This is a genomic window from Listeria goaensis (assembly GCF_900186125.1).
GTDB lineage: Bacteria > Bacillota > Bacilli > Lactobacillales > Listeriaceae > Listeria > Listeria goaensis.
The window spans coordinates 228682-309904 of the sequence record NZ_FYBQ01000003.1 but is presented as its reverse complement, the minus strand read 5'-3'; the positions used below and the strand labels follow the sequence as shown (position 1 = coordinate 309904).

At 38.1% G+C, this 81223-nt stretch carries 84 protein-coding genes, 1 other RNA gene and 1 pseudogene (1 of these 86 cut by a window edge); 67 read left to right on the top strand and 19 right to left on the bottom strand.

The window, feature by feature from the left end:
* Nucleotides 1–1262 (top strand): immunoglobulin-like domain-containing protein (locus tag CFT42_RS06240; protein WP_341864830.1); only part of this gene is annotated, 1262 nt, incomplete at its 5' end.
* A 390-nt stretch (nt 1263–1652) separates the two neighbouring features.
* On the opposite strand, the gene CFT42_RS06235 is transcribed toward CFT42_RS06240, so the two are convergent.
* Both CFT42_RS06235 and CFT42_RS06230 read right to left on the bottom strand, forming a co-directional pair.
* Nucleotides 1653–3341, bottom strand: a complete 1689-nt coding sequence (locus CFT42_RS06235) for a leucine-rich repeat domain-containing protein (RefSeq protein ID WP_159458152.1) — start codon at nt 3339–3341, stop codon at nt 1653–1655.
* Between the two features lie 20 nt (nt 3342–3361).
* Entirely contained in the window at nt 3362–4042 is a 681-nt protein-coding gene (locus tag CFT42_RS06230; protein WP_088810187.1) for a cyclic nucleotide-binding domain-containing protein, read from the bottom strand.
* Between the two features lie 409 nt (nt 4043–4451).
* On the opposite strand from CFT42_RS06230, the gene CFT42_RS06225 reads away from it, so the two are divergent.
* The 10 genes and pseudogenes from CFT42_RS06225 (at nt 4452) to CFT42_RS06180 (ending at nt 10557) form a co-directional block, all read left to right on the top strand.
* Nucleotides 4452–4805, top strand: a complete 354-nt coding sequence (locus CFT42_RS06225) for an iron chaperone (RefSeq protein WP_088810188.1) — start codon at nt 4452–4454, stop codon at nt 4803–4805.
* 66 nt (nt 4806–4871) lie between these two features.
* A complete protein-coding gene (locus CFT42_RS06220; RefSeq protein WP_088810189.1) occupies nt 4872–5303 on the top strand; it encodes a universal stress protein in 432 nt (143 codons plus the stop codon).
* 123 nt (nt 5304–5426) lie between these two features.
* Entirely contained in the window at nt 5427–5828 is a 402-nt protein-coding gene (locus tag CFT42_RS06215; protein WP_088810384.1) for a DUF4064 domain-containing protein, read from the top strand.
* 5 nt (nt 5829–5833) lie between these two features.
* Nucleotides 5834–6244 (top strand): peptidase, encoded by a 411-nt coding sequence (locus CFT42_RS06210; RefSeq protein WP_088810190.1) that lies wholly within the window; start codon nt 5834–5836, stop codon nt 6242–6244.
* A gap of 99 nt (nt 6245–6343) precedes the next feature.
* A complete protein-coding gene (locus CFT42_RS06205; protein WP_088810191.1) occupies nt 6344–7348 on the top strand; it encodes an inorganic phosphate transporter in 1005 nt (334 codons plus the stop codon).
* A 44-nt stretch (nt 7349–7392) separates the two neighbouring features.
* A complete protein-coding gene (locus CFT42_RS06200) occupies nt 7393–8592 on the top strand; it encodes a multidrug effflux MFS transporter (RefSeq protein ID WP_088815717.1) in 1200 nt (399 codons plus the stop codon).
* Nucleotides 8582–8962 carry a VOC family protein gene (locus CFT42_RS06195; protein ID WP_088815716.1) on the top strand — a complete coding sequence of 127 codons (381 nt, stop codon included), beginning with the start codon at nt 8582–8584 and terminating at the stop codon, nt 8960–8962. Before CFT42_RS06200 ends, CFT42_RS06195 begins: the two co-directional genes overlap by 11 nt.
* Before the next feature lie 17 nt (nt 8963–8979).
* The gene (locus CFT42_RS06190; RefSeq protein WP_088815714.1) at nt 8980–9363 is read left to right on the top strand and encodes a DUF1149 family protein; all 384 of its coding nucleotides are present in this window, start codon (nt 8980–8982) and stop codon (nt 9361–9363) included.
* Nucleotides 9364–9456: 93 nt separating this feature from the next.
* Nucleotides 9457–9684 (top strand): hypothetical protein, encoded by a 228-nt coding sequence (locus CFT42_RS06185; protein WP_088810195.1) that lies wholly within the window; start codon nt 9457–9459, stop codon nt 9682–9684.
* Between the two features lie 63 nt (nt 9685–9747).
* A pseudogene (locus tag CFT42_RS06180) lies at nt 9748–10557 on the top strand (ZIP family metal transporter).
* Between the two features lie 146 nt (nt 10558–10703).
* Here the strand turns inward: CFT42_RS06180 and CFT42_RS06175 are convergent.
* The gene (locus CFT42_RS06175) at nt 10704–11954 is read right to left on the bottom strand and encodes a condensation domain-containing protein (RefSeq protein ID WP_088815713.1); all 1251 of its coding nucleotides are present in this window, start codon (nt 11952–11954) and stop codon (nt 10704–10706) included.
* A gap of 131 nt (nt 11955–12085) precedes the next feature.
* Between CFT42_RS06175 and CFT42_RS06170 the strand changes: the two genes are divergently transcribed.
* The 4 genes from CFT42_RS06170 to CFT42_RS06155 all read left to right on the top strand — a co-directional run bounded on the left by CFT42_RS06170 (nt 12086) and on the right by CFT42_RS06155 (nt 14305).
* Nucleotides 12086–12448, top strand: a complete 363-nt coding sequence (locus CFT42_RS06170) for a PadR family transcriptional regulator (RefSeq protein ID WP_088810198.1) — start codon at nt 12086–12088, stop codon at nt 12446–12448.
* The gene (locus CFT42_RS06165) at nt 12445–12855 is read left to right on the top strand and encodes a permease prefix domain 1-containing protein (RefSeq protein WP_088815711.1); all 411 of its coding nucleotides are present in this window, start codon (nt 12445–12447) and stop codon (nt 12853–12855) included. The genes CFT42_RS06170 and CFT42_RS06165 overlap by 4 nt, the downstream gene beginning before the upstream one ends.
* A complete protein-coding gene (locus tag CFT42_RS06160) occupies nt 12855–13643 on the top strand; it encodes a hypothetical protein (protein WP_088810200.1) in 789 nt (262 codons plus the stop codon). The genes CFT42_RS06165 and CFT42_RS06160 overlap by 1 nt, the downstream gene beginning before the upstream one ends.
* A 137-nt stretch (nt 13644–13780) precedes the next feature.
* On the top strand, nt 13781–14305 hold the full coding sequence (locus CFT42_RS06155; RefSeq protein WP_088815709.1) for a VanZ family protein: 525 nt from the start codon (nt 13781–13783) through the stop codon (nt 14303–14305).
* Nucleotides 14306–14505: 200 nt separating this feature from the next.
* On the opposite strand, the gene pbp4 is transcribed toward CFT42_RS06155, so the two are convergent.
* Nucleotides 14506–16518 carry a penicillin-binding protein PBP4(5) gene (gene pbp4, locus CFT42_RS06150; protein WP_088810202.1) on the bottom strand — a complete coding sequence of 671 codons (2013 nt, stop codon included), beginning with the start codon at nt 16516–16518 and terminating at the stop codon, nt 14506–14508.
* Nucleotides 16519–16625: 107 nt separating this feature from the next.
* Here pbp4 and CFT42_RS06145 point away from each other — a divergent pair, with 107 nt between their 5' ends.
* The 7 genes from CFT42_RS06145 (at nt 16626) to mscL (ending at nt 21606) form a co-directional block, all read left to right on the top strand.
* Nucleotides 16626–16940 (top strand): hypothetical protein, encoded by a 315-nt coding sequence (locus CFT42_RS06145; protein WP_088810203.1) that lies wholly within the window; start codon nt 16626–16628, stop codon nt 16938–16940.
* A gap of 150 nt (nt 16941–17090) precedes the next feature.
* Nucleotides 17091–18017 carry an LCP family protein gene (locus CFT42_RS06140; RefSeq protein WP_088815708.1) on the top strand — a complete coding sequence of 309 codons (927 nt, stop codon included), beginning with the start codon at nt 17091–17093 and terminating at the stop codon, nt 18015–18017.
* A gap of 9 nt (nt 18018–18026) precedes the next feature.
* Complete coding sequence (locus tag CFT42_RS06135; protein WP_088815706.1) at nt 18027–18509, top strand: SRPBCC family protein; 483 nt, start codon at nt 18027–18029, stop codon at nt 18507–18509.
* A 137-nt stretch (nt 18510–18646) separates the two neighbouring features.
* Nucleotides 18647–19351, top strand: a complete 705-nt coding sequence (locus CFT42_RS06130; protein ID WP_244169936.1) for a DUF2238 domain-containing protein — start codon at nt 18647–18649, stop codon at nt 19349–19351.
* Nucleotides 19352–19503: 152 nt separating this feature from the next.
* Nucleotides 19504–20499: an NADP-dependent oxidoreductase gene (locus CFT42_RS06125; protein ID WP_088815705.1), complete on the top strand. Its 996-nt coding sequence runs from the start codon at nt 19504–19506 to the stop codon at nt 20497–20499.
* Between the two features lie 32 nt (nt 20500–20531).
* Nucleotides 20532–21143 (top strand): cyclase family protein, encoded by a 612-nt coding sequence (locus CFT42_RS06120; RefSeq protein WP_088810212.1) that lies wholly within the window; start codon nt 20532–20534, stop codon nt 21141–21143.
* Nucleotides 21144–21210: 67 nt separating this feature from the next.
* The gene (gene mscL, locus CFT42_RS06115) at nt 21211–21606 is read left to right on the top strand and encodes a large-conductance mechanosensitive channel protein MscL (RefSeq protein ID WP_088810213.1); all 396 of its coding nucleotides are present in this window, start codon (nt 21211–21213) and stop codon (nt 21604–21606) included.
* Nucleotides 21607–21629: 23 nt separating this feature from the next.
* Here mscL and CFT42_RS06110 read toward each other — a convergent pair whose 3' ends face one another.
* From CFT42_RS06110 to CFT42_RS06100, 3 genes are read right to left on the bottom strand one after another with little or no spacing between them, the layout of a single operon-like run.
* The gene (locus CFT42_RS06110) at nt 21630–23780 is read right to left on the bottom strand and encodes a DUF4129 domain-containing transglutaminase family protein (RefSeq protein WP_088815703.1); all 2151 of its coding nucleotides are present in this window, start codon (nt 23778–23780) and stop codon (nt 21630–21632) included.
* The gene (locus CFT42_RS06105; protein ID WP_088815701.1) at nt 23780–24907 is read right to left on the bottom strand and encodes a DUF58 domain-containing protein; all 1128 of its coding nucleotides are present in this window, start codon (nt 24905–24907) and stop codon (nt 23780–23782) included. The genes CFT42_RS06110 and CFT42_RS06105 overlap by 1 nt, the downstream gene beginning before the upstream one ends.
* A complete protein-coding gene (locus tag CFT42_RS06100) occupies nt 24900–25856 on the bottom strand; it encodes an AAA family ATPase (RefSeq protein WP_088810218.1) in 957 nt (318 codons plus the stop codon). The genes CFT42_RS06105 and CFT42_RS06100 overlap by 8 nt, the downstream gene beginning before the upstream one ends.
* Before the next feature lie 178 nt (nt 25857–26034).
* On the opposite strand from CFT42_RS06100, the gene rlmN reads away from it, so the two are divergent.
* From rlmN to ssrA, 26 genes are all read left to right on the top strand, one after another.
* A complete protein-coding gene (gene rlmN / locus CFT42_RS06095; protein WP_088810220.1) occupies nt 26035–27138 on the top strand; it encodes a dual-specificity RNA methyltransferase RlmN in 1104 nt (367 codons plus the stop codon).
* Nucleotides 27139–27459: 321 nt separating this feature from the next.
* Nucleotides 27460–27711, top strand: coding sequence for a hypothetical protein (locus CFT42_RS06090; RefSeq protein ID WP_088815699.1), 252 nt, complete (start codon nt 27460–27462; stop codon nt 27709–27711).
* A 13-nt stretch (nt 27712–27724) separates the two neighbouring features.
* The gene (locus CFT42_RS06085) at nt 27725–28087 is read left to right on the top strand and encodes a hypothetical protein (RefSeq protein ID WP_088815698.1); all 363 of its coding nucleotides are present in this window, start codon (nt 27725–27727) and stop codon (nt 28085–28087) included.
* Nucleotides 28078–29730 carry a T7SS effector LXG polymorphic toxin gene (locus CFT42_RS06080; RefSeq protein ID WP_088815696.1) on the top strand — a complete coding sequence of 551 codons (1653 nt, stop codon included), beginning with the start codon at nt 28078–28080 and terminating at the stop codon, nt 29728–29730. Before CFT42_RS06085 ends, CFT42_RS06080 begins: the two co-directional genes overlap by 10 nt.
* Entirely contained in the window at nt 29727–30551 is an 825-nt protein-coding gene (locus CFT42_RS06075) for a hypothetical protein (protein WP_088815694.1), read from the top strand. The genes CFT42_RS06080 and CFT42_RS06075 overlap by 4 nt, the downstream gene beginning before the upstream one ends.
* Before the next feature lie 80 nt (nt 30552–30631).
* Nucleotides 30632–31495 (top strand): hypothetical protein, encoded by an 864-nt coding sequence (locus tag CFT42_RS06070; protein ID WP_088815692.1) that lies wholly within the window; start codon nt 30632–30634, stop codon nt 31493–31495.
* Nucleotides 31496–31892: 397 nt separating this feature from the next.
* Nucleotides 31893–32297 (top strand): hypothetical protein, encoded by a 405-nt coding sequence (locus CFT42_RS06065; protein WP_088815690.1) that lies wholly within the window; start codon nt 31893–31895, stop codon nt 32295–32297.
* Nucleotides 32298–32577: 280 nt separating this feature from the next.
* Nucleotides 32578–33105 (top strand): hypothetical protein, encoded by a 528-nt coding sequence (locus CFT42_RS06060; RefSeq protein ID WP_088815688.1) that lies wholly within the window; start codon nt 32578–32580, stop codon nt 33103–33105.
* A 154-nt stretch (nt 33106–33259) separates the two neighbouring features.
* Complete coding sequence (gene imm48 / locus CFT42_RS06055; RefSeq protein ID WP_088810222.1) at nt 33260–33679, top strand: Imm48 family immunity protein; 420 nt, start codon at nt 33260–33262, stop codon at nt 33677–33679.
* A 41-nt stretch (nt 33680–33720) separates the two neighbouring features.
* The gene (locus tag CFT42_RS06050; protein WP_088815687.1) at nt 33721–34077 is read left to right on the top strand and encodes a DUF488 domain-containing protein; all 357 of its coding nucleotides are present in this window, start codon (nt 33721–33723) and stop codon (nt 34075–34077) included.
* A gap of 66 nt (nt 34078–34143) precedes the next feature.
* A complete protein-coding gene (gene isdG, locus CFT42_RS06045) occupies nt 34144–34509 on the top strand; it encodes a heme oxygenase IsdG (RefSeq protein ID WP_088815686.1) in 366 nt (121 codons plus the stop codon).
* A gap of 11 nt (nt 34510–34520) precedes the next feature.
* Nucleotides 34521–35075: a nitroreductase family protein gene (locus tag CFT42_RS06040; RefSeq protein ID WP_088815684.1), complete on the top strand. Its 555-nt coding sequence runs from the start codon at nt 34521–34523 to the stop codon at nt 35073–35075.
* Between the two features lie 17 nt (nt 35076–35092).
* Complete coding sequence (gene rpmF / locus CFT42_RS06035) at nt 35093–35257, top strand: 50S ribosomal protein L32 (protein WP_088810228.1); 165 nt, start codon at nt 35093–35095, stop codon at nt 35255–35257.
* Between the two features lie 125 nt (nt 35258–35382).
* On the top strand, nt 35383–36102 hold the full coding sequence (locus tag CFT42_RS06030) for an NUDIX domain-containing protein (RefSeq protein WP_088810230.1): 720 nt from the start codon (nt 35383–35385) through the stop codon (nt 36100–36102).
* 12 nt (nt 36103–36114) lie between these two features.
* Nucleotides 36115–36894 (top strand): type I 3-dehydroquinate dehydratase, encoded by a 780-nt coding sequence (gene aroD / locus CFT42_RS06025; protein WP_088810232.1) that lies wholly within the window; start codon nt 36115–36117, stop codon nt 36892–36894.
* Nucleotides 36895–36985: 91 nt separating this feature from the next.
* Nucleotides 36986–37219 carry a preprotein translocase subunit SecG gene (gene secG / locus CFT42_RS06020; protein WP_088810233.1) on the top strand — a complete coding sequence of 78 codons (234 nt, stop codon included), beginning with the start codon at nt 36986–36988 and terminating at the stop codon, nt 37217–37219.
* A 486-nt stretch (nt 37220–37705) separates the two neighbouring features.
* A complete protein-coding gene (locus tag CFT42_RS06015; protein ID WP_088810235.1) occupies nt 37706–38452 on the top strand; it encodes an alpha/beta hydrolase in 747 nt (248 codons plus the stop codon).
* A 20-nt stretch (nt 38453–38472) separates the two neighbouring features.
* Nucleotides 38473–40842 (top strand): ribonuclease R, encoded by a 2370-nt coding sequence (gene rnr / locus CFT42_RS06010; RefSeq protein WP_088810237.1) that lies wholly within the window; start codon nt 38473–38475, stop codon nt 40840–40842.
* Nucleotides 40843–40857: 15 nt separating this feature from the next.
* Complete coding sequence (gene smpB, locus CFT42_RS06005; RefSeq protein ID WP_088810238.1) at nt 40858–41325, top strand: SsrA-binding protein SmpB; 468 nt, start codon at nt 40858–40860, stop codon at nt 41323–41325.
* Nucleotides 41326–41543: 218 nt separating this feature from the next.
* Nucleotides 41544–41963: a PTS sugar transporter subunit IIA gene (locus CFT42_RS06000; RefSeq protein ID WP_088810239.1), complete on the top strand. Its 420-nt coding sequence runs from the start codon at nt 41544–41546 to the stop codon at nt 41961–41963.
* The gene (locus CFT42_RS05995) at nt 41956–42426 is read left to right on the top strand and encodes a PTS sugar transporter subunit IIB (protein WP_088810241.1); all 471 of its coding nucleotides are present in this window, start codon (nt 41956–41958) and stop codon (nt 42424–42426) included. The genes CFT42_RS06000 and CFT42_RS05995 overlap by 8 nt, the downstream gene beginning before the upstream one ends.
* Before the next feature lie 21 nt (nt 42427–42447).
* Nucleotides 42448–43200: a PTS mannose/fructose/sorbose/N-acetylgalactosamine transporter subunit IIC gene (locus tag CFT42_RS05990; protein WP_088815682.1), complete on the top strand. Its 753-nt coding sequence runs from the start codon at nt 42448–42450 to the stop codon at nt 43198–43200.
* Nucleotides 43201–43217: 17 nt separating this feature from the next.
* A complete protein-coding gene (locus tag CFT42_RS05985) occupies nt 43218–44039 on the top strand; it encodes a PTS system mannose/fructose/sorbose family transporter subunit IID (protein ID WP_088810245.1) in 822 nt (273 codons plus the stop codon).
* A 17-nt stretch (nt 44040–44056) separates the two neighbouring features.
* Nucleotides 44057–45025, top strand: a complete 969-nt coding sequence (locus tag CFT42_RS05980) for an SIS domain-containing protein (RefSeq protein WP_088810246.1) — start codon at nt 44057–44059, stop codon at nt 45023–45025.
* A gap of 179 nt (nt 45026–45204) precedes the next feature.
* Nucleotides 45205–47913 carry a sigma 54-interacting transcriptional regulator gene (locus tag CFT42_RS05975; RefSeq protein WP_088815680.1) on the top strand — a complete coding sequence of 903 codons (2709 nt, stop codon included), beginning with the start codon at nt 45205–45207 and terminating at the stop codon, nt 47911–47913.
* 70 nt (nt 47914–47983) lie between these two features.
* Nucleotides 47984–48349, top strand: a transfer-messenger RNA (tmRNA) gene (ssrA, locus tag CFT42_RS05970).
* 135 nt (nt 48350–48484) lie between these two features.
* Here the strand turns inward: ssrA and CFT42_RS05965 are convergent.
* From CFT42_RS05965 to CFT42_RS05955, 3 genes are read right to left on the bottom strand one after another with little or no spacing between them, the layout of a single operon-like run.
* Nucleotides 48485–49624 (bottom strand): tyrosine-type recombinase/integrase, encoded by a 1140-nt coding sequence (locus tag CFT42_RS05965; RefSeq protein ID WP_088815678.1) that lies wholly within the window; start codon nt 49622–49624, stop codon nt 48485–48487.
* A 40-nt stretch (nt 49625–49664) separates the two neighbouring features.
* Nucleotides 49665–50165 carry a hypothetical protein gene (locus tag CFT42_RS05960; RefSeq protein WP_088815676.1) on the bottom strand — a complete coding sequence of 167 codons (501 nt, stop codon included), beginning with the start codon at nt 50163–50165 and terminating at the stop codon, nt 49665–49667.
* A 24-nt stretch (nt 50166–50189) separates the two neighbouring features.
* Nucleotides 50190–50510: a helix-turn-helix domain-containing protein gene (locus CFT42_RS05955; RefSeq protein WP_088815674.1), complete on the bottom strand. Its 321-nt coding sequence runs from the start codon at nt 50508–50510 to the stop codon at nt 50190–50192.
* 258 nt (nt 50511–50768) lie between these two features.
* Between CFT42_RS05955 and CFT42_RS05950 the strand changes: the two genes are divergently transcribed.
* From CFT42_RS05950 to CFT42_RS05930, 5 genes are all read left to right on the top strand, one after another.
* Entirely contained in the window at nt 50769–51095 is a 327-nt protein-coding gene (locus tag CFT42_RS05950) for a DUF771 domain-containing protein (protein WP_088815673.1), read from the top strand.
* A gap of 10 nt (nt 51096–51105) precedes the next feature.
* Complete coding sequence (locus CFT42_RS05945; protein WP_088815671.1) at nt 51106–51561, top strand: hypothetical protein; 456 nt, start codon at nt 51106–51108, stop codon at nt 51559–51561.
* Between the two features lie 281 nt (nt 51562–51842).
* A complete protein-coding gene (locus CFT42_RS05940; protein WP_088815669.1) occupies nt 51843–52283 on the top strand; it encodes a hypothetical protein in 441 nt (146 codons plus the stop codon).
* Between the two features lie 60 nt (nt 52284–52343).
* Entirely contained in the window at nt 52344–53384 is a 1041-nt protein-coding gene (locus CFT42_RS05935; RefSeq protein WP_088815667.1) for a toxin Cry1Ac domain D-VI-related protein, read from the top strand.
* 127 nt (nt 53385–53511) lie between these two features.
* On the top strand, nt 53512–56391 hold the full coding sequence (locus tag CFT42_RS05930; RefSeq protein ID WP_088815665.1) for a SpaA isopeptide-forming pilin-related protein: 2880 nt from the start codon (nt 53512–53514) through the stop codon (nt 56389–56391).
* A gap of 46 nt (nt 56392–56437) precedes the next feature.
* Here CFT42_RS05930 and CFT42_RS05925 read toward each other — a convergent pair whose 3' ends face one another.
* Nucleotides 56438–56716 (bottom strand): hypothetical protein, encoded by a 279-nt coding sequence (locus CFT42_RS05925; protein ID WP_088815663.1) that lies wholly within the window; start codon nt 56714–56716, stop codon nt 56438–56440.
* Nucleotides 56717–56869: 153 nt separating this feature from the next.
* Between CFT42_RS05925 and CFT42_RS05920 the strand changes: the two genes are divergently transcribed.
* The 12 genes from CFT42_RS05920 to CFT42_RS05865 all read left to right on the top strand — a co-directional run bounded on the left by CFT42_RS05920 (nt 56870) and on the right by CFT42_RS05865 (nt 68381).
* Entirely contained in the window at nt 56870–57118 is a 249-nt protein-coding gene (locus CFT42_RS05920) for a hypothetical protein (protein WP_088815662.1), read from the top strand.
* Nucleotides 57118–57531: a hypothetical protein gene (locus CFT42_RS05915; RefSeq protein ID WP_088815660.1), complete on the top strand. Its 414-nt coding sequence runs from the start codon at nt 57118–57120 to the stop codon at nt 57529–57531. Before CFT42_RS05920 ends, CFT42_RS05915 begins: the two co-directional genes overlap by 1 nt.
* Nucleotides 57532–57850: 319 nt before the next feature.
* Nucleotides 57851–59026 carry an FtsK/SpoIIIE domain-containing protein gene (locus CFT42_RS05910; RefSeq protein WP_159458151.1) on the top strand — a complete coding sequence of 392 codons (1176 nt, stop codon included), beginning with the start codon at nt 57851–57853 and terminating at the stop codon, nt 59024–59026.
* Nucleotides 59019–60272 (top strand): replication initiation factor domain-containing protein, encoded by a 1254-nt coding sequence (locus tag CFT42_RS05905; protein WP_088815658.1) that lies wholly within the window; start codon nt 59019–59021, stop codon nt 60270–60272. The genes CFT42_RS05910 and CFT42_RS05905 overlap by 8 nt, the downstream gene beginning before the upstream one ends.
* Before the next feature lie 21 nt (nt 60273–60293).
* Entirely contained in the window at nt 60294–60662 is a 369-nt protein-coding gene (locus tag CFT42_RS05900) for a hypothetical protein (protein WP_159458150.1), read from the top strand.
* A gap of 213 nt (nt 60663–60875) precedes the next feature.
* Nucleotides 60876–61811: a conjugal transfer protein gene (locus tag CFT42_RS05895; protein WP_088815654.1), complete on the top strand. Its 936-nt coding sequence runs from the start codon at nt 60876–60878 to the stop codon at nt 61809–61811.
* 14 nt (nt 61812–61825) lie between these two features.
* Nucleotides 61826–62047: a hypothetical protein gene (locus CFT42_RS05890; RefSeq protein WP_088815652.1), complete on the top strand. Its 222-nt coding sequence runs from the start codon at nt 61826–61828 to the stop codon at nt 62045–62047.
* A gap of 13 nt (nt 62048–62060) precedes the next feature.
* Complete coding sequence (locus CFT42_RS05885) at nt 62061–62492, top strand: TcpE family conjugal transfer membrane protein (RefSeq protein ID WP_088815650.1); 432 nt, start codon at nt 62061–62063, stop codon at nt 62490–62492.
* On the top strand, nt 62485–64971 hold the full coding sequence (locus CFT42_RS05880) for an ATP-binding protein (RefSeq protein WP_088815649.1): 2487 nt from the start codon (nt 62485–62487) through the stop codon (nt 64969–64971). Before CFT42_RS05885 ends, CFT42_RS05880 begins: the two co-directional genes overlap by 8 nt.
* Nucleotides 64972–64981: 10 nt before the next feature.
* Nucleotides 64982–66793, top strand: a complete 1812-nt coding sequence (locus CFT42_RS05875; protein WP_088815647.1) for a CD3337/EF1877 family mobilome membrane protein — start codon at nt 64982–64984, stop codon at nt 66791–66793.
* On the top strand, nt 66774–67790 hold the full coding sequence (locus CFT42_RS05870; RefSeq protein ID WP_088815645.1) for a lysozyme family protein: 1017 nt from the start codon (nt 66774–66776) through the stop codon (nt 67788–67790). The genes CFT42_RS05875 and CFT42_RS05870 overlap by 20 nt, the downstream gene beginning before the upstream one ends.
* A 9-nt stretch (nt 67791–67799) precedes the next feature.
* The gene (locus tag CFT42_RS05865) at nt 67800–68381 is read left to right on the top strand and encodes a hypothetical protein (RefSeq protein ID WP_088815643.1); all 582 of its coding nucleotides are present in this window, start codon (nt 67800–67802) and stop codon (nt 68379–68381) included.
* Nucleotides 68382–68673: 292 nt separating this feature from the next.
* Here the strand turns inward: CFT42_RS05865 and CFT42_RS05860 are convergent, their stop codons facing one another.
* The 7 genes from CFT42_RS05860 to CFT42_RS14745 all read right to left on the bottom strand — a co-directional run bounded on the left by CFT42_RS05860 (nt 68674) and on the right by CFT42_RS14745 (nt 77221).
* Nucleotides 68674–69405, bottom strand: a complete 732-nt coding sequence (locus CFT42_RS05860) for a hypothetical protein (protein ID WP_088815641.1) — start codon at nt 69403–69405, stop codon at nt 68674–68676.
* 616 nt (nt 69406–70021) lie between these two features.
* Nucleotides 70022–71347 carry an APC family permease gene (locus CFT42_RS05855; protein ID WP_088810252.1) on the bottom strand — a complete coding sequence of 442 codons (1326 nt, stop codon included), beginning with the start codon at nt 71345–71347 and terminating at the stop codon, nt 70022–70024.
* A gap of 87 nt (nt 71348–71434) precedes the next feature.
* A complete protein-coding gene (locus tag CFT42_RS05850; protein WP_088810254.1) occupies nt 71435–72400 on the bottom strand; it encodes an L-threonine 3-dehydrogenase in 966 nt (321 codons plus the stop codon).
* Nucleotides 72401–72547: 147 nt separating this feature from the next.
* A complete protein-coding gene (locus CFT42_RS05845) occupies nt 72548–73738 on the bottom strand; it encodes a glycine C-acetyltransferase (RefSeq protein ID WP_088815638.1) in 1191 nt (396 codons plus the stop codon).
* An 84-nt stretch (nt 73739–73822) separates the two neighbouring features.
* Nucleotides 73823–75931 (bottom strand): BglG family transcription antiterminator, encoded by a 2109-nt coding sequence (locus CFT42_RS05840; RefSeq protein WP_088810256.1) that lies wholly within the window; start codon nt 75929–75931, stop codon nt 73823–73825.
* Nucleotides 75932–76590: 659 nt separating this feature from the next.
* Nucleotides 76591–76995: a VOC family protein gene (locus CFT42_RS05835; protein WP_088810258.1), complete on the bottom strand. Its 405-nt coding sequence runs from the start codon at nt 76993–76995 to the stop codon at nt 76591–76593.
* 58 nt (nt 76996–77053) lie between these two features.
* Complete coding sequence (locus CFT42_RS14745; protein ID WP_159457892.1) at nt 77054–77221, bottom strand: hypothetical protein; 168 nt, start codon at nt 77219–77221, stop codon at nt 77054–77056.
* Nucleotides 77222–77521: 300 nt separating this feature from the next.
* On the opposite strand from CFT42_RS14745, the gene licT reads away from it, so the two are divergent.
* Nucleotides 77522–78364 (top strand): BglG family transcription antiterminator LicT, encoded by an 843-nt coding sequence (gene licT, locus CFT42_RS05830; protein ID WP_088810260.1) that lies wholly within the window; start codon nt 77522–77524, stop codon nt 78362–78364.
* Between the two features lie 63 nt (nt 78365–78427).
* Here the strand turns inward: licT and CFT42_RS05825 are convergent, their stop codons facing one another.
* On the bottom strand, nt 78428–78751 hold the full coding sequence (locus tag CFT42_RS05825) for a DUF3116 family protein (protein WP_159457891.1): 324 nt from the start codon (nt 78749–78751) through the stop codon (nt 78428–78430).
* Nucleotides 78752–79101: 350 nt separating this feature from the next.
* On the opposite strand from CFT42_RS05825, the gene CFT42_RS05820 reads away from it, so the two are divergent.
* On the top strand, nt 79102–81223 hold the 5' end (the start) of the coding sequence (locus CFT42_RS05820; RefSeq protein ID WP_088815637.1) for a DNRLRE domain-containing protein. It continues 4442 nt past the right edge of the window; the window shows 2122 of its 6564 coding nt (coding positions 1–2122); its start codon is at nt 79102–79104; its stop codon lies off the right edge, out of view.

Below are 81223 nucleotides of genomic sequence, written 5' to 3'. Positions count from 1 at the left end.
ACTATTTCGCCGTTTCAACAGATTCTTACGTACAAGGAACGTTCACAGGAAGTGTGAAATATGTTTCCCTTGTTGTGAATGGCACAGAATACGTGAAAACCCCTGTAAAAGATGCGAACACGTGGAGTTATTACTCTAAAGGCAAGATCGCGGTGGGTGATACGGTTTCTGTGAAAGGGTACAATGTCGCAGGCGTTGTAGTGGATGAAAAACCAGTCAATGTAATTCTTAACCCACCAGGCGATAGTACTGTTACAGCAAATAATTTTGTCTTGTACCAAGATAAGTATGTTACAGGAACGTATACAGGAAGCGTGAAATATGTTGCACTGAAAGTCAATGGCACAGTATTAGGTAAAATCCCAGTTTCAGGTGGCACTTACTCATACTATGCAAAACCAAATATCACTTCTGAAGAAGATGTAGTATCCGTCGTTGCGTATAATGGCGCAAGTGTCCAAGTAGCGGAAGCACCTTTCGAGGTAAGTGAACTTCAGACAACAAGTGAAATTACAGCGAATAATTATAGTCTTGGAGATGGTTCAATTGTCGGAACATACTCTGGAGATGTGAAATACATTTCTGCAACAGTGAATGACACAGAACTTTCTAAAATCCCAGTAGACGGGTCAGGCACATATGAATACTATATTCGCCGTTATATCACAAGTGATACAGATCGAATTGTAATGAAAGCCTACAATTCAAGAAATGAAGTTGGAGACACTGTTCAAGTAACCATCAATCCAAGTGGTCCATCAGCGATTACTGCACAGACTTACAACCTTGGTGATAGTTCAGTAGTCGGCACGTATTCTGGAAATGTGAAATATATTTCCGCAACTGTGAATGACACAGAACTATCTAGAATCCCAGTAGACGGTTCAGGCACATATGAATACTATATTCGCCGTTATGTCACAAGTGACCAGGATACTATCGTAATGAAAGCTTACACTGCAGGTGGAGCTGAGGTGGCTTCTAATAGAGTGACGATCCCACCAACTGCTCCAGCAACGTTAACAACAGATATCTTTACGATTGGAACTTCAAGGGAGGTCACAGGAACATCAACAAATGGTGTGAAATATATTGCGCTTAAAGTTGAAGGTGTCGTTAAATCTAAAATTCCAGTAAATGCAGATGGTTCGTTTACGTATTATGCGAAAGCCTTACTGAAAACACCAGGTATGGAAGTTTCGATGATAGGTTATGACGGGGCGAACAATCAGGTTATTGAAACACCGGTAACGGTTCGATAAAATTTAACGTAATAAAGAAAGAGGCTAGGACATAAATTCTTAGCTGAACATGAAAACCGGGTAGAAAATCGAAAAAAGATTTTCTGCCCGGTTTTTTATTGAATAGACGTGTATGGGGGATATTTTTGCCATAATGGGAAGAGGAGAGAAATCATATAGCCATCTTGTTCTCATATAGCTAAACGAGAAAAATTGGTAACATGTTTTTTCTTCTGCAAACTTGTTTTGGAAAATATTCCTAACAACTATGTATTGAAGAATGCATTTTTGGTTTTTCCTCCGAACGCAATATATCAATTTATACAAAAAATCACCGGTTAATTCTAAAGGGGTGAGCAAAATAAAAAAGGTGATGGGAAGGCATATTAGGTGTGGCTTTCCCATCATCTTTTATTTGTTTTTACGAATTAATATGAGTCCGGATAATGTGGTGATAAGTAGTCCAATTAATTGTATTTTTTGTGGTGATTTGTCACCTGTTTTTGGTAGGGGACTAGTTGAAGGTACGGGGACTGGTTTTTGGCTTGTAGTCGGCGGCGTACTATTTTTTGTTGTTTCTTCAAAAGAAGTGTTTGGAATAATGGTTATTTTTAGTGTTAACGGGGAAGCGTTGTTGCCGTTCGGGTCGGTGCTGCTTACAGTGACTTCATAAGTTCCAACTGTGTTCCAATCTACTTGATTTAAGCCAGTGATTGTTAGTTCAGAGCCATCATCTGTATGTATATTTGCCAGTTCTTCGTATTCTGAGATAGTAAGCGGGGGATGACCTGCAACTATACGAATATCAGTACCGCTAATGATTGGAGCATTGGTATCTACTGCTGGCTTGGTCAGGAAAGTGACAGAATATACGAAATTAGGATATGATTTTTTGTAAGTTATGCTGACTTTGTCTGGGATAGAAGTTGAGGTATCCCAAGTATGATTGCCATTTGTGAAAGAATATGTATCACTTGGATAGGGTATGTTTTCAGTTAATGGTTCTTTGTAAAAATCATAAGCGATTGTTTTGGAAGCTGGAAGAGTGACTTTGTTCTGATTGATTTCTGTATTTGATAAATTTATAGTTTGATAGGCTAGTTTAAGTGAGCATCCTGCATCAAAAATATTTTTTAAAGGTGAGATATCACGAATATGGTTAGAACCTAAATCGAGATAAGTTAAGTGGGAGAAGTTTGTAAGCGTTGTGACATCAGTAAGTTCATTTGAGACCGCGAATAATTGTTTAAGGTTTGTTGAATTTTTAATATCACTTAGAGAAGACACTCCATTTTCTGAAAAATCGAGATAAAGTAAGTCTTCCATGTTCCTTAGAGCGGACAAATTTGTTACTTGATTAGCGGCAAAGTTCAAGTCAATTAGATTTGTTAATGTTTTAATAGCCGATAAATCAGTAATTTTGTTAGTATGCATCGACAAATCTGTCAACTGTGTTAAATTTTTAAAAACCGAAATATCTGAAATCTTATTGTCCCCGATAAATAAGATTTCTAAGTCATGCATATTTTGAAGAAAGGAGATATCAACAATTTGATTACCTTCAATATTTAAAGTTTTAAGTTTTGTTAGACCAGCTAGAGCAGAAATATTAGTAACCATATTCTGCCCTAAATCCAAGTACTCTAAATTGGTAAGGTATTGAAGGGCTGAAATATCGGATAGTTCAAAGTTACCTTGAAGATTTAAAGAAGTTAAAGCGTTTAAATGAGCTAATGGTGAAATGTCTGTGATGGAATTGACGCTTATATTTAGATCCACTAAATTATTTAAGTACTCGGCGCCTTGAATGGAACGGATGTTACAAAAGTTAGCATATATATCTGTTATTCGATTGAGCTCTTCTTGTGTCACAATGTCTGTACTTGAACTTGCTCCGGTTTCTTCCATGATAACTTCGCGGAAATGAACGTCTGGGAAGATAGATTCATAGGTGGAGTTTGGCAGCAAGTTTGTTGCATTCAAATCATTAGTAGGTTGAGAATCAAATGTTTGTGGGAGATTCTCGTCTGCTGCAAAAACAATGTATGTTGCACATAAATTTGTTGTTACAATAATGAAAGACGCTAATAAACATTTCAACAATTTTAAACACTATTTATTTACTTTAAATAAGATGGGATAGTTGCGGGGTGCAATTCGCGCATTTTAGTAATATCTACAACAATATTTGCGCCATCTTTAAAAATAATTTGATCTTTGTAAAGTAAATCAAGATGTTTATAAAAGCCACCTTGTGATAGCGTGGAATATTCCATCAGGCGTGTATGGGTATATTCTTTTGGAAGTTTAACGAAATGTGCACTTTCAACATTAGAATCCAACAAGTAGCTAAGGTTGAACATACATTGGACGAGTACATTTTCTTTGCTTCGAATGCTTAATAAAGATTTAAGATAGTAGTGCGACGAGAGACGCTTCATGATGTAATAAATGAAGGGAGCGTTATGCGGAAAAGAAAGTAGATACTCTAAATCTTCTTTTTTTATGGCATAGACTTTTGTTGTTGTCAAAGTCTCAAATATCATTCCTTTAAAATCATCAAAAATTTGACCGAATCCGACAATATCTCCTTCTGTGAAAAAGGAGTATACTTGGTCGCTTTTTGTTTCCATTGTTCTTTTAATATATCCCTCTACGATGCCTGATATAATAATGTAACAAACATCCATTTCATCAAAGGAAACAATTGTTCTCGCTGGAACTTCGAGTTCTTTAATTGCTTCCGGAAGTTCAACTTTGATGGCGCGGACGAATTCATTTGTACTAAAGAGAGTATTCATAATTTCACACCTTTCAATTAGCATAATACCATGTGAAACATAAAAGTGCACCCCACTTTAGTGCTGATTTAACCTATAATTTGTCTATTCTGTGAATTTTCTTTCATTAACTTTGAAAATGTGAACAAATTTCGAAAAAATGCATTTAGATAAGTAGAACTAACAACCGTTGTCAAATACTACTACGAAACGAAAACAATAAGATAGAAGAAAGCGAATGGAAATTTAAAAATAGGACTTCAATATAGGACTAAAAAGGATGGCTGGGAATGCTGTTGTATGGAATTAAATGGATAATCAAACTAGGAGGAGCTAATAGATGGGACTTGGACGATATTCGAAAGCGTTATCATGATATTATTGTATTTTCTACGGGGGAAATGGTATTCTAAAACAAGAGGTGAAGGAAATGGAAGCATATCAAAATATTGATGAGTACATCGCGCAGTTTTCAGGGGAAACGAAAGAACGTCTTGAAAAGATTCGTGCTCTAGTTCATGAGATGGCGCCAGAAGCAACTGAGAAAATTAGTTACGGCATTCCAACATTTTATTTAAATGGTAATTTAGTTCATTTTGCCGGGTACAAAACGCATATTGGCTTTTATCCAGGGGCAAAAGGGGTAGCGACATTTTTAGCTGATGTAGAAGGAAAGTACAAATATTCAAAAGGGACTATTCAATTTCCGCTAAAAGAAGATTTACCTGTAGAATTAATTGAAAAAATTGTCAAATTCCGAACAGAAGAAAATCGCGCAAAATAAGGTTTTAACGAAAGTGAGTACAGGTATAGAAGAGTATAGTCCAAGTTTGAAATTGGAGGAATTAACATGACAAATTATAAACGTATTTTAGTTGCGGTAGATGGTTCAGACCAGTCAGAGGCGGCGTTTTATGAAGCAGTTAATCTAGCCAAAGCACTTGGTTCATCGCTTTCGCTCGCAAGTGTCATTGATGTTCGATCATTCCCAACATTTACAGCAGAAGGCAGGACATGGGAAGCTGAGTTAAGAGCTGATGTGGAAGAAATTCTTGCTAAGTATGTGCAAATCGCAAAAGAAAAAGGTGTAGAATCAGTCGGGACTTTTTTGGAAGTCGGTAACCCGAAAAAACTTTTAACAGAAGAGATTCCTGATTTATATGGTGCAGATTTAATTGTTTGCGGGGCGACGGGACTTAGTCGTTTGGAAAAAGTTTTAATGGGAAGCATTTCATCTTATATTGTGAAACACGCAAAATGCAATGTTTTAATTGCTAGATAATATAAAAAAGAAGGAGATCAGGGCTGATTTCCTTCTTTTTTGTATTTTTTTCATAGAAATTAGAGCATTTTCTTGGAAACCATGCTAAACTATAAAAAGGCGATGAAAAAAGAGGAGGGCGTTATGAACAGACAAGCTGAGTTTATTTTAACCATCATTGGCGCAGCATTTAGTATAGTGACAACTATTTTTATCGTAATCTATGCATTGTTTATGGGAATGGGTATTGCGGCAAGCTTAGAATTCGCGAGTGGAAATACTACAGCATGGTTTTTAGGAATATTTGTTGTCATTTTTGGCATGATTATTCTAATTTCAATTGCATCGGCAGTTTTTGGTTTTATTGCTGCATTTAAAATAAAGGAAGATGTTCCGAAAGTGCAAACGTATGCGATTATGTTAATTGTTCTAGGGGGCTTGCAAATTTCAAGCATTCAAGGGATTTTATTTTTAGTAGCTGGTATTTTAACAGTGACGAAAAAAACGCCGAAAGTCCCTTCTATTGAAAACGAGAGTGAGGAATAGACAGAATGGGTATGATGTTTTTATTTACGATTGGTTTATTATTTTTAGCGTTAGTGTCGCTTGCAGCACGCGCGATTGTAGCGGTCTGGATTTATAAAGATGCAGAAAGACGTGGGATGAATTCATTGCTTTGGTGTTTACTTATCGTATTCACAAGTGTGATTATCGTCTTGCTGGTTTATTTGTTTGTGAAGAAACCTAGCTTTGAACCCAAAAAAGGGTTGGGGCTTTTGATTACGGGTTGTGTTATGACAGGTATAAGCTTCGTTTTGAGCATTTTTGTTATCATTGGCTTTTTCGGTATGTTTGGGATGATGATGGATGGATTTGACGATGGTTATAACTACGATTACGACATGCATGACAATATGTTTGATGATTACGATTATGATTATGACGACGAATATGATTTTTAAAACAGATGCTACATCAAAGAACCCCTGCAAATAGTAGGGGTTTTTGTTTTTACTGAAACAGGGTAGGTAGAGAAAAAAGCGTTGTTAGGAGAAATTGTTATGGACACGGTTATTTTGATTACGATATTAATTGTCCTTGTGGGACTTACTTTCGATTTTATTAATGGATTTCATGATATTGCAAACGCTGTTGCGACGTGTATTTCAACGCGAGCTTTGAAGCCGCGCGTCGCGATTTCAATGGCCGCTGTGATGAATTTTTTAGGGGCAATTTCTTTTACAGGTGTGGCAGAAAGTTTGACGAAAAGTATTGTGGATCCTTTCGCATTGCAGCACGGGGAATTTGTTGTTTTGTGCGGGTTAATTGCGGCCGTCATTTGGAATTTGCTTACTTGGCTAATTGGTATGCCGAGCAGTTCCTCTCACGCACTAATTGGGGCGATTGCGGGCGCTTCAATTGCATCGGCAGGATTTAGCGTTATTAATTTTGGCGGTTTTACGACAATTATTATTGCGCTCATCATTTCGCCAATTATTGGTTTTTCGGTCGGCTATTTGATTTATTCGGCGTTTAAATGGATTTTCAGAAACCGGAAGCGCGCGAAAACAAATCAGCGTTTTAAAGTCGCGCAAATTTTTACAGCGGCCATTCAGGCGTATGCCCACGGGACAAATGATGCGCAAAAAACGATGGGAGTCATTACACTTGCTCTTATTGCAGGAGGGCTCCTAAAAGAAACGGCGGGCGTTCCGTTTTGGGTTCAACTGTCCTGTGCGCTAGCGATGGCGATTGGCTCGTCAGTTGGTGGTTTTCGGATTATCAAAACCGTCGGCACGAAAATCATGCGTATTGAGCCTGTGACAGGCGTGGCAGCCGATATAAGCTCGCTTTCCGTTATCATGACAGCAACGCTCACGCACCTTCCCGTTAGCACGACGCAAGTTATCGATAGCTCGATTATGGGCGTCGGCACCGCGAATCACAAGAAAGAAGTGAACTGGCGGACGGGCAAAAACATGCTTGTTACATGGGTGATTACGCTTCCTATTGCAGGGGTACTCGCAGCGCTCGTTTACTGGGTGGCGGCTTTTCTTTTCTTATAAAAGGGAGTGTCTGCCATATTTTTGATGGACTTAAAGGAGATTCTATGCAGAAAAAAGACAAAATTGTTTTTTCATTAGTGATTATTTTAGGCTTGCTTTCCGCGTTTGGCCCGCTGTCGCTCGACATGTACTTGCCAGCGCTACCAGACATTGCAAACGACATGGGGATTGCAGCATCTATGGCACAGCTTAGCTTGACGGCCTGCATGATTGGACTTGCAACCGGCCAGCTCGTCATCGGCGCGCTTAGTGATGCTGTCGGTCGCCGAAAACCACTTCTCATTGGCGTATTTACATACTTTATCATTTCCTTTCTTTGTATTTTTACAGGCAATATCATTTTATTTATCCTACTCCGTTTTATCCAAGGATTTGCTGGTGGGGCTGGAAGTGTGCTGTCCCGGGCAATTGCGCGCGACTATTACGAAGGGAAAAATTTAACGCGGTTTTTCAGCTTTTTAATGTTAATTAATGGGCTTGGCCCGATTTTAGCGCCGATAATTGGGAGCGGCATGCTGCTTGTGACAGACTGGCATGGGATTTTTATATTATTAACTGCAATCGGACTTGTCCTTTTCGCGTTATCGTTTTTCATGATTAAGGAATCGCTACCGCAAGCAGAACGCGAACAGGGCGGGCTAAAAGGAACGTTAGTGACGTTTGGCAAATTAATTCGTAGTGCTGATTTCATGCAGTTTGCCTTACCACAAGGCCTTTTAACGGGCATGATGTTTGCCTATATTGCGGCCTCGCCATTCGTTTTACAAAGTATTTATGGTTTATCGCCGCAAATGTTCAGCTTATGCTTCGCTTTAAACGGATTAGGTCTTGTTATCGCTTCCCAATTAGCGGGAATGTTCAGCATGAGGTATACTGAAGTTAGCGTTTACAAATTCGGCATCACACTCGCTGTTTTGGCTAGTCTAGCCTTGCTATTTTTACTCGCTTTTTTAGCCCCCGTAATGGTTGTTATTGTCGTGTTGTTCCTTGCAATCTCAAGCGTTGGGATCATTAACACGGTCGGAACCTCGCTCGCAATGCAAAGCCAAACAAAAAATGCAGGGAGTGCATCCGCGCTAATCGGTCTAATGGGTTTCCTTTTCGGCGGGATTGTTTCACCACTTGTAGGGCTTGGTAGTGGGAAAACAGGCCTTCCAATGGGACTTGTTATGCTAGGTTGCGCGCTCGCAGCCGTCTTCGTTTTCCTATTTTATCAGAAGGGACGAATCAAACATGAAAATTGAACACGTTGCAATTTGGGTGAAAGATTTAGAAGTTATGCGCCAATTTTATGAAAAATACTTCGAGGCCACTTCATCTGAAAAATACGTCAATGAAACGAAAGGCTTCGCATCTTATTTTCTGACAATGGCGTCTGATTGCCGAATCGAACTGATGACCCGTCGCGATATTGTTTCAGAAAAAGAAGGGGAACAATTTGGCTACGCACATCTAGCCATCTCACTAGGCAGCAAGGAAAAGGTCGATCAATTTACCGAGATTTTTCAAAACGACGGATTTAAAATTGCAGGCCTGGCCCGAACAACAGGAGATGGTTACTATGAAAGTGTGATTTTGGATCCAGAAGGAAATACGATTGAATTAACGATATAAATTTCGAGGTGAAGAAAATGGAAATTAAAACAAATCCAATTGTTGTTGAAAAGTATAATTTTGAAACGAACGTGACAGAACAGACTAGCGGAGAAAACCAAATTAATGTGCAGCTAAATGAAGTTGAACCAGTTGGCGATGATAAATCGATTTTAGAAGCAGGTAAGATGTTTAAAATTGATGTGCCCTTTATATTAACACTCGACCGCTTCAAAATTGATGGACATATTAGCCGGATTATTCAAATTGTCGACTTTTTTGGTGCGGCAGAAGAGCTTGAAAAGCATTTAATGGCGGAATTTTCTGCGCCTTTAGTTGACTATATTAAACGCTTAACGTATGAAGTGACTGAAATCGCCTTTGATGAACCAGGCTTCCAACTTAATTTTGAATCGAACTGAGCCCGAGCAGGGGTTCAGTTTTTTTAGGAATTGGACTTGAATGTTAAACGTATTTTCGCTATGATGAAGGAAAGACAAGAACGGAGGGATAGTATGACAGAGAACGAAGAGCAAAAATTGTTTGATAAAGAAAAAGTCAAAGAAATTTCTGAAAAAGTCGGAGGAGCAGCAACAGATGCTGCTGGAAAAGCTGGCGAAGTTCTTGGAGATGCTGCCAAAATCGCAGTTTACGGGTCGCTTGAAGCGGCAAAAGTAATCGGTAAAACAAGTGGTTCCTTTCTAAAAGGCGTGAAACGTGGTTTTCAGAAAGATAAAGAATAAACAAGTCATTATGAGGTTTGGGAAATCCTAAACCTCATCGATTTTATTTAGGGAGTTTTTTGTGTGATAGCTTATTTTTCAAGTTTAAATCCTGTCTTATTAGCTCTTTTAGCAGGTTTATTTACATGGGGGTGTACGGCGCTCGGAGCCGCACTCGTTTTTTTCTTTAAAGATCTTAATTAAAAAATGACAAATGTTATGCTCGGTTTTGCTGCTGGTGTCATGCTTGCTGCAAGTTTTTGGTCACTTTTAAGCCCTGCGATTGAACAAAGTGCGGATATGGGACGGTTTTCATTTGTTCCAGCGCTTGTCGGTTTTGTTTTAGGTGGCGTATTTTTAAGATTAGTTGACCGCATCATTCCGCATCTCCATCTAGGCTTTCCAGAAACGAGTAAAGAGGGTCCGAAAACAAAACTGCGTAAAAGCATTTTGCTCGTTTTATCGATAACGATACACAACATTCCAGAAGGAGCGGCAGTGGGAGTCGCTTTTGGAGCCGTTTTAGTCGGTGATACAGAAACTTTTGTTACGGCTGTTGTATTAGCTTTAGGAATAGGAATTCAAAATTTCCCAGAAGGAGCAGCTGTGTCTATTCCACTGCGCGGTGAAGGTTTAAGTCGCGCTAAAAGTTTCTGGTATGGACAACTTTCTGCTGTAGTGGAACCAATTTTCGCTGTTATCGGCGCATTGTTAGTCGTTTTTGTGACGCCAATTTTGCCATACGCGTTAGCTTTCGCTGCTGGAGCAATGATTTTTGTTGTGATTGAAGAATTAATTCCAGAGTCGCAAGTGGAAGGTTCAACGGATTTAGCCACTGCAGCAACAATGGCTGGCTTTGCGGTGATGATGGTTTTAGACGTTGCACTCGGATAAAAAAGTTTAAATTAATACTTTTAAAGAAAAATATGGTATACTTAATGATAGTGAACTTGTTCACAAACTATATAGATAGTTTTTTTGGAAACTTTGCTTTCCAATAACTATAAAAACACGAAAAAGCTCCCACTTTTCGTGTTTTTTTATTTGTGTGGCAAAACTGCCTTTAGCTCCTCTAAAATGGTCAATTGGAAACGATAATCTTCTTCAGTGCCGTGCAAGTTTGTCGAAAGTGACAGTTCACCGCGAAAAGTTGTAACCGCAACTTGGAAATAAGGCGCAAATTTGAGCGAACCCGAAATAAAAACGTCAGAAACCGTGATACCCCCAAAATCAAGCAATTTATCATCTATAATTCCCATATTGGTTAAACTCGTTTGTGGAATATTGTACCGCTTTTGCACTTGTTTTTTAAACACACGGTAGGGGAGAAACTTATAAATAAGTTCGAGTAGGTAAAATTTATGGAGTGGTTGCAAATCGCTTTTTTTCGCTTTGAAAATTTCTTTTTTCTTGAGTAAAGTAGTTTCCAAGCTTTCAAAATCGCTACCGCGAAATGAAAAAGTTAAATTGGCCGTTAAATTTGTGATGTCAGGCGTTTTTTTGGTAAACTTTCGCAAATCAATTGGGCAGTCGATGTCAAGTTCTGCGGTGTGCAACTTGTTGTGCAAGGCGATGCTAAACGCGGTGACTAGACAGTCATTTATTGTCACCCCGTGGTTTTTGGCGTAGGCTTTTAACCAAGAAAATGATTCGTTTGAAACTTTAACGCGTAAAATATATGGGTGCGAATCGTCACCTTTTAGCGGGTAATTTGGATTTTTTGAAGGGCTTGGAGTGATTTTATCTGTTAAAAAATGCCATTTTTGAGCAAGCGAGAAGTTTTGAAAAACTTGATTCAAACTTCTGGACGGGGCTTCTTTTTTTATGGTGAAATCTGGATTTTGAACTAGTTTTGTGTAAAATTCGGCGAGTAAATATAAAAGCTGTTTAAAGCCGGCGCCGTCAGCGAGCATATGATTTAAAATGATGACAAGATTATCTTTTTGTGAAGTACGAATGACCGTCACCCGAATTTGTGGGCCCGTTAAAATATTTAATTTTTTAGTTAGCGCCTGTTGAATGACAGGGTTAGAGTCTTCTGTTTCGATAAGCGAAATGAAATTTTGGGCAGAGAAATCAGCTTCCACCCACTTGGCGCTAGTTTTAGTCTGTTGAAACTTACAAAATAAATGTGGCAATTTATTCCCCAATAAGCGGATTGTTTTTTCAAGAAGCGTCAAATCTAGGTGCCCCTCCACTTCTAAATAAGCATGTAAATGATGATCATTTTTATGGTTTTCGCTTGAAATAAGATGTTTAATATCGGAACTTTCCGCTTTGTAATGTGGCATAAATGATTCCCCCTTGTTTGCCAATTTTCCCATTATAGCAAGGCTTTAAACGTTTTTTATAAAATTACTTTGACACATAGAGTAATTCATGTTAAACTAAGTTTATCAAATTAACTCTATGTGATAGAGTAATGCGTGGTAGAGTAATTTTGGAGGTGTTCAAAATACGAAGCGACATTTTGCGTGGCCACGTGGATTCGATTATTTTACGTATATTAATGGATGGTGATTCTTACGGTTATGAAATCTCAAAAGAAATTAGTGACCGAACGCGTGAGAAATTTCAAATTAAAGAAGCCACTTTATACGCAGTTTTTCAAAGGCTGGAGAAAAAGGGGTTCATCAAAAGTTATTATGGCGATCGAAGTCACGGCGGAAAAAGAAAGTATTACACAATTACAGCTCGTGGAAAAATGTATTTAGACGAAATGATAGTGGAATGGAAAGAAATCAAGGAAATTATGGCAGTATTTTTGGAGGAGAGTGCAAATTGAGAAGAATTTATGAGTTTGTAGACAAGATTTTTGATGACGTACCGAACAGCGACCGAGCTTTACAAGTAAAAGAAGAGATTTTACTAGACATGGAAGAAAAAGTATATGATTTAATGGAGCAAGGAAAATCGCAAGAAGATGCCATCAACAAAGTATTAGTGGACTTTGGCGATATTGATGAAATCAAAGCAGAACTTAAGATCGGCGGCAGTAAAAAGCTAGCTTATGCAAGACTGAACTTAGATTTCGCCATTTGGGGAAGCATTTTATTCATCGCATTATTTATCTTTATTAACGTTTACTATACGCCAAACACAATTTGGTTTGTATACCCGACATTTGGCATTTTATGGTGGCCGCTATCGATGTTTTATTACTGGCACCGTAAGAGGGAGGAATTAAAATAATGGACAAAAGCACAAGAGGCTTCTTATTTATAAGTTGCTGCTTTATCATCGGTTTTCTGATTTTACTAAATTTTCTAGTATTTCCGGGAGAAAACTGGTCAATTTATACAGCCGTTTTACTACTTTCACCAGCATATTTCTTTTTAGCAGACGGAAGCAAGCATTTGAGAAGCTATTCGCTCGTCACGAGTGTACTCATCATTGCCGTTTTAGCACTAACAAACTACTTTGAATCACCCGAATATGCTTGGATTTTATTCGCGATTCCTGCGATTCTCGCGTGGCCAATCATTATTTTTGGAGGAAAATATAGCGCCAAATTTGGTTACTCCTTCCTAATGAGTACGCTACTCGTCTTATGTTACATTGGCTTAAACATTTATTTCGAGCCGCGGTTCCCGTTTAGCATCTTCACCACTTTCGCGATTTACTGGTGGCCGCTATCTGTTGCACTCGCAAGATTCCCGCGTGCCTTTTCAGTTATTGGAACGATTTGGCTAACATTATTTTTTATCGTAACCAATTTTGTGACAACCGATGTGATTTGGTGTGTCTATCCTATTTTCGCCGTATTATTTTGGCCGCTATCGATGTTTTTCGCGCGCCACATCTTTACCTATTCCATTTTATGCACGATGTTAGTTAGCGCGTTCTTCATTGTTGTAAATTGGCTAACTACGCCAGAAGTAATTTGGGCTATTTATCCCATTTTTGCAGTCATCTGGTGGCCGTTATCCATATACTTCTTTGTATATCGGCGCCGAAATGTGAAACAGAAATTTTCATAAGCTACCTAAGAACCGTCCTTTTGGATGGTTTTTATTTTGAAATATCGTGATAAATGAAAAAAACGTTTTTTTTCATTTTCTTCTAATCTTTGAGTGATATACTCAAACGGTAACTATCATGAGAAAGTGAGAAAATTATGTTTAAAAATAAAAAAATTTGGATTGGGATTAGTTTTTTATGTGCGCTCTTTATTATGGCTATTTTATTTAAATCATCATCTGAAACTTACGAACAACAAACGCTTATTCCTTTGTTAGATCAGATTCTAGCAGGGCGACCGTTTGAAAATATTTTATCGCATATTTCATTTACATATGCGGGATCAGAAGTAAGTATTGCTGTAAAAGGCTACAGTGGATTCATTGAGTTTTTCCTTCGAAAAGGGGCTCACTTCTTTACTTATTTTATTATGGGAGGGGCTTTATTTCTCGGCGTGCGCGGCGTGACAAAGCAAAACAAATGGGCTTTTCCAGCTGGTCTCATTATTCCGCTCATTTTTGCCTCAACTGATGAGTACCATCAATATTTAACAGGCGGGCGAACACCGCTTTTGCAAGATGTAATGCTTGATTTTGTAGGGGCAACAATTGGAGTTGTGACCACCTTTTTTGTATTAAAACAATTGGAACATAAACGAAATTTAAAGAAAGAGGCCAACTAAGTTGACCTCACAAACTCTAAATTTAAGTAAAACAAAACGCAATCACACCATACCTGGACTGAGGACAAATGGTAAGATTTTAGGCAAAGCCGAGTACCGCACCGGAGCGTATTTGTATACGTGAGGAGTGGGACGCAGGTTTTAACGACGAAGATTGCCGTTTGTCCTCAGTCCAGAGGCCAACTAAGTTGGCCTCTTTTTTAATACATAGATTCGATGACAGGTTTTAATTTATCGATGACCAAACTGCTGCCACCACGACCTTTAACATCTTCTATCATGCCCAGGATTAAATAGTTGGGATTTTCTGCGTCGAAGGCATATAAAAAGCCGTTTTCAAGGCCATCTTCGCCTTGTTTTTGTTTTAATTCGGCTGTGCCCGTTTTAGCAGCAATTTTATGACTGGAATTTAATTTGTGGGCGGTCCCATTTGGATCCGATACTGTTTTAATAAGCGCATCTTTTACAAGATTTGCCGATTCTGCTTTGATGGCTTGTTTAGATTCAGCTTGTTTTGCATCGCTGGCTAATTTTGGATAGACCATTTTACCGCCATTCGCAATGGCCGTGTAGGCGACCGCTTGTTGAACAGGACTCATGAGCAATTCGCCTTGCCCGTATGAGGTGTCGGCTAATAAAATGTCGGAGTTTAATCCATCATTTGAAATTTGTGCGGGCTCCATTGAAAACGGTAAATCGAATTCTTGGTCAAAATCAAACTTTTTGAGACCAGTCGTCAAGCGATCCTTGCCAATTTCAAGGCCTTCTTGCGCAAAATAAATGTTGTCCGAATAGACGAGGGCGTCTGTCATGTTGACCGATGGCTTTTCATGAACGCGTGTCACAAAATAATTGCCCCATGAAGCGTCTTTTTGCCACTTAAGGCCATCAATTTGGCGTGTTTTATCTGGTGTTGTGACACCTAAGTCTAAGCCGATTCCCGCCGTAATCGTTTTAAACGTAGAACCGGGAGCGTAACGCGTCGCATAGCGCGCTAAAAACGGCGTGCGCTTGTCTTCGCTATATTTTTTGTAGTCGCTAGCGGAAATGCCAGCTGCCATTTTGTTTGCATCATATGAAGGTGTGCTAACGAGCGCTAATAAATCGCCACTTTGAGGGTTAATCATCGTGACCGCGCCAGCTTCATTTCCAAGGCTATCAAACGCTTTTTTCTGAATATCAGCGTCGATTGTTAGGTGAACGGGTTCGCCGTCGTTACGTGCTACTTTTTGCAGTGTAGATTCTTGTTTGGTGCGGTCGTTAATAATTTTAATTTCGCCACCGTTTTTACCGCGGAGCTTTTTATCATAATAGCGTTCAAGACCCGTTTTTCCAATGATATCGCCAACATTTAACTGCGGATTTTTCTCAATATCTTCGGCGCTTACTTCACCGACGTAACCAATTAGATGGGCAGTCGCTTGGTTTAGCGGATAAGTTCGGAGCTCTTTTTGGGCGTAGGCAAGGCCGGTTGATTCGGGTAAGTTGCCACTCAAAATGGTCTTGATGGGAACGAAACTATCAGCTTTAACCCATTTTTGTTCCAAAGCGTGGTTAATCTCTTCTGCTGGAACGTCAAGTTTTTGGCTAATGGCCATGATATTTTGCGTTTTTTCATCGCCTTCCCCAAGCTTTTCAGGGACCACACCTGCTTCATTGAAGTTGCCGATCGTCGCCAGTTTTTTCTGATTTCGGTCGAGAATATCGCCGCGTTTCGCTTCATCTGTCACGAGTCTAACTTTGTCATCTTTCACCATTCCAGGAAAAACAAGAGCGGGCACCCAGTCCACTTTCCATTCCTCATCTTCCTTAGAAATAGTCGATTTATAACTTTGGGTTTTGAGTTTTCCAAGGCTTGTTTGCATGTTTAAATCATAGGTCAAGTCATAAGTACGACTGTTCTCGCCTGGTGTAACTTGCAAGTTGTCCACTTGAACATCTTTGACCCCAAGACCACCAAAAACCGTGGTGTACTTTGTTTCCAAATCTTTTTTTGTGAAGTCAACGGCTTTTAATGATTTGGAAGTTACATATGTATCAAGCTTCGCATAGTTTTCCCGCGCAATTTGATTGGTGAACGCCACTGCCGCGTCTTTCGCTTTTTTATCCGCTGATTTATTTAACACGATAAAAAATGTGATTCCTCCGGCAATAAGTAACACGGCAAGAGCCGAAATGCCAATTATCCACCATTTCTTTCTACTAGTATTCATTTTTTTATCACCTCTATGAAAATTATTTTACATTTTATTCTTGCTCATGTCATACTTTTTTCTTATTTTATTGATAAATTGGAAGAATAAGAAAGGATGATGACTTTATGGAAGAACAAAATCAGATTACGTACTCTACAAAAACGCCGCAAAACAAATGGAAGATAGCGACGATTATTATTAGTGTATGTTCCATTATTGTAATTGCAATTTTAAGTTATATGCTCGTAACAACAAATACAGGAAATGATATGAACGGAACAATGCAACAACAAAATGGTGGTCCAGGCAACTTTGGTCAACAAAATGGAACGAGCCAAGAAGGCATGACACCGCCTGATGCGAATTCTGGTGCGACGCAAGACGGAGGAAGTTCAGACTCAGGAAATTCGAGTGATAGTAGTGATTCGTCCACATTTTAATAATTTTAATATAGCAGAATTGTGCATGAAAAAAGTAGTATTTTCCTAATCTTTAACAATTCTTATATGTTTTCAGTCTCTTTTTTTGATAATTTATTGTAAGATAAGGGTATCAAAGGATACTTGGAGTTAAAAATAGAGGTGAAAAATATGGCAAGACATGCTGAGCATAAGAAAGTTAGGAAAGGTCGCGTTTTTGGCACAATTCTGCTTTTGCTCGTTTTAGTACTATTAGTTTTTGGAGTTGTAGGCTTTTTTCAATATAAATCCAGCTTAAAAGAAGCGGAAGCAGACAATGCGTTAAAGGAATTTACATTTAATGGTGAGAAGCCTTCTGGTGATAGTGTAAACATTCTATTTATCGGTAGTGACTCGCGAGGTGAGGATCAAGGTCGTTCAGATTCACTAATGATTGCGCATTATGACAAAAAGAAGAAAGAGCCTAAAATTGTTTCGCTTATGCGCGATACATATGTAGATATTCCAGGACATGGCAAAAATAAAATCAATGCGGCTTATTTTTACGGTGGGCCAGAACTTGTGCGTCAAACGGTTAAGGAAAACTTCGGAATTGATTGCAATTACTACGTTGTGACAAGTTTCGAAAGCTTCCCGAAAGTCATTGATACGCTTGCGCCAGATGGGATTGAAATTGACGCGGAAAAAGATATGTCACAAAATATTGATGCTAACATAAAAGCCGGCAAGCAAAAAATGGACGGTCATACACTCCTTCAATATGCTCGCTTTAGAAAAGATGAAGAGGGCGATTTTGGACGGGTAAGACGCCAACAACAAGTGCTTGCGGCTGTGAAAGATCAGGCGATTACGGCAACGAGCGTGTTTAAATTACCGAGCGTGCTCGGCACTGTGCAAGGCTACACTACAACGGATTTACCGACTTCTCTTGTGCTTAAAACGGGGCTGGACTTCGCACTTGGCAGAACATCTGACTTGGAGACACTCACAGTTCCTGTGAAGGGCACTTGGGAAAATCAGCGCATTTCGGGCGCTGGGGCGGTGCTGCGAATTGATATTGCGAAAAACGCAGCCGCGATTCAAGATTTCATCAAATAGGAGGTTATCATGAAACCTGAAATTGTCAAACAAGGGGATAAATTGATTTTTCGTGCGATGCAAACAATTGATGCGCCGATGACTTCTTGCTTTGAGCTAGTATCTACGACGGAAGGTCTCGGAAAATGGTTTGCTGAACTCGAAATGGGGCAGCTTTCAGCGGACGGCTATTTGCTTTTTAAAATGACGGAAACCGAAAAAATTGAAATGCCTATTTTAGAATTCGAGGAAAATGTGGCGCTTGGTTTTGCTTGGGATAACGATGCGGTCTACTTTCGTTTTGCCCCGTTAAGCGAAAATGAAACGCAGCTTATTTTCACCGAAGAAATCGTGCAAGTAACCGATCACACGCCGCGCGACTTGGCTGGCTGGACAATCTGTCTTGATGCGTTCAAAAAAGCGCTTGAAGGTGAAGAATTTACGTTTGATAAAGCCTATTCTGACGTTTTGTATGAAGAATATCGAAAAAAATTAGTGGAGTGGCTTAATTAAGTCGCTTCACTCTTTTTTATTCCCAATCGTTCTCTTCCTATTAGGCGTGTTTATTTTGCAAAGTCCTGCAAAAAATTTAAAAAAGTATTTAAGTTCATGTATAATGGGTAAAGACAACATGAAAGGGAGTGGAAATTTTGAAAAAATGGAACTGGACTAGGATATTAGCCATTTTCGTACTTGTAACTTTATTAGTGTCAATTGTCTACGCTACGGTTAACTTAATTTTAACACCAGCCGACGCTTATCTTGGCGAAGGAGAAAAAACGCGCGGAGATTACACATTAATGATTTTACAATGTATTCTTGGTGTTGTCGTGCTCTTTTTACCATCTATGTTAAGTAAAAGAATGAAGTTCGAAATACCTGATGCGATGTATATTGTCTTTATAATTTTCCTTTATTGCGCTATTTATTTAGGTGAGGTACAAAGTTTTTATTACTTAATTCCAAATTGGGACACGATTTTACACACGTTTAGTGGTGCGATGCTCGGGGGACTTGGTTTTTCTATCGTCAACTTGCTAAACAATAACGAAAATGTTTCGTTAAACATGAGCCCGTTTTTCGTGGCACTGTTCGCGCTTAGTTTTGCAGTATTCCTTGGTGTTTTATGGGAATTCTATGAGTTCGGAGCCGATTCATTAGGCATGAACATGCAAAAAACAATGCTTGAAAATGGGACGCCGCTTGAAGGACATGCTGCAGTTGCGGATACAATGGGTGACCTATTTGTAGACTTCTTAGGTGCGCTCGTCATTTCGATAATTGGCTATATTTCGATACGCAAGAAAAAAGGCTGGATGTCGAAATTTGAATTTAAAAAAGTAGTCAAAAAATAACGGTTAGATGGCAAATGGTGAACTTCAAAATCTCTGAAGTTTACCATTTGCCTATTTTATAATGGGCACCTTTTTATCCGCTTTGCGAAGGATTTTGTTTAGAAATCTTGTTCACGTGGTAGTGATGCAAATAACGAGGGAAGGTGACCAAAATGAAACAAATCGTATTAAAAGCTAGACCTACAGGCAAACTGAGCGCAGATTTATTTGAGACAAAAGAAGTTCGTTTAAATGGCCTGCATGACGGGGAGTTACACTTGCAACTTGTTTACCTTTCTGTTGACCCCTATTTGCGCGGCAGAATGAATGCGGACTCGTCGAATATGCCACCATTTAAAATTGGGCAGCCTATGAAAAGCAGCGGCGTTTTGCGTGTGGTTCGCTCCGCTAGTCGCGATTTTGCGGAAGGCGATTTTGTGGTGGGGCAAGTTCCGTGGCAAGAGGAAGTCATTCTTTCTGAGGGGAAAGTGCGCAAAATTGATACGGGCGTTATTTCGGCGAAAGCGTATCTAGGCGTAATAGGAATGACTGGGCTAACGGCTTATTTTGGCTTACTCGATATTGGACAGCCAGAGAAAGATGAAACGGTTGTTGTGAGTGCGGCGGCGGGGGCAGTTGGGTCTACGGTCGGTCAAATTGCTCAAATTAAGGGCGCTCACGTAATTGGTATTACCGGTACGGACGATAAAGCGCGCTATTTAGTCAAAGAGATTGGGTTTAATGCGGCGGTGAATTATCGTGATCCGAATTTTGCCGAAAACTTGAAGCGGGCGTGTCCGAACGGAATTGATGTTTATTTTGAGAATGTTGGCGGCGAAATTAGTGACACTGTCTGGCCGCTCCTCAACAATTTTGCGCGTATTCCGGTGTGTGGTACGATTTCGAATTACAATTTGCCGGCAGAAGATGATGTGGGGCCTCGCATTCAGCGCTATTTGATTCAAGCGAATGCGCGTATGCAAGCTTTTTCCGTGACAAATTATCAGGCGGATTATAAAGAGGCGACGAAACAGCTTGTTAAGTGGCTTGAGGAAGGGAAACTCACGCATAAGGAAACGGTTTTAAAAGGCTTTGACCAAATTGTTCCGGCATTTCTTTCATTATTTGAAGGGAAAAATATCGGGAAAATCATTGTGGAAATGGCCTAGCGCTTGCTGGGCTTATTTTTAAGGAGGAAATTATGGCTTACGTTGATTTATCGCATACAATTGGGGGGCGCTCGCCTGTTTATCCGGGGGACAGTGCGACAAACATTGTGCAAACTCGTTTTTTTGAAAAAGATGGTTATGTGATTCATGAAGTGGAAACGAATTTGCATGTTGGAACGCATGTTGATATGCCGATGCACCTTGTGCCGGATGCTCGTTTTGCAGCGGCTTTTCCGGTCGAAGCATTTACTGGGAAGGCCGTCTTATTTGATGTGCGCGGGCTGTCAGAAATTGACTGGCAGACTCAATTTGAGTGCGTTAAACTGGGCGACATCGTTTTGTTTTACACGGGATTTGATGCTTATTACGGCGAAGAAAAATATTATACGCAGCATCCGATTTTAACGGAAAATTTGGCGAAGATGCTTGTGGAAAAGCAAATCAAGATGGTCGGAATCGACACCCCCTCGCCTGATTTCGCCCCGTTTATCGTGCATCAAACGCTACTTGCGGCAGGCATTTTTATTTTGGAGAACCTAACAAATTTACGCGCCTTACTTTCAGCTCCCGAAGTCGAATTGCATGCGGTCCCGCTCAAAATTGAGGCTGAGGCAAGCATCGTTCGCGCGTACGCAAAAATCTAGTTTTAATCCAAATATATGACAAACCTAAAAATTGATAGTATGCTTTTTAAGAAGGGGGGATGTCAACATGAAGAAATTCGCACAGGAATTTAAAGATTTTGCACTGAAAGGAAATGTGCTCGATTTGGCAGTCGGTGTTGTAATCGGGGCTGCATTCGGAAAAATTGTGGCTTCGCTTGTCGACAACATTATTATGCCACTTGTTGGGATGATTTTAGGCGGTGTCAGCTTTGAAGACTTGCACGTTGTTGTAGGCTCTGCGGACTTAAAATACGGGTTGTTCATTCAATCTGTTGTTGATTTTGTCATCATTGCGCTCTCACTATTTATTTTTATCAAAGTCCTGATTGGTCTCTCGAAGCGTCGCGGCGAAGAAGAGGCAGAAGCACCAGTAGAAATTACCAAATCGGAAGAATATTTAAAAGAAATTCGCGATTTGTTGCAAAATAAGAAAGAGGTTTAACTTACATAAACGAGGTCACTCCTTTAGGAGTGACCTCGTTTTTTAGATTGAATTACATGAATCACACGTTCAAAGTCTTTTTTCGCTACTGGCGTATTTTGGTTGCCGTAAAGCCAATTTTCATAGGTTGTTGTTAGTTCTTGGAAGCCGTCAAGTTTTGTGCGTGCTGCAAAGGCAGATAATGTTTCGCTCGGTTCGCGAATGTATCCGTAATTTTTAAGCAGGTGTAGCAGTTTGAGGTAGCTCGTTTCGAAAGTCCATTTTTCTTTTTGAATAGCACGCTTAAACCAGAAAAGCTGAATTTGTTTGCGGAAGATGAAAATCATCAAGGCGATCAAAACGGTTGTGCCAAAAATGCTCCAGAAAATCAGTCGCGGGTTGATGGCTGTTTTTTCAGTAGAAGTCGTATCTTTTTTTGTTTGAGTTTGTCCCGTATCCGTTCCTTGCTCGGCGTTTTTACGTTGTTCAGTGGTTTCTTCTTGAGCGCCTTTTTGCGTGTCCTCAGAACTACTTGGTGCGTCGCTTGTCACTTGACGCTCTTCAGTTGAATCAATGAATTCTTCTGGGTTTTGGAAAGTTGCTGTCGGTTCAAATGGTACCCAGCCTGTTCCCGGGAAATAGACTTCTGGCCAAGAATGGGCGTTATTATTTTTGACGGAATAGAGCGTTTTATTGTTTTCGCTACGAATTTCATCACCAGAAGTAAACCCTTTTGAAAAACGTGCTGGAATGCCGAGCGTACGTAGCATAACGACCATTGAGGTAGAAAAATTATCACAGTAACCGACTTTCGTTTCAAACAAAAACTGATCGACATAATCCGCATCTTGCGGTGTTGTTTTGGCATCTTCCGTACTGTATCTGAATCCACCTGTGAAACTTAAATAGTTTTCAATTGCTTTCACTTGGTCATACGTTGTGTCCGCATTTTTTGTTACTTTTTCCGCTAGATTGCCCACACGTTTTGGCAATTCAGTTGGAAGTTGCGTATAAGCCGCCAAAAATTGGTCGGAAAGCTCGTTGAATTTCGCCGCTTTCATCAATTTTAGATCGTAAACGGGCTCAGCCACGCTCATCGAATAGCTCCTGATTTTCGCCGCAGGAGTCACTTTTTCGGTACTATCGGAAAGGGCAAAAGTCACTTCTTTACTGTTAAAAAAGGAATGTGTTCCATATGTGTAGACGAGATAATCGTTCGCGTTATCAAATTGGACGTCGAGCGTACTTTCCTTTGATTGATACTTGTCCGCTAACGCTAACGGGAAAGCTTCGGCGTCTTTGAAATTTTCTACGTCAGTACGATTAGAAGTTGCCCAACCACGTCCAGTGTAGGCGCGTTTCGTCTCCACGCGGTAATAATGTTCTTTTTCAGCCCATACTTGGAAAACTTGCGAATGATCAGGCTTTAAAGCGCCGCCAAGTTCGGAGTCGTCCTCACTATAGCCGACCGTCCGTGTTGTATTCATACCAAGTGATTCGCGAATATAGGGAACCGGATCATTAAAAACTGGTTTTTGCTGTGGGAACAGCAAGGCGCTACCTAAAAATACCCCTAAAAGTGCAATAAGGGCCACGTGATAAAATATCGGACGCTTTTTGTCTGTCAATCCGCTTAATCGATTCGGCGTCTCCAGTCGTTTGGACAGCGCAAAATGAAGCAGCAAGAAGCCAATAATGACGGTTCGCACTAAAGCCATTTGACCGGCGTATTCAGTAAATGTGTTGACGACGGCGATGTAGGCCACGGTTAACGCAAGCACGCTCATAATCCGCTGTTTTTTCAAAAGTGTAAAGCTTGTAATGTAGTTAAGAAGCCAAATGGCGACAAAGAAAATGAGTGTGATGAACGCCATGCTAATATCGTAGGCGTTGAAAGCAAATAGGTCGCGGAAGCCAGACTGAATAATTTGCACGAACGTGCTTAAAAAGCCGAGTTCAAATGGATGTCCGTCATTGAAGTAAATCCCCATCAAGAAGTAAATGAGCAAAAGATGGAGCGGCAAGGTCGCATAAAAGCGCCAGCCGAGGAAAAACATGCCAAGTGAAAGCGCGACGTAAATAATCATGTAGAGCGGGTTGGTTAAATTTGTAAGGAAAATGAACGGATAAACCCATTCTGAAATGAGCAAGATGGACAAAATGTAGAGGATAATCGTTAGCAACTTTGCACGCATCACACGCCACCCCCCGACTCAAGCGAATCTTTCCGCAAGTAAATAGCGTTTTGGGAGAGCTCTTGTTTGTCTAAAATGGAGATTAGCGTCATTCGCCAATTGGACTTACTTGCCACCTGAAGTAGCGCATTTGAAATGACTGGCGCAAAAATAAACGCGTCCTTCTGCCATTTTAGTAGCGCCTGCAATTCTTGCATTAAAACCGCTTCATCAAGCGGCTCCAATTCAGCAAACACATGCGACATCTCAGCGATGCGATTTTTATCACGGCTAAAGTCAAACGAACGGCCATTTTCGCCTAAGATGGTGATGCGCACTTCAGCGCCGTCTTCGAGCATTTTACGCGAAAAAGAATAAGCCGCACGTAAGGCGTGTTCAAAATTTTCATGGACGCTACCGAAAAAAATAATTTGCATTTTATGCGCGCTACTATTTTCAAATTCACGTGTCATCATCGTGTTTGTTTTGGCCGTACTTTTCCAGTCAATCCATGTCATTCTGTCACCGGGAATGAATTCGCGCAAACTGTGAAGAGAGTCGTTCTTATGCAAAGTCCAGTACGGCGCGTTTGCATCTCGGTCAGGATTCGCCGCACCAAGTTTTTGCAAAATATTCGGAAAGTAAGTTGGATAAATCGTCACATGCTCTTCCTCACCAATTTGCGAGCTCCGTTCAATTAAACCAAATGCGTCACTTGTTTCAGCTGTGATGGTCGAAAAAGTGTGACGTCCTCGTGTTGCACGAAATGGTTTAATGGCGACTTCAACATTTTTTTTGAAAAAAGGATAGAGGGTTTGTTGGCGCGCATGATGGGCACCAAAAGAAGCTGGTATTTTCTGTTCAATAAGCAAATAGCCAACCGGAAATCGACTTTTACGACTAAAATGAAGCTTCATTTGCACAAAATCCCCGTCAAAATATTCCTTTTTTGGAAAAACACGATGAACGTGCCAATTTTTAAGACGATACACCGCCGAAAAAATTAAAAAGAGCATGACAATTGAAAAGAAATATGTTAAAAACCAGCTCGCTGTATCACCTTGAAATAAAGTGTATGTAATAAGCGTCGCATAGAGGAGGAGAAGCATCAACCACCTAGAAAAAAGCAGCAGCCTAGTTCTAAGCATGAGAAGACCTCTTTTCAACTGGAATTGGAACGGAATTTAGCACATCTTGAATGACATCAGCTTGCTTGACAGCTTGATAAGTCGCTTCAGGCGTGAGTAACAACCGATGTTCAAAAACAAATGGCGCCAAATATTTAATATCATCAGGCATGACAAATTCGCGTCCTTTAAGAAAGGCATAACTTTTAGCTGCCATCATCATCGCAATCGTTCCACGCGGACTAACGCCAAGCGAAACCGCAAAATGAGCACGAGTCGCATGGACCAAATCCACAATATATTGCTTCAATTCCGTACTAATTTGTGTCGCTTGACTTGCTTTTTTTAAACTTAAAAGATCGGTTAAATGAATCACTGCTTCCGCTTCCAGCAGAGTGTCCTCGCTTTGTTTCTCAGAAAGAAGCGCAAGTTCTTCCTCAGCGCTTGGGTAGCCCATTTCAATTTTCAAAAGAAAACGGTCGAGCTGTGCTTCAGGTAGCGTATACGTTCCTTCATATTCAATCGGATTTTGTGTGGCCATAACAAAAAACGGGTCAGCAAGTGGTCTTGTAACCCCATCAACCGTAACGCTTTTTTCAGCCATGCCTTCTAATAGGGCGGCTTGCGTTCTAGGCGCGGTGCGATTAATTTCATCAGCTAAAATGATGTTCCCCGTAATCGGTCCCGGACGAAATTCAAATTCGCGTGTTTCGGGATTAAATACGGAAATACCTGTCACGTCAGAAGGCAACAAATCAGGCGTAAACTGGATGCGCTTGAAATTCACATCTACTGATTTAGCAAGCGTGCGCACAAGCATTGTTTTTCCAACGCCTGGAACATCTTCAATTAAAACATGCCCGCCAGCAAAAAGTGCCGTTAAACTTAATTCAATAACGTGGCGTTTTCCCACGATAACTTTTTCAACTTCGGAAATAATTTGCTCAATTTGATTAAATGGTGAAGTCATTACAAAGGCCCCCATTTCATTTTTACTAATAAAATAAGTATATGCTACTATGATATTGATGTAAAAGAATTTTAATTTAATTTTTTCTAAAGATTTTTTTAAACAGAATAGGTGTTGCTTGTACGCTTAAAAACCTTTAAAATGGTATAGAAGAAAATGAATGAGAAGAGGCTGAATAATGACGAAGAAATCCATTTACGGATTAACGTTTGATGATTTAACGGAATGGTTTTTAGACAAAGGACAAAAGAAATTCAGAGCGACACAAGTGTGGGAATGGCTTTATCGTAAACGTGTAGGCTCATTTGATGAAATGACGAATGTCCCGAAAGAAAGCATTGAAATTTTGAAAGAAAACTTTGTCTTAAATAATCTAGAAGAACAAATTGTGCAAAAATCAAATGATGGCACAATCAAATATTTATTTAAATTAGAAGATGGCAACTTAATTGAAACGGTGCTTATGAGTCATGAATACGGCTTATCGGTCTGTGTTACGACACAAGTCGGCTGTAATATCGGCTGTACGTTTTGCGCAAGCGGACTTTTAAAGAAGCAACGCGACCTAGACGCAGGGGAAATCGTATCGCAAATTATGAATGTGCAGCGCTACTTAGACGAGCGTGATAATGACGCCCGCGTAAGTCATGTCGTCGTGATGGGAATCGGCGAACCGTTCGATAACTACGACAATGTCATGAGCTTTTTGCGCGTTGTGAATCACGACAAAGGGCTTGCAATTGGCGCGCGCCACATCACCGTTTCAACCAGTGGACTCGCACCGCGCATTAAAGATTTCGCAAACGAGGACTTCCAAGTCAACCTGGCCGTTTCCTTACATGCACCGAACAACGATATTCGGACGAAAATCATGCGAATTAATCGGACGTTCTCGATTGAAACGCTCATGGAAGCAATCGAATATTATATCGAGAAAACCAATCGCAGGGTAACCTACGAGTATATTATGTTGCGTGATGTCAATGACTCCAGACAAGAAGCGCAAGAACTCGCCAATTTACTCAAAAACCATAAAAAGCTCGCCTATGTCAATTTAATCCCGTACAACCCAGTCGATGAGCACAATCAATACGAACGAAGCAAAAAAGAAGACGTCCTCGCTTTCTATGACGTCCTGAAAAAGAACGGCATTAATTGCGTTATCCGCCGTGAACACGGCACCGATATTGATGCTGCATGCGGTCAACTTCGCAGCAAACAAATTAAACGCGTCGGCATTCGCGAACGTATGCGCGAGAAAAAGGCGCTTGAAAACCAATAATTAAGATTACCACCCTTTAAAAGTTGAATTTTGAAGGGTGGTTTTGTTTTGGAGCGGAAGTGACCAACAATTTAAAGTTCATTGTACACCATTTTTAAAAATTCACGAAAAAGACACATTTTAAGTGTTGAAGTATGGTACACTGAACAAGAAAAAAAGGTGGAAAAGTTGTCAAAGTACATTAAAATGAGTACCAATCCAATCAATTAAAGATAAAGTTGACGGATACTGAGAAGAATGCAAGTAACCGATTTCTTGGGGTTTTGTGTGCTTATATTGAAAAGAGTTGTATATAAATAAAAAGAGGAGAATCGATTGAAGATGAGTAAAATTGCTTCCAATACTAGTTCAGCGCAATCAGCAGTATCTGATGTTAAAAATGTTTCGATTGATAAAGGAGACCAAGTTTCTTTCGGGAAAAGTAACTTGGTCAGTATGAAAGCGGGTAAAAACGTTAGTAACCAATTGTTAACAGATTTAGTAGATTTAGTGGAGTGTGTCCAAGAACAAAGTGAAAAATTTCCTAAAATTGCCGAATTGATGGCCTTGCAGGACAGTCATATTAATTTTTAAAGGGTGGGGAAAGTTGAAGGAAACTAGCAATGCTTACGAACGAGTAACGTATAATCAATGCATTATGCAAAAAGAAAATCAGATTGACCTGCTAGGAGAGAACCAAAAAGAAGTAGAAGACTTACTTTATCGATTAGATGAAGATTTACAAACGGGTTTTCGCCGTTTGAGAGATTTAAATGATTCACAGTTGAAAGAGGTACAGAGCGTATTTTATCAGGTTCAACAAAGAAATGAAGACCTAGAGAGAAGATTTCGCCAACAAGTACGAGATACGCAGGAACAATTTACATACCTATTTATAAAAGAGATTCAAAAAATGAATGATGAACGAGAAGCACTATATAAAAAGAGGAGTGAAATCCCTTGGGACTGACTTATTCAAGCGATGATTCAGGGAAACTAATCCGAGCCTTGTCTAAAAATTTGGCAAGTGGGAAAGAAGCCATTACACAATTAAAAGCGGGTAGCCAAATAATTATTCAAGCTATAGATGGACATACATTATCAGGTGCAGCGTATACAGCTGGTAAAGGTTTGTTTACAGATTTAATCCTGCCTACGATTGAAAAAGTAACTGTTGCTTGTGATAGAATTGAAGAAGAGGCTCAAAAATATCAAGTAGCAGATCGGATTGTTGCAAGTGAAGGCTTCTTAGATGAAGACAACTTAACCCAACAATTAGAGATAAAGAAAGGTATGAAGGCATCAATAGATAACGCGGCAAATGTTATGAGTGTCCTGCCGAATACTTATTCGGTACAAGACTTGCTAGATACTGCACAAAGCCGAAAAAGAGAGTTAAATCAGATGTCTGAAACCCTTCAGCAAGATATTGAAGAGCTTCAGAAAAAAATTAAAAAGTTATATGAATTTGATGGTCAGACGAAAAATCTTTTTAGTAATAGCTTAGATGAGATGAAGTTAGCGATGCAAGGAGTTACGGTTTTAAATAGTACGAAGGTTAATAGTGATGGTACGTATACATTACCTGCTGGGGTGGATAAAAGCTGGTTTTCTGAACTGAAAAGTAAAGATAAACAAGAAGAAATGGCACGCAAGGCAAAAAATGCAGCAATTAAAGAATTAAATAATTTATTTGAGAAAAATCCAATGGCTGCGATAGAGAAAGTTAAAAACAATGATCGTTTATTTAATTATGTAATTGGAGCTTTAGATAAGTTTCCAGAAGGGATTCAAAATGCAGCTTTAGGAGTCTTTATTGCACAAGAAAGCTGGGATAAGTTGCCCAAAAATGTGGCGACAAAAGTATTAAACAGTCCTAAATTTGCAACCTATTTGAGTGAGTCTTCAGTCGCGACACAGGCTCTTGTTTATGGTGGGCTAATCAAACTTAGTGAAAAAGGGTGGAGTGTTTTAGCACCGGTCGGTTACACGACTAAAATTTTATCTCAAACCAGTGAAGGGGCTAAAATCATTGCTGAAACTAAAGTAGGGTTGGAAATGTTTAAGAAACTGAAGCCCGTTTCTGAATTTATTAAAACCCATAAAGTAACGGCTGAAGGTATTGGTTATGTGGGCGATACCTTAAGTGTGACAGCTTACGCATATGATGAATATATTAATCCGCAAAGTCCAGCATACGGAGATACGAGTAAAGCTGTGTATGGAGGAATCAATCTATTTGTATTAAATACTGGTCCAATCGAAGGTGTACAATATGGAGGACCTGTAGGTGCTGGAATAGGAGCAATTAATTATTTTCTACAAGGTGGAGGAGTATCGGATATTCCAATTCTAAATAAAATAAAAGTTATAAAAAACAGTGATAACTGGCATACAACTTTTACTGAAAAAGATAAGAGGAAATGGTTAAATAAACAATATAAAAATTACGGGAAGCATGAAGCGAGTACACCAGATAAAGATTATAGAATCGGCGTACAGCCTTCAAGCGGCAGTATAAATTTTAATCCTGAAACATATGGAAAATCAAAACAAAATATTAGTGGAGTTAATCCTAATAAAGCTCCAAATGAAAGTTGGAATTTGAAATGAGTAAGAAGGATATAGTTGTTACTGGTGTTTCTTTTGAGCAGGCAAGTCGTGTCATCAAAAAGAAAGATATTTATGAGTTAATCCATGGAACTTCTGAGGCGAAATTTTCGATGGGATTAAAGAAGTTTTTATTTCTTATCGTAGGGCTATTCATGCCGATTATGATGTTTGTGACATACTTGCAAGGGCGTGATAATATGCTGGTAACTACTTTTTCTCGTACTATAGCAATTATCGTGTCACTGCTATTTATGGCAGAGATAATCTATTTTTATTTTAAAAGAAATAGCATCTTTGAATATTTTCGATATAAATCGTTTATTTACACAAGTATTAAGACGCTTTTCTTGTCATATGCATGTGGTTCGATAGGACAGGTTGATGAAGGTTATCTTTCAACCTTACTTACCATTGGTATGTTTATACCTGTTTGCTTAGTGTTATATGCACTTGTTGAAAGGAATATGGTCAAAAAAGTCATGAATCAATTACTACAAACAAATTATAAAGTTTCAAAAATTTTATCGATTTTTCTGAAACTTTCAGGAGTAGTGCTTGTTGTTGGGCTTTTCGCTGTAGTATTATACCGATTAAATAAGTGGTGGCTTATGGGAATGAGTTTTAACGGAGATGCGCTAAATATAAATGCTGCAGTATTAGTCATCGCAGGTGTTTTAATAATGCTATTAATTGCCTTGATTCCAACTTACGGCTGTTTTCGTGCAGAATTGTATGTAAAAACCCAATTAATTGAGAAATATTCAGAAGAATTCCGTGGAAAATATGGGTTTAGTGAAGAAGAATGGTATGGAGAAAAATAGTTGAAGTTGTTTTGGAAATTTAAAGGCTATAAGGAATAAATCTATTTTATGGAATACCGATTCATTAGAAGGTTTAAAACATGGTGGACTTGTTGGGGTGTAAAATGAAACTAACACAAATTTTGTTTAATAAACAAATACAAGATATTATTCAAAAGATTGATTTTGATCAAGCAAGTCAAGGATTAAATAGTAAGTATATAAAAAGAATCCTGAAACAAAAGTTGTTATTTGCACGATACACAATTTTTGCTATCGTCATTATCATTGAAATCTTATTAGCAAGTACTTTATCAGGATGGATAGTTAGCAACCCTATATCTGCTCTAGTCGAATGGTTAGTAGTTATATTTACGATTATCTATTTTTTAAAAATTAATTTAAAAAGCTTTTCTGAGAACTACTTAACAAGATTTTATTCTTGCTGTTCAATTATATTTAGCATCATCTCATTGATTTTTTCAGTGGGATTATGGATTGTATTAACGGCTTTTTCCGGGGGATTAAAGGATATTTACATGAACCAAATTTTAATTCAAACAGGCAGTGCTATAGTTGGTGCTGTTCTGGTCTGCTATGCAATTTATAAGTATCTCCTTTATCTAGAAATGAAGGAGCTGGCCGTTTTTGATAAAGGAGTAAAGATTCCTTTAATGGGGAGGATTATCGATAAGTTCATCTTTTATGGAATTATTATTGTAATCCTCGGAATGCAACTTTATCGAATGAATAAATTTTGGTTGTTAAATGACTCATCTTGGGTTTCTACGCTCGTCATACCCATAGGTCAAGTCCTTTTATGGGTTATTATCGCAGTTTTATTGATTGCGCTTCCCCTTCGATTTTTTTATCCAGAATTTGTGAAAAGCTACTTACTTCAGAAGTATAGTGAAAAATTCCGTGTTAAAACTGAGATGACAGAAAAATATTGGTATAGTGAGTGAAAACTAGAAGGGCTACCCAAATTTAGGCATCAGAGAAATGAGCGTGTGAATGGAAATTTAATTCACTAGTTTGGAATTATAGGCAAATATCAAAAAAGAAGATTCATAAGAACGTAAAGGCATTTCCAACTAGTTGGAAATGCCTTTACACTCTATAAATTTTGCATATTAAGAAAGATGAAATTATTGAAGCCGTAAAAATAAATAATAAAATTGGAAATGTTGCTTCTGGATTTATGAAAGGATTAGGCAGTATTTTTTGAATAAGAAAGGATAAAATGATGAAATCACCATGGATACCAGTATTTTATTATGAGGAAGAAAATAAAAATTATTTCTATAATACTCAGCGCAGAGTAATTTTACAACAATTCTTTCTGGGACAGTAAGAGTTGTTTTGTATGCACTTTTCGGATTGTTCATTATAAAAATATCAACACAGTATTTAGTAATTTTAAGTACTGTGCTAGGCATAGCAATTAGTATATTGTTAGTTATCTTGATTGACTTTGCTAGTAAAAAAAGTTTCTTTGGAGAGATAGCTCCGATAGATAAAATAGCCTTCTATTTTAAAGAAGGGGAGAAGCAGTTTAAAAAAATTATGTGGCTTAGCTTTTGGACACTTATGCTGGCCATGGGAAGTACTATAGTTCTTTACGTTTCTAATGGTGAGACCATTATATTTTTTGCTACATCTCTTTTTTGGATGTTACCACTTCCGTTGTTTGTTTTACAAAGCCCTTTCAAACGTAGAAAAATATACGAACTTTATAAAAAAAATAAATTACCTATTATTGATTAAAGCAGGAGGACACAGTGCAGGCTTAACGGGAAGTGCGATAGAAACGGTAATAGCTGGACCAATTGGTACAGGGGTTAGATTTGTAATTGGAGTGATGGTTCAATGTTGTTTAATTTTGTGTATGACAACAAAGATGCAATAGTAGATACGGTAAAGATATTGGGAATTCAATATCAGAAACAGTTGGTGACAGGATAGAAGCTATAAAAAATGCGAGAGGCTCAATTACAGGCTTTTTTGGAAATTTGGGTTCTGCATTTAATTAAAGAGGAAGTGTACTATGAAACATTTTGTTTTTCTATATCGTGAGAAAGAACTTTATTCGATATTTTTTGATGAGGAAAAAAAACAGTTTGTCAAATTAATTCACAAGAAGCGCAACTACTGGGTTTATACGATTCTATTTCTTATAGTGCTTTATAGTAGTCAATATATTAGCTCCATTTATAATTATGAAGATAATCTAGTTATGAAATTACTACTACTCGTTTTAACTCTAGTACTCTCTTTTTTTGTTGCTCGAGTATACTATAAAAATTACTATGATATTACCAGTAAACGTGAAATGAGCTATTCTGATAATAGCATTAAAGACCTTATGAATGATGCCAAGAATCAAAGTGAGAAAGAATGGATAGTTTTAATTACGATAATAGTGATGTCTATCATAGTGAGCCTTTTATTCTTATATTTTGGATATATCATGGCATTAATATTTGACTTTTTATTGTTTTTTTTAGTTTGTACAGGTGTTTTTATGAAACCATTAAAGAAAAGAAAGATTGTATCGAATCATTTAAAGAAATGAGGCAAGAAGATGGAGATTTGGAAGCGTTGTGAGATTGCACAATGGATATATTAAATTGATGATCTTGAATCGAGCAAAATTAACTCTTGAAAGCTGCTGATAAAGTGTTATAATGGATATATTTCAAAAGCAAGTTAATAAGGGAGTGCCAAAAGTGGAAGTAACTTTTTTTGAAGCAGCGAGGAATTGTGCAAGTAAGGTTGCTGAGGTTATTAAATTTGATAAAAATGATGCGTTTGAAGCTAAAGTTGTGACATCTTATTTATTTGGGATGCTTACGATGCTTGGCTCTGAGATGGATGCCGATGGAAGTGAAATTCAGGCGAGCTTAGTCGCGGCGTTAGTTCATAATTTTCATTTTAGCGAGCAAGAAGCAGCTAAATTATCGAGTCACGCGATTCACTGTACAGAGAAAGCGAAACACCCAACGCAGTTTACGGTGATTGGACGCGGTTTAGAGGGTTACGTTGATTACTACAAAACGGGTGAATATAAAGAAATTCAAGAAGATGTTTCAAGCATCTTTGACATCGTGCGAGAGTGTCAACGAGAAAATATACAACAAGCTAGGTGAGGCAATCATCTAGCTTTTTTTGTTTAAAAGGAGCAGGTTTTATGCTGAAATTAAAACGGCTTTATGAACCAGCGGAAACAGAAGATGGTTACCGCATTTTAGTTGACCGACTATGGCCGAGAGGGGTTTCAAAGGAAAAGGCGAAACTAGATGAGTGGGCGAGAAATATGGCGCCGTCAAATGAAATCCGGACAGACTTTCATCATCAGAAGATGGATTTTCAAGCGTTTAAGGAAGGCTATTTGGCGGAGCTTTCAGGGAACCAATTCCGGATGGCTTTTTTAGACAAAGTGAGAAAAGAACTTGAAAAAGGAAATGTGACTTTTTTATTTGCGGCGAAAAGTGAAGAGGAGAACCATGCACGGGTGCTTTTAGAATGGGTTTTTGAAAATCTATAATTGACAATGAGAATCATTATCACTATAATCGAAGTAATGAATCGGCAAATTATAGGAGGAAAATGGATGATTATTGTTACTAACACAATTAAAGTGGAAAAAGGCTACGGGGATCAAGTGATTAAGCAATTTACTGGAGCTGATGGTTCTGGACACCCAACAAAAGATATTGCAGAAGTAGAAGGCTTTTTAGGTTTTGAATTGTGGAAGACGCATCTACCAGAGAGCGATTTTGAAGAGGTTGTGGTGACAAGTAAATGGGTGAGTGAAGCGGCGCAAAAAGCGTGGGTTAAAAGTGATGCATTCAAAAAAACGCATGGTCGAACAAAAGATTCGCGCGAACAAAAACGTGACCGTAAAGGCATTTTAGGTAATGAGGTTGTCCAATATGAAGTTGTCCACATTCAAGAACCAGCTGCTCAAGTAGAATAGGAGGGCTCGGTATGGGGAAAGTAGCGGAAACCATTCGTGCGCGCCGTTCCATTAAGCAAGCAATTGAGGAACCAATTTCAAAACAATTTGTGCACAGTCTGATTGAAACGGCTTCCTTTGCACCGTTCCACAGCAAGCTTGAACCGTGGGAAGTTTATGTGGTGGAAAGTCCAGCGCAGAAGGAAAAATATGTAGAGGCTGTCGTACGGGCGACTTGTGAAAAACCAGAAGAGGCCCATAAAATTCGCGAAAGTACGATTAAAAAGATTGGAAAAGCACCAATAACACTCATTATTACGTCAAAAATCACGAGTGATGCGAAGAAAGACTTTGAAGCCATTGCGGCGACAAGTGCATTTATTCAAAATCTACAACTACTCGGTTGGGAAGAAAATATTGGCATGATTTGGCGAACGAATAAGTACATTTTCAACCCAACGTTTCAAGAGGTGTTAGGGATAAAACCAGACGAAAAAATCATTGGAACGCTACATTTAACTAAATTTGTTGAGGTTCCAAAGGCGAAAGCAAGGCGAGAAATAGCGTCTTATGTGCATGAATTGTAATTTAGGAGGTGATGAATGTGGCTGTACCTGCTAGAAGAACGTCGAAAGCGAAGAAAAATAAACGACGGACGCATAAAGGTTTAAGCGTACCAGGTTTGACTAAGAATCCTACGACAGGTGAATATCAAATGTCCCACCGGATTGCGCCGGACGGTACGTATAAAAATAAGCAAGTCTTATAAGAGTTCCCATTTTTGCGAAAAAGACGTTTTTTTCTTCGCAAAGATGGGTATTTTTTTTGTGTACGGCATGCTAAAATGGATTTTATAGGAATAGGACAATTCATGTAGAAATGAGGCCAATTGGAATGACAGATAATTTTGTGAAGCAAGAAGAGGCGCTGGAATCCTATGATGCAAAAAAATTTCGGACGCCAGACGGCTATACGAGCGATATTTTACTTTTTACGGTACAGGAGAGCAAATTGCATGTGCTTTTAATTGAAAGAAGCCGTTTGAATGCGGAAGGAAAGCCTAATATTGAAGGCGGAAAATGGGCGTTCCCGGGTGGATTTGTTGATCCGAATGAAGATGCGCATCAAGCGGGCATTCGCGAATTGGAAGAAGAAACGGGTTTAACCGATATTCCACTTACGGCGTTCGGTGTTTATGATAAACCGGGACGCGACCCGCGCGGTTGGATTATTACGCGCGCACATTATGCTTTTGTTCCGAAAGAAGCCCTTTTAAAACGAACTGCTCTAGATGATGCGGCAAACGTGGCGCTCGTTTCGGTAGACGAAGCATTCAAATTACCGCTTGCGTTTGATCATTTGGATATTTTGCGTGATGCCACTCATAAAATTAATCAGGAAATGCTTCTTTCCACGAAGGTCAGCGATTTTTTACCTGAATTTTTTACATCAGAGGAGTTGTATGAAGCTCTTCAGGGGTGTACTTTGAAAGATGCGATGCCGTCTTTTGAGGAATTTAATCATTATATTGAGCTTTTGCCTTTTCTTGAGCAAAGCGAAGATGGAAAATACTTTTTTAGCTCGGAAGCGAATGCGCATAGTATTTTCTTTTAAGGGGGATGCACGATGAACCTTGTAACAATAAATGATGTTGTAATTGGCGAAGGGACGCCCAAAATTTGCGTTTCTCTAATGGGGAAGACGATTGCAGATTTAAAACGCGAAGTGGCGCTTATTAATGAGTTTGACGTGGATATCATTGAATGGCGCGCAGACTATTTTGGTAAGGTGCATGACCTTGAAACGGTCAAATGGGCTCTCCGCGAAATTCGACCTCTTATCAAAACAAAACCGCTTCTTTTTACTTTTAGAACAAAAGGAGAGGGCGGCGAACTGGAAATGAAAGACGATTTCTATTTCGAGTTAAACCGTGTGATGGTGCGTACCGGCGAAGTGGACTTGCTCGATGTGGAACTATTTCATGATGAAACCGCTGTGGCAGAATTAGTAAGTCATGCACATGCGTCAAATGTGAAAGTGCTAATGAGTAGCCATGACTTTGAAAAAACGCCCCCAAGATCAGAAATCCTAGCTCGTTTTGCGCGCATGGAAGCCTTACAAGCTGACATTACAAAAATTGCCGTCATGCCTGAAAACGGAGCCGATGCACTTGTTCTACTAGATGCGATGAATACGCTGAAAAATGAAGCCACAAAACCGTTTGTTGCTATTTCAATGGGAACGCTCGGCGTCATTTCGCGCCTATCTGGCGGCTTTTTCGGTTCAGCGATTACGTATGGAAGCATCGGAAAAGCTTCTGCGCCTGGACAAGTTCCTGTTCAAAATTTACGGCTAATTTTAGATGCTTTAGAAGCGAAATCAAGCGAGGCATTCACAGAATTGTAACAAACAAATTTAGCTACATCTATTGTACGGCGCGCCGTATTATGGTAAGATTATCTTTAGTCAAAATGGACGGTTTTTAGGAGGAAAAAGAATGAGTACATTTTTAACAGCTACGCTAGTTGTTGTGTCTATACTGCTCGTTATCGTAATTATTCTTCAACCAGGTAAAAGCAATGGCCTTTCAGGAGCCATTTCTGGTGGAGCAGAGCAATTATTCGGCAAACAAAAAGCACGTGGCCTTGAATTATATTTGCACCGCGCAACAATCGTATTATCCATCATTTTCTTTGCAATACTCATTGCATTAGGCTTTTTCATTAATTAAGCCCATGATGATAAACCACCTACAACCGTAGGTGGTTTCAGCTTGTAGAAAAACTCTAAACTTAAGCCAAACAAAACGTACCACGCACAATCAGACTGATGACAAATGGTGAGATTCTTACGCATTGCCGAGTACCGCACCGGAGCGTACTCGAGTACGTGATGACTGAAAACAGGAAGGGCGTAGTTTGCCCGACCATGTGAGAAGTTAGGCGAAGCGGAGTGGAACGGAGGCTTTAACGACGAAGATTGCCGTTTGTCATCAGTCTGAAACCACCTACAACCGTGGGTGGTTTTTGTTTGGGTTCATACAACATATCAGCAACTGTCTAATATAGCGCCTCCTTTTTTTAGCGACTTCCCCCTTCATATTGCGAATACATATCCCATACATTTCAAGTCTCCTCACAAAATTTTTTAATTGCTTGAAACCGTAATTTCACGTACACTAGAGTAGAATCAAAAGTTGCGTGAGGAGCGTTTTAAAATGAAATTTACACCACCAAAACCTTTTTTATTTGAAACAGGGAAAAGAGCGGTTTTGTTACTTCATGGGTTTACGGGAAGTTCGGCGGATGTGCGAATGTTGGGGCGGTTTTTGCAAGACCATCATTATACGTGTTATGCGCCGCAATATAAAGGGCATGGCGTGTCGCCGGATTTGTTGCTTCAGACGGAACCAAGTGATTGGTGGCAAGATGTATTAGATGCTTATGCGCATTTAGAGGAACTAGGCTACAAGGAAATTGCGGTTGCTGGGCTGTCACTAGGCGCATTATTTTCTTTAAAACTCGGATTTTCAAAACCTGTGAAAGGGATTGTTTCGATGAGTGCGCCGACGAAAATGGATAGTTCATCGCCGATTATTTCGGGGTATATGGATTATGTACGGAATTATAAGCGGCTTGAGGGCAAGACTCCAGAAGAAATTGATGCGGAAATGGTGCATTACGAAGGGGCATCGATGAGTCAAATTGCCAAATTGAAAGACGAAATTAATGCGGTGGCGAGTGAAATCGATATGATTTATGCACCGATTTTCGTTGTCCAAGGCAAACTTGATGATATGGTGGACGTGGACGGTGCCCAGTGGATTTATGATACAGTCGAATCTGCGGATAAATCGCTTAAGTGGTATGAAAATTCTGGTCACGTCATTACGATAGATAAGGAACGAAAAGAGTTACAAAACGATATTTTAAACTTTTTAGACCGTTTAGATTGGCAAGAATAAATAGTAAGGAGGGATGAATGATGGAAGAACATCAAATGGAGGCGCACATATTAGACGTTTTGCGCGCACAAAAGGATCAAACTTTTTCATTAGATGATTTAGAAGCGGCAACAGGCTTAGCTGATGCAGATGCGTTTAAAGAAATGGTGAAAGCGCTCGTTCGCTTGGAAGATAAAGGGGACATTATTCGGACGAAAAAAAATCGGTATGCGCTACCTGAAAAGATGGATTATATTAAGGGGACTTTCCGGGCGCACGAACGCGGATTTGGTTTCGTTTTACCAGAAGAGAAAGACTTGGACGATATTTTTATCCCCCCGACAGAAGTCAATGACGCAATGAATGGCGACTTAGTGCTCGCGAACATTACGAAACGAAAAGGCGACAACTTGGCCGAAGGTACCATCAGTAAAATTGTGGAGCGAAAAACAACGCAATTAGTTGGTACATACATGGAGGATTTAGTTGGCGACGGAATTGTTATTCCGGACGATAAACGTGTATTTGGTGAAGTGCATGTTGACTTGGCGGATGGCTTAAAACCGGTTGACGGACATAAAGTCATTGTCGAGCTCACGCAGTACGCACATTCGCATAACCGGGCGCGTGGTGTTGTGAAAATGATTATTGGGCATAAAAACGATCCAGGCGTTGATATTTTATCGATTATTCATAAACATGGAATTGAAATGACTTTTTCAGACGCGGTCATGAAAGAAGCGAATGCGGCAGACGATGTTGTGAATCCTGATGAAATTGGTTCGCGGCGTGACTTGCGCGATGAAGTCATCATCACAATTGATGGAGCCGATGCGAAGGATTTAGATGACGCGGTTACTGTTTCAAAACTTGAAAATGGGAACTTTAAACTTGGCGTGCATATTGCAGACGTCACACATTATGTGAAGGAAGGTTCTGAACTTGATAAGGAAGCGGCTCTTAGGGCCACGAGTGTTTACTTAGTAGACCGTGTGATTCCGATGTTGCCCCACCGCCTATCAAACGGGATTTGTTCTTTAAACCCGAAAGTGGACCGGTTTACGATGAGCTGTGAAATGGAAATCGATGAAACTGGGCACGTGGTCAGCCATGAGATTTTTGAAAGTATCATCAAAACGACGGAGCGGATGACGTACACGGACGTGAATGCGATTTTAGTGGATGAAGATGCCGAACTGCGCGAAAAATACGCGCATATTGTACCGATGCTAGAAGACATGTTTGCGCTCTCGAAACATCTCCACGAAAAGCGAGAAGCACGAGGAGCCATTGACTTTGATGCAAAAGAAGCGCGGGTTTTTGTGGACGAAAAGGGGCACCCAGAGAAGGTTGTCTTGCGAGAAAGGTCGGCAGGTGAACGCCTGATTGAGGAATTTATGTTGGCGGCAAACGAAACTGTTGCGGAACATTTCCACTGGATGGACGTGCCGTTCATTTATCGTATCCACGAAGATCCAAAAGAGGATAAGCTGGCGCGTTTCTTTGAGTTCATTACGAATTTCGGCTTGGTCGTGAAAGGCACCTCCAATCAAGTCCATCCAGCGGCATTGCAACAAGTTTTGGATGAGGTGAAAGGCAAACCAGAAGAAATGGTCATTTCAACGGTGATGCTACGCTCGATGCAGCAAGCGAAATACGATACGGTTTCAGCAGGCCACTTCGGTCTTGCTACCGATTTTTATACGCACTTCACATCGCCCATTCGCCGTTACCCGGATTTAATGGTCCACCGCCTAATTCGGCAGTACTTCATAAATGGTGACGTATCAGAAGAAACGCTCGCAAAACGTGCAGAAGAGCTACCTGAAATTGCGGATCATTCTTCTAAAATGGAGCGCCGCGCAATTGAAGCCGAACGTGAAACAGACGAGCTTAAGAAAACAGAATTTATGGTCGACAAAGTTGGCGAGAAATTTATCGGCATCATTAGTTCGGTTACGAATTTTGGCTTATTTGTTGAACTGGAAAACACGATTGAAGGCTTAGTCCATGTGAGCGCGATGAAAGGTGATTATTACCAGTTCCACCAAAACATTTTAGCCATGATTGGCGAGCGTACTGGGCTAGTTTACAGAATCGGGGACGAGGTCGAAGTAGAAGTAACAAAAGTCGACGTTGACGCACGCGAAATTGACTTCACATTAATTAGTGAGGGCAAAGAGGGTGGCAAAGCGAAATTCCAAAAACAAAAACCGGTAAATAAAACCCGCGCTTTTAAAGAAAAAGGAAATCGTAATCAGAAGCGGCGTAAGCCTCATTCGAATAAAGAGGAGAAGCAATCTGACGGCGATTGGTATACGAAACCGAAGAAGAAAAAGAAAAAAGCATTCTATGAGAGTGTGGCCAAAAAAGGCCAGCCTAAAAATAGTAAGAAGAAAAAACGCCGTTAAGGAAGGAGGATAAAGATGCCAAAAGGTGAAGGAAAGCTTATCGCGCAAAACAAAAAGGCGCGTCACGATTTTGCAATCGAAGAAACTTTTGAAGCGGGCATTGTCCTCCAAGGTACGGAAATCAAGTCTGTGCGAGGTGCTCGCGTGAATTTGAAGGACGCTTATGCGCGCGTGGATAAAGGTGAAGTTTTTTTACACAACATGCATATTAGTCCTTATGAACAAGGAAATCGTTATAACCACGACCCGCTTAGAACGCGAAAGCTTTTGCTGCATAAAAAGCAAATCAGTCGTCTAATTGGGGAAACGAAGGAAGCCGGATATTCGATAGTCCCGCTTAAAATGTACTTGAAAGATGGCTACGCGAAAGTTTTAATTGGCGTCGCTAAAGGGAAGAAAAAGTACGATAAGCGCGAAGATTTAAAACGAAAAGAGGCCAAACGAGATATTGAAAGGGCGTTTAAAGAGCGCCAAAAAATGTAATGAATGTGATGTATGAATTTTGTGAATAAAGAAGGACGTAGGCTTGGATTAGTTAATAATCCAAGCTTTTTTTTTGTGGGGAAAATGAAATAACACAATTTATCCAGCGCGAAGTTGTGTTATTTGAAAGGGATAAAGCATGTGGTAGAGCCGTTTGTGAGCTGTAACAATTGTTTGGCACGATTATTGCAACTGTAAAAAAAGAAGGGAGGTCAGTTATGAATAGAATTATTTTAGTCAGCCATGGCAAACTTGCGCTTGGAATGAAAGATACACTTGATATGATTATTGGCGAAAAGAATGAGGTTATTGCGTTTGCAGCTTACTCAGATGATGAACCGTTTGAAGAGAAAATCAGAGAAAAAGTTCATGCAGAATATCAGCAAAAAAGTATCATCATTGTTACCGACATTTTAGGTGGAAGCGTAAATAATGAAATGTTAAAACTTATGCAAACATTTCCGAATATTCACTTGCTTGCTGGGATGAATTTACCATTAATTATCGAACTCGCTACATATCCAAACGCTTTTTCTAAACTAGAAATGGCGGAAGTAGTCGCGGCAAGTAAAGCGGCCATTGTTGACTGTCAGGCATTATTAAAAGCTACTCGGAAAGGAGGCGAAGGATTTGATTAAGTTTTCAAGGATTGATCATCGTTTATTACATGGACAAGTGATCTTTTCATGGAGTAAAGCAATGAATATTACGCGAATTATTGTAATTGATAATGCGACAGCAAAAGACGATTTTAAAAAAATGTCTTTGAATCTTTCTAAACCGCCAGATATTACTTTAAATATTTTTTCAGTAGCAGAAGCACTTCAAAAAGTTGAGCAAATTGAGGCTCTAGAGGACCAGATTATGCTTATTTTCGGCGGGACAAAAGATGCGTTAGCGTTTTCTAAAGGGTATCCGAAAATACAAGAAATTAATTATGGTGGAATTGCGAATAAAGAGGGTTCGAAAGCATTTAGTAACGCAATTTATCTAACAGAAGAAGAGGTTACTGAGAGTAAAGAAATGGCGGATGCAGGGATACGACTTTATATGCAACAAGTACCGACTTCGAAATTGGAAGAATTAAACCCTAAATTATAACCGCAGAAGGGAGAGTTTGAGATGTTACTTAAATCCATTCTTTTAGGGCTTGTCGGCGTCATTGGGATTCTCGATTCAAGATTACTTGGGCGATTGAATTTAGAAAGGCCACTCGTGATGAGCACACTGACAAGCATTGTTTTGGGAGATATGACAAAAGGGCTTATGATTGGAGCGGCCTTAGAATTAATCTCGCTTGGATTAGTAAATGTAGGGGCAGCAGCTCCGCCAGATATGACGCTTGGTTCTGTCATTGCTACTGCGTTTGCCGTTCTATCAAATACAGACGCACAGACCGCATTAACAATTGCAATACCAATTGCTGTGCTTGGGCAAATGCTAGGTATCTTTTTACGAACGTTACTTTCACAATTCAGTCATACGGCAGATAAACATATTGAAGCAGGAGAATTTAATAAGGCGAAGCGAATCCATATTTTATGGGGGACCGTGCTTTATTCTCTGATGTATTTCGTGCCGATTTTTTTGGCCATTTATTTTGGAACCGATTTAGTGAAGATGATTGTAGATAGTATTCCAACTTGGTTAACAGATGGCTTAACACTAGCAAGTAAAATATTGCCTGCTTATGGTTTTGCATTACTTCTTACGACGATGCTCACGAAAAAGATGCTGCCATTTCTACTTGCGGGCTTTTTCATAACAGCGTATTCAGGTTTAAGTTTAACAGGTGTTGCCATTTTTGCTTGCTTAATTGCCTTTGTATTTGCCGATATCAAATTTAAAAAAGAGAAGAAAGTCGATACTTTATAAGCTAGGGAGGGAATTTTATGACTGCTACAAAAGAGGAACTTACGAACCAGAAAAAATATTGGCAATTTTTTTGGCGCTCCTGGATGATTCAAACTTCTTGGAATTATGAACGGCAGATGAATATGGGCTTCATGTTTGGTATGGCACCAATTTTGGATGCGATTTATGATAAACCAGAAGAAATAGATCTGAAAAAAGAAGCTTACAGACGCCATATGATTTTCTTTAATTGTACACCGCAAACCTCTTCTTTTGTGATGGGGCTTGCCTCTTCGATGGAAGAACAATATTACCAAGACCGTGATAGTTTTGATCCAGAAACCATTACTGCTGTGAAAACGAGTTTGATGGGTCCACTTTCAGGTATTGGAGATTCTTTCTTTCAGGGAACAATCCGCGTGCTTGCTTTCGGGATCGGAATTACATTGGCTCAGCAAGGAAATATTTTAGGTCCAATTTTAGCTATTTTAATTTCGTTTATACCTGCTTTTTTAGTGACATATTATGGTGGGAAAATCGGTTACACGGCAGGAAACAAATATTTATCCAAGCTGTACAACGAAGGCTTGATGGACAAGGTGATGTATATTTCAACAGTAGTAGGGCTGATGGTTATCGGTTCTATGGTTGCCAGTATGATTGGAATTACAACACCAATTACATTTGGAAAAGCGTTTAATTTACAAGAAGTTTTAGACAATATTGTGCCAGGAATTATTCCGCTCGGTTTAACCTTCTTTATGTACTGGTTACTACAAAAGAAGGTCAAAACAGGATGGATTCTCTTGATTTCTATTGCTGGGGGTATCATTCTCAGCGTGCTTGGAATATTTCAATAAAAATGGAGGAATGAATAATGAATAGTCAAACAATCATTAAAAATATTTTAAAAAAAGCAACAGAGGTTAAAAGTGTTATATTTGTAGGGTGTGGAGCGTCTAAAGCAGACCTTTACCCCGCTAAATATTTTTTGGAAGAAAATACTGAAAACCTGCGTGTAAGTTTGTATACTGCAAATGAATTTAACTTTGCGACACCAAAAGCTTGTAATGAAACAGCTATCGTAATCACTGCATCGCTTGGTGGAGCAACGCCAGAAACGGTGGAAGCTACAACAAGAGCGCGTAAGCAAGGGGCGCATGTTATTTCACTTACACATATAGAAAATTCAGCCATTACAAAAGATGCCGAATATGTTATTGTTCACGGATTTGAAGCAAACTATGCAGCCAAACAAGAGAAAATGACATATGCTCTAGAATTAGCTTTAGAAATTTTGCATCAAACGGAAGGATATGCACATTATGATGCCCTGACGGATAGCATAAGCCAATTACCAGCATTCACCGAAGAAGCTGTGAAAAGCTTAGAACCGCAAGCGAATATTTTTGCTGAGAATTACAAAGATGAAAAAGTCATTTATTTTATGTCTAGTGGGGCAACGCATGAAGTGGCTTATGCAACTTCTATTTGTTTAATGATGGAAATGCAATGGATTCATTCAGGCACTTTCCATGATGGTGAATTTTTCCATGGACCATTTGAAATCGTTGATAAAGATGTGCCATTCGTGCTCTTTATGAATGATGGGAAAACAAGGACAATGGATTCTAGGGCACTAACATTTTTAAATCGTTTTGATGCTAAAACAACTGTACTCGATTCACGCGATTTTGGTCTAGGAAACATTGCAGCTGGTGAAGTCATTGATTATGTAAATCCAATGCTATTAACAGCAGTCATGCGTGTCTATGCTGAAAAATTAGCTGAAAAGCGAAATCATCCGCTAACAAAAAGAAGATATATGTGGAAATTAGAATATTAATAAAATAGCCAAGTCCATGTCTCGAAAATATGGGCTTGGCTTCAATCAATGATGAGTAATGTTTTTGCGTGTTAGACTCATTTTGTGCAGGTTAATGGTTTTTTCTACACTTTCAAAATAATGAAAAACTGCTAAGCTAGAAGGAGAATAACGAGTGATTTTTAACGAGGTGGTTTGTGATGACAGCGAATTTATTAGAATACCTTGCTTCCTTAACAGCGAAGTTATCAAAAGAAAATAGCCATTTATTTACGGCGAGTGCTATTTCTGAAAGCACAGGATTTAGTCGTAGTACAGTAAGTCGCTATTTAAATGAGGGAGTGAAGGAAGGGGTAGTATTAAAAATTAGAGAACGTCCTGTTTTGTTTGTGGATAAGATGAGTTTCAGCAATCATTTTTTTACGCCTACCCAAATCATTTTTGATTCTGTAGAAGAACTACTCAATCCGGAGAAAAAAGATGCACTGGCCAAAATTATTGGGGCGAACGCCAGCTTAAAAGAACAAATTGAGCAAATTAAAACAGCTTCTCTTTATCCAAATAATGGGCTTCCAATTATGTTAGCAGGTCCTAGTGGTTCAGGGAAAACTTTTTTAGCTAGACAGATATACGAATATTGTCTAGAAGAAGGTTTACTTCCTAAGAAAGCACCGTTTGTTTCGCTTAATTGCGCGCAGTACTACCATAATCCTGAACTGCTGTCTAGTTTGTTATTTGGTCATGTAGAAGGGGCCTTTACAGGAGCAGATTATGATAAAGAAGGTCTGCTTGCACATGCAAATGAAGGAGTCTTATTTTTAGACGAAGTTCACCGGCTAACAGAAGAGGGACAGGAAAAATTATTTACATTTATGGACCAAGGCCTCTATTCACCAATCGGAAGTAGTAATGTTGAAAAAAAAGCGACTGTGCGCTTGATTTTCGCAACAACTGAAACTATTCACTCGACCTTCCTGCCTACATTTGTGCGGCGTTTACCTGTTATTGTGAATATTCCGGGTTTTGGCGAACGTACTTGGCAAGAGAAGTTACACTTGATTCATCATTTTTTTATGGAAGAAAGTAAGATTTTAAAACACACAATAGAAGTTTCGAGTCAAGTCATGGGTTATTTACTTTCCAGTCAGTTTGAGGGGAATGTGGGGCGTCTTCGGAATATCATTAAATATGCAGCGGGCAATGGTTATACAAAGCTTGAACGTTCGGAAGTCATACAAGTCAATATACAAGTCTTACCAGCAGATGCACAGACCAACTTCCAAACCACTTTTCCGCGTAAAAATATCGAAAAACAAATTTACGATTACACAAAACCATTTTCCTATCCTAAAGCTGATCGCCTTTTAAAAAGCATTCAGATGGTATATGAAGATTTCGTTCTACAATTTGATAAGGAAACTGATTTTTATATCGTGGAGATGACTAAAAATGTAAATTTGCTACTAGATAAACTCTATTTTGAAAGTAATCTCGACACGGATCAAGCTTCTTTTTCGAGCTTAACCTATCATTTGCGTTCTATTTTTAAATATATGGAAGAAAATTATCGTTTTGAACAAGATGGAAATAAAATATTATCTATGGCGTATTTACTTTATCACAAGGAATCTAGAGCTTTTCTAGCTAATCATCCACTTTGGAATAGTCAAAGGAACCGAATCTTACAGTTTTTGCAAGAAAACTTGAATGAGGCATTTTGGCTGGCAAAACAAGTACTAACCTTGCTTGGCGAGCGAATGGACCAAAAAATTTTAACCGAAGATATTGTTTTTATTTCGTTTTATTTTCACGGAACACATATTCAAAGTTTGTCTTCAAATATGAGGGCTGTCATCTTAGCACATGGATACTCAACAGCGAGTAGCATGGCGAATATTGTCAACCGTATTTTACAAAAAAATATCTTTCAAGCCATTGATATGCCAATTGATACAACGATTACAGATATCGAGACCAGACTTTTAGAATATCTGAATACTGAAATTTCAACAACAAATGGTTTAATTTTACTTGTTGATATGGGGTCGCTAAGTGAATTTGCTAAACGACTAGAAAACAAAAGCAGAGGACCTATTTTGTTAATGGATTATGTGTCGACACCTATTGCGCTTGAAGTAGGACAAGATTTAATTGCAGGTAAACCGATTGATAAAGTGGGAGAGTCGATTCATCAAAAAAAACTGAATCGCGAACTGCTTTTTCCAAGTGTGAAAAAGAAAAAAGCGATTCTTACATGCTGCTACACTGGAATGGGAAGCGCTATACAAATTCAGGAGATTTTGCAAAAGAGTTTACAGAATACACCTTCGAAGCTAGAAATTATCCCATATGATTATAAAAAATTGAGTCAAAATAAGAAAGAAGAGCTTCCGTTTCAGTTGTACGACGTTTTAGCTATTGTAGGCACTGAAAATCCTGGAATTTTGTCTGTTCCTTATATTGGCCTTAATAAATTAATTAGTGGTACGCATATTACGGAGTTTATCCGTCTACTAAAACAACATTTTGAGTTAGATGAAGAAGAACTTCGAAAAGATTTAATTTTTAATTTCTCACTTAAAAAAATCATTCAAAATATGACTGTTCTGGATGCCGAAAAGGTACTACAAAACGTTGAGCGGTCTGTTGAATTCATGGAAGCCAAACTCGACATAATACTTGATAATAACAAGAAATTTTTGCTGTATGTGCATATGTGCTGCATGATTGAACGGATTTTGCGAAAAGAAAAAGTAGATGAACAAACGGATATTGAGGCTTTTTTAGAAAAAAACGAAAAAATGATACAGGTGATTGGTCTGGCAATATCCAATTTAGAAAAAGAATATCATATTGAAATCCCGCTGTTAGAAATCCGTTTGATAGCTGATATTGTGAACACGATTTAAGAGAACAGCCCCTTAAAAAGCTTGTGTTTAGAAGGACATTTCTGTATACTAATGTTAGTGATTTTAAACTGGGGCTGTTACGGATTCGACAGGGATAGTTCGAGCTCGGATTGCGCGTCGAGGGGTCGTCCTCGTTAACAACGCAAAAGCCAATAATAACTGGCAAAGAAAAACAAAACCTAGCTTTCGCTGCGTAATAGTAGCTTAAGCTGATCCTCCGTGCATCGCCCATGTGCTACGGTCAGGGTCTTACTCTAAGTGGGATACGTTTAAAGGCTTCCGTTTGTAGTCTTTAAAAAGAGATTAATCAAGCTAGCTGAAAGGAAGCCGGTTTCGAGGCCGATATTCAAGCGAAATTCTAATATCGAGACTACACGCGTAGAAGTTCGAGTGCCGATATTTCTGGACGCGGGTTCGACTCCCGCCAGCTCCATTTTTAGTAAAAGAATGGAAAAGATAAAAAGTGTTATAAATGGCTTTGTGTAGCTATCTATAACACTTTTTTTGTTTAGGGGGAAATGGTTAAGAAAGGTATGTTTTTGAAAATGTTTGCCACGAATTTGCCACAAATTCAATTGATTTTATATAAAATATTCATAACCTCATCAACTTCACGGGAACTTTTTTGCTCCATTTCATCAATAATATGGCTATAAGTTTGTAGAGTTGTAATGATGTCTTTGTGTCCGAGTCGTCTAGAAATATATTTGATATTTACGCCGCGATAAAGCAGAATACTAGCATGTGTATGTCTTAAACCATGGCTAGTTATTATTTCTCTTGCGATAGGTTGTGAAAATCTTCTTAATACTTTATTTACTGCATTATTGCTTACAGGAAGTCCGTCTTCAAAAGAAGCAAAAACTAAATTTTTCTTTTTAGAAATAAAATTTTGTAATTTCTGTTTCTGTTGAGCTGTTTTTAATTGCTTTAAAAGATGCATCGTATTATTGTCCATGGTTATTGTTCTGTTTGAAGCATAATTTTTTGTGTTTGAAAAATCATTTGTATATTTATAATCCCAAGTTTTATTAATCGTTATGTTATTATTTGAAAAGTCGACACAATCCCAAGTTAAGCCTAAAGCTTCGGAAAAACGCGCGCCAGAACTTAATTGGAAGAGGATAATATAACGTGAAAGGTATTCTTCTTTTAAACCTTCTAATAAAGAAGAGATTAATAACTGTGATTCGGCTTCAGATAGAAATTTTTCGCTTTCTTTTTTTTGAGGGACTTTTCCTTTTACTATTATATTATAGGTGGGGTCTCGAAAAATAAGTTGTTCTTGAATTGCTTCTTTAATGCACATTCTCATATATGTGTGGTGTTTTTTAACTGTTGCTGTCGCATGATTGCTAGCAAATTCATTGAGCTTTTTTTGGTATGTTTTTCGGTCAAGCTCTTTTAGTTTGATGAAAGGAAAGGATTTTTTAGCAAAATTAATAGCTCGTAGTATATCTTTATCATTCTCGATACTATTCTTTCCTTTACGATAGATTTCGTACCATTCTTCAAAGTAATCGGTGAACAGTAGTTCCGAATTAGATACGTCAAATCCTCGGTGCATTTTTTGTTTTAGATCAAATTCCGCAAGCTCGGCTTCTTTTTTTGTTCTGTAATTTTCTTTGCTATTTATTCGGCTGTAAGTACCATCTGCTTTCTTATAACTGATTCTGAATCGCCAAGAGTTGTCCCTTTTGTAAACTGTCAAAGTAATGACTCCTTTCTTTTCTTGTATAATAATCTAATTTTTAAGCGGAGAAATAGTGGGCATCATAAAGCTGATTTGAAGTATCTTCTTTATATATCTCAATAACGCTTCCTAGAAAGATATAATAATCCTTATGTTTGTACATTGTGCCGTATTTGGATTTGTAAAATTCAATTGCTTCGATAATGAATTCTTCCGTTATATTTAAAAATTCCGCTACTTCATGATAATAGGTAAATCCCATGTTCCAACAATAAATAATGGTTTCCCAACCTAGAAAATGTTTGTAAGTAAGTTGTCGAGTGTAATTTTCTTGTTTTTTATTTTCAATTCTATTTTCATCTAATATTATTCCCGTTGTGGCTTCATGGTGCATAAATTCTTCATAAACAACAACCTTTTTTGAATTTGTTTGTTGGTGTTTATCAAGTAATACATGACCATTTCTATATGCACCAAGAAGACCAGTATTCTCGTATAATTCACATTCGACTACAGGAATATGTTTATACTGTCTAAGTAAGTTTTCGTATTCTCCCATGAGGTAACCCTTCCCTGTTACTTTTTATTTGTTGTGTTTGGATATAATAAAATCAATATAACTTTTTATGTCTTCGATTTCTTTATCTGTGAATTTATGATTTCTATCTATTGCATGTGCAGCTAAGGTATCTTCTGAATTCATATAAGGATTATCTGTTCTTAATAATAGATAATCTGTTGAAACATTAAAATAATCTGCTACTTTTTGTAATTTATCAGAGTTGGGAGCGGCTTTTTCCCATTTTCTGATGATGCCATTTCCGAAATTTAATTTCCGTTCAAGTTCCGAAATCGAAATTTTTTGTTGTTCACAAAGTTGCTTTATACGTTCGAAAGTGTTCATTTTTCTCCACCTTAAGCTACTTCAAAAATATTTAGATTTAAAACTAAAATAATTGTTGACATTTAGAATTAAATCTAATATACTTAAAGTAAGCTAATTATTTAGCTAATAAAAAGACTTTAAAGAAGTAAGAAAACCGTCGCCAAACGTTTTATTCTTAAAAGTTTATTTGCTATACACATATATTAGCAATAAATCTAATTAAAGTCAATGATATTAGATTAAATAATTAGCTTTAATTCTAAAAGGGTGATTGCAGTGAATTTTACGCAAAGTTTAGAAGTGAGCATTCAAATCCCAGAAACTTATGTCCTAATAAAAAAAGACGAGTATATCGAATTGAAAGAGTCTCTTTTATTTGGGAGTTGGTGGGATATGAAAGAATTGTCTAATAGAACTAAATTAAGCAAAGATTGGCTGATTGAAAATATCTTATATCAGCCACGCTTTAAAAAAGTTCTTGATGTTGAAGAAGGTGGATTTGTGAAGTATCCATGTGGTAAGGGAAGCAAATGGCTTTTTCAAGCCAGTAAAATGAGTGAGTTCTTAGAAGAATATTTTCCTGAAATCATGAAAAAAAAGTGAGGTGAAAACATTGAAAATACATACCTATGAAGTAGAAGTTTATGTTCGGTTTAATGCGATGGATTGTCAAATCTTTAATGTGACAGTGAAGTTGTTTGAAACAAATAAAGATAAAGCTATTAAGACGGCGAAAAGTAAAGTTATTACGCAACTTAAGAAGAAGCAGAAAGAATTTAAAATGATTCGCTTGGTCTGGATTGATTACAAAGGTTATGAAGAAAAGACGGTATACGATTGTTTTGCTGATTTGAAGCAAAAAGAAGTATCAAAGAATGTGATTATGAAAATGATGAAAATTACTTACCATGAATATTGTTACTTTAATAATTACTACGAAGGTAAAACTAGAAAATTGACTTACGAGAAATATAAGGAACTAAGTCGTTTAATGAATGATGAAAAAATTCGGCGAAAATTCCAGATTCCAAAAAGTGAGTTCTTGAAGTTTTTAGAAAGTCATAAATAAAAATTGAATAATTTGGAGGGTGCTACAGTAAAGCAGTTAATCCGTTAGGAAAGTTCACTTTATTGCTCCGTTATCAAGACACTGCGGCTAGACTGGTTAGGTGACACAAGACTATGTAATTTACATAGAAGCGACACATGCGGTTATGCGGTTCGGTTAAGCTATTTTTAGCTTATTACATAGATAAGGGGATGTTTTTATGTTATTTCCGTTATTTCTATTTTTAACATGTATTGTAATTTTGATTATTTTGTTTTGTGAATTTTTCGGAGGTGAAAAAGGTGCATAAATTAGTACAAGAATTTTTGCGCGATGAGTTCGATGTTAGTGATTTTGGTAACTGTGAAAAGTATGAACTGATTCCAAATGCTGTTATTTTTAAAGGAACCTACACCGCGAGCGATAAACTTATTTTTCCTCACCCTGACGGAAGCGAAAAGATTGTTTTTGTTATTCGTGACAGTGAAGAAATTTTTATCATGGTTAGAAAAGAGTTGTTGTGGTATCTGCAAGAAACAGATGAAGTTTTTTGTGAGCAATTATTGAGAAGGATTCAATTTTTTCGATTTATTTTTGTAGATACACACTCGAATGAGGAACCTTCATTTGTTGATGAAGTTGAAGGTGTTGTTGTAATCGAACCTTCATGCGGGTATTCAAGTGTTGCACTGTTATACAACTTAGAACGCGAAGTGATGTTAGAACAAGCTACTGATAATTAGTACCATATGACGTAAAAAAAATGTTACAATCAAATAAATAAACAAAAAAGGGTGAGCAGAATGAAAATGATGAAAAAAAAGAAGATTATTATTGTAGTTTTGGGCGTTTTAATTTTAAGCGTGGGTATTGGAATTTTTGTTTCGTATCAAGAGAAAGTGAAAGCAGAAGAAGCGAAACAAGAAGAATTGCAAAAACTTAATGCTGAAATGAATACTGTGCAAAAAGAATTAAATTCATTCTATACAGATGACAGTAAAGAATTCATTAAAGACAATATAACGCTCGATCAAATTGATAAATTAACTAAAAAGAAAAGTTTTGAAAATGCTGAAATAGATTCTGAAATTAAAACAGTAAAAAAAATGATAGTATTACGTGGTGAAGTAGCGACATTATTAGATGATAAACAAGCATTGTCTGGAACGGCTGATATTGAAAAAGCTGAACAACTAGCGAGAGGATTGAAAATAGATAAAGAAGCTTTTGTGAATGAGCAGTTTAAAGTGATAAATGAAGCGAAGGCGCAAGAAAAACAAATTCAAATAGCGACTGACAAAGTGAATCAACTTTTCACAACAGCCGATAAAAAAGAAGTTAAAAGTGAAGTGACATGGGATAATTATGTGGCTGTAAAAAATGAAGTGGATAAAATTAAGCAAAGTAAATCGAAAAGTGAGTTAATGAGTTATTTAGTAAAAGTATCTGACGAACTGAAAAAGCAAGATGAAGAAAAAGTTAAAAAAGAAGCGGAACAAAAACAGCAACAACAAAATAGTCAAGTGAAAAGTAATTCTTCTCAACCAAAGAATTCAGCATCTAGTGATTCAGGTGGGAAGGCGAGAAATTACCAGTCTAATAATTCGGCTTCTAGTTCTTCAAGTGGTAATTCAGGGAATACTTCTAGTAATCCGAGTTCTTCCGGCAACGCTAAGACACCTAAGAGTAGTGATGGAGGTTCTTCGAGTAATAGGAGTTCCTCAAGTGGAAATTCTAGTTCTTCTAGTAGTGGTTCTAAAAATTATGATACTAGCAAAGAAGGTATAAATGACACTACAAAAAATCAAAATGGTGGAACTGATATATCTTGGGGCTGGGATTAATTTACAAAAATACTTAAAGACACTTTCAACTTAAGGTGTCTTTTTTTGTGAGGTGAAAAAATGAGTATACGCTCTCCAACTATTATAATTTAATCATTTAAAAGGAATAAAAGAAAAGGAGAAAAAAATGAGAATTATAAAATTAAATTGGAAATTACTGCTATCACTAATTGCTGTGGTGGCTATTTTTATGCAATCAATTTTAACACCATTGACGACTGTTCGGGCTGATTCTATTGGTGAAACACCTTATATGATAGGAAGGACGGACACGGGTTTAACGATTAAGAGTTCATTGAATCCGCGTCCGCTCCTTAAATCAACTGGTAACAGTAGTGGGAAGATGTCTGCATGGTATGGTGGGTATGAAACTAGTACGGCATTCATTACAATTGATGGAGAACCAGCGTTTTGTATTGACCCCGACTTACCTTTCCCTGTGAATAAGCAATATGCAGAATCTGTTTATAAAGATGAAGGTGTTTATAACATTTTGTATTACGGATACCCTGCAAATGGTACGAGTGAAAAAAATTATGTGGACACTTACGTGGCGTTGAATGTTTATTTGGGTGCTTTTACAAGTCCAGCTATGAAAAATGATTCTGGTGTGAAATATTTACTGAATAAAGCTGAAAGTAAAACAGCTCCAATGGGTGAATTTGATATTAGCAACAAAACCCAAACAGCAACTTGGAATAATACAAGTAAATTGCAAGAAACTCTTATGTATCCAGTAAAATATGAAAGTGTAGGAGGCACAAATTATCAGCACTTCAATTTACCAGCGGGTGTTGCTGCTGTGGCTGATGATGGCACAAAACATACTGGGAATGTAACTCTAAATGCTAGTAAAAAATGGAAGCTAGTGGCTGATGCGAATTTTGATGGTACAGTTTCATTTGACGTTACTACAGATGTAAAGAAAAAAGCTTCCTTGAAATTCACTCCTGTTTCAGGAAACTCGCAACGAATTATGAAGGCGGGAGGATTTAGTGACCCGTTGCCAAGTATTAAAGTGAGTGCAACGTTTAAAGCTCAATTAGGAAATATTGAAATTACTAAAACCAGTGAAGATAATAAGGTGCTAGCTAATGCAGAGTACGATATAAAAGATTCATCGAATAAAGTAGTCGCACATGTTAAGACTGATGCGAATGGTAAAGCTACCGCAAAAGATTTACAAATGGGGACTTACTCAGTGGTCGAAACAAAAGCACCGAACGGATTTACAATTAACACAACACCGCAAAAAGCAACGGTTAAAGCTAAAGAGACAACTAAACTAACTTTCAAAAACAAAGAGGTTTTAGGACAGTTTAAAATTACAAAACAAGATAGTGAAACGGGTGCTAAAGCACAAGGCGATGCAACGTTGAAAGGAGCAGTTTATGGTATCTACTCGGATTCTAAAGCAACGCAAAAAGTATCTGAAATCACAACTGATGCAAGTGGTAAAGCAGTTTCTGAAAAACTCAAACTGGGCACGTACTACTTCAAAGAGTTAAAAGCACCGCAGGGCTATAATCTCGATAAAGTTATTTATGAAGGTAAATTAACTTATGAGAATCAGACAACGGAATTAGTGTTCACGCATACAACACTTAAAGACAACGTTATTAAAGGTAATGTAGAGTTTGTGAAGTTTGCGGATAAACCATTGTTCGGCACTTTATTGGACGGTCAAAAACAAGCGCTTGAAGGTGCAGAGTTTACCCTAACGTTAGACAGCGATGGGCAAGAGTTTGGTAAAACCATTAGCGATAAAGATGGTAAAGCTTCGTTTAAAAATGTGCCATATGGTACGTACACCGTTTCAGAAACGAAGGCACCACAAGGTTACAAAAAAGTAGCTGATTTTAAAGTCACTATTGATGAACAAGGACGCACGTATCACTATATCCTTGAAGATAAAGTATATAGCGCAGATATGAAATTTGTGAAAAAAGATGCTGAAACTGGAAAAATTATTCCACTTGCAAACACAGAAGTGAAGTTCCTTGATAGTAAGGGCGAAGTTGTAAAACAAACTATTAACTACCCAACAAAACAAACATTGGAAAGTTTTAAAACAAGCGAAGATGGTACTTTAATTACACCTCAACCATTTGTTTTTGGGAATTACACTGCTGTGGAAATCAAAGCACCTAACGGTTATTTAATCAACTCTAAACCTGTTCCATTTACAATTAATGAAAAGAATGCTGATGGTGTTGTTGTGGTTGAAATTTTTGACATGCCAGCGAAAGGGAAAATCCAAGGACACAAAGAATTTGAAGTGATTGACAATGGAAAAACAGAAGTTAATAAGTCTGTTTACAAATTCATAGATGCGAAAGCTGTTGAATTTGATGTTATCGCAAAAGAAGATATTATGACCCTTGATGGCACGGTTCGCGTGAAGAAAGGGGAGAAAGTAGACCATGTTGTGACTGATGAAAAAGGACAGTTTGAAACGTCCAAAGAGCTTTATCTAGGTAAGTATGAACTTGTCGAAACGAAAACAAATGATGATTATGTATTGGCGAAACCTGTTCAAGTTGAATTAACTTACAAAGACCAAAATACAGTGATTGTTTTCGAAAATGTAAATATTAAAAATTATCTCAAGAAAGGTACGATGGAATTTACTAAAAAAGACATTACGAACGGAAAAGAGCTTCCAGGTGCGAAAATTAAAATTTATAACCAAGATAAAAAAGTGGTTCGCGAAGGAACAACGGATAAAAATGGTAAAATCTACTTCAAGAAATTAAGCAAAGGTAAATACTTCTTCCAAGAATACGGCGCACCACAAGGTTACAAGTTAGATGATTCCCTTTACTCTTTTGAAGTGAAAAGTGATGGGGAAATCGTGAAATGTGAAATGACGAATAAGCCAATTGAAAAATTAGGAGTTATTCCGAAAACAGGGGATTCTTCCATGATTTGGCTAGTTGGTTTAGGTGCTGTTTTGGTTGGGTTAAGTGGTTTAGTCTTAGTAAAACGTGCACGAAAAGAAAAATAAAAAGCACGGAAACAGTGGAGTGTTCCCGTGCTCGATTGAAACGTTATTAATTCATCTGACTAGCGATTGCGAAAACTACTACGCAAATAACTAATGCAAAGAAAATGAAAGCAGAATACGCGATAAATGTAATCACGCCTGCAACTCCTAGGATAGCCCCTACACCTGAAAAGGCAATAGAAGCCCCATCATGGTAAGCTAATGCGCTTCCTAAGAAACGTTTCAACAATACAAACCCGATAATGATAAGTGCCACACAAATGGCAAAAGTCACAGCACCGGTTTGTATTCTTTCGGTAAAACTAGCAACATCAAAATTACTCATGTTATCACCTCGCTTTTGTTCTCATATTATTTAGGTTGAAAAGCGGGTGATAACTTTATTATAAAACAATTGACAGAAAAAAATAAGTATTACCCTATACAACTAAAGAATGATTTTTGATTCATGCTTTAGTTGTATAAAAAGGAGGCAAAAATGGTCAAAAAACCCTATTTGGTGGCAGTAGAAAAAGAGGGGGTACGTAATGCATACGTTGCGCTTAGTGTTTCTACAGTAGCTTGTTATAAAGAAATTGCTCAAACAGAAGAGGAATTAGGAGAAAAGCTCACGATTCTACCCATAAAGGATTGGACAATTCAAAAAGTCCTAGAAGAAATTGAATGTTTTCTTAATGAAAAACCCCTATTAAAAACAAATAATGAAACGAAAGAAGGAAATAAATAATGAGAATCAACTTATCGAATGACACAATTAAAGAAACTTTTGGAGAAATAAAATTTTTGGGTATGGTGATTAGACGTAAATATGACACAAGTTTACCAGAAGAACAAAGAGAAATCACAAGTGTAACTGTTAATTTAGGTGCTGAACATAAAAATGATACTATTTCAGTACTGCTCCAACAAGATGAAACAGGAAAGTTCAAATTACCAAACGTAAAAAAATGGGGAAATGTGACTTTTGATAAACTTGTCTATGACCCGAGAGCACAAGGGAATAGCTCGCGGAATCGTGATTCAGGCGAAAGCATGACGTGGGGAACATTAAATGATATTTTTTATACAAATCAAGTATTACCAGCTTCAAATGCTGATAGAATAGCAGATGAAAATGGCGAAAAAATAGTGAAAAAGTAAGTGAAAAAAAGTGCTGATAAGTAATCTAACATAGAGGTGAATTATGCAGTTTTTAGATTTAACTTATAAAGGCATGAAAATAAAACAGGGTCATCGGAATTTAGTTCATAAAATTTTGGTGACTCTTTTTTTAATGCCCTTTATTGTATGTACGTTAGTAAACATTGTGAAACAAATTCAACAATGGAATTTTATAGATGTTACCCAAATGGACTGGAAAAATTTTTTGATCCGTGAGATATATTTTTTTATTGGCTCTGCTATTTTTGTTCTGGCAGTATTTTTCTTATTCAAACCACTGTTTTTACGATTTTTAGGAATGCAACGCATATGTAAGTTGATTTATTCATCTAAGATGTATCAGGTCAATGATATTGAATCACCCAACATGATGCAATTGAAAACCAAGAATGTAGCGAAGAAAATTAGTTACTTCCCTTCTATTTACTTCCGCATGCACAAGGGCTTCTTAGATGTTACCACTCGGCTCGATGGAAGCCAGTTTCATGAATCGGGGAAATTTGAAAGCATGTCGGGTGTTCTGGAACAAATGTTGAGTATTGATTTGATTGACACAGAAGAACGAAATGGGTATTTCCGTTATCGTTTCTTGTTTAATTCGCAAGTTTGCAGAATAGGGATTCATGATGTCATTCCTGATAACTATACGATTCCGTTAATGAAACACTTAAGTTGGAATATGATTGACTCCCCCCATGCGCTTATTGTCGGTGGGACGGGTGGTGGTAAATCTTACTTTATTAATGTTCTAATTCGTGCTTTCGTTCTCATGAAAGCCGATTTACGTATCGCAGACCCGAAAAATTCAGATTTAGAAGATTATTCGAAGATTTTACCAAATGTGTATAAGGATACGGTAGATATTATTGCAATGGTTGAAAAAGCAACAAAAGAAATGAATCAACGTTATTCAGATGCTAAAAAGCACCCTGATTACCTTTCAGGGCAAAATTTTAGTGTTTATGGATATAAACCAATTATCATTGTGCTTGATGAGTATGTGGCGTTTATGGGGTCACTAAAAAAAGCAGAAAAAGATGCTTTTTTTATGAATGTCCAGCAAATTGTGCTAAAAGGACGGCAAGCACAAGTACACTTAATATTAGCGACACAAAGACCAGATGCTAAGTATATTGATGGGAATATTCGCGACCAGTTCGGCTTGAGGGTTGCGTTAGGTCAAATGTCTAAAGATGGTTATCGAATGATTTTTGATACAACTGAACAGAAATTAAGAAACAAGAGGATAAAAGGACGAGGCTATTCTTATATGCTTGGTGATACTTTGATTAAAGAGTTTTATTCACCGCTTGTACCATCACACTATAATTTTATTCAAGAAATAGCGGATATTTTGGACGTGGTGCCGTGCGCGTTTTCGGCGCAAGACGAAAAGGCAAGCGCGAGTGCCGAAGTCCAAAGCGAGCCGCTAGGTGAGCTAAATCAAAAATTAGAGGAGGTCGAACATGAGTAGTGGAACTATCCCCCCCTTACTAAAAGGGGGGTACCAAATACATGGGGAATATCTGTCCGCTTTGATTGACTGGTGTCAGTTGACTGTTCGAGATTTGTCGCCAGAAGCCATTTCTGAAGACCTTTTGAGGATTCCGTTTGAACTTATGCGTACCGATTTAAGTGACGAATCTGGGCTTAAGGGAGGCTATTCAGCGTATATGCGTTTTGATGATATACGTGTGTATGAACCTCACCCTAATAAACCCAATGATGGTTTTCAAATTGTAATGGCCGGGCAAGGTTGTCGTCATTTTGAGCGCGTGCTGAATGCAAACAATGAAACATGGTTTGATTTTTTTGAACGTGCGCTTGATTATAATTGTAATTTTCCGCGTATCGATGTAGCGATTGATGACCATAAAACTTATTTTAAAATGGCGACTTTGATACGCATGGCCAAAAATGGCTTGGTTCGTTCTAAGATGAGACTGGGAAATGTGAATGATTCGTTTGACCTTGGAAATGGTGAACGAGGTGGGCTGACTTTAAACATTGGTTCACGTGCTAGTGAATTTTTCATGACATGGTATGAAAAAGGTTTTGAAATGGCGAAAAAATTCAATTTGAGTAAAGATGAAATTGACACGCAATGGAATCGATATGAAATGAAGTTTCGACAGAAACGAGCGGTTTTATTAGCACAAACACTTGTGAAAAGACGTGAAATTTTTACGACTGCTTTAGAGATTTTGAATGATTCGGTCGCTTTTTTGAAAAAGCCTGATAACCCTAAAAAAAATAAAAGTCGTTATGAATTATGGGAGCCTTGGGCGTATTTTATGCGAGACATTAAAAAACTGAAATTAAAAGTTGCACCTGCGCCAAAAGATTATTTTTCTAGTGAACATTGGGTGAGAAAAGCAACTTCTCCCACTCTGCGAGAATTTCATGAATTGGACGTTCGTGGGGGCGGAAACCGTTTATTAGATATTATTGAAGAAGCAATGTTAACGAAGAAGCATTATAAACAAATTGATGATTATGAAAAACAACTGAAAACACTTGGGAAATACAATCAACAAGACTATGTAGAACCAAATGAAAGAGTATTTACATTAATAAAACAGAAAGAATCTTATTTCGTTTATCGGGATAAGGTTTTTTTTGTAGAAGTTTGTAGTCGTTTTAAAGCGGAAGTTTTATGTAACGTATTGAATGCGAGTGAAAAAGTCTTGAGAAGCAGGAAGAAGTTAGAATGTACGTGACAAATTTACTTAGGTTTGCGAATGCAAAACCGTGTAAATGTTGTTACGGGAACAACTGGAGCGAATGCGCAAGGCGTTAGAAAGGTTTTAGGTGGGGACATGCAATATATATCATTTTCTAAGCGAATGAAAGAATTAGGGTTCCATGTTGTGGCGGATAAAATTCCTTATCGCTTGTTTATGTGTGATATTACCCGAAATGTGTCGCTTGTTGTGGAAGGATTTCACGACAGGAAAAAATTGGAATATCGTTATACATTTTATCGAATGTATCATGGAAGAACTCGGTTTCGCGCATCGAGTTACCGAGTGTATGCGGACGATGTGACAGCTTTTCAATTAATTCAATGTGTGAAGCGTCACATGAAATATTATGAAAGGGGCGTTTGATTGACTTGAGAAAAATATTATTGATATTAAGATGGTTGTTGTCAATTGTCGGTTGGGTCTATATAGCGGTATTAAGTGGTTTGTTTTTTTATATTGGAGTAAGACTTCAAAGTCTGACAATTTCTATACTACCAGTTTGTCTAATTATCGTTGTTTATTATTCGTGCATTGGCATATTTGAAAAAACGGGAATTCTGCGGAAGGGGTGCGAGAATGAAAAAGAAGAAACAAGAAAAACAGATGCGAGAAATTAAATTTTCAACGAAAAGAATACGAAGCATTGTTTCTTTTTTGTTTTATCTCGTCATGATTAGTTCGTTATTTTTTAATGTTTTATTTTTCACGAAATACCAAACCATTCGTGACACTGTCAAAACCGAACAAGAGAATGTTCAAAATTACTTAGATGGTGAAAAGAAAAAAACAAATTTAGAAAGTGCCTCAGTTGAAGTTTTTGCAAAAGATTTTTTAGAAGCCTATTTAACGATTCCAGAAAAAGAACAATATCGTGAAACACACAAAAAGACTTTAGAAGCTTTCTTTGTTCGAAATTTTGCTTATTCTGATGAAAATGTTGGGCGTTGGAAAGGGTGGCGAAATGTAGAGTCGGTTGAAATGGTTAATATTGATAAGGAAAGTAAGGAATTGGCTTTTGTGACTTGTCGTGCGGTTGTCAAAACGAAAAACGCAACTAATCCAAAACATGTGAAAGAAAGTACGGAAAAAGTAGAGTACATGATTCCAATTACCAGTAATCAAAAGGGCTTTGCTGTAACAGATTACCCTTCCCTTATTTCTACTAATTTGAAAGCTGATATTGAGCGAGATTCTTATATTTTGAAAGGTGAAGATATTTCGGCAAACATTCAAGATGAGTTAACGGTGTTTGCTGAAAAATTCTTTGAGTCTTATGGTGTATCTGATGAAAAATTAGAGTTGATGACAACAGAAAAAGGATTGATTCATCAAAAGTTACAACAACTTGAAATTAAGCAAATGGTGATAACTGATGCGAAGGAACATTTGTATAAAATGCAAGTTTCTGTGGATTATGTAGACAGCGACACGAATCTTCCTATTCATTTGACTTATATATTAGAACTTCGCCGTGATTCAACAAATAATTATTATGTGCTGGATATTAAATAAAGGAGGTGAAAAAAATGGGATTCTCGCTAGAAAGTATCGCCACTAGCTTTGTATCGCAAATTTCATTTGTGATTATGATTGTCATGTGTATTCGTGCAATTCGCGCCTATCTTCGAGAAGATTGGGGTGCATTTTTCGGGCAACTAATCATGGGATTGTGTTGTTTAATGATTGTATTTTTTGGTCCACAGTTGCAAAATATTGCACGAAGTCTTGGCGGAATGTTGTTCAAGTGAAAGGAGGAGAAAAATGTTAGGAAGAAACTATACAGAAGAGTTTAAATATCCAATTAAGTTTTATAAAGTGGGTTCGGGAAAATGGCGTTTTGAATTTAAAGAAGGTTTAGAAATGCGAAAAGCCGTGATTATTGGTGTTGTTTTTACTTCTTTATCTGCGATTTTCCTATTTTCGATTGTTCGCGGTCATTGGGGGATTGTTCATTTCTTTATTTCAAATTGGTTGGTGATGCTGGTAGGCTTTCCAGCTATTTTTATTTGGTTGATTTTTGGAATGAAGTACGATAGGAAGCCAGTGATGGCTTTCTTTCGTGACCGTTTATGGTTTTATCGGTACAAAGGAAAGGAGTGGGAACATTTTCAATTGGTACCTATTCATCAGATGAATTGCCCACTTTACTTTGAACCTTTCTTAAGAAAAAAAGGGGTGAGAAGAGATGGCTGAAACAAAAAGCGCGAAAAAGACGAATATGCACCGCGTGCTAGAATTTCCTATTGATGACTACCAAAACAATTTAGTTTTTAATAAAAATAAGCAGGTCTGGGCAGTATACAAGTTGAAACCTAAGAGTTTACCACTTAATGAAGTTTCAAGTTATGAAGAATATTCAGAAGAAACGTTACGTTTCTTGTCCCTAGAGGGATTTCAATACCATCTTACAATTTTGCCACGTGCTTTTGATTTTGAAGAATTTAATCATGTTGTACAGGAACAAGTTTTAAAGGGGGATTTTGCAGACATTGGCAAAATTTACTTTGAAAGGGCACGGTTGAAGATGGAGAAAGAAAACTTTATTCATCAATACGACACTTTTTTAGCGATTAATTTGACAACGCAAGAAAAGGACATTCCAGTAGAACTTGGAGCGGTTGCGAAGCTATTTGCTTCAAGGATTAAAAATGATATTCATAAAATGATGACTTTAAATGTGAGGACGGAAGATGATACGGAGCTGTATGAGCGTGCGGAAAAGAAGCTATTTGAAGAGTTGATTTCCATGAAAGAAATCACGAGAGCATCGGAACAAGATATTGAATACATCTTGTACAAACAGTTTCATCGAACAAGTAGAAGTAAAACAATTCCAGATGACCTTTTTAATTTAACAGAAGGTACTTTTAGCTTTACTGAAAATTTGTTAAAAGTGGCTCACCGAGACTATGAAGAATTTTACCGATTTGTCGTGATGAGAAAGATTCCTTTTAACATCAAGAGTTACAATTTCATTCAAGATATTTTAGCGAAAATTCATTTCCCGATTGAACTGAATATCAAATTCCATTTTGATACGAAGGAAAATAATGTAAGTCGTACGCGTAAAATGAGAAAGAGGTTTAAAATATTTCATAAAGATTTACGACAAACAGAAGATGCAGATAATGACGAGGTCATTACAAATGCTTATCCTCGATTATCGAATTTGGTTGATGATTTGAAAGCGGAAAAAAGAAAGCTGTTATACATGACTATCACTTTTGCGCTTGCTTCTCGTTCGGAGGAACAGTTGAATTCTTTTGAAAATCAGTTGCATGGGATTTTTAAAACATCGAAGTTCAGACTATGGACGCCTCCCACTGACCAATTGGCGCTTTTTTCTCATTGCTTAGTAGCTAGTACGGTGAATTATACCTATTTCGAGCAAGTGACAGATGTTCATTATTTAGCGCAGTCTAGTTTCGATATTACCAATAATATCGGGAATAAATATGGCATGATACTCGGAAAGGTGGTTTCTGGGAAGAAATTAAACCGAGTAGAAGACGCAGATAAATTAAATACACCATTAGTTATCTTTAACCCCACGCTAACCAAAAAAGCCCTGAAAGGCGCTGTACACACGAATGGAAATATACTCATAACGGGACCGCCAGGTTCAGGAAAGTCTTATTTGTCTAAACTGTTCACAACTTGGAGTACATTTTTTGGGGCGAAGTTACTCGACATTGACCCCAAAAATGAATATAAACGCTTTTTAGAAAAAGCATTAGACGAATATGGAAATATTCCAGAATTTCGAGCCTTGTATGAGCGGATTAATTTTGTTCACCTTTCCGAAGAAGAAAAATTTCACGGTTCACTTGATCCGTTAATTTTTTTAAAAGGGGATTCTGCTATTCAGACGGCTGTCATGATTTTAAATAAATTAGCGAATTTAGATGATTCCAGAAATAAACGCGCGGAAAGTGTTGTGATTTATCAAAGTGTTTTAGAAGAAGTTGAAACGTCTGAGAAGCCTACTTTAACCAATGTCCTCTATCGGATTAAAGGGAAAAATAAGGAGCTTGGGGAGTATATTGAAAAATATAACTTGGGACTTGGGCGAGTGCTTTTTGGTACTCAAAAAAGTCACGGGTTAACATTTACGCATCAAGTTAACGTATTGGGAATCCAGGGCTTGAAATTACCACCCAAAGGAAAAGTAACAAACTTGAATGATGACGAAATTACAGCAGTAGCTATTTTGATGTCTATTTCCAAATATATTCATATTTTTTCAACCGACCCGAACGAAGAAGCCATAGTGAAGTTTGATGAAGTATGGGTTTTCGAGGGAACGGAAGAAGGTAGACAAATTGTTGAGTCAATGGCACGAACAGGACGTTCGTTAGGAACTGATAATATTCTTATTTCACAAGCTTTTGCAGATTATGATAATCCAGTCATGAAAGAAATGATTGGCTGTAAGTTCGCCTTTCGTCCAAAGTCTGATGATGCGATAGAAAAATTATTAGGTTTTTTTGATATGACGGTGAATAAAGAAAATAAAGGGCTTGTGAAAAGTATGAAGCCAGGTATGTGTCTATTTCAAGATGCTTATGGGCGTAACCATGTGATTGCAGTCAGGGCGTTGTTTAAAGAGTGGCATAAAGCTTTTTCAACGACAGAGCATACTGAAGCTTCCTTAGCGGAAGAAATGGTTTAGGGGTGATGTGATGAAGAAACTAGTAGTGTTCGCATGTCTTCTTTTTTTATGTTTGCATGTTTTTCCTGAATTAGCTTTTGCGAAAGAACGGTTATCTGAACAGTATGATATGAGTCATTTTAAATTGATGGTCGATGATTCAACGGCAGATGGTTGGCTGGACGAGGCTGTTTTTGGAATTGCGATTGGTTTGCGTGATTTTCTTTGGAATATGCTTCTTTTCTTTAATCAGATTATCTTTTATGCCGTATACAACTTGTTTAGCGTAGATTTTTTTAAAGGATTAACAAACACACTTTCTTCGATGGCTTCAAGTACCGCAGGACAGTTATTCAGTAAAATGGGGTCACTTGCGCTTGCCTGTTTTGCGGCTGGCTTAGTTATTCGTGCTTATCTTCGGCAAAATTGGGGCTTGTTTTTTAAAACAGTCCTTCACGCGGTATTTACAATGATGTTACTATTTTCACTCCAATCGAAACAGTTTAATTATGTCAGTTTTGCGGTTAATTTGTCGAATCAAATTGAGTCCAGTGTTTCGAGTATCAACCCTGCCCTTGTGAATCGAAAAGAGTTTGGAGATGTGGAAAAACTTCCTGTGAATGTGGAAAATGCGGTATTTGGTGCCTTGCAATATCGTCCATATCTGTTATTGCAGTATGGAACAGCAAATGAAGATGTCATTAACAAAGAGGATTCTAAACGTATTTCAAGTTATTTGAATTTGGATAAAACAGACGCTGATAACAAAGATGCAATTAAGAAAATCGTGGAAAATGAGCGAGAAACTTACAAAAATAAAAACATTTCGATTACAAACGCATGGCTTCAAGTCGTTTATGTGTTGATGATTTTTATCAGCAACATCATACAAGGTGCGCTGTATTTAGCGCTGGTGATTTTAAAATTAGTCATGCAGTTGTTGTTTATTCTTGTCCTTGCCTTATTTCCTTTTGTGTTGTTTATTTCATTATTTCCATCTATGGAAAACGTACAATATCGCTATTATAAATCATTGGGGATTGTGATTTTACTCAAGGCTTTAATGGTCTTTGTGACCATTTTAGTTACTAGCCTTATGCAGTTGTCTTATGTCGTCACTAATGGTGCGAGTATCATTGAAATTATCTTCAATCAGATTATTATTGGCTTGTGTATGTTTGCACTTTGGAAGTTTAGAATTCCGATGATGGGCGTGTTAATGGGTGGAGGATTTAACTACACATACATGCTTAATAACCCAATGCCATCAGGTGGGAGTATGTCATTTAGAGGACATAAAGAAACGACACGCTCAAAAGATAATGATAAGAAAGACGATGAAGAAACGGAAGATGATGATTCTGATAATGAAAAAGAAACAGTGAAGGAAACAAAAAGCTTTAATATGAATCATTCTAATCGTGCAAATGACGAGGAGAATGAAGAACTTCAAGATGGGCAAGATAATTCATTATCTGATGAAGAGCCCAATGAAATATCTAAACAGGATACAAGCTTAGTTAGTAAAATGAGGAATATCCTCGATACATCTAGTGAAAAGGCAGATGAAACAGAGGCTAATACAAAATCAGATATACAAGATACATCTGAATTGCCAAAAATGAATGAAGGTGATGTTTCTGAAAAAGAAGAGGTGCGAGAAACTTCCGAATCGCCAAGACGAAAAGACTTTGATAATTCAGAGCACCAAAAATCGTCACAAGGAAATCAAACAACTAATGATAGAGATTTAACGGCGATGATGGTTTCACAACAATCTTTAGAATCTAGTATAGAAGACCTTAGACAGGAGTTAAAGCGCAATGAAAACAGCAAAGAGTAAGTGGAAATGGCAAGTATTTTTGATTGTTGCGCCTTTTGTCTTTCTTCTATTGTTCATGTGCTTAAGTGTTTCGGGTGGGAAAGGTGATGATACGATAATATATGATAGTGAAGTGTTACCGCAGGAAGTAGAACGGTATCGGAGTATTGTGAAAACATTTTGTGAAAAGTATGAAATACCTGAATATGAAAACACCCTTTTAGCCATTATGGCAGTAGAGTCGGGCGGAAAAGGTGGCGATGTCATGCAAGCTTCTGAAAGTTTGGGACAACCCCTTAATTCTCTTGACGTGACTGCCAGCATTGAACAAGGGTGTAAATATTTTTCGGAGCTGGTGAAAGCTTCTAAAAAACTAGGGTGTGATGATGATACGGTGATTCAAAGTTATAATTTCGGTGGTGGGTTTACGAATTTTGTTGCCCAAAAAGGGAAAAAATATAAATTTGAATTGGCGCAAGAATTTGCGAAAGAAAAAAGTGGCAATGTGAAGGTGGACTATTCGAATCCTATTGCTTCTAGTAACGGAAATTGGCGATATCAATATGGTAACATGTATTATGTGAAGCTGGTGCATAAATTTATGTTATCGGGTACAGGTCAGTGGATTATGCCAATTCAAGGAGCTACGACTGTCACAAGTGAATGGGGAACAAGGAATGACCCGTTTACTGGAACTACTACCCATCATAATGGTATTGATTTTTCGGGAGTTGGAGGAGTGACACCTATTTTTGCGGTGGATTCTGGGACAGTTATTTATGCCAAGTTTAATCAAGGTGGTTTTGGAAATTGTGTTGTTATCGACCACGGTTATATTCAATCTCTTTACGGGCATATGTCGTCCATTAAGGTGAAGGAAGGACAACAAGTGACGCAAGGGCAACAAGTAGGTGTAATGGGTTCGACAGGACGCAGTACGGGCGTTCATTTGCATTTGCAAGCGGAAAAAGATTTATTTACGAATGATGTGAATCCGCGTGATTATTTAGGAAAGTGAGGGGAAGAAATGGAAAAATTAGTCAAATTTGGTTTGTTACTGCTTTTTTTAGCATTTTTAGAGGCAGGTTATTATTTGTTTACAGAGCTCAATGCGAAAGAAAGCGTGATTTCCCAGAAGGAAAAAGAAATTGATGCTTTGAAGAAACAGAAGAAGGAAACGACTGTGATTCAATCCCGAAGAACTCCAATGAAAGAGGTTGAGAAGTATAGAAATGAAGAGAATTCTGATGAAGTTATGCAAAGAAAAACAGTTTCTGCGAAGTTTGTGAAGGCTCTTTATTCGTATTCAGCGGATAGTGTGGACGAGCGAAAACAAATAATTCAAGAAACAACCACTAAACCCCTTCAAGATAGCATTTTAATGGATACAAAGGAAGTAGACCGTGAAACGGAAATGTCTGTGAAGGGAACCGAAGTCTATACGGCGGATAGTGAAATCTATACAATTGCGATTTTAGAACAAACGGTGAAAGATTTAAAACGCCAGAAAGAAAGTCATTCTGAAATTTGTGTGAAGTTAAGTTTGCAGAAAGAAAATGGTGGTTATAAAGTCAACTTTGTTGAGCAACTTTCTTCTGTGATAAAGTGAAAAAAATTGCCACGAATTTGCCACGAGCAATGAAAAAACGATTGAAACACATTGATATTAATAGCTTTTTGATTTTAGTCATACGGTCGCCAGCTCCATAAGAAGAAATTGATGAAAAGTGTTGTAAATGGATTTTTGAAGCCATTTACAACACTTTTTATTTTTGAACAAAAGGGTAAAGATCTGCTTTTTGAAAACTTCTGCCACTATTATCTCAAATGTTATTCAATCGCATAAAAAAACACCAATAAAAATTTATTGATGCGAAATTAGAGCTGAAATTGTTTATTGACTAGTCTTCCCAGCCACAAAGTGAGTAGCCACTCGCGATAGCTTCACTTTTACTCATTGAAACTACAGAGTTAGCACTATTTAGACCGCGGCATGATGAATCGTAATGAAACTTCTTTCCTGATTGTGGTGCGACAAAAACAGTTGCTACTGTTTCAGAGGCTTTAGGAGTTGGTGCCGCTTGCTTTGGTTGGGTATTCGGTGCTTGATTGTTATCATCGGTTTGATTTGTTTCTTTTTTTGGAACAGTTGGATTTTCCTCTGCTCGTTTTTTAGCTTCATCTGCTTTTTTCTTGGCAGCTTCCGCTTTTTGATCGATTTTTAGTTGAACAGCATCAATACGATCTGAAAAATTCGAGACAGTTAAAAATTCATTGTTATCAATAAATTTCTTTGCCTTATCTAAGTCTGCAGTATTTAGTGATTTTTCAGCAGAATCAAGCAATTTATTTGCCTCATTTTCTGCTTTTTCGATTTCCTCTTTTTCATATACACTAAGTTTCTCTTGAATTTCTTCTTTTTCGGACTCAACCGAACTTAATTGGTCTTCTGCAGCAGATAAGTCATCATTAAGAGCGTCAATCTTTTTATCTTGTGCTTTAATCTTCGCTTCGAGCTTTTGGTAATCTTCCTTCGCAACAGTGTCATCATTAGAGCAGCTCCCAATTAATCCCAGCCCTAAAACAATAATAAGTGCCCAAAACCACCATCTTTTATGTATCGGTTTTTTCAAAGTAGCTTTCTCCCCTTTTGTAATAAAATTTAAGTCTTCTTTATTTAAAAAGCAAAATGCTTCAGCTCTTTTTGAATGAAAATCGATAATTAATCGGAAAATATATATATACTTATATTATACAATATAAAATTATGTGTGCCAATTGATAATAAAAAGGACTATCGTTTGCCAAGAAGGCTAATTCCTATACTTCCTTTTCTTTGTTTTTCTGCGTTTCCGTTTCGAACTACGCTGGAAAAGCTCTTGAAAAAATTCTCCAATTATATCAACAATAAGCCAAATGAAGAATTCAATTATCCATTCAAAAATAATCATTTTATCCTCCCAGTTTTTAGTTGAATTATGGTGTAAAACATACTAATTTTTTAAAAATAGCGCATAATGGTGTATATTGAAAGAAAAAGATAAAAAATGAGTATCTGGTGCAGGTTCTCATTTTTTAAACAAAAAGCGATTGGGTAAAGGGGCCCAATCGCTTTTCCAGTGATAGCGTGATAATCCGTTATTTCTTCTTGCTTTTTCGTTCATCGAGTTCGGAAATGACTATAACGATAATGATGAGGGTGCTTAGGGCTGCCCAGACAATCGTAGACATTTTGTTCACTCCTCAAACTTAGTCTTCGGTCATGTGGCCTTTGCTCTTCTTATAAAAGTAAATGGGTAGGCCGATTGCTGTAAGAAGAAGCCCGATACCAGCATTTATTGGTTGCGTGAATAAAGTATTGAGCACGATAAACAGTCCGCCAACAATCGCGATAATTGGAATGATGGGGTAAAGCGGTACTTTATACGGGCGTGCCATATCTGGTTCTCGTTTCCGCAAAATGAAGACAGCGATAAATACGAGGGTGTAGAAAATCCAAATAACAAAAATTAACATATCTGTTAATTGATTGAACTGTCCAGAGAAAATCATGATGATGGAAATGATTAAAACAACAATTCCGCTGTTGTAAGGAACAGCCGTTTTACCTAGTTTTGCAAACCAACTGCTGAATGGAAGTTGATTGCGGATAGCCATCGCATAAGGGATACGAATGCCCGTCATTGTGTAGCCGTTAATCGTACCGAACACGGAAATTAAAATCCCAATCGTAATCAGTTTTCCGCCAATAGAGCCAAAGATGATATTGGCTACGTCAGCTGCCGGAGTTGCAGTCGCTGCTAGGGCTGTTGCAGGCATAACCATTAAGTAGGCAATATTAATTAGTAAGTACACGGCCATAACAACCGTTAAGCCTAAAACAATTGCTTTTGGCAAATCTTTTTTAGGGTTTTTCATTTCGCCGGCAATATTACCGACGTGAATCCATCCGTCATAAGCGAACATGGTAGCAACTAAACCAGAACCTAGACTTGTTAGGAAAGGGTGGTCTTCCACGCTCATTGGAAATAGTCTAAATGCGACATCTCCTTGATGAAATAAGCCGAAAATAATAATAAGTGCTAAAGGTAACAGCTTACATACAGTTGTAACAGCTTGAAGTGAACCAGCTACTTTGGCCCCTAAAAAGTTCATACACATGATAAATATAGCCGCCGCAATTGCAACAGGAATAATAATTGCGTCACTTGTACCAAAAAGGTTGGCTACTTGAGTTGCAAAAATAATAGAAAGCGCCGCAATGTTTGCCGGGAAATAAATGACAGTTTGCGCCCAGCCAAGCATGTAGGAAGCTAGTTTACCATAGGTCTTTCTTAAATAAACAATCATACCGCCTGTTTCAGGGATTGCAGCGGATAATTCAGCGGCTGTCAAGCCACCGCAGATCGTAATGACGCCACCAAGAATCCATGCAAGCAATCCTAAGCCGGCAGTTCCCGTAGCAGAAAACACGGCTTCAGGCTTAAAAAATACGCCAGAACCGATAACTGTACCGATAACGACAGTAAGTGCCGTGAAAAAGCCAATTTCTTTTTTTAATTTCTGATTTTCCATATTTTTCTCCCTACTGTTTGTGAATCTGAAAAAATAACCTCACAAACATTTTTAGTTATTCTAAAAAGTTGTTTAGAGCGGAATATCTCACTTTGTTACACTATCATTTTCTAATTTTTCTGCAAGCTTTTCAAGCATATCTTTCGTCATTCGGTCTAAATCGAACTTTGGATCAAAGTCCCATTCATTTTTTGCACAGCTAGCATCTAGCGAATCAGGCCAAGAGTCAGCAATACTTTGGCGGACTGGGTCAACGTCGTAGTTCATTTTAAATTCAGGAATCACCTTGCGAATCGAAGCGGCAATTTGTTCTGGATCAAAACTCATCGCGGTGATATTAAAGGCGTTACGGTGAACTAGGCGCGACGGATCAGCTTCAAGCAATTTCACAATCGCATCAATGGCATCTGGCATATACATCATGTCCATGTAAGTGCCTTTCCCAATGAACGACGTATAACTTTTTTTCTTGAGCGCTTCGTAATAAATATCGACCGCATAGTCCGTGGTTCCACCGCCAGGAAGTGTCGTGTAGGAAATTAATCCAGGGAAACGAACGCCACGAGTGTCGACACCGAACTTGGAGTAGTAGTAGTCGCACAATAATTCACCGGCCACTTTTGTTACGCCGTACATGGTCGTCGGACGTTGTAGAGTGTCTTGCGGTGTATTCACAGCAGGCGTACCGGGGCCAAATGAGCCGATGGAGCTAGGCGTGAAAAATTTTAAATTTAGTTCGCGTGCCACTTCAAGCGCGTTGACGAGGCCGCCCATGTTTAAATTCCAAGCAAGTTGCGGTTTCGCTTCCGCTACAGCAGATAAAAGTGCCGCTAAATGAATGAGTGTATCCACATCGTATTTTTTTGCAAGTTCGAGCATGCTTGCTTGGTTGGTGACGTCCAGAATTTCAAAGATACCTTCATTACAAACGGGGCTATCAATGCGGCGGATATCAGTTGCGATGACATTTTCTTCGCCGTAGTCATGACGTAAACGCATCGTAAGTTCAGAACCAATTTGACCTAAGCAACCAGTAATTAGAATTTTTTTCATTGTAAAAACCTCCGGACAAATTATTTTGAAAGATAAATCATTTTGATGATATAATGATAGTGTTAATAATTTTTTATAGGCGGGACTAAGCGCATTTTGGACGATGTAATGCTTAGCCTCGCTTTTTTATTGCAAGGAAATTGTAATTTATGAAATAACGTTTAGTTCTCTACCTACTTTTGCATAAACTTTAAGTACTTCATCTAGCATTTCTTTTGTATGTGCCGCAGTTGGCATGTTGCGAACACGACCAGTGCCTTTTGGAACGGTAGGGAAGACAATGGATTTTGCATAAACGCCTTCTTCAAGCAAGCGACGAGAGAACTTTTGCGTTAAGTTTTCGTCACCGATAATGCAAGGGGTAATAGGCGTTTCAGAATGCCCGATATCAAAGCCTAAATCTTTTAAGCCAGCTTTTAAATATTTGCCGTTATTCCAAAGCTTTTCAATGGTTTCAGGCTCATTTTCCATAATGTTGATGGCTTTGATACATGCAGCAGCCGATGATGGTGTGAGAGATGTCGAAAACAAGAATGGTCTTGCACGCACTTTTAGCCAGTCAATTAGTTGTTTTGAACCGGCAACGTATCCGCCCACCACACCAATCGCTTTGGACAGTGTCCCGATTTGAAAATCAATTTTATCCGAAAGACCGAAATGTTTCACTGTTCCTGCACCGTTTCCCATGACACCAGAACCATGAGCGTCATCCACGTAAGTAATTAAGCCAAATTCTTCGGCAATTTCAACGATTTCAGGGAGTTTGGCGACATCGCCGTCCATTGAGAATACGCCATCGCAAATGTACATTACTTTTTCATATTGACCGCTTTCCGTTGCTTCTTTGGCAAGCTCGCGCAAATGATCCATATCTTGATGGCGGGCACGAATGACTTTAGCTCCGGATAGGCGACAACCGTCGATAATGGATGCGTGATTCAGCTCATCTGAAATGATGGCATCTTTTTTGGTCATAACGGCGGAAATGGCACCCATGTTGCAGTTGAAACCAGATTGGAAAGCAATTGCTGCTTCGGTATGTTTGAACTCTGCGATGCGTTTTTCAAGTTCATCGTGAATGGTCATTGTGCCGTTAATTGTGCGGACAGCACCAGCGCCGACGCCGTATTCTTTTGTCGCTTCGATGGCTTTTTCTTTTAGGCGCGCATCATTTGAAAAACCAAGATAGTTGTTGGAAGATAAATTAATAAGTTCTTTATCATGGATTTTAACTTTTGCGCCATTCGGGCCTTGAATGGAATCAATTTCATTGTATAAACCTTGTTCACGTAATGCAGCAAGCTGTGGTGTTAGAAAATCATTTAAAACTTTGGACATTTTCATGATTCCTCCTCTTTTTTTTATATTAACATGCCTATTTGCCGAATAAGGTTGGCACGGATAAACATGATAATGACAATTTTAGAATGGAAAACCTAAATTTTCTGTACGATACGTATTTTTATGTTCTAAAAATTCTTCTAAATACGTTGAAAATAGTGATGCGATTTTTTCCTTGTCGCCCGATTCTGCAAGCAAAATCGCGGCATCATCTTCCGTCAAAACGGTCAACAAGTAAGTTGTAATTTCAAGCAGTTCGGCATTAAGTTCGTAAGGTAGCATAAAAATCATCACAGTAGATATGGCGGACTTTAAGCCGTCCTCAATCTGGAAATCGAGCGAATGCTTTAGTGTGAAAACGTGGGTTGAAGCTGTTTTCACGTTATCATTTACAAGAAAGTAGGCAGAATTTGCGCCGCCAGAAATGACTTTTTGCTTCGCCTCGAGCGAGCTCAATTTCTTAAAGATTTTTTCGGGTGAAAGGTCAGGTTCTTTGTTCGCGATGGACTGACTGAACGAACGCAAGTTATCCTCTTTGTTTCGCGTCATGTCACTGCCTTGTTCGATGTAAAGGGACTCCAAGAAGGAAATAATCAGCCCGTAAAATTGATGCATATTTTTTAAGCTAGCAAGCGTTTCAGGTAGCTTTTTTGAGTTGTCTTGAAGACTCGGAAAGTCGACATAATTGCCTTTTGCGCCCACGATTTTTTCAAGTTTATGTTTAAGTTCTTTAATTTCAGCATCAGAAATGAAGATGCTAATTCGTTCGTAGTCCATTTTGAAATCGGTTAAATCCGTTGTGGAAAGGACAATATCATATTTATGTAAATCGGTTTCTTTCACGAGTTCAAGTGGTGTCACAAACTTAATTTTTTGTAGTTTTGGCAGACGCTTGCGAAATCTGGCGCGGAGCCATGTGCTAACGCCATTACTTCTAGAGGTCACAATTAGTGCGCTGTAGGGTCTTAAATTCTCGGATTGGATGATCGCCGCTTCGAAATGGAGCACGATGAAACCTGTTTCTTCTTCAGGTAGCTTTTTAAACGGATAAAGCTCGGATGCGACGCGTTGTACAATGTTAAACAAGTCACCAAACTCACTTTTAATCAAAGGTAAAAGCGGGTTGCTTAGTGGCATTTTTTTCTTTAAGCGGATAAGTGAATATTGAATGTGTTCCGTTAAGCCTTTTAGCAGGGACATTTGGGACAGCGGTAGTTCGATTTCTCTTGCGACGCGGGAAATGAGTTTTTTTGCGATTCGAATGGCTTGTACTTTTTCGTTGCGATAAAAAACATCTTCGCCATGACGAATTTCTGCTTCGAGGACTTGCATGGTTAACTCGGTAATCTCTGCTTCTGGAATGGTTTGTTCAGGTAAGCAGTCTTTTAAAATGCGTTCAGCGATATCGTATTCGGGATAATCTTGTAGAAATATATGATTGTCGCTTTTTTTAGAAATGATTTTCCCTTTTGAAATTTGCTTCACTGTAATCAGAAGGTAGATGAGCAAATCAACAAGTGAATCATTGTCGACTTCATAAGAGAGTTTTTTCATCCAGCGTGTTAAGGTTCGGTCAGCTAATTCAAGCAATTGGAAGTCGATAAAATGGCTTAAAAATTCATCATTATTTTGAGTCGGAACGCCGTCTAACGTATCCACAAAATATTGATAAAGTTTCAGCTTCGGCATGGTCATTAGTAAGAGTTCGCGCAACAATTCGCGCTTTTCAATGACAGAAGCATCTAAATGGACACCGATGCCGCGCTTTCGCTCGATGCGAATTTTTCCGTCCCACTCTTCTTCAATTTTTGTGAGATCACTTCCGACAGTTGCAACGGTAACCGAAAGTTCACTAGCCAGCGCAATAAGTTTGACAGGCTCGTTCGTCGTTAAAAGCACACGCAAAATAAATTGCTGTCTTTCAAGCGGCGTAAATTCATTTCCGATTAAATCAAGCAAAGTAGAACGAACATGTTCCCGGTCATGAAGCGAGCCGCTAACGGATAATTTACTACCTTTCCGAATGAGCGAAAGCCCAAAGCTTTCAAGGGTTTGCTTGACTTCATCCAAATCACGGCGCACAGTTCGTTCGCTGACATCAAGGTCATTTGCAAGCTGCTGAATCGAAATGTCACCTTTTTCAGGAAGTATTTTTTCTAAAATAATGCGAGATCTAGCAGATAGGTACATATATTTTCTTCCTTTCGCAGAACTTCATTCGCAGTTTCTTTCAAAGGGTAAATAAATGTAACCCGATAAAACGCTTTTTGAATAAAACGGAAATTTTATTCGCGCTTCTGGAATAATTTACCTTACACCTTTATCCTATGACTCCGCTTACAGATAAGCAATATAAACAAATCTCTAATTTGTCCAGTTTTTTTTACCAAAGTTTGGACAAAGTTTTATCAAATGTTGAAAATGAAGCTCAAAAGGATTTAAAATTCATTCAAAGAGGAAGGATTTTCAATTTTGTGAATTTGTTATCAAATCCAAATTAGTTAATGAGCAAACTATTTTAGTATGCCTGTAAAATCTTTCTATCTAACTAGCATAACAGGTGCAGACGCATATTTAAAGCTTGAAAATATACATCAATTAAATTTTTCGGAGCATTCAGTAACCCTCCGGCTTTAGTTCAAGAGGACTGTAATCGCTTTCGTTACATGCGTTTAAAAGATTGAAATAAAAGTGTGAGAATAACGAGCTCATCTGTAAGGCTGCTATAAATTGAAAGCAAGGGGAAAAATGGTTTTCGTGATCCATTATGGAAAGTTATCCCTTAAAATGGCATGCAACAGAAATGATTAATAATAAAAAAAACGTCCGAGCATGGCTCGGACGTTTTTTTACTGTGGATTCATTTCCATATGGAAAAGTTCGAAAATGTGACCATTGATATCGTAAAAGCTTTTCGAATACATGCCTTGTTCGTCCATGAGATATCCCTTTTTAGCCCCAGCATTGACAGCTTTTTCGTAAAGTTCATCCACTTCAGCCCGTGTGTCAAATGTAAGTGCGTTGATGACAGCCGTTGTTTTTCTGTAATCAGGAAGTTCTGACGCAGGCAGGAACTGTTTGAAGAATGGTTCCACTAGTAACATAACGAAAGTCGTTTCGTTCAGAATCATGCAAGTCGCGTTTTCATCGGTAAAATCCGCATTAAATTTGAAACCTAGTTCCGTGTAAAAAGCAATGGATTCATTTAAATCCTTCACAGGTAAATTAATGAAAGTCATTTTTACATTTGGCATTCTCTTTTCCTCCTAAAAAAGCACCTAGCGTATTGCCGGGTGCTTTGATTTATTTTGCTCAATCTAAAATTCTCCGATGGAATTGTTGCTTTTGTTCCGTGGCTGGCTTATTGTTTACATGGTTTTTTTCAGCAAACTGATGGTGGGAATTTTCTTTTGGCAAGGCATCACTCATTTTGGGTGCTTTCTTCGCTGTCCGAACTGAATTCGTTTTAATATCTGCCATTCTGGAAATCCTCCTTTTCAAAGCGCTTTGATTACTCATTTTCCCGATTTCCCTGTTTCAAAACGTTACGTTTTAAAGTATAATGAGTTACAAATGCAACTAAAATTTAAAACACTCAATATAATGTAGACAAATTGCAAATAGGTATTGCAAACGTTTTCTTTATATACTATAATAAAACAAGAATTGTAGGATTGTTACTGTTCGGCAGGCAAAACCTGAATTAATTCGAAGACTATTGTTTTTTTGTAGTTTTGGAATTAGTTTGGGTTTTTTCTTTTGAAAGGATGGTTAAGACAAATGGAGATCATAAAAATCTTAAACAATAATGTTGTCGTTGCCGAAGACGGAGAGGCCAAGGAAATTGTTGTTATGGGGCGTGGATTAGCTTTTCAAAAGAAAGTCGGAGATGAAGTTGACGAGACGAAAATTGAAAAGACCTTTGTAATGGAGTCACATGAGCTTTCCGAAAAGCTTTCTGAATTACTAAGCGAAATATCCGCCAAACATTTGCGAGTCGCTGATGACATCGTACAGTATGCAAAGGAAAAACTAGGCGCCGAACTTAGCGCCAACATTTACTTGACACTTACCGATCACATTAATTTTGCGCTGTCCCGCTATAAACAAGGCATTAACCTGAAAAACGCATTACTTTGGGAAATCAAACGCTTTTATCAACCCGAATACCAAGTTGGTTTAAAAGCACTTGGCATTATCCAAGAAGAGTTCGGTTATTTGCTAGATGAAGATGAAGCCGGCTTCATCGCACTGCATATCGTGAACGCACGCCAAGACGGCCAACAAATGACCACCACAGTCACAATGACGCAAATTGTTCAAGATATTTTAAACATCGTAACGTATCATTACGGTATGGTCTTAGATGAAACCTCACTCAATTACACACGTTTTGTGACGCACCTTCAATATTTTGCTCAAAGAATGCTGCTGGACGAAGTCGTAGATTCTGGCGATGATTTTCTGTTTGAACAAGTCCAAATCAAATATCCAGAAGCATTTAAATGCACCCAAAAAATTGATGCCTATTTAAAAAATACCCATCATGCCTCCTTAACGCGTGATGAACAAGTTTATTTAACGATTCATATTTATCGCGTAACAGAACGCAACTCCCTTTAACTCATATGTAATGCATTACATAAAAAAAAGCAGCGATTAAACACCGCCGCCTGACGCAGAATGCTAGTCAAAAATAAGTGGACTCTTACTTTTGATAGGAATAACCTTACAATTGTTTGGTATATTTCGACTAGCGTTCTTTTTGATATGTAACATTAAGTTACGCCCTTTTGTAGTAATGTGATAGCTTGTATTTGTCTGTCCATATGCTCGAAGTACATACCCGTATTCTTCCAGTTTATACAATACTTCAAGAATATGATTTTTGTTTAAATCTGTTTCGCGCTCTATTTTTGGTAATTCTTGTTGCAAATAATCCATCTCCAGACAATGAGAATCTAGGAAATGTAAAATTTTAAAAATCTGCACGTAAACATAGCCGTTCATTTTGTCACCCCATTAAAGTCTATGACTACCTCAACTTCTCTATCCCGTACGTCTTTTAATCAACGAAAGTAAAATTACAATCCTTTCAATTGTAGTATACAACACTTGAGGATATAAAACTAATTATATAATTTGCAGATTTGTATAAGATGAAAGAAAACATTTTATGTAAAAAAAGACATCTTTTCGAAAAGAAAGTATAAAATGTTATATGGTTGTGAAATTTAGTATAAGAAAAAGGGATAATTACATTGACAAAAGACAAATGAATTGTTACGTTTGTGTTACGTGAACGAGTGGGAGGCGCTTGCGAAAAAGGGTTTTTAAAAATAGAAAAAAGGGGTTTGAACATGAAGAAAACATGGAAAAAGGGACTGCTCAGTTTAATGTCGGCAAGTCTTGTTTTGTCGCTTATTCCACCATACACAGGATTTGCTGAAGAGGATGTAGCGAGTAAGGATGACACAAATAAGACAGAACAAAAGCCAACAGAAGTAAAAGATGAAAGAACGGAAACAGAAATTGTATATGACAATCATGACGGAAGTTTTACAAAGCAAATTTTTTCAGAACCTGTTCATGTAGAAGTTGACGGAGAGATGGAACGTGTCGATCCAGATTTGGAAAAAGATACGGTAACGGAGAAGATTACTCCAAAGCAAACACAAATAAACATTGAATTTTTCGAAAACATGGAGAATGGAGTTTATCAAAAATTAACGCAAAGTGGTGCAGAAGTGACATTTGCGCTGAAATCCGCTAGACAAGGTGAGACAGAAATTTTAACCGAAAATCAAAAGGCAACTTTTGAAGACAATGAGGTTACATATAAAAAGGTGCTTCCGGATACTGATTTAAGACATTTTACATTTAATCAGTCAGTAAAGGAAGACCTCGTTTTACATGAAAAAAATGAGCTCGATACGTATGTATACCACATTGAAACAAAACTACATGTCAAGCAAGCGGAAAATGGCGATATCGTCTTTGAAAATAAAACAGGCGACACCATTTATACATTACCGAAACCAGTTATGGCAGATTCGAATATTGGCGAGGAATCGGGTGAAGCTGTTACATCAGAAGCGGCACATTTCGAATTAAAGCCACTTACGAAAACGGTTTATGAATTGCAATTGAAGGTAGATACAGAATGGCTTAATGATCCAGAGCGGGTATATCCTGTTTATATTGATCCTTCTGTTCGAATTGATGATATTTATAATGCGAATATTAATTCTGCAAGCACAACAGAAAATAACATTGGGAGTAAACTATGGGATTCTGGTCAGAATGCCTATACACTGAAACTCGGGAAGTGGGATAATTCAACAGGAAATAACGCTGCTTTCTTAAAAATGGATACTTCTACATTAAACAAAGCATCCATTTCAAAAGCCACTTTAAAGCTTTATAATATTTGGCACATGTCGCCGACTTTAAAAAATGATATTTGGTATTATGAAGCCAATGCTAACTGGTCTCCGTGGCAAGTTACATGGGCAAACCAACCAAGTGGAACACGCCTAGGGAGCGTAGATGTTGGTCGTGGACAATGGGCGAGCTTAGATGTGACGAGTACGGTTCAAGCATGGGCAAGTGGAGTACGACCAAATTACGGTTTTCGCCTAGGGACAAATATTGACCAAAATTACTGGAAGAAAATAGTTGCAAGTGAAAATAATACAAACTATCCTTACTTGGAAGTGACGTATACCTATGCCCAGCCCGAGAAACCAACTGTAAAGACATATTCGAACGGGGTTGGCACGGGTACAGGTTACATGGATTTATCTTGGAAGGCAGTTCCGGGTGCGACAAGTTACAATATTGTTATTTCTAATGGTTATAACTATGAATATTTTAACACTGGGAGTTCGGCAACAACTTGGAGCACAAAAGGTAAGAAAATTTTCCCGACCGCTGCCGAAATTGCAGACGGTGAATTTTATTTTCACCATGATGGGAAAGGAACCGAATTTGCTCTTGATCCGCGGGAATTATATGAGAACGGCTATTTAGCAGGAAGTGGCTTTGGACTACGCAATTTAACGCGCTATTTATTCCGTGTGCAGGCAGTTTATCCAGGCGGTGAAAGCCCAAACTCCGATTTGGTTTTTGCCTACATGCCGATTGAAAAGCCAAAAGCGCCTGTTGCGAAAGCTTATTCCAATTTGGCACATAAGGAAACGGGGTATGTCGAGTTAAATTGGGAGCCAAGCCCGATGGCGGATGGATATAAAGTCCTTGCCTACAACGGAAAAACGTACGAACAATATGATGTAGGCACGGCGACAAAATGGACAACGCAAAATAAAGGGATTTGGCCGACAAACGCAGAAATTGCAGATGGCAAGTTTGCACTTCATAAAGACGGAAGTGGTGCAGAACTTGCAAGAGACCCTTCGCCAGTCTACCGAAATACAGGCGGCATTTACGGGAAACGGAAAAATTATTGGTTCCGCGTAATTG

Coding starts and splice junctions, on each gene's coding strand:
- CFT42_RS06230 (WP_088810187.1), bottom strand. CDS start 4,042: ATGAATACTCTCTTTAGTACAAATGAATTCGTCCGCGCCATCAAAGTT.
- CFT42_RS06225 (WP_088810188.1), top strand. CDS start 4,452: ATGGAAGCATATCAAAATATTGATGAGTACATCGCGCAGTTTTCAGGG.
- CFT42_RS06220 (WP_088810189.1), top strand. CDS start 4,872: ATGACAAATTATAAACGTATTTTAGTTGCGGTAGATGGTTCAGACCAG.
- CFT42_RS06215 (WP_088810384.1), top strand. CDS start 5,427: ATGAACAGACAAGCTGAGTTTATTTTAACCATCATTGGCGCAGCATTT.
- CFT42_RS06210 (WP_088810190.1), top strand. CDS start 5,834: ATGGGTATGATGTTTTTATTTACGATTGGTTTATTATTTTTAGCGTTA.
- CFT42_RS06205 (WP_088810191.1), top strand. CDS start 6,344: ATGGACACGGTTATTTTGATTACGATATTAATTGTCCTTGTGGGACTT.
- CFT42_RS06200 (WP_088815717.1), top strand. CDS start 7,393: ATGCAGAAAAAAGACAAAATTGTTTTTTCATTAGTGATTATTTTAGGC.
- CFT42_RS06195 (WP_088815716.1), top strand. CDS start 8,582: ATGAAAATTGAACACGTTGCAATTTGGGTGAAAGATTTAGAAGTTATG.
- CFT42_RS06190 (WP_088815714.1), top strand. CDS start 8,980: ATGGAAATTAAAACAAATCCAATTGTTGTTGAAAAGTATAATTTTGAA.
- CFT42_RS06185 (WP_088810195.1), top strand. CDS start 9,457: ATGACAGAGAACGAAGAGCAAAAATTGTTTGATAAAGAAAAAGTCAAA.
- CFT42_RS06175 (WP_088815713.1), bottom strand. CDS start 11,954: ATGCCACATTACAAAGCGGAAAGTTCCGATATTAAACATCTTATTTCA.
- CFT42_RS06170 (WP_088810198.1), top strand. CDS start 12,086: ATGCGTGGTAGAGTAATTTTGGAGGTGTTCAAAATACGAAGCGACATT.
- CFT42_RS06160 (WP_088810200.1), top strand. CDS start 12,855: ATGGACAAAAGCACAAGAGGCTTCTTATTTATAAGTTGCTGCTTTATC.
- CFT42_RS06155 (WP_088815709.1), top strand. CDS start 13,781: ATGTTTAAAAATAAAAAAATTTGGATTGGGATTAGTTTTTTATGTGCG.
- pbp4 (WP_088810202.1), bottom strand. CDS start 16,518: ATGAATACTAGTAGAAAGAAATGGTGGATAATTGGCATTTCGGCTCTT.
- CFT42_RS06145 (WP_088810203.1), top strand. CDS start 16,626: ATGGAAGAACAAAATCAGATTACGTACTCTACAAAAACGCCGCAAAAC.
- CFT42_RS06140 (WP_088815708.1), top strand. CDS start 17,091: ATGGCAAGACATGCTGAGCATAAGAAAGTTAGGAAAGGTCGCGTTTTT.
- CFT42_RS06135 (WP_088815706.1), top strand. CDS start 18,027: ATGAAACCTGAAATTGTCAAACAAGGGGATAAATTGATTTTTCGTGCG.
- CFT42_RS06125 (WP_088815705.1), top strand. CDS start 19,504: ATGAAACAAATCGTATTAAAAGCTAGACCTACAGGCAAACTGAGCGCA.
- CFT42_RS06120 (WP_088810212.1), top strand. CDS start 20,532: ATGGCTTACGTTGATTTATCGCATACAATTGGGGGGCGCTCGCCTGTT.
- mscL (WP_088810213.1), top strand. CDS start 21,211: ATGAAGAAATTCGCACAGGAATTTAAAGATTTTGCACTGAAAGGAAAT.
- CFT42_RS06110 (WP_088815703.1), bottom strand. CDS start 23,780: ATGCGTGCAAAGTTGCTAACGATTATCCTCTACATTTTGTCCATCTTG.
- CFT42_RS06105 (WP_088815701.1), bottom strand. CDS start 24,907: ATGCTTAGAACTAGGCTGCTGCTTTTTTCTAGGTGGTTGATGCTTCTC.
- CFT42_RS06100 (WP_088810218.1), bottom strand. CDS start 25,856: ATGACTTCACCATTTAATCAAATTGAGCAAATTATTTCCGAAGTTGAA.
- rlmN (WP_088810220.1), top strand. CDS start 26,035: ATGACGAAGAAATCCATTTACGGATTAACGTTTGATGATTTAACGGAA.
- CFT42_RS06090 (WP_088815699.1), top strand. CDS start 27,460: ATGAGTAAAATTGCTTCCAATACTAGTTCAGCGCAATCAGCAGTATCT.
- CFT42_RS06075 (WP_088815694.1), top strand. CDS start 29,727: ATGAGTAAGAAGGATATAGTTGTTACTGGTGTTTCTTTTGAGCAGGCA.
- CFT42_RS06070 (WP_088815692.1), top strand. CDS start 30,632: ATGGTGGACTTGTTGGGGTGTAAAATGAAACTAACACAAATTTTGTTT.
- CFT42_RS06060 (WP_088815688.1), top strand. CDS start 32,578: ATGAAACATTTTGTTTTTCTATATCGTGAGAAAGAACTTTATTCGATA.
- CFT42_RS06050 (WP_088815687.1), top strand. CDS start 33,721: ATGCTGAAATTAAAACGGCTTTATGAACCAGCGGAAACAGAAGATGGT.
- isdG (WP_088815686.1), top strand. CDS start 34,144: ATGATTATTGTTACTAACACAATTAAAGTGGAAAAAGGCTACGGGGAT.
- CFT42_RS06040 (WP_088815684.1), top strand. CDS start 34,521: ATGGGGAAAGTAGCGGAAACCATTCGTGCGCGCCGTTCCATTAAGCAA.
- CFT42_RS06030 (WP_088810230.1), top strand. CDS start 35,383: ATGACAGATAATTTTGTGAAGCAAGAAGAGGCGCTGGAATCCTATGAT.
- aroD (WP_088810232.1), top strand. CDS start 36,115: ATGAACCTTGTAACAATAAATGATGTTGTAATTGGCGAAGGGACGCCC.
- secG (WP_088810233.1), top strand. CDS start 36,986: ATGAGTACATTTTTAACAGCTACGCTAGTTGTTGTGTCTATACTGCTC.
- CFT42_RS06015 (WP_088810235.1), top strand. CDS start 37,706: ATGAAATTTACACCACCAAAACCTTTTTTATTTGAAACAGGGAAAAGA.
- rnr (WP_088810237.1), top strand. CDS start 38,473: ATGGAAGAACATCAAATGGAGGCGCACATATTAGACGTTTTGCGCGCA.
- smpB (WP_088810238.1), top strand. CDS start 40,858: ATGCCAAAAGGTGAAGGAAAGCTTATCGCGCAAAACAAAAAGGCGCGT.
- CFT42_RS06000 (WP_088810239.1), top strand. CDS start 41,544: ATGAATAGAATTATTTTAGTCAGCCATGGCAAACTTGCGCTTGGAATG.
- CFT42_RS05990 (WP_088815682.1), top strand. CDS start 42,448: ATGTTACTTAAATCCATTCTTTTAGGGCTTGTCGGCGTCATTGGGATT.
- CFT42_RS05985 (WP_088810245.1), top strand. CDS start 43,218: ATGACTGCTACAAAAGAGGAACTTACGAACCAGAAAAAATATTGGCAA.
- CFT42_RS05980 (WP_088810246.1), top strand. CDS start 44,057: ATGAATAGTCAAACAATCATTAAAAATATTTTAAAAAAAGCAACAGAG.
- CFT42_RS05975 (WP_088815680.1), top strand. CDS start 45,205: ATGACAGCGAATTTATTAGAATACCTTGCTTCCTTAACAGCGAAGTTA.
- CFT42_RS05960 (WP_088815676.1), bottom strand. CDS start 50,165: ATGGGAGAATACGAAAACTTACTTAGACAGTATAAACATATTCCTGTA.
- CFT42_RS05955 (WP_088815674.1), bottom strand. CDS start 50,510: ATGAACACTTTCGAACGTATAAAGCAACTTTGTGAACAACAAAAAATT.
- CFT42_RS05935 (WP_088815667.1), top strand. CDS start 52,344: ATGAAAATGATGAAAAAAAAGAAGATTATTATTGTAGTTTTGGGCGTT.
- CFT42_RS05930 (WP_088815665.1), top strand. CDS start 53,512: ATGAGAATTATAAAATTAAATTGGAAATTACTGCTATCACTAATTGCT.
- CFT42_RS05925 (WP_088815663.1), bottom strand. CDS start 56,716: ATGAGTAATTTTGATGTTGCTAGTTTTACCGAAAGAATACAAACCGGT.
- CFT42_RS05920 (WP_088815662.1), top strand. CDS start 56,870: ATGGTCAAAAAACCCTATTTGGTGGCAGTAGAAAAAGAGGGGGTACGT.
- CFT42_RS05915 (WP_088815660.1), top strand. CDS start 57,118: ATGAGAATCAACTTATCGAATGACACAATTAAAGAAACTTTTGGAGAA.
- CFT42_RS05910 (WP_159458151.1), top strand. CDS start 57,851: ATGCAACGCATATGTAAGTTGATTTATTCATCTAAGATGTATCAGGTC.
- CFT42_RS05905 (WP_088815658.1), top strand. CDS start 59,019: ATGAGTAGTGGAACTATCCCCCCCTTACTAAAAGGGGGGTACCAAATA.
- CFT42_RS05900 (WP_159458150.1), top strand. CDS start 60,294: ATGCAAAACCGTGTAAATGTTGTTACGGGAACAACTGGAGCGAATGCG.
- CFT42_RS05895 (WP_088815654.1), top strand. CDS start 60,876: ATGAAAAAGAAGAAACAAGAAAAACAGATGCGAGAAATTAAATTTTCA.
- CFT42_RS05890 (WP_088815652.1), top strand. CDS start 61,826: ATGGGATTCTCGCTAGAAAGTATCGCCACTAGCTTTGTATCGCAAATT.
- CFT42_RS05885 (WP_088815650.1), top strand. CDS start 62,061: ATGTTAGGAAGAAACTATACAGAAGAGTTTAAATATCCAATTAAGTTT.
- CFT42_RS05880 (WP_088815649.1), top strand. CDS start 62,485: ATGGCTGAAACAAAAAGCGCGAAAAAGACGAATATGCACCGCGTGCTA.
- CFT42_RS05875 (WP_088815647.1), top strand. CDS start 64,982: ATGAAGAAACTAGTAGTGTTCGCATGTCTTCTTTTTTTATGTTTGCAT.
- CFT42_RS05870 (WP_088815645.1), top strand. CDS start 66,774: ATGAAAACAGCAAAGAGTAAGTGGAAATGGCAAGTATTTTTGATTGTT.
- CFT42_RS05865 (WP_088815643.1), top strand. CDS start 67,800: ATGGAAAAATTAGTCAAATTTGGTTTGTTACTGCTTTTTTTAGCATTT.
- CFT42_RS05855 (WP_088810252.1), bottom strand. CDS start 71,347: ATGGAAAATCAGAAATTAAAAAAAGAAATTGGCTTTTTCACGGCACTT.
- CFT42_RS05850 (WP_088810254.1), bottom strand. CDS start 72,400: ATGAAAAAAATTCTAATTACTGGTTGCTTAGGTCAAATTGGTTCTGAA.
- CFT42_RS05845 (WP_088815638.1), bottom strand. CDS start 73,738: ATGTCCAAAGTTTTAAATGATTTTCTAACACCACAGCTTGCTGCATTA.
- CFT42_RS05840 (WP_088810256.1), bottom strand. CDS start 75,931: ATGTACCTATCTGCTAGATCTCGCATTATTTTAGAAAAAATACTTCCT.
- CFT42_RS05835 (WP_088810258.1), bottom strand. CDS start 76,995: ATGCCAAATGTAAAAATGACTTTCATTAATTTACCTGTGAAGGATTTA.
- CFT42_RS14745 (WP_159457892.1), bottom strand. CDS start 77,221: ATGGCAGATATTAAAACGAATTCAGTTCGGACAGCGAAGAAAGCACCC.
- licT (WP_088810260.1), top strand. CDS start 77,522: ATGGAGATCATAAAAATCTTAAACAATAATGTTGTCGTTGCCGAAGAC.
- CFT42_RS05825 (WP_159457891.1), bottom strand. CDS start 78,751: ATGAACGGCTATGTTTACGTGCAGATTTTTAAAATTTTACATTTCCTA.